The sequence below is a fragment of the Streptomyces sp. NPDC041814 genome (assembly GCF_055590565.1).
In genome coordinates, this window is record NZ_JBVJAM010000007.1 from 1 (window position 1) to 112302 (window position 112302).

The window sequence follows — 112302 nt, forward strand, 5'->3', positions numbered from 1 at the left end:
TTTTGTTGCTGGGTGGTGGGGGGGGCGGGGGGGGGGGGGGGTGTGCTGGGGGGGGGGGGGGGGGGGGGGGGGGGGGGGGGGGGGGGGGGGGGTCGGGGGGGGGGGGGGGGGGGGGGGGGGGGGGGGCCGGGCGCGCGGGGGGGGGGCCTCCCCCTCCCCCCACCCCCCCGGAACCGGGGCTCCGCCCCGGACCCCGCGCCTCAAGCGCCGGCGAGGCTGGGATGCACGCGGCGAGGGCCGGGTTCGCGCCGACGAGGACGGGGATCCACGTCGGCGACAGGCTGGGTTCCCGACGGTTTCAGTTCTGGCGGCGGACCTCGATCGTGCGGAAGCGGTTCGAGACGAAGGCGCCGTCGCAGAGGGCCGCGTTGGCCGCCGGGTTGCCGCCTGAGCCGTGGTAGTCGGAGAACGCCGCCGTCTGGTTGACGTACACGCCGCCGGTGAGGTTCAGGGAGAGCTGGGCGGACTCGTCCAGGCAGACGTCCTCCACCGCGCGCTCCACCTCCGGGGAGGTCGTGTACGCGCCCACCGTCATCGCGCCCTTCTCGCGGATCGTGCGGCGCAGCAGCTCCAGGGCGTCCGCCGTGGAGTCGACCGCGACCGCGAAGGAGACCGGGCCGAAGCACTCCGAGAGGTAGGGGGCCTCGCCGTCCGTCTTGGCCGCGTCGAGCTTGACGATCACGGGGGTGCGAACGGTGGCGTCCGGGAAGTCCGGGTTGGCCACCTCGCGGGACGGGAGCGCGACCTCGCCCAGGTGGGCCGCCGACTCCAGGCGGGCCTTCACGTCCGGGTTGACCAGGGCGCCCAGCAGGCCGTTCGCCCTGGCGTCGTCGCCCAGGAGGCCGGTGACGGCGGCGGCGATGTCGCCGACCACGTCGTCGTAGGACTTGTCGCCGGCGTCCGTGGTGATGCCGGAGCGGGGGATGAGCACGTTCTGCGGGGTGGTGCACATCTGGCCGCTGTACAAGGAGAACGAGAACGCAAGGTTGGCGAGCATGCCGCGGTAGTCGTCCGTGGAATCCACGACGACCGTGTTGACGCCGGCCTTCTCCGTGTAGACCTGGGCCTGGCGGGCGTTGGCCTCCAGCCAGTCACCGAACTCCGTGGAGCCCGTGTAGTCGATGATCTTGATCTCGGGGCGCACCGCCAGCGTCTTGGCGATGCCCTCACCCGGGCGCTCGGCGGCCAGGGCGACGAGGTTGGGGTCGAAACCGGCCTCCGCGAGCACTTCGCGCGCCAGCTGGACCGTGAGCGCCAGCGGGAGCACCGCACGGGGGTGGGGCTTCACCAGGACCGGGTTGCCCGTGGCGAGGGAGGCGAAGAGGCCCGGGTAGCCGTTCCACGTGGGGAAGGTGTTGCAGCCGATCAGCAACGAGATGCCGCGGCCCGCCGGGATGAACGTCTTGTGCAGCGCGAGCGGGTCGCGCTTGCCCTGCGGCTTCGACCAGTCGGCCGTCCGGGGCGCGCGGAGCTGCTCCTCGTAGGCGTAGGCGACGGCTTCCAGCCCGCGGTCCTGGGCGTGCGGTCCGCCGGCCTGGAACGCCATCATGAACGCCTGGCCGCTGGTGTGCATCACGGCGTGCGCGAACTCATGGGTGCGGGCGCTGATCCGCGCCAGGATCTCCAGACAGACCAGGGCCCTGGTCTCGGGGCCCGCCTCTCGCCAGGCGGGCATGCCCGCCCGCATGGCCGGAAGCAGCACGTCCAGGTCCGCGTGCGGGTACTCGACGCCGAGCTCGGGGCCGTACGGGGAGACCTCCCCGCCCGTCCAGCCATCGGTGCCCGGCTGTCCGAGGTCGAGGCGGCCGTGCAGCACGGCGTCGAAGGCGGCCTTGCCCTCGGCGGCGCCGAGGCTTCCCGGGGCGCCGCCCTCTCCGTACGCCTTCGGGTGCTCGGGGTGCGGGGACCAGTAGTCACGCGTGCGGATCGCTTCGAGGGCCCGGTCCAGCGTGGAGCGGTGCTTCTCGGACAGCAGGTGCGGGGAGAGCTCGGCGGCCATGACGGACCAACTCCTCATCGAGCTGGGCAGGGACGGGCGGACAGAGTTAGAGTAACCGAACGATCGGTCGGGACAAGGGGGCCCACGAAACCTGTGGACAACTCGTAGGGGAGGATCGCGGACATGACCACGGCCAAGCGGGACACGTACACACCGGAGACTCTGCTGACCGTCGCAGTCCGTGTGTTCAACGAGCGCGGCTACGACGGCACGTCCATGGAGCACCTGTCCAAGGCGGCCGGAATCTCCAAGTCGTCCATCTACCACCACGTCGCGGGCAAGGAAGAACTGCTGCGCCGTGCGGTCAGCCGGGCCCTCGACGGGCTGTTCGGGATCCTTGACGAACCGGGGGCGACGCGGGGCCGTGCGATCGAGCGGGTCGAGTACGTCACTCGTCGTACCGTCGAGGTGCTGATAGCCGAACTCCCCTACGTCACGCTGCTGCTGCGGGTGCGGGGCAACACGAAGACCGAGCGCTGGGCCCTGGAGCGGCGGCGCGAGTTCGACCAGCGGGTCGCCGAACTGCTGAAGGCGGCCGTCGCGGACGGCGATCTCCGTTCCGACGTGGACATACGGCTCGCGACGCGGCTGCTGTTCGGGATGGTGAACTCGCTCGTGGAGTGGTACCGGCCGCTGCCCGACGGCGGCGCGGAAGGGGAGCGTCTCGCCGACACGGTGGTGCGACTGGCCTTCGACGGCATGAAGGCCGGTCCGGACCGCCGTTGACTACGGAATAGGGCCACACCAATATCGCGCCCATGACCGCCGCGCTCCGGGTGCCCGGACTTTTCTGTGCCGCCGCCGCACTGTTCGTCTCGGCCTCGCTGGCGGGCTGTTCGTCGGACGGCGGGGGCGACGAGGGCGACGGCGGTGGTGTGTCGGCCCGGCAGCCGGACGATTTCGGCTGTCTGACACCGGAGGAGGCCAAGCAGGCGTCGATCACCTTCCCGAGCGAGGACGGCTCCGAAACCGGTGCGTACGCGCCGCACGGCGGGGCGGGCGCCGGGATCGTACTCGCGCACCAGTCCGACGGCACGGCCTGCCAGTGGAAGGACAAGGCCGACGTGCTGAGCAAGGCCGGCTATCGCGTGCTCGCGGTCAACTCGACCGGTCCGGAGGTCGCCGAGATCATCGGCGCCGCCGGCTACCTGCGGGACAAGGGCGCCAAGAAGCTCCTTCTCATGGGCGCCTCCAAGGGCGGTACCGCGGTGCTCGCGGCGGCGCCCCGGCTGAAACCGCAGCCCGACGCCGTCGTCGCGCTCTCCGCCCCGGAGCAGTACTCCAATATGAACGCCGTGGGGGCCGTGTCCCACCTGACCTCACCCGTGCTGTACATGGTCGGGGAACTGGACGGCGACTTCGCCACCGGGGTGAAGGAGCTGAACAAGAAGAGCGTGAAGTCGACCGAGCGCAAGCTGGTCTACGTGCGGGACGAGAGCGCTCACGGGGTGGCGCTGCTCTACGACGACGAGCGCTGGGCCACCGTGCGCGACTTCCTCGCGAAATATGGTTCCTGACCTGCCCTTATCCGCTCAGGCGAGCTCCGTGGGCCGGTCCGGGCCCGGGGCCAGGTCGGTCTCCTCGAACACCAGCAGCGTGCGCGTGGAGAGCACTTCCGGAATGGCCTGAATACGGGTCAGCACCAGCTCGCGCAGCGTCCGGTTGTCCGGTGTGTGCACCAGGAGCAGGACGTCGAAGTCGCCGCTGACCAGCGCGATATGGGTGGCTCCCGGCAGTGCCTGGAGCTGTTCGCGGACGGTCCGCCAGGAGTTCTGGACGATCTTGAGCGTGACGTACGCCGAGGCGCCCTGTCCCGCCCGCTCGTGGTTCACCCGTGCGCCGAAGCCCCGGATCACACCGTCCTCGATGAGCCGGTTGATCCGGGCGTACGCGTTGGCGCGCGACACGTGGACCCGATCGGCCACCGACCGTATCGAGGCGCGTCCGTCCGTCTGGAGCAGTCGCAGGATGGCGTGGTCGATGGAATCGAGCGGGCGCGCCGGAGGAACCTGGCCCGGCCCGTCGGTCCCGTCGGCCATTTGTTCAGCTGGCATGTTCCCGCGCCTCCCCGTCCTGGACGACCTGCCTCTATCCCAGGCTGTGGAAAACCGTTTGTCCACAGGCTGGCGGTGCCTGTAGCCAAAATGCGCTCGCGACCGAACAATCGGTAGGTGAGGCACGCCACACCTGTGCTTCGCGATGTTTTCGATATATCACCATATGTCGACACCCCTCGATGCTCGGAGGTGCCTGTCATGACGGTCCAAGAGCTGCCCGGAGCGGCCGCCTACCGGCCCACGCCGCCCCCGGCCTGGAAGCCGCTGACCGATCCCGCGCCGCTGCTCCCGGACCCGGAGCCGTACCGCGTCCTCGGTACGGACGCGGCGGCCGACGCCGACCCCGAGCTGCTGCTGCGGCTCTACGCGGAGCTGGTGCGCGGACGGCGGTACAACGCCCAGGCGACCGCCCTGACGAAGCAGGGCCGGCTGGCGGTCTACCCGTCGAGCACGGGCCAGGAGGCCTGCGAGATCGCGGCCGCCCTGGTCCTCGATGAGCGGGACTGGCTCTTCCCCAGCTACCGCGACACGCTCGCGGCGGTGGCCCGGGGTCTCGACCCGGTCGAGGCGCTGACCCTGCTGCGGGGTGACCGGCACACCGGCTACGACCCGCGTACGCACCGCATCGCGCCGCTCTGCACCCCGCTCGCCACCCAGCTGCCGCATGCCGTGGGGCTGGCCCACGCGGCGCGGCTCAAGGGCGACGACGTGGTCGCGCTGGCAATGGTCGGCGACGGCGGCACGAGCGAGGGCGATTTCCACGAGGCGCTGAATTTCGCGGCGGTCTGGAAGGCCCCGGTGGTCTTCCTCGTGCAGAACAACGGCTTCGCCATCTCCGTACCGCTGGCCAAGCAGACGGCGGCGCCGTCCCTGGCCCACAAGGCCGTGGGGTACGGCATGCCCGGCCGCCTGGTCGACGGAAACGACGCCGCCGCGGTGCACCAGGTGCTCTCCGAAGCGGTCGCCCGGGCCAGGAGCGGTGGTGGTCCGACGCTGGTCGAGGCGGTCACGTACCGCATGGACGCCCATACGAACGCCGACGACGCGACCCGCTATCGCGGCGACAGCGAAGTCGAGGCGTGGCGGGACCACGACCCCGTCCAGCTCATGGAGCGCGAACTGACCGGGCGCGGTCTGCTCGATGACGCGGGGGTGGAAGAGGCGCGGGCGGCCGCCGAGCGGATGGCGGCGGGGCTGCGGGAGCGGATGAACGCGGACCCGGTGCTCGACCCGATGGACCTCTTCACCCATGTGTACGCGGAGCAGACGACGCAGTTGCGGGAGCAGGCGGCCCGGCTGCGCCAGGAACTCGCCGCGGAGAACGACCAGCACGGCACGGAAGACGGGGGAGCAGGGCGATGACCACGGCAGCGGTGACGGCCGGGGAGCGGACGGCGAAGGCCAAGCCCGCCACCATGGCGCAGGCGCTGGGGCGCGCGCTGCGCGACTCGATGGCCGAGGACCCCACGGTGCACGTCCTCGGGGAGGACGTCGGGACGCTCGGCGGGGTCTTCCGGATCACGGACGGCCTGGCGAAGGAGTTCGGCGACGAACGCTGTACGGACACCCCGCTCGCCGAGGCGGGCATCCTCGGGGCCGCGGTCGGCATGGCGATGTACGGGCTGCGGCCCGTGGTCGAGATGCAGTTCGACGCGTTCGCGTACCCGGCGTTCGAGCAGCTCATCAGCCATGTCGCCAAGATGCGGAACCGGACCGGGGGCGCGATGCCGCTGCCGATCACCGTCCGGGTGCCCTACGGCGGCGGCATCGGCGGCGTGGAGCACCACAGCGATTCCTCGGAGGCGTACTACATGGCGACCCCCGGTCTCCATGTCGTCACCCCGGCCACGGTTGAGGACGCGTACGGTCTGCTGCGGGCCTCGATCGCCTCGGACGACCCCGTGGTCTTCCTGGAGCCGAAGCGGCTGTACTGGTCGAAGGCCGACTGGTCGCCGGAGCATCCCACCGCCGTGGAGCCCATCGGCCGTGCCGTCGTGCGCCGCCCCGGCCGCAGCGCGACCCTGATCACCTACGGGCCGTCCCTGCCGGTCTGCATGGAGGCCGCGCAGGCGGCGGTCGAAGAGGGCTGGGATCTCGAAGTGGTCGACCTGCGCTCCCTGGTGCCGTTCGACGACGAGACCGTCGCCGCCTCCGTCCGCCGTACCGGGCGGGCGGTCGTCGTCCACGAGTCCACCGGCTTCGGCGGGCCGGGCGGCGAGATCGCGGCCCGGATCACCGAGCAGTGCTTCCATCACCTGGAGGCGCCGGTGCTGCGGGTCGCCGGGTTCGACATCCCGTATCCGCCGCCGATGCAGGAGCGGCACCACCTTCCCGGCGTGGACCGGGTCCTCGACGCCGTCGCGCGACTCCAGTGGGAGGCGGAGAACTGATGCCTCAGGTTCTTGAGTTCAGACTTCCGGATCTCGGCGAGGGGCTGACCGAGGCGGAGATCGTGCGCTGGCTGGTGGAGGTCGGGGACGTCGTCGCCATCGACCAGCCGGTGGTCGAGGTCGAGACGGCCAAGGCCATGGTGGAGGTGCCCTGCCCGTACGGCGGTGTGGTGACCGCCCGCTTCGGCGACGAGGGCGCCGAGCTCCCGGTGGGGGCCCCGCTGCTGACCGTGGCCGTCGGATCGCCCGTGGAATCCGACGGGGGCGGTACGGACACGGATTCCGGGACGGAGGATTCCGGGTCCGGGAACGTGCTGGTGGGCTACGGGACAGGGGCGCCGCCGGTGCGGCGTCGGCGGGTCCGGCCGGAGGGGCCGAAGGCGGTGGTCGCCGTGCCCGCGGCGCCCGTCCCGGCCGCGGCACCGGCCCAGGCCGCCGTGCCCGACCCCGCGCCGGGGCCGGTCGCGGTGGTGTCTCCACTGGTCCGCAGGCTCGCGCGGCAGCACGATCTGGATCTGCGCCGGCTCGCCGGATCGGGGCCCGACGGGCTGATCCTGCGCGCCGACGTCGAGTCCGCGATCCGGTCGGCCGCCGAAGCGCCCGTCCCGGAGGCCTCCTCCTCCCCCGCCGTTTCGTCAGCCGTGGGTGAGCGGGTCGCGCTGCGCGGTGTACGGGGAGCGGTCGCCGACAAGCTGGCCCGCAGCCGACGGGAGATCCCCGACGCCACCTGCTGGGTCGACGCGGACGCGACCGAGCTGATGGCCGCGCGCGCGGCGATGAACGGCGCCGCCGGTGCGGCCAAGGTGTCGGTGCTCGCCCTTCTCGCCCGCATCTGCACCGCGGCCCTGGCCCGCTACCCGGAGCTGAACTCCACGGTGGACCAGGAGGCGCGCGAGATCGTCCGACTGCCGCAGGTCCACCTCGGTTTCGCGGCGCAGACCGACCGGGGCCTGGTCGTCCCCGTCGTACGGGACGCCCACGCCCGCACCACGGAGTCGATCGGCGCCGAGATCGCCCGGCTGACCGAGGCGGCCAGAACGGGCACGCTGACGCCGGCCGAGTTGACCGGCGGCACGTTCACGCTCAACAACTACGGGGTCTTCGGGGTGGACGGCTCGACGCCGATCATCAACCACCCCGAGGCCGCGATGCTGGGCGTCGGCCGGATCGTCCCCAAGCCGTGGGTGTACGAGGGACAGCTCGCCGTGCGCCAGGTCGTGCAGCTCTCCCTGACCTTCGATCACCGGGTCTGTGACGGCGGCACCGCCGGAGGCTTCCTGCGGTACGTCGCGGACTGCGTGGAGCAGCCCGCGCTGCTGCTCCGGAGCGTGTAGGGGCGCCGCGGGGCCCGGCCGGCCGGGCCCCGCATACTCGGGGGCATGACCGCATACGACGCCATCGTTCTGGCCGGAGGGGCCGCCAAGCGGCTGGGCGGTGCCGACAAGCCCGCCGTGCGGGTGGGCGGTCGTCCGCTCCTCGACCGGGTCCTCGCCGCCTGCTCCGGCGCCGGGACCACCGTGGTGGTGGGGGACCGGCGGCCCACCGCGCGTGCGGTGACCTGGGCGCGCGAAGTCCCCTCCGGCGGTGGCCCGTTGGCCGCACTGGGCGCCGGGGTCCGGCACACGTCGGCGGAGCGGGTGCTCGTGCTCTCAGCCGATCTGCCGTTCCTGGGCGCCGATACGGTCGCGGACCTGCTGGCCGCCTCGGAGGGAGAGGGCGTCGAGGGTGCCCTGTGCTCCGACGAGGGCGGGCGCGACCAGCCGCTCGTCGCCGCCTACCGGGGCGAGGCGCTCCGCCGCGAACTGGCCTTCCTTGCCGCGGAACACGGAGGCCTGGGCGGGCTGCCGCTGAGGCTGCTCACGCAGGAGCTGACGCTGTGCCGGGTGGCGGCGGACCCCCTCGCCTCGTTCGACTGCGACACCTGGGAGGACATCGCCACGGCCCGGGCCCGGATCAGAGAACATGGGACGGTGCTGGACGAATGGATCACCGCAGTCAAGGAAGAACTCGGCATCGACCTCGACGTCGACACCGGCCTCCTGCTCGACCTCGCCCGTGACGCCGCGCATGGCGTCGCCCGGCCCGCCGCGCCCCTGACGACCTTCCTGGTCGGCTACGCGGCGGCGAAGGCGAGCGGTGACGGCGGAGGGCCCGAGGCAGTGGCCGAGGCCGCCCGCAAGGCGACCGCGCTCGCGCTCCGGTGGGCGGACGAGAACGAGACACCGTGACGGGGCCCGGGGCGCCCGGGGGCGCGCGGGGCACCGGTGCTCGCGGAGGCCCCGGCGACGTCGGGCGCCCCGAGGGGGCCGGGGGGCTCGGGGGCTCCGCAGACTCCGGCGACCTCGGTGGTGGTGCCGCTCGCGCGGACGGGGCGCGGGCCGGGGACGACCGGGGTGCCTCGCGCGTAGTCGCGGAGTCGCGCGTCGCGTCCGAGTCGCGCGTCGCGTCCGAGTCGCGCGTCGCGTCCGAGGCGGAGGAGCGGGCCGACGAGGAGCGGGCCGTCGCTCAGGCCCTGGCCCTCGTGACCCAGTCGCCCCGCGACGCGGAGCCCGCGCAGACCGACGCGTCGGCCGACTGGCTGACCAGCCTCCACAACGACTGGTCGGATGCCCCGGCCCCCGGCGAGCGGGGCGCCGCCCCTGGCGCGTCGCCGGACCCCGGGCCCGGCGCCGACCGAGCCGACCGGCCGGAAGGCCGTGCCCCGGCCGCCCCCGCCGCGCAGGCGGGCGGCACCCTTCGGCAGCCCGGCGAGCGAGGCGACCGCTCGGCCGCGTCCCCGGACCCCGGGCCCGGCGGCGACCCGCTGGGCAACGCAGGGTGCTCCGACCAGTCCGGAAGCCCCGGGGCCGACAGCGCCCCCGTCGACGACGGGACGGGTTCCCGGCCCGACGCCTCCCCTGGTGACCGGCCGGGTTCCGGGTCCGACTTCGCCCCCGTCGGTGACCGGCCCAGTCCCGGACCCGACTTCGCCGCCGTCGGTGACCGGACGGGCCCTCGGACCGATGCCTCCCCTGCCGGTCACCGGTGCGGCCCCCGGACCGACGCCTCCCGGCACGCGGCGGTCTCCTGGCCTGCGGCCCGGGACGTCGCTGCCCGGGCCGGGCAGCGTGGTGCCGTGCGTACCGAATGGCTCGGGCTCGGCATGGCGTTGGGGCGGGTCCTGGGGCAGCCGTTGGTCGCGCTCACCGACCTGCCGTCCTTCGACACCTCGGCCATGGACGGGTGGGCCGTTGCGGGCCCCGGGCCCTGGCAGATCCGGGACGACGCCAGCATCCTCGCCGGCCACGGCGCGCCCGCCCCGCTGCCCGACGGGGAGGCCGTGCGTATCGCCACAGGCGCGCGCATCCCCGCCGAGGTCACCGCCGTCATCCGCAGCGAGCACGCGCACGCCGACGAGGCCAAGGGCCTGCTGTACGCGGAGCGGTCCGTGAGCCAGGGGCAGGACATCCGGCCGCGCGGCCAGGAGTGCCGGTCGGGGGAGGTCCTGCTCCCCGCCGGCACGGTCGTCACGCCCGCCGTCCTCGGACTGGCCGCGGCCGCCGGGTACGACGAGCTGCCCGTCCGGGCCCGCCCGCGCGTCGACGTCCTGGTGCTCGGCGACGAACTGCTCACCGCCGGGCTGCCGCACGACGGGCTGATCCGTGACGCGCTGGGCCCCATGATCGGGCCGTGGGTGCACGCGCTGGGCGCCGAGGTCACACCCCCGCAGCGCCTCGGCGACGACGCGGAGGCCTTGCGGAAGGCGCTCGCCGACTCCGAGGCGGACCTGATCATCACGACCGGTGGCACCGCCGCCGGGCCCGTCGACCACGTCCACCGCGTCCTCGGCCGGATCGGGGCGGAGCTCCTGGTCGACGGGGTCGCCGTGCGCCCCGGCCACCCGATGCTGCTGGCCCGGCTCACCTCCGAAGGGCCCTGGCTCGTCGGGCTGCCCGGCAATCCCCTGGCCGCCGTCTCCGGACTGCTCACTCTGGCCGGTCCGCTCCTCGGCGGACTGGCCGGACGCACCCCCGATGACCGTTACCGGGTGGCCGTGCGCGACGATGTGCACGGGCATCCGCGCGACACCCGGCTGGTGCCCGTGGTCCACCGGGCGGCCGGAGAACCCGGAACCGCGGGCGGGGCGGAGCACGTCGTACCACTGCACTACAACGGTCCCGCCATGCTGCGTGGGATCGCCGCCGCAGACGGGTTGGCCGTCGTGGAGCCGGGCGGGGTACGGTCCGGCACCGAGGTGGAGATCCTCGATCTACCGTGGGTCCCGGCGACGCCGTGGACTGAAGGGTGTTTCACGTGAAACTTCCGGGCCAGGACGCGATGGCCAGGCGGGCGGACGAACACGTCGTCCCCACCCGCGTGATGCTTCCGCGCCGGGTCGTGGACGGGCCCGCGCGCCAGGTCGCCAAGCGGCTGATGATGGCTCTGATGGTGCTGGCCGCCACGGTGTTCATCGTCTGGGTCGACCGGGCCGGCTACCACGACGCGGCCGACGGCAAGGTCGACCTGCTGGACTCCGTGTACTACGCGACGGTCACCCTTTCCACCACCGGGTACGGCGACATCACCCCGTACAGCGACGGGGCCCGCCTCATGAACGTGGTGCTCGTGACACCGCTGCGCGTGCTCTTCCTCATCATCCTGGTCGGCACCACCCTCGAAGTCCTCACGGAGCGGACCCGGGAGGACTTCCGGCTGAAGCGTTGGAGAACCAACTTGCGTGACCACACTGTCGTCGTCGGCTTCGGTACGAAGGGCCGCTCGGCCATCCAGACCCTGTGCGCCACCGGGCTGAGTAAGGAACAGATCGTCATTGTCGACCCGCAGTCCAAGGTGATCGAGATCGCCAACGCCGAGGGCTTCACGGGGGTCGTCGGGGACGCCACGCGCAGCGATGTGCTGCTGCGGGCCGAGCTTCAGAAGGCTCGTCAGGTCATCATCGCCACCCAGCGCGACGACACCGCGGTGCTGGTCGCGCTGACCGCCCGCCAGCTCAACCGGGGCGCGAAGATCGTGGCCGCGGTCCGCGAGGAGGAGAACGCCCCGCTGCTGCGGCAGTCCGGCGCGGACGCCGTCATCACCAGTGCCAGTGCGGCGGGCCGGCTGCTCGGCCTCTCCGTGCTCAGCCCCAGCGCGGGCACGGTCATGGAAGACCTCATCCAGCAGGGCAGCGGCCTCGATCTGGTCGAACGGCCGGTGATAAAGAGCGAGGTCGGTAAGAGCGTGCGGGAGACCGACGACCTTGTCGTCAACGTGCTGCGGGGCCACCGGCTCCTCGGCTACGACGACCCGGCGGCGAGCCCCTTGCAGCTGACGGACCGCCTGATCACCATCGTCCGCGCCTCGAACGAGCCGCCCGGCCATCCGCCGCACCAGGGCATCCCGCGTTCCTGAGACCGCCCGGCCCACGGAGTAGCCTCGCGGCCATGCATGCGATCACGATCCCCGAACCCGGTGGCCCCGAGGCGCTCGTGTGGGCCGAGGTGCCCGATCCCGTTCCCGGCGAGGGCGAGGTCCTCGTCGACGTCGCGGCCAGCGCGGTCAACCGGGCCGATGTGCTCCAGCGCCAGGGCTTCTACGACCCGCCGCCGGGAGCGTCCTCCTACCCGGGCCTGGAGTGCTCCGGCCGCGTCTCGGCCCTCGGGCCCGGGGTCACCGGCTGGGCCGTCGGCGACGAGGTGTGCGCGCTCCTCGCGGGCGGCGGTTACGCGGAGAAGGTCGCCGTGCCGGCCGGCCAGCTCCTCCCCGTACCCAAGGGGCTGGACCTCGTGCAGGCGGCGGCGCTGCCCGAGGTGACGGCCACGGTCTGGTCCAACGTGTTCATGGTGGCCCATCTCCGTCCCGCCGAGACCCTGTTGGTCCACGGCGGGTCCAGCGGCATCGGCACGATGGCGATCCAGCTTGCCAAGGCCGTCGGCGCACGGGTCGCCGTGACGGCGGGCAGCCCCGACAAGCTGGCGCGCTGCGCGGAGCTGGGCGCGGATGTCCTGATCAACTACCGCGAGCAGGACTTCGTGGAGGAGATCCGCGAGACCACGGCCGGGGCGGGTGCGGACGTCATTCTCGACAACATGGGCGCGAAGTACCTCGACCGGAACGTGCAGGCGCTCGCCGTCAACGGCCGGCTCGCGATCATCGGGCTCCAGGGCGGCGCCAAGGGCGAACTGAACCTCGGCACGCTGCTCAACAAGCGGGCGGCGGTCACGGCGACGTCGCTGCGTGTGCGCCCGCTCGCCGAGAAGGCGGCGATCGTCGCGGCCGTCCGCGAGCACGTGTGGCCGCTCATCGAGCAGGGCGTCGTGAAGCCGGTGGTCGACCGCACGGTCCCGATGCGGGACGCGGCCGAGGGCCACCGGGTCATGGAGTCCAGCACCCACATCGGCAAGGTGCTGCTCCAGCCGTCCACGGCCGCCTGAGCACGCGAGCGTACGGAAAGGGCCCGGCACACCGCTGTGTGCCGGGCCCTCGTGCGTGGTCGGTTACAGGTACGGCCCCGAGCGGACCGGACCGTGCGGGTCGATTCCGCCCTCCTCCTCCGGGCCGCTGCCGGGCGGCAGGGCGCGGCGCATCTGCTCCAGCTGGGCACGGGCCGCCATCTGCTGGGCGAACAGCGCGGTCTGGATGCCGTGGAACAGGCCCTCCAGCCAGCCCACCAGCTGCGCCTGGGCGATCCGCAGCTCCGCCTCGGAGGGGACCGAGTCCTCGGTGAACGGCAGGGACAGCCGCTCCAGCTCCTCCACCAGCTCCGGCGCGAGACCGTCCTCCAGCTCCTTGACGGAACCGGCGTGGATCTCCTTCAGGCGCACGCGGCTCGCCTCGTCAAGAGGAGCGGCCCTGACCTCCTCCAGGAGCTGCTTGATCATGCTGCCGATCCGCATGACCTTCGCGGGCTGCTCGACCATCTCCGTCACCGGGACCTCCCGCGACTCGTCGTCAGTGCCACCGCCGCCGATCGCCATTCCGTCCTGCCCCACTACAAGGACCTGGGGGTGCTCATGCGACCGTTCATTCATCGGCATCTCCATGCCGCCATTGTCTCGCACACAGGGTGTTCAACACTGTGGTGCCCCCGGAAACGGTTGATCCACCGCGCCCGGGGGCACCGAACGGCTCAGCCGCTCAGCCGGCCCGCCTCGCCAGGGCCACCCGCGAGCGGGTGAAGACCGCCGCGAGGCCGCCCGCCAGCAGCGGGACCGCCACGGCCAGCAGGCCGAGGGTCGCCCAGGGCAGCACGATCGGCGTGTACGCGGACTCCATGGGGTCCTCCCGCATGTAGTCCATCGCCTCGCGCAGATCGACCAGCCGGAGCGCCACCGCGGGCACCAGACCCGCCACCGTCCCGAGCAGTACCCCGGTCAGCGCCACCACCAGGCACTGGAATCCGGAGAGCGACCGCCGTACGCGCGGGGGCGCGCCGACCGCGCTGAGCGTGGTGAGGTCGGCCTCCGCGTCCGCCTTGGCCAGGCCGGTCGTGATCGCCGCGGCGCCCACCGTCACCACCCCGGCGAACAGCGTGAGGATCAGCAGGATGGTGCTGCCCCGGTCGTTGGGCCCGGAATTGCTCTGCACCCAGAGACCGCCCCCGGCCTGGTCGATGGCCGCGCTGACCCGCTGGCTCTCCGCGTCCGTGGGCTCGTGGCCGACGGTGTACACACTGCCGAGCGGCTGCGTGTGCAGGCCGAGGCGTTCGGCGGTCCGCTGCGGAAGGATCATGCGGATGCCGGGCGTCGTGGCGTACTCGGCCTTCGCGACGTACACCTTCAGCCGGTCCGTCGTCTTCCGGGCGGGCCCGGGGTGCAGCTTGCGGTTCTTCGTGTCCTTGGCGTTGTACGTGTGCACGGCCTTGAGGGTGACCTCGCTGTTCTCCGCGTACGCCTCGTTGAGCAGGACGGGGGTGCCGGCCTTCAGCGCGGCGGCCGCCGCCGGGTCGTCGAGCTTCACGTACGTGGAGAGCAGCGTCCCGTCACCGATGACGATGTTGTCGGAGTCGTAGCTGAAGGTACCGGTGGAGTTGTGCACGTCCACGCAGGCGGGGGTCCGCATCATCGCGCGGTGCTCGTCGGCGGAGAGCCGCGCGGCCAGCTCCTTGGCACCCTTGGTGTCGAGTGGGCAGGTGTGGCCCTTGCCGGTCGGCTTGACCAGGGAGACGGAGCCGCAGGAGTTCTCGTCCTCGTAGTAGACGCTGCAGTCGCTGCCCGCCCAGACCCGGGAGATGTCGGCCCGACCGCCGGTCACCGCCATGTCGTGCTCGACGGCGGCGCGGGCCGCCGGAAGCCGCTCTGCCGCTTCGGCGTCGCCGGCCGTCAGGGCGATCGTGCCCTTGCTCAGCATCGGCATGTAGGCGTAGTCGGACTCGGCGAGAGTGCTGGACATGTACGTCGCGATGGCGACGGAGCCCGCGACCGCGGCCATGACGGCGGCCACCGCCGGAGCGGTGCGCCCCCGGTTGCGGGCCGCGTCCCGCAGCGCCATCCGGGGCGAGAGCGGAAACCTGCGCCCCAGCCGGCCCAGCAGCCCGACGATCACCGGGATGCAGGCCAGCAGGCCCAGCTCGGCGACGACCGAGCCGCCGGCGACCAGCGTGGAGTTGCCGCCGGTGCCCCCGTACACGGCGACGAGCACACCGAGCGCGAGCACGCAGGCTCCCGTGACCGGCAGCACCCGGGAGCTGCGGCGCACCCCGCGACGGCCGGTCAGCGACTCCAGCACGGACTGCCGTCCGGCCACGATCGCCGGGGCGAACGCCGCCAGCAGGCCGGTGACCAGGCCGAGCACGGCGATGGCCGCGAGCTCGGCGGGGTGCAGCGCCAGGGAGCCGAAGCGGTGACCGGCCCAGTCCTCGATCATCGGCCGGAACACCACCGTCAGCAGCAGGCCGGTCACGACACCGGCGACCGCGCCGACACCGCCGAGGACGAGACCGCCCCCGAGGACCACGGCGCGGACCTGGCTCCGGTCGCCGCCGCACGTGCCGAGCAGGCCCAGCTGGCGCCGGGAGCGGCGGGCGCCGACGGCGAACGCGGGCCCGGCCAGCAGCACGACCTCCAGGAGCGCCATCGCGACGACGGTGATCAGGGCGGCGCTGGTGTCGTCGGAGACGTAGCTGCGGTCGATGGCGTACTGCGGGTTCGACCGGAGCAGCGGGATCTCGGAGTCGGGCGGCGGGTTCTCGAAGACCTGCCGGGAGGTGACGAGAGCACCGGCCTTGTTGGCGGCCAGCACGTCCTTCCAGACGATCCCGGCTCCCCCGGCCCCCTCGACCAGCCACCGCTTCTCGCCCGGCTGGGGCGTCGGCACCTTCTTGTCGCGCTCGGCCAGGGCCGCCCAGGGGGCGATCACCGCTCCCGGTTCCGCGTACAGCTGCTTCGCCGACAGGTCGGCGGGCAGTTCGACCGCGCCGGTGATCGTGTACTTCTTGCCGGACGTCGTCACCTCGACGCCGGAGCCCACACGCAGCCCCGTCGACTTCAGGAACGCCTCGGTGGCCACCAGGTCGCCCGTGGCGCGCGGGAACGCGCCCCGGACGAGGTCGATCCGCCCCCGGGCCATCCGGTCCGAGGTCCTGAGCTCGATGATCTCGGTGCTCGCGATGCCGTACGAGGTGGTGACGGTCGCGGACACGGACTGCTCGCTGACCGCCCGTACGCCCTTCGGGAGCACGGAGCGCATGTCGATCGGCTCCGGCTCCTCGAAGGGCTCCTTCTGGCTCGCCCTGTCGTACATGTCGCCGTCGGGCATCTGCTGGATCGGCCCCAGGCCGACGTCGCTGTACAGCGCGTCGGCCGAGCCGATCTCCGCCGTCAGTTTCTCGGCCGGGCTCAGATCCGCACTGCGGTACGTGATGTCGGCGGCCGTCACCCCGAGGACCGGCAGCGCGATCATCGCGACCACCAGGGCGCTGCGGCCCTTGGCCCGCAGGGCGTCCCGGCGGGCTATCCGGAGGGCGGCGCGCCACCCCGTGAAGACGCTCACTCGGCTCCCCCGGCGGCCAGCAGCGATTCGGCCCCGGCCGTCAGCGTCTGGTCCACGATCGAACCGTCCCGCAGGAAGACGACCCGGTCCGCCCACGCCGCGTACCGCGGTTCGTGCGTGACCATCACCCCGGCTGCCCCCTGGTCGCAGCGGTTGCGCAGGAGCGCGAGGACGGCCTCGCCGGTTTCGGAGTCGAGCGCCCCGGTCGGCTCGTCGGCGAGGACCAGGCGCCGGTCGCCCACCAGCGCGCGGGCGATGGCGACGCGCTGCTGCTGGCCGCCGGACATCTCGTCCGGGAAGCGGTCCGCGATCTCCAGGAGGTTCATCTCCTCCAGCGCGGCCCGGGCCTCCTTGCGGGCCTTGCGGACCGAGACGCCGTCGAGCTCGCGGGGCAGGGCGATGTTCTCGGCGGCGGTCAGGGCGGGGATCAGGTTGTAGTCCTGGAAGACGTAGCCGACGCTGCGGCGGCGCAGGGCGGCGAGGCCCTTGCGGCCGAGCGTGGAGATGTCCTGGCCCTCGATGATCACCTGGCCGCCGCTCGCGGTGTCGAGGCCGCCGGCGAGGGTGAGCAGGGTGGACTTGCCGGAGCCGGACGGGCCCATGACGGCGATGAGCTCACCGGCGTGCACCGACAGGCTGATGCCGCGCAGCGCCTGCACCTCGGCGATGCCGGTGCCGTGGGTGCGGGTGAGTGAGCGGAGTTCGAGCACCGGTGCGTCCACCGGCAGGGGCGGGGCGGACGGAGACGGGACGTGCAGGGACATGGTTCCCTCTCGGAACGGGCGGATGTAGAGGGCGCCGGACTCAGCGGCGCGTGCGGGAACGGGCGGATGTAGAGGGCGCCGGACTCAGCGGCGCGTGCGGGACCGGGCGGACGGCCGGGCGGCGGAACGGGCGGCCGGGCCCGGGGACGGGCCCTCCTCCGGCTCCGTCGCAGCGGCCTCGGCGAGGCGGGTCAGCCGGGCCTCGCAGTGGTCCAGCCAGCGCGCCTCGGCCTCGGCCTGGAAGATCAGCTGCTCCACGACGAGCAGCCACGCCACCTCGTCGCGATTGGCGGGGGCCTGGGCCAGGGACCGCGCCTTGAGGCGGGTGTAGTCCTGCATGGCCTTCACCGTGTGGTGGCGCTGGGCCTGGATGACGGCCTTGATGTCGACGCCGGGCGCCCCGACCGCCATGGCCAGCTTGATGGCCAGCTCGTCACGGGGCGGGTTGCTGCGGTCGACCGGCGTCTCGAACCAGGCGCGCAGCTCGGTGCGCCCGGTGTCGCTGATCGAGTAGAGGGCGTGGCCCTGGTCGTCCTCGCCGTCCTGGACGACGAGGCCGTCGCGCTCCAGCCTGCTCAGCGTCGTGTACACCTGCCCGACGTTGAGCGGCCAGGTGGAGCCGGTGCGCGACTCGAATTCGGTGCGGAGCTGGGAGCCGTAACGCGGCCCCCGCTCCAGGAGGGCGAGGAGCCCGTGACGGATCGACATACTGAGTATGTATACCGAGTATGTTGATCACCGCAAGTCTTCGGAGCGGCGGTTCGGAGGAGGGCCGTACGGTCAGTGGGCCCGGCGCATCCGCAGTGCGAGGAAGCCGAGACCCAGCCCGACCAGGCCGATTCCCGCGCCGAGCGACAGCTGCTGCACCCGCCGAACGGTGGCCCCGCTCAACGCCTGCCGGCCTCCGGGCGGAGGATCGCGGAAGTCGGCCGGGTCGGGGGTGAAGACCGGCACGGCGGCGGATGCGTAGGGCGAGGGCCGGGGCTCCCGGTCCTCCAGCGCGTCCTGCCGCGCCACCTCGGCGGCCGAGCGCCCGGGCCGCTGCCGCCCCGCTCCGGCGGGCCACCCGGCGAGCGGCGACTGCGCCTCCACGGAACGGGACGCGCTCGGCGAGGGAGAAGGAGAAGGAGAAAGGGACCGGCTCACCGGTGAGGAGGACGGCGAGGCCGCCCCCGAGGCGTCCGCGGCCGCAGCCCCCAGGGTCGCGGCCCCCGTCAGCGTCAGGCAGACCACGCCCCGCGAGCAGCGCGCGTGGAACCGTCCCGAAGCCATGCGGTCACCGTCACACGGGACGGCCCGACCGGCATCCCGGGTGAGGCGTACGGATGGCGGCTGCCCAGCCGCGCATCAAGCGGCCGCCCAGGCGCTCATCAAGCAGCCGCCCAGCCGCGCATCAAGCGGCCGTCCAGCCGCGGACTACGCCGGGTCGCCCGTGGCGACCTCCAGCTCGAAGTGGGCGCCGGTCTCCGACACCGCGGCCCCGGGCGACGGGAACTGGTTGATGACCTGGTCCTCCGCGTACGCGTTGCCCGGGACCTTCTTGACCTTGAGCGTCCAGCCCGCCGCGTCCGCGCAGGCGCGCACCGAGAGGAGGTCCTTGTACATGAAGCTCGGGGCGTCGACCTTCTGCGGGTCGTCGGTGTCCTCCGACGCGTCCGTGCACTTCTCGGTCTCCATCGTCCGGTTCCGCTCCGGATCCCGGTGCTCGCCGGACGGGGACTCGGTGGCCTTCGCGTCCGCGCCGCCCTTGTCGTCGCCGTTCAGCGCGATGACGGTGATCAGGCCGCCGATCGCGACCAGCGCGACGACGATCGAGCCGATGATCACGGGCATGTTCCGCTTGGAGCCGCCGCCCGAGGCCGGGGACGTCGTCGTCTGCGGGGACATGGTGTACGGCGCGGGCGTCTGGTGCTGGATCGGTGCCGGGCTCTGGTAGGCCGGGGCGGCCGTCTGCGGGTAGCCGTACGACGGGTTCGTGGCGGGGGCCGGCGTCGCCGGGCCGTACGGGCCGGGCTGGGGCTGGTACGGACCCGGCTGGTAGGGCGTCTGGACGCTGTGCGGGGCCGGGGCGGACTGGTCGACGGGCGGGAAGACCGCCGAGCCGACGCCGGACCCGCTGTTGGCCGGGGCGCCGCCGTCACCGACGATCATCGGCGCGCCGGTCTGGCCGCTCGCGCTCAGCACGCGGGCGATCTCGTCCTGCATGGCCGCCGCGCTCGGGAAGCGCTCGTTCGGGTTCTTCTTGAGCGCGCGGGCGACGAGTGCGTCCATCGCGGGCGTCAGCGAGCGGTTGATCGTGGACGGGGCGACCGGCTCCTCCTGCACATGCGCGTACGCGATGGCGAGCGGGGAATCCGCGTCGAAGGGGAGACGCCCGGTCAGCAGCTGGAAGAGCATGATGCCGACCGAGTACAGGTCGGAGCGCGCGTCGACGCCGCGGCCGAGGGCCTGCTCGGGGGAGAGGTACTGCGGGGTGCCGACGACCATGCCGGTCTGCGTCATCGACGTCACGCCCGACTGCATGGCGCGGGCGATGCCGAAGTCCATGACCTTCACGACACCGCGCTTGGTCACCATGACGTTGCCCGGCTTGATGTCGCGGTGCACCAGGCCCATCTCGTGGCTGGTGTCGAGCGCGGCCAGCACGTCCGAGGTCACCTTGAGCGCCTTGTCGGCGGGCATGGCGCCCTGGGCGCGGATGTCGGCCGCGAGCACGGAGCCGAGCGGCTGCCCCTCGACGTACTCCATGACGATGTACGGCATCAGCGCGCCGCCGAGCTCGTCCTCGCCCGTGTCGAACACCGAGACGATGTTGGTGTGCTGGAGCTTGGCGACGGCCTGGGCCTCGCGGCGGAAGCGCTCACGGAACGACTGCTCGCGGCCCAGCTCGGTGTGGAGTGTCTTGATCGCGACCTGCCGGTCGAGGGCGGAGTCGTACGCCAGGTATACGGACGCCATCCCGCCCTCGCCGAGCAGGTCGCGCAGCTGGTAGCGGCCGCCGGCGACGGACCCGCCCGCGTAACGACCCTGCGAACCGTGTCCGCCGTCGTGGCTCATGACTTGCTTCCCCCTCGGCGCGCGACTCCCGGGAACTCGGCGCGCGACTCACGCGATCATCCGTAATTACTGGCCAAGTCTGCCGTAGGGGTCCGACACGTCAAGCCGGGTGCCCGTTCCGTGACCGTACGCGCCTGAAGCGTCTCGGAAGCGTTACAGGATCAGCATGGAATTTGCGTCGGCGGCGCGCCAGCCGATTGGATGGCCGGTCCGGCGCCGAATCGGCCTGTCCTACCGAGGCTGTAGCGTGACGGGGCAATGCGGCCGGCAGCGCTGCCGGCGACGCAGCAAGGCACCGTGAGACCCCGCGGGCGCGCGGATGCGCGGACGGACGCGGACAGATACGACGGCGAGGACTGATGGCACCCGAACCCGAAGCAAACGGCGGCGGCGTTCCGGATGGCACCGATTCCTGGGGCATCGGCGGGGTCGTCGGCGACGGACGGTACCGGCTGACCCACCGGCTCGGCCGGGGCGGCATGGCGGAGGTGTTCGCGGCGGAGGACGTCCGGCTCGGGCGCACGGTCGCCGTGAAGCTGCTGCGCTCCGACCTCGCCGAGGACCCGGTCTCCAAGGCCCGCTTCACGCGCGAGGCGCAGTCGGTCGCCGGGCTCAACCACCACGCGGTCGTCGCCGTGTACGACTCCGGCGAGGACACCGTCGCCGGCCAGACCGTCCCGTACATCGTGATGGAGCTGGTCGAGGGCCGCACCATCCGGGACCTGCTGATCAGCGCCGAGGCCCCGCCTCCGGAGCAGGCGCTGATCATCGTCTCGGGGGTCCTGGAGGCGCTGGCCTACTCGCACCAGCACGGCATCGTGCACCGCGACATCAAGCCCGCCAACGTGATCATCACGAACTCCGGCGCGGTCAAGGTGATGGACTTCGGCATCGCCCGCGCGCTGCACGGCGCGCAGTCCACGATGACGCAGACCGGCATGGTCATGGGCACGCCGCAGTACCTCTCCCCCGAGCAGGCGCTCGGCAAGGCCGTCGACCACCGCTCCGACCTGTACGCCACCGGCTGCCTGCTGTACGAACTGCTGGCGCTGCGGCCTCCGTTCACGGGCGAGACGCCGCTGTCCGTGGTGTACCAGCACGTGCAGGACACCCCGGTCCCGCCGTCGAACATCCTGGACTCGGTGCCGCCGGAGCTGGACGGGCTCGTCATGCGCTCGCTGGCGAAGGACCCGGACGACCGCTTCCAGAGCGCCGAGGAGATGCGCGGCCTGGTCCAGTACGGCCTGCAGATGCTCCAGGTGCAGGGCGGCCACACCGGCACGTGGAACACCGGCCCGGTCATCCTGAACGAGGGCGCGGGCACCCCGCCCGGCGGCATGACCGGTGCCACCCGCGCCATGGGCGGCTACCCGCAGCACGGCGACACCTCGCAGGCGCCGATCCTGCCGCCGATGAACCCGGACGACGGGGGCTACGACGGCGGCAGCACCCGGCAGGGCGGCGGCGGCCGCGGCAAGCTGTGGCTGTTCGTCGTGCTCGCCCTGATCGCGATCGGCGCGGGCGTGGCCATCGCGCTGAACGCGGCGAACGGCAGCGGCCAGAAGCACGAGAAGCAGCCCACGAAGACCTCCAGCGCGCCGACGCCCACGGAGGATTCCCCCTCCCCGACCCCGGATGCCACCGAGGACGACACCCAGCAGCCGGGCGACGGCACCGGCGGCGGCTGGGGCGACGACACCTGGTCGCCGTCGCCCACCCCGAGCGAGACCGCCGAGTCCCCGTCCGCCACCTCGCCCCAGCCGGGCACGGGCGGCACGGACAACGGCGGAGCGGACGGCGGTGACGACAGCTCCGGCGGGACCAGCAGCAGCGGTTCCGGCAACGGCGGTACGGGGGACACCGGCGACACCGGCACGACCACCGACGGCGGCAGCACCGGCACCGGCGACGGCGGCAGCACGGGGACCGGCGACGGCGGCAGCACCGGCACGAGCGATGGCGCGGCCGAGGGTTCGGAGGGCGCCCCGGGCGGCGTCGCCGAAGGCGCCTCCGCCGGTACGACCACGGGAGCGGCGGGCTCGGCCACGGGCAACTGACCCCGCTCACCCCGTGAAGGCCGCGCGCACCGCCTCGTACTCACGGGTCCACCAGACCGCCAGGGCCGACACCGCGGGGAACTGCGGGTCGGCCCTCCGGTCGTTCAGGCAGTAGCGCCAGCGCAGTATCCAGAAGTCGTTGAGCCGCTCCCACCAGACCCGGTGCACCGCCGCCGCCAGCTCGGCCGGGTCCGCCCCGGCCGCCCGCCGGTAGGCCCGGGCGTAGGCGCGTACCTTCGCCAGGTCCAGTGCCCCGGCCGGCTGCACGAAGAAGATCGCCGCCGCCCGCACCGCCTCCTCCGCCCGGGGCTGGACGGCCAGCCGGTCCCAGTCCAGGATCGCGACCGGGTCGGCGCCCCGGTAGAGCACGTTCAGTGGGTGGAAGTCGCCGTGCACCCAGCCGGTCGCGGGTGCTCCGGGATCGGGCGGCCGGCGGTCGGCGTACCGTTCCAGCAGGGTCCGCCGCTCGCGCAGCCGGTGCTCGGCGAGCTCGTCGAAGGCGTCCCGGCGGGCGCGTCCGCGCGCGGCGGCGAGCAGATCGCCGATCAGCGCGAAGGTGTCGGCCGCCTCGGGGCTCGCGTAACCGGGCGGGTGGACGCCACCGGCCTCCGTGTCACGCTCGGCCCCCATGACCCGCTCAAGACCCGTGTGTACGGCTCCGAGGAGCGTCCCGAGACGCGTCGACTGGGCGAGGGTGAGCTGAGCGCCGCCCCGGTGCAGCCCGTCGACCCAGGGGTGGAGCGCGTAGCAGCGGCCGGCGATCTCGGTGACGGTCTCGCCGTCGCGGGCCCGGACGGGCGGGGCGACGGGCACTCCGAGTGACTGGAGGCGGCGGGTCGCGCGGTGCTGGCGGACGATGGTGGCGCGGTCGCGGGTGGTGTCGTCCGAGTGGTGCTTGAGGAAGTACGAGCCGCGCGTGGTGGACACCCGGTAACCGTGGTTGAGCAGGCCCTGCGTGAGCGGGGTGCAGGTGAGCGGCGTACCGGCGTCCGGGTAACGGCGAAGCACCTCGCCGACCGGAGGAACCGGTGGGGAGGCGACAGATGAGCGCGACACGCGTCAGATGTTAGATCACGCTGCGTTGCGGATCTGCCGGCTTGCGTGGAAGTCCAGAGTGTGCACCGTGACGAAGTGAGGTTCGAGCCAGAGGTACGAGGGGGCGAACGGCTCGCCGTTGACCTCGACGGGCGGCGGCCCGAAGCGTTCGCGCTGGGCGGGGGTCGGCTCCACGACCCGCGCGGGCCCGGTGAACTGCACGGACCACAGGTCCTCGGTGCCGACCGGGGCGGTGTTGAAGTTGTCCGCGCCGTAGGCCACGACCGCGCCGTCGCAGGCGCCGTGGTGGCCGAGCCCGCTGTGCATGCGCAGCACGACGCGCCCGTCGATGACGATGTGCCGGGCCACCGTCAGCATCGGGAGGGCCCGCATGCTGGTCGCCAGCCGGCCGTAGGGGACCCGGCCGAGCAGGTCGATCGCGTGGAGTTCCTCGGTGGACATGCCTCCACTGTCGGCCAGGGCATGTGGACCGGATAAGAGGCCGGGGCCCCCGTTTCGCCGGGACCAAAGTCCCTGGGGGCTCAGCGCTTCTCCGCCTGGAGCCGTGCCACGTAGGCGGCGGCCTGCGAGCGGCGCTCCATGCCCAGCTTGGACAGCAGGCTGGACACGTAGTTCTTGATCGTCTTCTCCGCGAGGTGCAGGCGCTCGCCGATCACCCGGTTGGTCAGCCCCTCGCCGATCAGGTCCAGGATCTTGCGTTCCTGGTCCGTGAGGTTCGCCAGCTTCTCGTCGTCCCGCCCGCGCTTCCCGTCCCGGAGCCGCTCCAGTACACGCGCGGTCGCGACCGGGTCCAGCAGCGACTTCCCCTCCGCCACGTCGCGTACCGCCGTCAGCAGCTCGTTCCCCCGGATCGCCTTGAGGACATAGCCCGAGGCGCCCGCCATGATCGCGTCGAACAGCGCCTCGTCGTCGGCGTACGAGGTCAGCATCAGGCAGTGGATGGAGTCGTCCTGCGACCGGATCTCGCGGCAGACCTCCACCCCGCTGCCGTCCGGCAGCCGTACGTCGAGCACGGCCACGTCGGGGCGGACCGCCGGAATCCGTACCAGCGCGTCGGCCGCCGTACCGGCCTCGCCGACCACCTCGATGTCGTCCTCCATCGAAAGCAGCTCGTGGACCCCGCGCCGGACTACTTCATGATCATCGAGTAGGAATACCGTGATTTTTCCTTTTTCGCGCACAATCGCAGTCTCACACACTCACCCCTTCCCTGCCGCTGCCGCGCGGGATAACGTGCCGTTGTTCCGGCGGCCTGCGAGGCTGTGATCAGTGCTGTGACCAGCGAAGCTTCCCGAATTCCTCGATTTACTTGGATATCCAAGCAAAATCGCAGGTCAGGGAGGGTTTCGCAGTTGCGGGACGCACTGGGTAACGTGCCTTGGACAGGGCGCTCGCCGGGGCACCTGTCACGCCTGTTTTCCGGACCGAGCGGCACCCACCCCGTGCACGGGTACGGACACAGGCGAGCCGCACTGGTCTCCCGGCAGACCCCGGGGGCCGGACCGACGGAGGAGCACGCACGTGACCGTGGAGAGCACTGCTGCCGCGCGTAAACCGCGACGCAGCAGCAAGCGGACCAGCGCCGCGAAAACGCCCGCGAAGACGCCGGAGGGTTCGACGCCCGAGCTCGTACAGCTGCTGACGCCCGAGGGCGAGCGGGTCGAGCATCCGGACTACTCGATCGACCTGAGCGCGGAAGAGCTGCGCGGCCTGTACCGGGACATGGTCCTCACCCGCCGCTTCGACGCCGAGGCCACCGCCCTCCAGCGCCAGGGCGAACTGGGCCTGTGGGCGTCGCTGCTCGGCCAGGAGGCCGCGCAGATCGGTTCGGGACGGGCCCTGCGCGACGACGACTACGTCTTCCCGACCTACCGCGAGCACGGTGTGGCCTGGTGCCGGGGCGTCGACCCGACGAACCTGCTCGGGATGTTCCGCGGTGTGAACCACGGCGGCTGGGACCCGAACAGCAACAACTTCCACCTCTACACGATCGTCATCGGCTCGCAGACCCTGCACGCCACGGGCTACGCCATGGGCGTGGCCAAGGACGGCGCGGACTCGGCCGTGATCGCGTACTTCGGTGACGGTGCCTCCAGCCAGGGCGACGTCGCGGAGGCGTTCACCTTCTCCGCCGTCTACAACGCCCCGGTCGTCTTCTTCTGCCAGAACAACCAGTGGGCGATCTCCGAGCCCACCGAGAAGCAGACCCGGGTGCCGCTCTACCAGCGCGCCCAGGGCTTCGGCTTCCCCGGCGTCCGCGTCGACGGCAACGACGTCCTGGCCTGCCTGGCCGTCACGCGCTCCGCCCTGGAGCGGGCCCGGCGCGGCGAGGGCCCGACCCTGGTCGAGGCGTTCACGTACCGCATGGGCGCGCACACCACCTCGGACGACCCGACGAAGTACCGGGCCGACGAGGAGCGCGCGTCCTGGGAGGCGAAGGACCCGATCCTGCGCCTGCGCGCGTACCTGGAGAAGCAGGGTGCGGCCGACGAGGCGTTCTTCACCGCCCTGGACGAGGAGAGCGAGGTGCTCGGCAAGCGCGTCCGCGAGGCCGTACGGGCCATGCCCGACCCGGACCGGATGGCGATGTTCGACCACGTCTACGCCGACGGGAACCCGCTCGTCGACGAGGAGCGCGCCGAGTTCGCCGCCTACCAGGCATCGTTCGCCGAGGAGGGCAAGTAACCATGGCCGTGGAAAAGATGTCCCTCGCGAAGGCGCTCAACGAGTCCCTGCGCAAGGCCCTCGACACCGACCCGAAGGTCCTCATCATGGGTGAGGACGTCGGCAAGCTCGGCGGCGTCTTCCGGATCACCGACGGCCTCCAGAAGGACTTCGGCGAGGACCGCGTCATCGACACCCCGCTCGCCGAGTCCGGCATCGTCGGCACGGCGATCGGCCTCGCGCTGCGCGGCTACCGGCCCGTCGTGGAGATCCAGTTCGACGGCTTCGTCTTCCCCGCGTACGACCAGATCGTCACGCAGCTCGCGAAGATGCACGCCCGGGCGCTCGGCAAGATCAAGCTCCCCGTCGTCGTGCGCATCCCGTACGGCGGTGGCATCGGCGCGGTCGAGCACCACAGCGAGTCGCCCGAGGCGCTGTTCGCGCACGTCGCGGGCCTGAAGGTGGTCTCCCCGTCCAACGCGTCGGACGCGTACTGGATGATGCAGCAGGCCGTCCAGAGCGACGACCCGGTCATCTTCTTCGAGCCGAAGCGGCGTTACTGGGACAAGGGCGAGGTCGACACCGAGTCGATCCCGGGCGCCCTGCACGCGGCGGCCGTCGCGCGCACCGGCACGGACCTCACGCTCGCCGCGTACGGCCCGATGGTGAAGGTCTGCCTGGAGGCCGCCGCGGCCGCCCAGGAGGAGGGCAAGTCGGTCGAGGTCGTGGACCTGCGCTCGATGTCCCCGATCGACTTCGACACCATCCAGGCGTCCGTCGAGAAGACCCGCCGCCTGGTCGTCGTCCACGAGGCACCCGTCTTCTACGGCTCCGGGGCCGAGATCGCCGCTCGCATCACGGAGCGGTGCTTCTACCACCTGGAGGCGCCCGTGCTGCGGGTCGGCGGCTACCACGCCCCGTACCCTCCGGCGCGGCTGGAGGAGGAGTACCTGCCGGGCCTGGACCGGGTGCTCGACGCCGTCGACCGCTCGCTGGCGTACTGAGGAGAGAGGAGCGTGACCACGATGACCGACACTTCCAACGCTGCTCGCTTCCGTGAGTTCAAGATGCCCGACGTGGGCGAGGGACTGACCGAGGCCGAGATCCTCAAGTGGTACGTACAGCCCGGCGACACCGTCACGGACGGCCAGGTCGTCTGCGAGGTCGAGACCGCGAAGGCCGCCGTCGAGCTGCCGATCCCGTTCGACGGGGTCGTCCACGAACTGCGCTTCCCCGAGGGCACCACGGTCGACGTGGGCCAGGTGATCATCGCGGTGGACGTGGCGCCGGGGTCGGGTGACCCCGCTGCCGAGGAGCCCGCCGCCGCCCCGGCCCCCGAGGCCGCTCCCGCCGAGGAGCCCAAGGGCCGCCAGCCCGTCCTGGTGGGTTACGGCGTCGCCGAGTCCTCCACGAAGCGCCGGGCCCGCAAGGGCGCCGAGACCGCGCCCCCGGCGGCGGCCCCCGCCGCCGTCCAGGCCGAGCTGAACGGCCAGGGCACGGCAGCGGTGCCGGAGGCCCGTCCGCTGGCCAAGCCGCCGGTCCGCAAGCTCGCGAAGGACCTGGGCATCGACCTGGCGACGGTCACCCCGACCGGCGTCGGCGGTGTCATCACGCGCGAGGACGTGCACGCGGCGGCGACGCCTTCGGAGCCGGTGGCTCCGGCCGCGCCGCCGGTGGTCGCGGTCGCGGAAGCGGAGGCTCCTGTCCAGCAGGGCGCCCGTGAGACGCGTATCCCGGTCAAGGGCGTCCGCAAGGCCATCGCGCAGGCCATGGTCGGCAGCGCGTTCACCGCTCCGCACGTCACCGAGTTCGTGACCGTCGACGTGACGCGCACGATGAAGCTCGTGGCGGAGCTGAAGGAGGACAAGGACATGGCGGGGGTGCGGGTCAACCCGCTCCTCGTCATCGCCAAGGCCCTCCTGGTCGCGATCAAGCGGAACCCCGGGGTCAACGCGGTCTGGGACGAGGCGAACCAGGAGATCGTCCAGAAGCACTACGTGAACCTGGGCATCGCCGCCGCCACTCCGCGCGGCCTGATCGTCCCGAACATCAAGGACGCCCACGACCAGACGCTGCCGCAGCTGGCCGCGTCCCTGGGCGAGCTGGTCGCCACGGCCCGGGACGGCAAGACGTCCCCGGCGGCGATGGCGGGCGGCACGGTGACCATCACCAACGTGGGCGTCTTCGGCGTCGACACCGGTACGCCGATCATCAACCCGGGCGAGTCCGCGATCCTCGCGGTCGGCGCGATCAAGCTCCAGCCGTGGGTCCACAAGGGCAAGGTGAAGCCCCGTCAGGTGACCACGCTGGCCCTGTCGTTCGACCACCGCCTGATCGACGGTGAGCTGGGCTCCAAGTTCCTGGCGGACATCGCCGCGATCCTGGAGCAGCCGAAGCGGCTGATCACCTGGGCGTAGGCCTGCGTTCACGAGGGGCCCGCGCGAGGTTCGCGCGGGCCCCTTCGCATGTGTAACAGAGGTGTATTAGCCACTGGTTGGGCGCAACGGGTGACCGCCCCGGACAGTTCTTGCTGATCGGAACTGCCAACGGACACCGAGGACGAAACGATGCGCGCTCACAAGATCACCCTCGCCACCCTGGCCGTCGTCGCGGGCCTCTCGCTCACGGGCTGCCAGAACGACGGCGACGACGCGGCGCAGACCGGTCCGTCGTCCGTCGCGACCGCGTCCCCGTCCACCGACGTGCCGGAAACGGGTGGTTCGGATTCGGGCGGTTCGGATTCGGGCGGCGGGAAGGACACCGCCGCCGGGGCCGGGGCCGACCAGCAGGCCACGACCGCCAAGTGCCGCACCGGCGGGCTGGAGATCACGGCGAAGGACACCTTCATCGACGGGGACCCGGACGGGTCCGTCGCGGTGGAGATGAAGAACACCAGCGGCCAGGACTGCGTGGTCGCCGGGTTCGCGGGCGTCGACCTCAAGACCAACGCGGGCACGATCTCCGCCGAGCGCAAGGGCGCGCCCGCAGACCCGTACGTCCTCAAGAGCGGCAGGACGATCGCCTTCGGCATCACCTACCCGCTCAACGGGACGGGCGGCTCCGGCGTCAAGATCGAGGGGCTCGTGGTGACCCCGCCGAACGAGACGAAGCCGGTCACCCTCACGTGGCCGGGCATGGGTTCGCTCCCTGTCACGGACGGCTCGGGCGACCCCGTGACGGTCGGCCCGATGGGCAGCGCAGGCCAGGGCGGCTGAGCCGTACGTTCCGTGCCCTCGGGCACACCGACGAGGGGTCCCGTGACGCTGCGGGGCCCCTCGTCCGTGCGTCGGCCAGGGCCCTCAGGGGGCCGTGGATTCCCAGGCCGCCTCGATCATCCCGAAGATCTCGTCCACCGCGGCCTCCGGATCGGCGGCCTCGCGGGCCAGCGCGTGCGCGTCGACCACGAATCCGGCGATCGTCCGGCAGGCCGTCGGGGTCCGGGACAGCCCGGGGTCCGCGGCGATGGCCGTCGCCAGCGACTCCGCGTGCCGCAGCTTCATCGATGCCTCGTACTCCCGCAGCGAGGGCGACCCGTCGATCATGCGCCAGATGGGGGCGGCGCCGTCCGCCGTGCAGTGCCGCACCATGGCGTGCATCTCGCGGCGCAGCGCGGACATGAGCGGTTCGTCCGGTGCGCGGCCGGTGACCGCCTGCGCGAGCCGGTGCTCGAAGTCGGCGTCCTGTTCGAACACCAGGGCCTCTTTCGAGGCGAAGTGGGAGAAGAGCGTGGTGACGGCCACGTCCGCCTCGGCGGCGATGTCCCGGATGCCCACCGCGTCGTAACCGCGCTCCAGGAAGAGCCGCAGGGCGGTGTCGGCGATCTTCTGGCGGGTCGCGGCCTTCTTGCGCTCGCGGCGCCCGGACTGCACGGTCATGCGCTCACGCTAGCAGGTACGTATCCGTAACCGTTTCAAAAAGCTAACCGTTAGTGATACGGTCCCCGGCATGAGGAAAGTGAGCTTCGCCGAGTTCGGCGGCCCCGATGTCCTGCGGCTCATCGATGCCGAGGAGCCCCATGCGGGCCCCGGCCGGATACGTATCGCCGTGTGGGCGGCAGGCGTGAACCCCGTCGACTGGAGGGTCCGGGAGGGCCAGATCCTGGGCGCCCATCCGACCGTGCTTCCGTCCGGAGTCGGGCTGGACGCCGCCGGGGTCGTGGACGAGGTCGGGGAGGGCGTCGAGGGCGTGGCGGTCGGCGACCGCGTGTTCGGCGAAGGGGCCGACACCTACGCCGAGTTCGCCGTGCTGTCGGCGTGGGCCCGGATGCCCGAGGGGCTGACGTTCGAGGAGGCGGCCGGGTATCCGTCCGTGGTGGAGACCGCTCTGCGCGTCATCGACCAGGTCGGCGTACGGCCGGGCGGGACGCTGCTGGTGAGCGGGGCGTCCGGGGGAGTCGGGTCGGCGGTGCTGCAGATCGCCCGCGACCGGGGCATCACGGTGATCGGCACGGGCGGCGCCGCGAACCAGGAGTACCTGCGCGGCCTGGGCGCGCTCGCCACGACGTACGGGGAGGGGTGGGTGGAGCGGGTGCGCGGGTTCGGCCGGGTCGACGCGGCTCTCGACCTGGCCGGTGCGGGCGTGATCCCCGAACTCGTCGGGCTGACGGGGGACCCGGGCAGGGTGATCACCATCGCCGATCTGGGTGCGGCGGAGTACGGCGTCCGCTTCTCCGGCGTGGCCGGGAGTGTGCCGGACGCGCTCGCGGAGGCGGTGGACCTCATCGCGCGCGGGAAGCTCCACATCCCGGTCGAGAAGTCGTACACCCTCGCGGAGGCGGCCCAGGCACACGCGGACAGCCGGGCGGGTCACACGCGTGGGCGGCGGGTCATCGTCGTCCGGCCCGTCGCCTGACCGGAGCCCGCCCCGGCCTCCGAGCCGAGCCGATGCGGGGCCCGCGGTGCCTCCGCCGTCCGCAGCGCGAGTTCGGCGAACACGGTCTTTCCCACGGTGCGCGGCTCGACGCCCCACCGGTCGGCGACGACGTCCACGACGACGAGCCCGCGCCCGTAGCACTCGTCGCGCTCGGCCGCGCGAATCCCGGGCAGCCGTTCCCCACGCGGGTCGCTGACCTCGATACGGATGGCTCCGCCGGTGACGGTGAGGTGGACCCGGAAGAGCCGCCCGCGCAAGCTGCCGTGGATGAGCGCGTTGGTGGCCAACTCGGAGACCAGGAGGGCTGCTTCGTCGGCGCGGTCGCCGTACCCCCATGAGGTGACGAGCCGCGCCGCACGTCGGCGGGCGAGGGTGACGCTGCGGGCGGTGGGGGTGTAGTCGAGTCGGTCCTCGTGGAGCGGGGGGTTGTCCTCGGGGAGCGCACGGGTTGCGGTCACGGTGGGCCTCTCTGGGGTGGGGCGGTGGCATTGCCGCGCCCGCACGCGGGCAGGTGGGTGCGCTTCCGCCACGTATCACTGGGTGATCTGCGTGCAACTGAAAGTAGTGGAGCTCTCACGCGGGCAGCAAGTGATTCGCGCAGAGAATTTTCTGCCCTAATTGGTGTTCGAGGCGCAGGAGCTTCAGACTGAGCGGACCGTGTGGGAGGGAGTGGGCTGTGGCGGGTAGCAACCCGGATCGGGGCCGTACGGTCTCCACCGTGCTCGGCCGTCGTTTGGGTGGCGAGCTGCTGCGTATGCGGGAGGCGCGTTCGCTGCGACAGTCGCACGCGGCGGAGGCGCTGACCGCGTCGGTCGCCAAGGTCGCGAAGATCGAGCGCGGGCTTGTTCCCATGCGGGATCCGGATGTCAGGGCTCTTTGTCACCTCTACGGTGAGACCGACGAAGCCACGGTCGGCAGGCTCTTGGCGCTCGCCAAGACCGACCGCGAACGCCGCAAAGCCAGCGGCTGGTGGAACCAGTACCCGGGGCTTGAGGCCATGGTCGAGTACGTGGCGCTGGAGGACATCGCCACGGGCCTGCGGACCTGGCAACTGGCTATTGTGCCGGGCCTCCTGCAAACCGCCGATTACGCTCGTGCCCTGGCTGTGGGCAACGGTTCGTGGGACGACCCGGACGAGATCGAACCCTTCGTCGAGGCGCGCATGGCCCGGCAGGCCCGCCTGACCGGCGACCGCCCGCTGGAGCTGTGGGCGCTCGTACAGGAGAGTGCGTTGCGCCAACTCGTCGGCGGGCGAAAGGTGATGAGGGAGCAGCTCGGCCACCTGCTGGACATGGCCCGCCGCCCGAACGTGAGACTCCAGGTCATGCCGTACCTCGCGGGCGCGCACCCGGGCATGACGAGCGCGTTCACTATCGTGTCCTTCGCCGAACCCGGAGCGCTCGACGTGGTCCACATGGACACCACCTCGACCACTCTGTGGCTGGAGAGCGATACTGATGCCGAGCGCCACGACCGGCTCTTCGATCGCATGACGCGAGTCGCGCTCGCGCAGCGCAACTCGCTCGCGCTCATCGACGGAATCCTCAAGGAGCTGTAGACCGCGTGCCCGCGTACGAGTTCGTCAAGTCCAGTTACAGCGGCGGGAACAACGGTCAGGAGTGCGTCGAAGTGGCGCGGAACGTGCCGGGCACCGTCGCCGTCCGTGACTCCAAGCAGGACGCCGGCCCCGTCCTCGTGCTGAGCCGCACCGCGTGGCGCGCGTTTCACGCTTCCCTGTTGCTCGTGCGGTAGAGCCCGCCTCGCCGCTCCTCATCTGGGTGGCGATGCGCGAGCAGCCGCGCTGTCAGGCCGGCTTGAAGTCGCTCCGGAAGACGCCGCCGTACTCCCCCGGCACCTCCCAGCACGTGTAACGGCGGCCGGGAAGATCGAACAGCCTCAAGCGGTGGCGCGGCCGGCCGTGCGGACGGACACGCTCACCCCCACCACCAGGCCGCACTCCGCCCCGCCTCCGCCTCGTGCGGCACGGCGATGACGACGAAGCGGCGGCGGTTCAGTCGTAGAAGAAGAGCTCAAGGTCCTCGACCGATCCCGGCCCGGTGAGGAAGCCCTCGGCCCTCGCGATCTCGTCCGCCGGTGGCACCAGACCCGTCCGGAGCTGGCGCATCCAGATTTCTCCTTGCTCGCCGACCGCGTAGATGCCGGACAGCAGCACGGCCATGCCGGCAGGGGCAGGCGGGGCGTGTCCGACAACGGGCCGGAGCACCCAGCCGCCTGACCGGGCTGCGAGCCGCAGTACCCCGGCCCAGTTCGCGATCCTTCCGATGCGTACGGTCCACGAGTCCTCGGTGAACGGGGCCATCCGTCCACCATGGAGAGGGTTTGTGGCGGCGCGAATGTCCTTCAGGACCTGCCGCTCCACGGCATCACGAACCCAGCGTCCGTCCTGCGCTTCGTCAATGGCGGCCTCCCACCACTTCCACCCGCCGTCGAGCCGGTCCGCGAAGGTATCCATGCGGACAGGCTTCCATGCGCGATGCCGGGGTCCGGGCGGGAGTTGATGTACACGGAGCCGTAGCGCATCGAACGCGTGATGCAATGACCGCATGACGGTGAACCACGCATCCCTGGGACCACTGGAACGGGCCGACGGGTGTTGGGGGATCGGGGATTCCGCCGGGCCCGGCACCCATTGGCTGGAGTTGCGCCCGGACGGATTCCACCAGCACGGGCCGGGCGGCGAAGGCCAGTTGGTGCCCTGGCCCAGGGTCATGACCGGGATCAGGATCACCTGGGGCAAGCACGCCCGGAACACGAGCGGCCGGGGCAAGTACACGCTGAAGGGCATGGTCGCCGACCGTGACGGGGGATGGCTCCACATGACCCTGCGCGACCCGTACGAGGACCACCAGCTGCGCTTCGACCAGCACGAGCGCCCCTACCGGGCGGTGGACGCCCTCCGGCTGGAGACCCTGCTGCGGCGGCTCACCGACGAGGGAAGGCTCCCTCTCCTCGGCGACCCGGAATGGGTCGGGCGTGCCGTCGCGTGCCTGGCCGGCGGCAAGAACCGCTGGGTCACCGACGGCTCACTGGAGCAGGCGGTGGCGGAGGCCCTGGAGGCGGCCGGCCCCGCCAGGCCCTGACGGAACCGTCACCCACCGGGCCCGTCGACCCGCAGCACGAGTACCGCCACGTCGTCCCTCTGCGGGATCTCCGCGAGCCCCGCGGACAGGGCTTCCAGGAGGAGGGGCAACGGCTCGTCGGCGTGGCGGGCGAGGGTGGCCGCTGTGAGGGCGGTGCACGCGTCGATGTCCTCGTCGCGGCGTTCGACCAGGCCGTCGGTGTAGAGCAGGAGCACGCTGCCCGGGGGCAGGTCGTGGGTGTGGTCCTCGCGGGGCGGGGCGTCCGGCAGGCCGAGCAGGAGGAGGTCGTGGCCGGTCAGGGGTGCGACACCCGACCCCGGGGTGTGGAGGAGCGGCGGGGGATGTCCGGCGTTGGACCAGGTCAGCCGCCAGCGGTCGGCGTCGCGGTCGAGGCGGGCGTGGACCGCCGTGGCGCCGACGCCCAGGGGGAGGACGCCGATGGCCTGGTCGATGGCGTGCAGGGCGCCGGCCGGTGAGTGGGCCGGGTCGTCCAGGCTCGCCTGGCGGAGCATGCTGCGGATCTGGCCCATCACGGTGGCGGCCCGGACGTCGTGGCCGATGACGTCGCCGATCGAGAGCATGAGGGCCGTGGGCAGCGGATAGGCGTCGTACCAGTCCCCGCCCACCATGTCCTGGTCGGCGGCGGGCAGGTACAGGGCGGCCATGTCCAGGCCGGGCACGTCAGGCAGCTCCGTCAGCATCGCGGCCTGGAGCTGTTCCGCGGCGCTGAGCCGGTGCGCCACGAAGCGGGTGCGTTCCACCGCCTGGCTCACGTACCCCGCCACCGTGGTGAGCACCGCCTCCTCGGTCGGCGCCATGACGTGCGGGCGGGACCAGCACCACGTGAGCACGCCGTGGCCGTCCGGCAGCGGGACGCACAGGACGGACTGGAGGCCCAGCGAGTCGTACCCGGCGACGGCCTCGGGCCCGAAGCCGGCCAGCAGCGCCGCGCGGTCCGGCACGAAGACGGCGCGCTGTTCCCGCATGGCCAGCGTGCTGGGGTAGGCCGCGTCCCGGTCCAGCCGGTCGATGGCGCTTTCCACGGGGCGTACGTCGTCCGGGTCGACGACCCGCCACAGCCCCTCGCCGTCGGCCAGCAGCAGACCCACGAACGCCGGCTCGGCGGGCCCCCGGAACATCTGGCGGAGGCGGCGGATCAGGTCGGCCGGATCGTGGGCGTGGGCGAGTTCGACCGAGGCGCGCAGCAGCAGACCGGCATGGTCGCGGTCCCGCTGGATCAGCTCCGTCGCGATCCTCAGGCGCAGCTCCATCGAGCAGGCGGCGGTGAGGTCTTCGAGGTCGCGCAACTCGTCCGCCGTCCACTCCCGGGGGTGGTGGTCGATGGCGCAGAGCGATCCGAGCACCCGTCCGTCGGCGTCGGTGAGCGGCATCCCGGCGTACGCGACCACCTGGAGGTCGGGGATGGCGAGACTGGCGCAGGTGCGCGGGTGCGCCCGGGTGTCGCTGAGCACCAGCGGGCCGGCGTCCGCGACGACGTGCTGGCAGAGGGAGTGGCTGAGGGGGGTCTCGCGTCGGGCCGCCCAGTCGCCGGACATCCCGACCATGCCGGGGAACACCTGCCGGTCGGGCTCCAGCAGCGAGACCAGGGAGACCGGGACGCGGAGCAGGCGCGAGACCAGCCGCGCGAACCGGTCCATGCCGGGATCGGCCGCCGCGGTCAGCCCGGCCAGCCGCAGCGCTTCCAGCCTTCCGGGATCCCTCACCCCGGGGCCTCCGTCCGGACGGGGAGGAATGGCGCGATCCTCACAAAACCCATTTTACGAATATACGGGTGAAAGCTCGCGCTGTCCTGGGTTGAAGCGGGCCCCTACCCCCGTCGCGCCTCCGTGTCCCCGTTCACGGTGCGCAGGGTCAGGCGGTGCGCGTGGTCCGTGGGCTCGGCCGCCGGGAGGTCCGTGGTCGAGCGACCGTTGACGGTGTGCGCGTCGGTCGCGTACGCGGGGGCGTCGGCCGGGAGGGTGACGCGCGCGGTGCCGTTGCGGGTGATGCCGCTGAGCGTGTCCGGGGCGGTGGCGCAGCGTACGTCCACGTCGCCGTTGACCGTTTCGGCGTCGATGCCGGTGCCCCGGAGGCCGGTCGCGCGGACGGATCCGTTCCGGGTGACCAGGTGCTGGCGGGCGTCCTTCGCGCCGGAGTCCTGCACGGTGACGTCGCCGTTGACGGTGCTGAGGCTCAGCCCGCCCCGGACATCGCTGACGTCGATCCCGGCGTTGCGTGCCCGGACGGTGAGTGTGACGCCGGCGGGCACGCGGACGAGCGGCATGTCGCCGCAGTTGTCCCGGGCCCGGTCGTCGCGCCCGTCGCCCTCGTCGCACGGCAGGTCGAGCGTGTACGTACGCCCGTTCCCGTCGTCCCCGTGCGCGAGGACCGAGTCGTCCACCGTGACGCGGTCCCCGTCCGTCCCGACGACCCGCACGCCGCCCTGGGTGGTGATGACGAGCCGGGTGTCCTGGGCGAGGGCGGCCGTCCGGAATTCCGCTCCCCGCGCGTCCGGGCCGTCGTGGCCGCAGGCGGACAGCACCAGCAGCGCGCACCCGGCCAGGACGGCCCGGCCCTTCGCTTCGCTCCGCGATGAGGTCATGGGAGGCGTGTGCCCCGGAAGCGGGGGCTTACGGCTCAGGTGACCGCGGAGCTGCGGCGCTCCACCCGGACGACGTCGCGCCGCACGCCGTGGTGCCGGCCGGTCCGCTCCCGGTCCGCTCCCGGTCCGCTCCCGGACCGCGGAGTCCGTCAACGCCGTCACGCGCGTCAACTGCGTCCCCCGCGCCCGCCGGTGAACGCCGAGATGATCCAGATCACCAGCAGGGCGAGAAAGACGACGACGATGATCGTGGGAAGCGCTGACACCCTGGTCCCCCTTGGGGTCGTGTGACCGTTCCTACCGTGGCCCCTGAGGCTCACGAGGCTCAAGGGGCCGGGACCGACCGGATGTTACGCGCCTGCGGCAAGGGCTGCCAGGGGCCCGTCACGCCCTGCTCACCGGCGGCGCAGCGCCTCCGTGCCCGCGTATCGGGCGCTCGCGCCCAGTTCCTCCTCGATGCGGATCAGCTGGTTGTACTTCGCGGTGCGGTCGGACCTGGACAGGGAGCCCGTCTTGATCTGGCCGCAGCCCGTGGCGACCGCCAGGTCCGCGATCGTGGTGTCCTCCGTCTCGCCCGAGCGGTGCGACATGACGACCGTGTAGCCGGCCCGGTGCGCGGTGGAGACCGTGGTCATCGCCTCCGTCAGCGTGCCGATCTGGTTGACCTTCACCAGGACCGAGTTGGCGACCCCGGAGGCGATGCCCTCGCGGAGCAGCGCGTCGTTCGTGCAGAACACGTCGTCGCCCGTCAGCTGGCAGCGGTCGCCGACGCGGGCGGTCAGCTCGCGCCAGCCGTCGAGGTCGTCCTCGGCCATCGCGTCCTCGACCGACACGACCGGGTAGGCGTCGATCAGCTTCACCAGGTAGTCCGCGTGCTGCGCGGGGGTGCGGCGTACGCCTTCGCCCGCGTAGTCGTACACCCCGTCGCGGAAGAACTCCGACGTTGCCGGGTCCATCACGAGCCCGATGTCCGTGCCCGGCCGGTACCCCGTGCGCTCGACGGCCGCCACGACGAAGTCCAGCGCCTCTTCCGCCGTACGGAGGGACGGCGCGAAGCCGCCCTCGTCCCCGACGCCCGTCGAGTGGCCGGCGGCGAGCAGATCGCGGCGCAGGGTGTGGAAGACCTCCGAGCCCATGCGGACCGCCTCCGCGAAGGTCTCCGCGCCGATCGGGGCGATCATGAACTCCTGGAAGTCCAGCGGATTGTCGGCGTGGGCGCCCCCGTTGACGATGTTCATCATCGGTACGGGCAGCAGCCGGGCGTCCGACCCGCCCAGGTACCGGTAGAGCGGCAGGCGGTGGGCGGCCGCCGCGGCCTTGGCGGCGGCCAGCGAGACGCCCAGGATCGCGTTGGCGCCGAGCCGGGACTTCGTGGCGGTGCCGTCCGCCGCGACGAGCGCGGCGTCCAGCCCGGCCTGGTCCTCCGCGTCCCGGCCGGTGACGGCCTCGGTGAGCTCGGTGTTGACGTGGCGCACCGCCCGGTCGACGCCCTTGCCGTGCCAGCGGGCCGGGTCGCCGTCGCGCAGCTCCACGGCCTCGCGGGCACCGGTCGACGCTCCGGAGGGGACCGCGGCCCGGCCGAGCGAGCCGTCCGACAGGACCACGTCCACCTCGACGGTGGGGTTGCCCCGGCTGTCCAGGACGCGGCGGCCGGTGACGGAAGTGATGGCGGTCATGGGAGTCCTTCCCGTTGTCGCGTGCCGCGGTCCGGCTGCGACGACGGTGGCGCGGGACCCGGCGTCCATGACTCTACAGCAATGCTGTTCAGTAAAGCTGTGTAGTTACGCTGAACAGTTCTGCTGTGCAGTCCCCGGTCCTGTTGCCGCCCCCGCGTTAAAGTGCGGTATGCCCCTCCCGGAATCCGCCTCCATCGCCGCCGAGCTGCGTACAGCGATGGGCAAGCTCACCCGCCGCGTGAAGCTTGAGGACCAGATGCCGCTCGGCCAGGTGGCCGTGCTCGGCGAGCTGGACCGCAACGGCGCCCTGACCACCAGCGAGCTCGCCGCCAACCAGCGGGTGCGGCCGCAGTCCATGGCGCGCGCGGTCGGGCTGCTGATGGACCAGGGGCTGATCACCCGCCGCGCCCACCCCACGGACGGCCGCAAGAGCCTGGTCGAGCTGTCGGCCGCCGGGCGCGCCCTCCTGGAGGAGGAGCGGGAGCGCCGGGCCGACTGGCTGGCCCGCGCGATCGACGCGGAACTGAGCGAGGAGGAGCGGGCGTTGCTGGCCCGCGCGATCGGGCTCGTCGGGCGGCTGGCCGCGCACTGAGGGCGGGGGCCGGCGCCCTCGCGGAAACCGGCCCCCGCCGCCTCACCGCTTCAGCAGAAAGCCGAAACCGGTCGTCGTCCGCCCGGTCAGGCGGACCGGCGAGACGAGCTTCCCCTCGGCCATCAGGCGTTCCGTCTCACCCCGCGAGAGGCCGAAGCCGTCCGCCACCAGGCGCAGCGGGCGTACGGGGACGGGCGCGTCGAAGCGGACCGACACCTCGGCCACCTCGCGGTCCAGATGATCCGCGCCCCCGGTGTCCAGGCGCCAGGCGCCCGTCCAGTCCAGGGCGATGCGGTTGCGGCGCCGCACGACGCCGTCCCGGAGGAGTTCGCCCGCGAGGACCGGGTCGTTGGCGTGCATCCGGTCCAGCAGCTCAGGACGTACGGAGCGGACGTGCGCGCGCTCCAGGATCGTGAGCTTGGTGGTGTCCCCGCACCCCGTGCAGAGCGCGAGGAGCCAGGCGTCGAGGAGTTTGTGGTTCGCGTTGACGCGGAACTTGCCGTGCGCCCGGAAGGTGCCGGACGCGCAGGCGTGGCAGCGGCGCAGGACGAGGGGCAGGCGTGTGGGCATGACGGCCCAATGGGTGAGCACAGGTGTACACCGGTTTCCGTGTGAGAAATCCGCAGCGGGAAGCGGCACGGCGCACAGGGTGCGACGCGCGGCCGGTCAGCAGTGGGGAGGTCTCACGCGATGTACAACGGAACGCCCTTTCAGGGGACGGCAGATGCGGAGCAGCGCCGCGAACGGCGGGGCCCGGCTGGACGGTAGCGGGCCGGGCCGGGGGCTGCCACCGGATTTCTCCGGGCGGCCTCGGCGACCAAATGCCCCGATCCTTGGGGTCGTTGTCACTGGGCGCGTGCTCCGAGCACGGGTACCGCGCGTCGGACCGCGGCATCGTGGTCTTCGACGCCACCACGTTCCGCCACACGTGGGTGCTGCCCGACCACTCCGGACGGTCGGTCCCGAAGGTCACCGGGTTCTGGCACGGCGCCCTGTACGGCGGGGTGGAGGGGGCGCGGTCCATTCCGGCCGTGGGCTGATGAGGGCCGACGGGGCGGCCGATGCGGGGGAGAGCCCCCGCGTGCTCCGGGGGGTGGCCGTTGCGGCACCCCGGGGGGCCATGGGATGGCCCAGCCCCCCTGTGGCTGGTGCGATGGGGGCCCGCCACCGGCTACGGCGTACCACCGTGCCGGCACAGAGAAACGGATCACCATGCGTGCATTACTACGGCGACGCCGGGGCATCGCCGTCCTGGCCGGTCTGACCGCCGTTCTCGTCACCACAGCGGCCGGGCTGCCCGCGACGGCCGCGCCACCGCACCCTGCGGACGCGCTCCAACGGCAGGTCGACGCGATCCATGAGACGGGGGCTCTGGGCGTGCTGGCCGAGGTGGCCGGGCCGGGCGGCCGGTCCTCCGCACGCGCCGGGGTGGCCGTGGCGGGCAGCAGGAAGCCCATGCCCTGGAACGGCAGGTTCCGGATCGGCAGTGCCACCAAGACCTTCACCGCCGCGGTCGTCCTGCAACTCGTCGGGGAAGGACGCGTCTCCCTGGACGACACCGTCGAGCGGTGGCTGCCGGGCGTCGTCCGGGGGCACGGCAACGACGGGCGTCTCATCACTGTCCGACAGCTGCTGCACCACACCAGCGGTCTCAGGGAGGTGGCACCCGAGGTGGCGGCGCTGAACAGCGCGGCAGGCTACCGCGCCGAGCGATTCCGTACGTACACCCCGGACGAACTGGTCCGGCTCGCCGTCAGCGACGCACCCAAGTTCCCGCCCGGCGAGGGGTGGTCGTACTCGAACACCAACTACGTTCTCGCCGCGATGATCGTGGAGAAGGCCACCGGCCGGAGCTGGGCCCATGCGGTGGAGGCGCGCATCATCCGGCCGCTGGCCCTGAGCGGCACCTCCGTGCCCGATGCCTCTCCCTCGATCCCCGGACCGCACGCCCACGGCTACGCGGCGTTCGGCACCGAAGAGGTCACCGACGTCACGGCACTCGACCCGAGCATGGCAGTCGGCTCCGGTGCGGTCGTCAGCACGGCCCGTGACCTGAACCGCTTCTACGCCGCGCTGCTCGGCGGCAGGCTGCTCGCGCCCGCGCAACTGGCCGAGATGACCGACGCGGAGTACGCGCCCGAGCTCGGCGCGGGCTACGGACTGGGCCTCGCCGAGATCCCGCTGACTTGCGGCGGGACCTTCTTCGCCCACCGGGGCGAGCTGCTCGGCTACACCACCTGGGCCGGTGCCGCACGGGGCGGCGGGCGCGGCGCGGCGGTCTACATCAACAGCGACGGCGGCCCGGGTACGGAGAAGGCCATGCTCGCGCTCATGGACCAGGAGCTGTGCGAGGCGCCCTGACGCCGGGAAGGCAAGGGGCCCCGCACACCACGGTGTGCGGGGCCCTTCGCGTACCGGACGGGCTACTTCTTGAAGCCGTAGTCCATCAGCTTCTTCGCGTCCGACGTGCGGTTCGTCTCCGAGGACGAGGTCAGGACCGTGCCGATCACCGTCTTGCCCTTGCGGGTCGCGGCGAACACCAGGCAGTACTTGGACGCCGGGCCGGAGCCCGTCTTCACGCCGATCGCGCCGCTGTACGTGCCCAGCAGCTTGTTGGTGTTGGTCCACGACATGTAGCGGTAGCCGCCGCTCTTCGTCGTGACCTTCTGCTTGGTCGACTTCGTCTTCACGACCGTGCGGAACGTGGAGTACTTCATCGCGCTGCTGGCGAGCTTCGTCAGGTCGCGCGGGGTCGAGTAGTTGGACCCGTTCCCTATGCCGTCGAACGAGTCGAAGTGCGTGTTCTTCAGGCCGAGGGTCTTGGCGGTGCTGTTCATCTTGCCGATGAACGACTTCACCCGCGCCGCGCGCGTGGAGCCGGAGCCGAACTTGTCCGCCAGCGCGTAGGCGGCGTCGCAGCCCGACGGCAGCATGAGGCCGTAGAGCAGCTGGCGCACGGTGACCTTGTCGCCCACGATCAGGCGTGCCGAGGACGCGCCCTTGGAGACGATGTAGTCGCTGTACGCCTTCTGGATCGTGACCTTGGAGTCCAGGTTCAGGCCCTTCTGGGCCAGCACCACGCGCGCGGTCATGATCTTCGTCGTCGATCCGGTGGAGCGGCGGGTGTCCGCGGCCTTGGTGAACAGCGTCTTTCCGGTGCCGTTGTTCATCACGAAGCCGCCCTTGGCGACGATCGAGGGCGCCTTGGGCGTGGCTGCCTGTGCCGTGGAGGCGAACGCGCCGCCCGCGATCAGGGCGCCCGTGGTGAGGGCCACTGTGACGGTCGCAGAACCGCGCCTTATGCCCTTAATGCCGAGTTTCAAAGTGAACGCTCCAAATGCCCCTGAAGGGCGGCCACATGAGGGGGCCGCCGCGCTGATAAGACGGACGACCGCACCGCATGGTTGGGCCCACGCGCGGGTGATTTTTTACGACATCCAGGGGCGGTGGGGCGGCCCGCGGCGTTCGCGGGGCGAGAACGCGTGGTGGCCAGGGGCTACCATCGGCGTCACATCCGAGCGCCCCACAGGCCGGAGGTCACCGTGGACGATGTCGTACGCGCGCAGGAGTCCGTCAGGGCATACGGCGAACTCCTCGCCCTCGCCGAGCGCCTGGAGGCGCTGCGGCAGCTGGGCGAGGACGGCGTCGAGGCGCATACGACGGCCGCGCTGCACGCGGTCCGCTTCGCAGCGACGATCCTCTGGCGGACGGTGCCCGACGTGCCGGAGCCGGACTACCGCCAGGACGAGGAGCGGCTGCTCGAACTGGCCGCGCACTGGCGCGAGGCGGCGCTGGGCCTCGGCGAGTTCGCGCCCCCGCGCCCGACGCTGCGGCTGGTGGAGAACGACGGGTCGTCCGCCTAGGGTCTGTTTGGCGCGCTGGGATAGCGTCCCCCCGCATGACCCCTGTTCTGCGCAGTGAGCGCCTGGTCCTCGAACCGTATGAACCCGCCGACGAGGAGGCGTTCGTCGCCCTCTTCCTGGACCCCCGAGTCTCCCGGTGGATGGGCGACGGGCCCTGGTCCGAGGAGCAGTACCGCACCACGTTCTCCCGCATTTTCACGCACGCCTACGGCAGTGCGGGCTTCGACGTCTGGGCCGTGCGCCGGGACGGCCGGACGGTCGGCCACGCGGAGATCAAACCGGCCAAGGCCGTCGAGGGCCACGAGCTGATCTACGGCCTCGCGCCCGAGGAATGGGGCCAGGGCCTCGGCACGGAACTGGCGCGGACGATCGTCGCCTACGGCTTCGAGGCGCTGGGCCTGGACCAGGTGTACGCGACCGTGGCCGAGCCGAACGCGGCCTCGCTCGCGGCCCTGCGCAAGGTGGGGTTCCAGCACGTCAGGGACATCACCGAGGAGGACGGCGGCACGACCCTGCTGCTGGTCCGCGAGCGGTAACCGGCCCGGCGCCCACATCGTGGACGGGCCGGCGCTTGCGTGCATGTTGTATCTATGCTGTACGCATGCCAGCCCCCGCTCCCTCCACAGCACCCGGCCCTGCCCCCGTGACCCCGCCCGCGAAGCAGCCCCCGGCCGCCGAGCGCGTCTACACACACGTCAAGGACGCCGTCCTGGACCGCCGCTACGAGGGCGGCACCCTGCTCACCGAGGGCGGCCTCGCCGAGGCCGTGGGGGTCTCGCGCACACCGGTGCGCGAGGCGCTGCTGCGCCTGGAGGTGGAGGGGCTGATCAAGCTCTACCCGAAGAAGGGCGCCCTGGTGCTCGCCGTCTCCGCCCAGGAGATCGCGGACGTGGTGGAGACCCGGCTGCTGGTCGAGGAGTTCGCCGCCCGCAGGGCGGTGCCCGCATCGCCGCGGCTGATCAGCCGGCTGGAAGCGCTCCTGGAGGAGCAGCGGCAGTTCTCCGACGCCGGCGACCTGGCCACCGTCTCCGTGAAGGACCGCTGCTTCCACGCCGAGATCGTCCGCCACGCGGGCAACGAGATCCTGTCCCGCCTCTACGACCAGCTGCGCGACCGTCAGCTGCGGATGGGGGTCGCCGTCATGGAGGCCCACCCGGACAGGATCGCCGCCAACATCGCGGAGCACGGCGAGCTGCTGGAGGCCATCAGGGCCGGTGACGCGGACGGTGCCGCCCAGGTCGTGCGCCGTCACGTCGGCCGGGTCAAGGTGCTGGTCCGGGGTGAGGACCGGTGAGTTCCGCCGCCGCGCCCACCCTGCCCCTGCCCGGTGACCCGCCCGGCGGCCGTCGCGCCGCCTGGGTCTGGGGCATCGGCGTCGCCGTCTACTTCGTCGCCATTATCTTCCGGACCAGCCTCGGCGTCGCCGGACTCGACGCCGCCGACCGGTTCGACGTCAACGCCTCGGCGCTCTCCACCTTCTCCATCCTCCAGCTGCTCGTGTACGCGGGCATGCAGATACCCGTCGGCCTGATGGTCGACCGGCTCGGCACCAAGCGGGTGCTGACCCTCGGGGCGGTCCTGTTCACCCTCGGCCAGCTCGGCTTCGCGCTCTCCCCCTCGTACGGCACGGCGCTCGCCTCCCGCGCGCTGCTGGGATGCGGCGACGCGATGACGTTCATCAGCGTGCTCCGGCTGGGTACGCGCTGGTTCCCGGCCCGGCGCGGTCCGCTGATCGGCCAGGTCGCCGCCCTCTTCGGGATGGCGGGCAACCTGATCTCCACGCTGGTCATCGCCCGCGCCCTGCACGGCTTCGGCTGGACGACCACCTTCGTCGGCAGCTCGCTGGCCGGGGTCGTGGTGCTGGTGCTGCTCCTGCTCTTCCTCAAGGACCACCCCGAGGGCTACGAGCCGCCGCCCGCGCAGCACGCCGGCGGGGCGTACGTGCGCAAGCAGATCGCCGCCTCCTGGCGGGAGCCCGGGACCCGGCTCGGGATGTGGGTGCACTTCACCACGCAGTTCCCGGCGATGGTGTTCCTGCTGCTGTGGGGCATGCCGTTCCTGGTCGAGGACCAGGGGCTCGGCCGGGGGACCGCCGGTGAGCTGCTGACCCTGGTGGTCCTCTCGAACATGGCGCTGGGGCTCGTCTACGGGCAGGTGATCGCCCGTCACCACGCGGCCCGCGTCCCGCTCGCCCTCGGCACGGTCGGCACCACGGCCACGCTGTGGGCGGTGACGATCTTCCACCCCGGGGACCACGCGCCGATGTGGCTGCTGGTCGTCCTGTGCGTGGTGCTCGGGGCGTGCGGGCCCGCCTCGATGATCGGCTTCGACTTCTCCCGCCCGGCCAACCCGCCGGAGCGCCAGGGAACCGCGTCCGGCATCGTCAACATGGGCGGCTTCATCGCCTCGATGACCACCCTGCTGGCGGTCGGCGTGCTGCTGGACGCGACCGGTGACAACTACCGGGTGGCGTTCTCGTCGGTCTTCGTCCTGGAGGCGCTGGGCGTCACGCAGATCCTGCGGCTGCGCGCGAGGGCCGCGCGCCGTGAGCGTGATCACCATGTGATCAGCCGGGTGGAAGCGGTGCACGTTCCGGCGTGATCCGGTCCCGAACGGCGGCGCGCCCGTCCCCCACCTGGGGGCGGGCGCCGCTGTGTGCCGGGGGCTTCTACGGGGTGACGGCGAAGTGCTGGAGGATGGCGTCGGCCAGCTCCTGGTCGCCCTCGGTCTTGATCCGGTCCGCCACGGCGGCGGGCCGCACCCGGCCGCAGGCCAGCCGTACGTACGTCTCCCAGTCCATGGACAGCGTCGCGGCGGGCCCGAGCGACGGGGCGACGTCCAGCGAACCGCGCCCCTCGGCGTCCACCCGTACCGTACGCATGAACTCCAGCGGCCCGTGGACGTCCAGCACCACGGCGGAACTGGCCGGTGCGCCCGCGCTCTTGGCCACCACCTTCGGCAGCCCCAGCAGCAGGATGTCCCGGGCGACCAGGGCGCCGGGGGAGTCCAGGTTGCCGGGCCTGCCCAGGGCCGTCCGCAGATCCTGCTCGTGGACCCAGACGTCGAACGCGCGCATCCGCAGCGCCGTCTCCAGGGTCTGCTCGGCGCCCAGCGGCGCCCGCACCATCGTTTCCGGGTCCCGCGTCTCGTTCCGCAGCTGCCGGGCGCGGCGGATGATCGTGTACTCCAGCTCGGAGGTCATCTCCGGCGCGGTGTGGTGGCGCCTGACGTCGACCTGCATCTCCATGTAGCGGGCGAACTCGCTCTGCACGTGGAACAGGTCGCGCGGCAGGGTGTGGATCGGGCGCGGGTCGCCGAGCTGTTCGCACTCCATGCCGATGATGTGCGAAACGATGTCGCGCACGGACCAGTTGGGGCAGGGCGTGCGGCCGTTCCACTCCCCCTCGGCGAGCGGGCTCACCAGCTCGGCTATGGACTCGATGGAGTGGGTCCAGGCGTCGGCGTAGGTCTGGAGGCTGGGATGGACGGTCACGGGACCCCTCGTGCGGTTCGGTGCATGGGCAACTGGGCGCGGACGGTCGGGCTGCGGGCTGCGGACAGCAATGAGGTTCGGTGGCTAAGTTACGCTGCGAGCAGGCACCCCGGCAGTGCTTTCGTGTGACGATCGTAGGCCGGTGTTGACGGCTCGAATGCCAGGACGGTGGTAGTGTGCGCGCCTCCCTCATCCAGATCGCAGTAGACCCGGACGAACCCGTCGATTCCCGCAGGGAACGCGCCGCCTCCCTGGTGGCCTCGCAGCGGGGCGCGGATCTGGTGGTCCTGCCCGAACTATGGCCGGTAGGAGCCTTCGCCTACACGGCCTTCGAGGACGAGGCAGAGCCACTGACGGGCCCGACCCATGAGGTGATGGCCAAGGCCGCCGCCGATGCCGGGGTCTGGCTGCACGCCGGTTCCTTCGTGGAACGGGCCGGGGACGGCACCCTCTACAACACCACGCTCGTCTTCTCCCCCGAGGGCGAGCGGGCCGCCGCCTACCGCAAGATCCACCGCTTCGGCTTCGACCAGGGCGAGGCCGTCATGATGGGGGCCGGCCAGGATCTGGTCACCGTCCCCCTCCCGCAGACCACGCTCGGCCTCGCCACCTGCTACGACCTCCGCTTCCCGGAGCTCTTCCGGGGCCTGGTCGACGCCGGTGCCGAAACCCTCGTCGTCGCGGCCGGCTGGCCGGAGCGCCGCCGCGCCCACTGGACCCTGCTCGCCCAGGCCCGCGCCGTCGAGAACCAGTCGTACGTCCTCGCCGTCGGCTCCGCCGGTACCCACGCGGGCATCCAGCAGGCCGGGCATTCCCTCGTCGTGGACCCCTGGGGCGAGGTGCTCGCGGAGGCGGGCGCGGACGAGGAGGTGCTGACCGTGGAACTGGACCCGGCCAAGGTCCCGGCGACCCGGGAGCAGTTCCCGGCCCTGAAGGACAGGCGGCTCGGGCTGGCCGCGCCGACGATCTGACACGCAAAGGGCCCTGTTTCACGGTTTCACGTGAAACAGGGCCCTTTGGCTGCAAGGCGTGCGGTCAGTCGTCGTGCTCCTTCTCCGCGAGCACGATCACGCACACCGCCACCGCGATCAGCAGCGACGCGTCGGCGTCGTCCCGCACGATGTCGACGCCGTACGTGTCCCGGAGGGACAGCCAGCGGCGGGAGATCTGGGCCAGGAGTTCACCGTCGTAGTCGATCGCGAACTCGCGGTCCAGGATCTTGCCGCTGACGTCCAGCTCGGTGCCGTCCGCCAGGGTCACCCGGTAGTGGTTCCGCAGCAGCGAGAGGTGCTTCTTCTTGACCTTGGCGAGCTGCTCGCCGTCCCGCTCGATCAGCATCGTGTCGCGCAGGCTCAGGAGCTTCTGGCGGATCTCCACGAGGATCCGGCCCTGCGCGTCCTTCAGCTCGAAGGTGTCCCGCACCCGCATGGCCTTGCCGTCGACCAGGAAGACCTTGCGGCCGTCCGCGTCTTCGATCCAGTAGTCGTCACCGATGCCGAAAATGCGCTCCCGCACGAGAAGTCTCATGGCTCACAGGTTCCCCGAGCCGCCTGTGGAATGCGGGGACGCCACGGTGATGTTGACTGGTGTCATGGCAACACGTGCGCGCGTCAGGGCCCCCGAACTCATCGGCAAGGGCGGCTGGCTCAATACAGGCGACCGGCAGTACACCCTCGCTGACCTGCGAGGACGCATCGTCATCCTCGACTTCTGGACCTTCTGCTGTGTGAACTGCCTGCATGTCCTCGATGAGCTGCGCGAGCTGGAGGAGAAGCACCGCGACACCGTCGTGATCATCGGCGTCCACTCGCCGAAGTTCGTGCACGAGGCGGAGCACCAGGCCGTCGTGGACGCGGTCGAGCGGTACGAGGTCCACCACCCGGTCCTCGACGACCCCGAGCTGGCCACCTGGAAGCAGTACGCCGTACGCGCCTGGCCCACGCTCGTCGTCATCGACCCCGAGGGCTATGTCGTCGCCCAGCACGCCGGTGAGGGCCACGCCCACGCCATCGAGAAGCTGGTCGAGGAGCTGGAGGCGGAGCACGCGGCGAAGGGCACCCTGCGGCGCGGCGACGGACCGTACGTGGCGCCGGAGCCGGTCGCCACGCATCTGCGGTTCCCCGGCAAGGCGCTGCTCCTCGCGGACGGAGGCTTCCTGGTCTCCGACACCACCCGGCACCGGCTGGTCGAGCTGGACCCGGACGGCGAGACCGTGCGCCGGCACTTCGGGTCGGGCGAGCGCGGATTCGCGGACGGCGGGCCCGACCAGGTCCGTTTCAGTGAGCCCCAGGGGCTCGCCCTGCTGCCCGACGGGCGGATCGCGGTCGCCGACACCGTCAACCACGCCCTCCGCGCCCTCGACCTCACGACCGGGGAGACCACCACCCTCGCCGGCACCGGCCGCCAGTGGTGGCAGGGGGCGCCCTCCAGCGGCCCGGCCCGCGAGGTGGACCTCTCCTCGCCGTGGGACGTCGCCTGGTTCGACGGCAGGCTCTGGATCGCCATGGCCGGGGTGCACCAGCTGTGGACGTACGACCCCGGGAACGGCACCGTGCGGGTCGCCGCCGGGACCACCAACGAAGGCCTGGTCGACGGGCCCTGCGCGGAGGCGTGGTTCGCCCAGCCGTCCGGCCTCGCGGCGACCGAGGAGCGGCTGTGGATCGCCGACTCGGAAACGTCCGCGCTCCGCTGGGTCGACCGCGAGGGCGCCGTGCACACCGCCGTCGGCACCGGCCTCTTCGACTTCGGCCACCGGGACGGCGCCGCCGGGCAGGCCCTGTTCCAGCACCCCCTCGGCGTCACCGCCCTGCCCGACGGGTCCGTCGCCGTCTGCGACACGTACAACCACGCGCTGCGCCGGTACGACCCGGCGAGCGGTGAGGTCACCACGCTGGCCACGGATCTGCGTGAGCCCAGCGACGCCGTGCTGGTGGACGGCGACCTCGTCGTCGTGGAGTCCGCCCGGCACCGGCTGACCCGGCTGCGGCTCCCCGAGGAGGCGGTCCGCGTCGCCGAACAGGCGCACCGCACGCAGCGGGCCGCCACCGAGGTCGCCCCCGGCGCGCTCCGGCTCGACGTCGTCTTCCAGGCGCCGGCCGGGCAGAAGCTGGACACCCGGTACGGTCCTTCGACGCGGCTGCTGGTCTCCTCGACCCCGCCCGGGCTGCTGGCCGAGGGCGAGGGCGCCGGCACCGACCTCTTCCGTGACCTGGTCCTCGCGGACGGCGTCACCGAGGGCGTCCTGCACGTCTCCGCGATGGCCGCGTCCTGCGACGACGACCCCGCCAACGAATACCCGGCCTGCCACGTCCACCAGCAGGACTGGGGCGTCCCCGTCCGCGTCACGGAGGGCGGCGCGGCCCGGCTGCCGCTGGTGCTCGCGGGGATGGACGCTTAGGGCCTTCCGTCCGGATCAGCCGTCCGCCGTCAGGCGGCGGGCCGCCTCGGTGTGGCGGCGTACGTGGTCCGGGCTGGCCGTCACCCGGAGCAGTGCCTCCAGGGCCCGGACCGCGCCCTCGTCGTAGCCGGCGCGCTCCGCCTCCGAGGCCGCCTCGTCCAGGAGCCGGATGCCCTCCTCCTCCGCTCCCAGGGCGAGGCGGGCCTCGCCGCTGACGGACAGCAGCAGCACCCGGCGGGCCGCCTCCTCGTGCTCGGGGCCCAGGTCGAAGGCGGTCCGCGCGGATTCCAGGGCGTCCTTGGGGCGCCCCGCCGTGAGCTGCATCCGGGCCAGGTGCTGGAGCGCGAGCATCTCGGTATGCGCGTCGGGCTCCTCCCTGGCCAGTTCGAGGGCTCGCTCGCAGCCCTCCATCGCCACGTCCAGGCCGCCCTGCTCGGCCTGGACGATGGCCAGGTTGATGAGCGCCGTCGCCTCGCCGAGCCGGTCCCCCGCCTGCCGGGCGAGTCCGGGCGAGGGCTCCAGCGTGGCGACGGCCTCGCCGGTCCTGCCCTCCTCCGTCAGCACCCAGCCGAGCAGGTTGCGGACCCGGGACTCGGCGTACGGGTCGTTCCGGGCGACGGCGGCCGTCAGGGCGAGTTCCAGCACCGGAGCCCAGCCGTCGCGCACCCGCCACACCACGTGCGGCCACTGGAGCAGGATGATGCGCCAGGCCCGGTCGTCGAGCCCGGCGGCCCGGGCCGCGGCGGCCGCCAGGGTCAGGTCCTCGCGCTCGGTGGCGAGCCAGCTCATCGCCTCCGCCCGGTCCGTGAAGTCCCGGGTCGCGGTGGGCGCGCGGAAGTCGTCGGGCAGTACAAAGCAGGGCTCGCCGCCCGGTTCGGCCGTGTCGGCGGCGGCGAGCGCGGTCGCGATGTAGTGGTCCAGCACGCCGATGAGCGCGTCCGGCGCCGCCGCCGCGTCGAGCCCCCGCGCGTACAGCCGCACCAGGTCGTGCAGTACCCAGCGGCCGGGGCCCGCCTCGGTGACCAGATGGGCGGCGGCGAGCCGTTCCAGCGCCGCCCCGGCGGTGACCGGGTCGCTGCCGGCGAGCGCGGCGGCGGTGTACGGGTCGAAGTGGCTGCCCGGGTGGTGGCCGAGCCGGCCGAGGTGGTGGACGGCGTCCGGCGGCAGCTGCTGCACGGTGAGCCGCAGGGCGGCGGACACGCCGGTGTCCTCGACGTCCAGATAGGACAGCCGGCTGCGCTCGTCCGCGAGTTCGTCGGCCATGGCGGCCAGCGTCCACCGCGGACGGCCCGCCAGCCGGGCCGCCGTCACCCGCAGGGCGAGGGGCAGCCCGCCGCAGAGCTCGGCGAGCCGCCGGGCCGCCACCGGTTCCGCGAGGACCCGTTCCTCGCCGAGGACCCCGGCCAGCAGCGCGGTGCCGTCCGTCGGTTCGAGTATGTCCACCGGGACCGGGACGGCCGCGTCCGAGGCGATCAGCCCGTCGAGCCGGTGCCGGCTGGTGACCAGCGTGACGCAGTCCGCGCCCCCTGGCAGCAGCGGCCTGACCTGCGCGGAGTCGCGGGCGTTGTCCAGCACGACGAGGAGGCTGAGCCGGTCGGTGAGCGAGCGGAACAGGGCCGCCGCGCCGGCCACGGACTCCGGCACCCGGCGGGGCGCGACGCCGAGCGCGAGCAGGAACTCCCGGAGCACTTCGAGCGGGGTCGGCGCGGCGGTGTCCCCGAATCCGCGCAGGTCCGCGAAGAGCCGCCCGTCCGGGAAGGCGGCAGGCGTCCGCCGCGCCCAGTGCAGCGCCAGTGCCGTCTTGCCGACCCCGGCAGGCCCGGTGACCAGGCACACGGGTGCCTCCCCGGCCGCGGCCCGCGACAGCGCGGTCAGCTCGGCGCCCCGCCCGTGGAACCCGCGCGGCGCGCGCGGGAGCAGATCGGCGACCGGTGCCGGGACGCCTCCGACGGCGTACGGGGAGGGCGGGACGTGCGTCGGCGCGACGGCCGCCCTGGGCGCGATCACCTGCGTCCCGCCGGTCCCGTGCGGTGCGGCGGGGCCACCGCGGGTGGAGGCCCCGCCGGGCACGGGCCGGCCGCCCTGCTTACTGCCGCCCGTGTCGTCCCCGTCGGTGCCGGGCGCGCCCGCGCCCCCCTCCCCACGCAGAATGCGCGCATACGCGTCCGCCAGTTCGCGGCCCGGGTCGATGCCCAGTTCGTCCGCGAGCAGGCGGCGGGTGCGGTGGAAGCAGTCCAGGGCCTCGGACTGCCGGCCCGAGCGGTAGAGGGCGGTCATCAGGGCCGCCGCCAGGGATTCGCGCAGCGGATGGGCGACGGCCTCCGCGCGGAGGACCGCCGCCGCACGGTGGTGTTCGCCCAGCTCCCCGTACGCGCGGGCCAGTTGCTCGACCGTCGAGAGGCGGGACTCCTCCAGCGCGTGGGCGGCCGCCTGGAGCGGGGCGCTCGCGAAGGTGCCGGTGAGGGCGGGCCCCTGCCAGAGCGACAGGGCCTCCTTCAGCATCAGCACCGTGTCGGCGGGGTCCCGCTGCTCGCGGGCCAGCATCAGCAGTTCCTCGAACCGCTGGGAGTCCAGCAGGGTTTCGGGCGCCCGGAGGACATACGCGTCGCCGAGGGTCGCCAGCTCGACCCCGTACGTCTGCGCGTCCGCGCCGACCAGCAGGGCGCGCAGGCGGGAGACATGGCCCTGGATGACCGTGCGGGCGTGGAGCGGCGGCTCCTCGTCCCACAGACAGCCGGTCAGCCGTGCCATGGACACGGGGGTGTTGGCGTGCAGCAGCAGGGCCGCGAGCAGGCTGCGGCGCTTGGCGGGGCCGAGGGGCAGCGGTCCGGTCAGCGTGTCGACGCAGACGGTACCGAGCAGCCGGAACTCCACGAGCGGCTCCCCTTCCGGGTCTGACGCGCCCGGTTCCGGGTCACGGACAAGTGCCCAGAATATCGGGGATTCCGCCGTGGTGTTCCGGGGGTGTGGCCGGATCGCCCCCGGTCACAGGTGTCGTTCGTCGTCCGAGACGACCGTCGTCGTGGGCGGCACGACCATGCGGCGGCGCCGGATGACGCTCGCGTAGACGAAGACGCCGATGACACCGACGATCATCATGATCCAGCCGACCAGGTCGACGTTGACGCTGTCCATGTGCCAGTCGGTCGCGAAGGCGAGGATCGCCCCCGCGCCGATGAGGAGAATGCATCCGCCGAGTCCCATGAGTTCCGCCTCCCAGGCGGCCCGGGACCTCCGGGCCGTGTATGGAGCGCGTACCCGGGCCGGCAACGAGCATGCGCGGGCGAGAGGTTGGGAACCTCCCGCCCGCGTGGGCGCGCCCGGGCGTCAGCCGGCCAGGAAGGCCGCCAGCGCGTTCGCGAGGAGGTACGGGTCGTCCGCGCCGCACAGCTCACGGGCGCTGTGCATCGACAGGATGGCGACGCCGATGTCGACGGTCCTGATGCCGTGCCGGGCGGCGGTGATCGGACCGATCGTCGTGCCGCAGGGCATCGCGTTGTTGGAGACGAACGTCTGCCACGGCACGCCCGCCTTCTCGCAGGCCGCGGCGAACACGGACCGGCCGCCGCCGTCGGTGGCGTACCGCATGTTGACGTTGACCTTGAGGATCGGTCCGCCGTTGACGACCGGGTGGTGCGTGGGGTCGTGGCGCTCCGCGTAGTTCGGGTGGATCGCGTGGCCGGTGTCGGAGGAGAGGCAGACCGTGCCGGCGAAGGCGCGGGCGCGGTCCTCGTAACCGCCGCCCCGGGAGAAGACCGAGCGCTCCAGGACCGTGCCGAGCAGCGGTCCGTCCGCGCCGGTGTCCGACTGCGAGCCGTTCTCCTCGTGGTCGAAGGCGGCCATCACCGGGATGTACGGCAGCTCTTCGTCGGGCTGTCCGGCTACGGCGGCGAGCGCGGCGGTCGCCGCGTGCACCGAGAGCAGGTTGTCCATGCGCGGCCCGGCCAGCAGCTCGCGGTCGCGGCCGAGGTAGGCCGGCGGCTCGACGGGGTGCGGCATCAGGTCCCAGCCGGTGATGTCCTCGGCGTCGACGCCCGCCTCCTCGGCGACGAACCGGATGAGGTCGCCCTCCTCGACGTCCCCGAGCCCCCAGATAGGCTGCATGTGCTTCTGCCGGTCCAGCTTGAGCCCGTCGGTGTTGGCCGACCGGTCCAGGTGCACGGCGAGCTGCGGTACGCGCAGCAGCGGGCGGTCGATGGAGACCAGCCGGTCGCTGCCGTCGCGCAGCGAGATCCGGCCCGCGAGACCGAGGTCGCGGTCGAGCCAGGTGTTGAGCAGGGTGCCCCCGTAGATCTCCACGGCGATCTGGCGCCAGCCGTACGCCCCGGTGTCCGGAAGCGGCTTGACCCGCAGGTTCGGGGAGTCGGTGTGCGCGCCGACGATCCGGAACGGGGTGTGCGCCGCGGCGCCCTCCGGCACGTACCAGGCGACGATCGCGCCACCGCGCAGGACGTACTTGCCACCGGTGGTTCCGTCCCAGGCCGCGGTCTCCTCCACCTGCCGGAATCCGGCCTTCTCCAGCCGGGCGGCGGCGGTGGCCACGGCGTGGTACGGGGAGGGCGAGGCCATCAGGAAGGCCATCAGATCGTCGGTGTGCCCGCGGTCGAAGCGGAGGGAGGAACTCATGTTCTTCACTGTAGCCAGACGTGGCCGAAAGGATTCCCTGTCACCCCCCGGCCCACCGCGCCCATCATGCGGCCGCCGCCCCCGGAAACGGATCCGGGGACGGCGGCGGGCAGACTGCGGGACGACGCCTAGAAGGCGGCCTCGTCCAGCTCCATCAGGGAGTTGTCGACCGACTCGGCGAGAGCGCGCTCGGCGCCGACGCCCGGGAGGACGTTCGCGGCGAAGAACTTCGCGGCGGCGATCTTGCCCTGGTAGAACGGGACGTCCTTCGCGGAGGCCGTCGGCAGCTTCTCGGCGGCCACGGCCGCGCCCTTGAGCAGCAGGTAGCCGACGACGACATCGCCGGAGGCCAGCAGCAGGCGGGTGGTGTTGAGGCCCACCTTGTAGATGTTCTTGACGTCCTCGCCGGTCGCGGTGAGGTCGGTGATCATCGTGCCGACGATCGCCTCCAGGTCCACCGCGGCCTTCGCGAGGCTGTCCAGCGCGCCGGACAGCTCCTCGTGGTCCTGGGCACCCGCGAGGAACTTCTTGATCTCCTCGGAGAGCGCGTTGAGCGAGGCGCCCTGGTCGCGGACGATCTTCCGGAAGAAGAAGTCCTGGCCCTGGATGGCCGTGGTGCCCTCGTACAGGGTGTCGATCTTGGCGTCGCGGATGTACTGCTCGACCGGGTACTCCTGGAGGTACCCGGAGCCGCCGAACGTCTGGAGCGACTGCGCCAGCTGCTCGTACGACTTCTCGGAGCCGTAGCCCTTGACGATCGGGAGGAGCAGGTCGTTGAGGCCGTGCAGCGCCTTGGCGTCCTCGCCCGCGGCCTCCTTCTCCTGGATCGCGTCCTGGACGGAGGCGGTGTAGAGGACGAGGGCGCGCATGCCCTCCGCGTACGCCTTCTGCGTCATCAGCGATCGGCGCACGTCGGGGTGGTGCGTGATGGTGACCTTCGGCGCGGCCTTGTCCATGAACTGCGACAGGTCGGTGCCCTGGACGCGCTCCTTGGCGTACTCCAGCGCGTTCAGGTAGCCGGTGGAGAGCGCGGCGATGGCCTTCGTGCCGACCATCATGCGGGCGAACTCGATGATGCGGAACATCTGGCGGATGCCGTCGTGCTTGTCGCCGATGAGCCAGCCCTTGGCGGGGTGCCGGTCGCCGAACGTCATCTCGCAGGTGTTGGACGCCTTGAGGCCCATCTTGTGCTCGACGTTCGTCGCGTAGACGCCGTTGCGCTCGCCCAGCTCGCCGGTGGTCCAGTCGAAGTGGTACTTCGGTACCAGGAAGAGGGAGAGGCCCTTGGTGCCCGGCCCGGCGCCCTCGGGGCGCGCCAGCACGTAGTGGAGGATGTTCTCCGACATGTCGTGCTCGCCCGAGGTGATGAAGCGCTTCACGCCCTCGATGTGCCAGGAGCCGTCCTCCTGCTCGACGGCCTTCGTGCGGCCCGCGCCGACGTCGGAGCCGGCGTCCGGCTCGGTCAGCACCATCGTCGAGCCCCACTGCTTCTCGACGGCGATCTCGGCGATCTTCTTCTGCGCCTCGTTGCCCTCCTCGAAGAGGATGCCGGCGAACGCCGGGCCCGAGGAGTACATCCAGACGGCCGGGTTCGAGCCGAGCAGCAGCTCCGCGTAACCCCAGATCAGGGAGCGGGGCGAGGTGGTGCCGCCGATCTCCTCCGGCAGACCGAGGCGCCAGTACTCGGAGTCCATGAAGGCCTGGTACGACTTCTTGAACGTGTCGGGGACCGGCGCCGTGTTGGTCTCCGGGTCGAAGACCGGCGGGTTGCGGTCGGCGTCCGCGTAGGAGTCGGCGAGCTCGTTCTCGGCGAGGCGGGCGACCTCTTCGAGGATGCTCTTCGCCGTGTCGACGTCCATCTCCGTGAACGGTCCGGTGCCGTACAGCTTGTCGCGTCCGAGGACCTCGAAGAGGTTGAACTCGATGTCGCGGAGATTCGACTTGTAGTGCCCCATGGGAAGGCTCCGTAATCAATAGCAGTGGCGCGCAGCGCCCCGTGGAGGGGTGGCCCGGACATATCAGGTGACCTCTACGATGATGCTACCCGCCAGTAATAAGACGCAACCCCCTGAGCCCCGGATGTGGCCGATTACTCTTTGTCCCATGTACGGCTACGACCAGAACCAGGGCGCGCAGCAGCCGATGGGGGGCGGCTACGGCGAGCAGCCGCTGTACCCCGAACCCTCGCCGCCGTCGCTGGGTGACGCGGTACGGGCCTTCACGACCGGCTCGCTGTCCGCCGAGGACTTCCAGCAGATCTTCGCGACCTCGAAGGTCTACTGCCCGCGCGGCGACAATCCGGGCTTCCTCGCGCTGCACAACACCCAGCAGCCGGTGATCCCGATGTTCACCACGCTCAAGGAGCTGCGGCTGTACGCGGGCAAGGACTCCAAGTACTTCGTGATCACCGGCGCCGAGGTGATCGATCTGCTGCCCACCGGCTACGGCTTCGTGCTGGACATGGAGGGCGAGCACCGGATGGTCTTCGACGCCAAGGCCGTCGAACAGATGGTCGATTTCGCGATGCGCCGCATGTACGGCTAGACGTCATGGCCGCGCAGGCGGCTGATTCACCGCCCGAGGCTTCGGAAGGGGCCCGTGTCGCTCTCGGCACGGGCCCCTTCCGGCTGTCCGGCGCGCGCGGGAATGAGTGGCGCCTTGCAGGATGTTCACCATTCAACTAAATTGGTGGCAGTACCGTCCCCCGGAGGTGGCTCCCATGCCCGCAGTGACCGTCGAGAATCCGCTGACCCTGCCCAAGGTGGTCGCTTCCGGCGACGCCGCGGCCCGCCCCGTCCTCGCCGTGACCACGGCGCCGAGCGGCTTCGAGGGCGAGGGCTTCCCGGTCCGCCGCGCCTTCGCGGGGATCAACTACAAGTACCTCGACCCGTTCATCATGATGGACCAGATGGGTGAGGTGGAGTATGCGGCGGGCGAGCCGAAGGGCACGCCCTGGCACCCGCACCGCGGCTTCGAGACCGTGACCTATCTGATCGACGGCAGCTTCATCCACCAGGACTCCCACGGTGGCGGCGGCACCATCGGCAACGGCGACACGCAGTGGATGACAGCAGGGAGCGGCCTCCTGCACATCGAGGCGCCGCCGGAGTCCCTGGTCATGTCCGGCGGCCTCTTCCACGGCCTCCAGCTCTGGGTGAACCTGCCGAAGGCCGACAAGATGATGGCCCCCCGCTACCAGGACATCCGCGGCGGCCAGGTCCAGCTGCTCGCCTCGCCGGACGGCGGCGCGCTGCTCCGCGTGATCGCCGGTGAGCTGGACGGCCACGAGGGTCCCGGCATCACCCACACCCCCATCACGATGATCCACGCCACCGTGCGCCCCGGCGCCGAGGTGACGCTGCCCTGGCGCGAGGACTTCAACGGCCTCGCGTACGTGCTCGCGGGGCGCGGCACCGCCGGTGCGGAACGCCGCCCGGTCCACATGGGCCAGACCGCCGTCTTCGGTGCCGGCTCCTCGCTGACCGTGCGCGCGGACGAGAAGCAGGACGGGCACACCCCGGACCTGGAGGTCGTCCTGCTCGGCGGCCGTCCCATCCGTGAACCGATGGCGCACTACGGGCCGTTCGTGATGAACAGCCAGGCCGAACTGAAGCAGGCCTTCGAGGACTTCCAGGCCGGCCGCCTCGGCACCGTGCCCGCCGTCCACGGCATGTGACCCGCGCTCCCGCCCGCGCCGCCGGCCTGTGACGCTCCGTCACTCGTACGGCGGCGCGGGCGGGACACCGCCGCCGGGCCGTGATCGGCTGGACGGGTGCAGACCCCGAAGCCACTCCTGCCCGAGGGCGCCCGGCGGACCGCGGCCTGGTGCGGCGTCGTCCTGCTGGTCACCGGTGTCGCCGCCGTCGCCGTCTGGCTGTGCATCGTCTTCAAGACCGCCGTCACCCCCGTGCTGCTCGCCCTGCTCGGTACGGCGCTGCTCGGCCCCGTCCACCGCCGGATGACCCAGCACGGGGTGAACCGTTCGGTGGCCGCCGGGGTCACCTGCGCGGTGCTGGTCGCCGTGGTCGGCGGCGCCGGATACATCGTCGTCTCCGCGCTGGTGGAGACCGGTGACCAGATCGTCCAGTCACTGAAGGACGCCGGGCAGTGGGTGACCGACCACTTCCAGGTCGCGGACGACATCGACCTGAACGACCTGGAGGCCAGTGGCCGCAAGCTGGTCGAGAAATTCGGCGCGACCGCGGCGGGCGGGCTCCTCACCGGCATCAGCGTCGTCGGCTCCCTCGTCGCGACCGCCGTCCTGGCTCTGCTGCTGACCTTCTTCTTCCTGCGCGACGCGGACCGGGCCGTGGGCCTCGCCCACAGCATCGCCCCGCGCGGCACCGGCGACATGGTCGAGGCGATGGGCCGCCGGGCCTTCGAGGCCGTCGAGGGCTTCATGCGCGGGACGACGCTCATCGCCCTGATCGACGCCGTCTGCATCACGATCGGGCTGCTGATCCTGCGGGTACCGGGCGCGGTGGGGCTCGGGGCGCTGGTGCTGGTCGGGGCCTACATCCCGTACCTCGGGGCGTTCATCTCCGGGGCCGTCGCCGTGCTGGTGGCCCTCGCGGACCGGGGGTTCGTGATCGCGCTCTGGGCGCTCGGGGTGGTCCTCGCCGTGCAGGTGCTGGAGGGCCACGTCCTCCAGCCGATGATCCAGAGCCGTACGGTCCAGATGCACCCGGCGATGATCCTCATCGCCCTGACGGCGGGCGCGAGCGTCGCGGGCATCCTCGGGATGCTGCTCGCGGTCCCGCTCTGCGCGGCGGCCTTCGGCATCATCGGCGAACTCCGCGGGAGCGGCCGGACCGCGCCGGAGGACGGCGTCTAATCCGGCTCCAGGTCCGGGAAGGCCGGTTCCGGGTGCTCGGCCTCGTTCAGCTCGAACCAGATCGACTTGCCCGCACCCCGCGGATCGACGCCCCACTTGTGCGCGAGCATCTCCATCAGCACCAGGCCCCGGCCGCTGGACGCCATCTCACCGGGCCGCCGCTTGTGCGGCAACTCGTCGCTGCCGTCGGACACGTCCACCCGCAGACACCGTTCCCCCGGCGTCCCGGTGGCCTGGGCGACCATCAGCGCGTCCCCGTCCGTGTGCACCAGGACGTTCGTGGCCACCTCGGAGAGCAGCAGCACCGCCGCGTCGATCTGATCGGGGTCCGCCCAGTCGTGCAGCAGCTCCCGCAGCAGCTGCCGGGCCGTCGAGATCCGCTCCGGTTCGGCCTGGGCGATGGACAGCGCGGTCCGGCGGGGCGCGGGCGGGGAGGTGACGGAGCCCTCGCGCCGCAGCAGCAGCACCGCGACGTCGTCCTCGCGCCGGTCCGCGAGCGGCCCGGTCGTGTAGTGCGAGCCCGGCCCGTGCACCGCCTGCACCAGCGCGTCCGCCAGCTTCTCCAGGTCGCCGGTGTGCCGTTCCAGGATCGGCCGGAGCCGGGTCCAGCCGGTCGCGAGGTCGTGGCCGCCCGTCTCGATCAGCCCGTCCGTGCAGAGCATGATGGTCTCCCCGGCCTCCAGCACGACGCGGGTCGTCGGATAGTCCGCGTCCGCCTCGACGCCCAGCGGCAGCCCGCCCTCGGTCGGCCGGATGACGGCGGTGCCGTCGGCGGTCATCACCACCGGGTCCGGGTGGCCGGCCCGTGCGATCTCCAGCACGCCCGTCTCCGGGTCCGCCTCCGCGTACAGGCAGGTCGCGAAGCGTGCGGCCGTGGCCTCGTCGTCCTCGCCCGGGTCGGTGAGACCGGAGAGGAAGCGCGAGGCGCGCGCCAGCACCGCGTCCGGGCGGTGCCCCTCGGAGGCGTACGCGCGCAGAGCGATCCGGAGCTGGCCCATGAGGCCCGCCGCCCGCACGTCATGGCCCTGGACGTCGCCGATCACGAGGGCGATGCGGCCGCTGGGCAGCGGGATCAGGTCGTACCAGTCGCCGCCGACCTGGAGGCCGCCACCCGTGGGCACATAGCGCGCCGCCACGGTCATCCCCGGGATGTCGGGGCCGAGCGACGGCATCATCGTGCGCTGGAGGCCCAGCGACAGCTCCCGCTCGGTGTCGGCGGCGCCCGCCCGGTCCAGCGCCTGGGCGAGCATCCGGGCCACCGTCGTCAGCACCGACCGCTCGTCCGGCGAGAACGCCACCGGATGCCGGAATCCGGCCATCCAGGTCCCCATCGTGCGCCCGGACACGATCAGCGGCAGAAACGCCCAGGAGCGGCGTCCGAACCGCCGGGCCAGCGGCCAGGTGGCGGGGTAGCGGGCCCGGTAGTCCTCCGGCGTCGGCAGATAGATCGCCCGGCCCGTCCGCACGACCTCGGTGGCCGGGTAGTCCGTGTCCAGCGGCATGTCCGTGAAGGGCCCCTCGTCGCTGAGGGAGTGCCCGTGCTGCCCGACGACCGTCAGCCGCTCGCCCTCGACGCCGAAGACCGCGAGGCCGTCCGGCGAGAACCCGGGCATGGAGAGCGAATAGGCGACCCGCAGCACCTCCGTGGTGGACCCGGCCTCGGCCAGGGCGCGCCCCGCGTCCAGCAGGAACGCCTCGCGGGAGCGCCGCCAGTCACCGGTGATGGCGGTGTGTGTCCCGGTGGTGCCCGGCGGGGGCTCGGCGACCTCCTGGAGCGTGCCGACGAGCACGTAGTCCTGGCGGCCCGCGCCGGCCGGGACCGGCTTGGAGCGGCTGCGCACGGTGCGCAGGACCCGGCCGCTGCCGTCCACGATGCGCAGCCGGGCCTCGGCCAGGGTGCCCTCGGCCACGGCGAGGTTGATCACCCCGGCGATCTCGTTCCAGTCGACGGGGTGGAAGCGGGAGCGGACCTCCGATTCGCGGAGGACGCCGGGCTCGGCGGGCAGCTCAAGGAGACGGGCGGCCTCCGCGTCCAGCGTGACCGTCCCGGCTCCGTTGTCCCAGCGCCACAGCCCGGTCGCGGTCGCGGCCAGCACGTCCTCGGTGCGCATTGCCCCACTTTAAACCGGCATGCGGCGCAAGGTCACGGGTGCGGCCTCGCGGACGATCTTGGTGCGGACAATGACAATGAAACGCTCCGGCCGCGAGCGGTAGCCTGGGAGGGCTGAATTTCCCCCAACCGCGAAGACTGGATGAACGACGATGCATCGGTACAGGTCCCACACCTGCGGCGAGCTCCGCGCCTCTGACGTCGGCACCGACGTCCGGCTGAGCGGCTGGCTGCACAATCGCCGAGACCTGGGCGGCATCCTCTTCATCGATCTGCGCGACCACTACGGTCTCGTGCAGCTCGTCGCCCGTCCCGGCACACCGGGCAACGAGGCCCTGGCGAAGCTCACCAAGGAGACCGTCGTCCGGATCGACGGCAAGGTGTCCGCGCGCGGCGCCGAGAACGTCAACCCCGACCTGCCGACCGGTGAGATCGAGATCGAGGTCTCCGAGGTCGAGGTGCTGGGCGAGGCCGGCCCGCTGCCCTTCACGATCAACGCCGAGGACGGCGTGAACGAGGAGCGGCGCCTGGAATACCGCTTCCTGGACCTGCGCCGCGAGCGCATGCACCGCAACATCATGCTGCGCTCCGCCGTGATCGCCTCGATCCGCTCCAAGATGGTGGCCCTCGGCTTCAACGAGATGGCGACGCCGATCCTCACCGCGACCTCCCCCGAGGGCGCCCGTGACTTCGTCGTCCCCTCCCGGCTGAACCCCGGCAAGTTCTACGCGCTGCCGCAGGCCCCGCAGCAGTTCAAGCAGCTGCTGATGATCTCCGGCTTCGACCGCTACTTCCAGATCGCGCCCTGCTTCCGCGACGAGGACGCCCGCGCCGACCGCTCGCCGGGCGAGTTCTACCAGCTCGACGTCGAGATGTCCTTCGTGGAGCAGGAGGACGTCTTCCAGCCGATCGAGAAGCTGATGACCGAGCTCTTCGAGGAGTTCGGCAACGGCCGCCACGTCACCTCGCCGTTCCCGCGCATCCCGTTCCGCGAGTCGATGCTGAAGTACGGCAACGACAAGCCCGACCTGCGCGCCAAGCTGGAGCTGGTCGACCTCTCCGACGTCTTCGCGGACTCGGAGTTCAAGGCGTTCGCCGGCAAGCACGTCCGCGCGCTTCCGGTGCCGGACACGGCGGGCCAGTCCCGTAAGTTCTTCGACGGCCTCGGCGAGTACGCGGTGGAGCACGGCGCCAAGGGCCTCGCCTGGGTCCGTGTCGGCGAGGACGGCACGCTGGCCGGGCCGATCGCCAAGTTCCTCACCGAGAACGACGTCAAGACGCTCACGGAGCGGCTCTCGCTCGTCCCGGGTCACGCCGTCTTCTTCGGCGCGGGCGAGTTCGACGAGGTCTCCAAGATCATGTCCGCCGTCCGCGTCGAGGCCGCCAAGCGGGCCGGCCACTTCGAGGAGGGCGTCTTCCGGTTCTGCTGGGTCGTCGACTTCCCGATGTACGAGAAGGACGAGGAGACCGGGAAGATCGACTTCTCCCACAACCCCTTCTCGATGCCCCAGGGCGGCCTGAAGGACCTGGAGGAGAAGGACCCGCTGGACATCCTCGCCTGGCAGTACGACATCGTCTGCAACGGCATCGAGCTGTCCTCCGGCGCCATCCGGAACCACGAGCCCGAGCTGATGATCAAGGCGTTCGAGATCGCCGGCTACGACCGCGAGACGGTCGAGAAGGAGTTCGCGGGCATGCTCAAGGCGTTCCGCCTCGGCGCCCCGCCGCACGGTGGCATCGCCCCGGGCGTCGACCGCATCGTGATGCTGCTCGCCGACGAGCCGAACATCCGCGAGACGATCGCCTTCCCGCTGAACGGCAACGCCCAGGACCTGATGATGGGCGCGCCCACCGTCCTGGAGGAGGCCCGCCTCCGCGAGCTCAACATCCAGCTCCGCAAGCCGGCCGCGCCGGCGAAGGACGCGCAGAAGTAGTTCCGCCTGTTTCACGTGAAACAGCCCCTGGCCGCCACTGGCCGGGGGCTGTTCGCGTGACGGGCCGCGGTCGGTTCCGAAAAGGCACACGAATCACCTGAACGGTTACGGCCGGATGGGCTCCGCCCCGGATTGGGCGGTGCCGCGGGCGGCAATGACTGGGTGGGCCGACACCGGCGCACCCACTGCTGAGGAGCCCTCCGTGCCCGTGCCCCCTTCGCACGCACCCCTGCGCCTGCCGCACGTCGTCTGCTCCCTGGTCCTGCTCGTGCTGCTCGTCGGCTGCGGGGCGGGTGGCTTCGCCGGTACGGAGATGAGCGGTGCCGCCACCGAGCAGGCGCGGATCAAGGGCGTACCGGGACCCCCCGGCGCCGCCGCCTCCGCCGCCGGGGAGCCGCGACAGGGGGCGCCCGCGCCGGTGCCGCCCGCGCCGGCGGCCTCGCCGCAGCCCGCGGAGCTCCCCGGCCTCGGGCCGAAGACCCGGGCGGCGGTCCCGGCCACGGCCCGGCAGGCGTTCGTGGTGACCGGGGATTCGGTGGACTCCAACCGGTCGACCGCCGTCCTCTACACCCGGGACGGGCCCGCCGGGCCGGGCTGGCGGGCCACGCTGGGCCCCTGGCCCGCTCACAACGCCCTCAACGGCTGGACCGGCGAGCACTGGGAGGGCGATCTGCGCTCACCCATCGGCGTCTTCACCCTCACTGCGGCGGGCGGCCGCCTCGCGCCCCCGGACACGGCCCTGCCGTACGACCTGAGCCCGGACTTCGCCGTGACGGGCGAGGGGTTCCACGGGGAGCCGCTGGAGGGCTCCTTCGACTACGTCGTCGCCATCGACTACAACCGCCTCCCCGGCACTTCCCCGCTCGACCACACCCGCCCGCTCGGCGAGGAGCGCGGTGGCGGGATCTGGGTGCACGTGGACCACGGGGGCCCCACCCAGGGCTGCGTCTCGGTCACCGAGGACCGGATGAAGGAACTCCTGGGCGCCCTCGACCCGGCCATGGAGCCCGTCATCGTGATGGGGGACGCGGAGTCGCTGGGCCGCTGAACCGCCCCGGCCGGAGAGCTTTGCGAAACCTCCCTTCCCGTATCAAGGACGCATCCTGGGAGGGAGTGGACACGCATGCACGAGGCGAGGGACATCACGATGCGGGTACTGGTCGCCGAGGACGAGGAAATTCTCGCCGAGCTGGTCGCCACCGGGCTGCGGCGGGCCGGTTTCGCCGTCGACACGGTGTACAGCGGTGATGCCGCGCAGGCGTACCTGGGGCTGCACGACTACGACGTGGTCGTCCTGGACCGCGATCTGCCCCGGGTGCACGGCGACGACGTGGCGCGGGGGCTGGTCGCCTCCGGCTCCCGGACCAGGATCCTGATGCTGACGGCCGCCGGGTCGATGGAGGACCGGGTCGCCGGGCTCGACCTGGGCGCCGACGACTATCTCGGCAAGCCCTTCGAGTTCCCGGAGCTGGTCTCCCGCGTACGCGCCCTGCGGCGGCGCAGCTCCCGCCCGGTACCGCCGCAACTGGAGCGGTACGGCATCCGGCTCGACACCGTACGGCGGTCGGCGACCCGGGACGGGCGGGACCTGGACCTGTCGCCGAAGGAGTTCACCGTGCTCCAGCTGCTCCTGGAGGCGGACGGCGGGACGGTCAGCGCGGAGGAGCTGCTGGAACGGGCCTGGGACGCCAACGCCGACCCCTTCACGGGCGCCGTCCGGGTCTGCATGAGCAAGCTGCGGAGCAAGCTCGGCGAACCGGCCGTGATCCGTACCGTCCAGGGCGTGGGGTACGCGCTGTGAAGCGCTCGGTCCGGCTGCCGCCCTCCACGATCAGGACCCGCATCGCCCTCGTCTACGGCGGGGTCTTCCTGGTCCTCGGCACGGCCCTGCTGGCCACGGTCAACCTGGCTTCCCGCGCCGGTACGGACTCGCAGGCGCGTGCCATCGCGGACACCGCCGTCGTGGTCCAGCCCGGCTACGCGGTCAACGGACCGCTCGTCAGCCGCCACCGGCTCGGGCCGCCGACCGTCTACGACCTCACCGACCATGTCAGCGACGCGGCCGGACACCAGCTGCTGATCTGGTCCGCCGCCGCGCTGCTGGTGATGACGGCCTGCGCGGTGGGCGTCGGCTGGTGGACGGCGGGCCGGGTCCTGCGGCCCGTCCACGCCATGACCGCCAAGGCGCGCAAGCTCTCCGCGCACACGCTCCACGAGCGGATCGCCTCCAGCGGGCCCGACGACGAGCTGAAGGAGCTGGGCGACACACTCGACGCGCTGCTGGCCCGGCTGGAGCGGGCCTTCGACAGCCAGCGGCGGTTCATCGCCAACGCCTCGCACGAGCTGCGCACCCCGCTGGCCACCCAGCGTGCGGCGATCCAGATCGGTCTGGACGATCCGACGCCGGAGGACCTCGACCGGACCCGGCAGACGCTTCTGGACAACAACCGGCGCAGCGAACGGCTCATCGACGGGCTGCTCGTGCTGGCCCGCAGCGAGCGGGGGCTCGACAAGAGCGAGCGGGAACCGGTGGATCTGGCCCGGGTGGTGGCCGAGGAGGCGGCCCGGCACCCGGGCGTCCGGCTCGACACCCGGCCGTGCCCGGTGCGCGGGAACCGGCTGCTGCTGGCCCAGCTGGTGGCGAACCTGCTGGCCAACGCGGTGACGTACAACGTGCCCGGCGGAGGCGTCGACGTGTCGGTGGTCCCGGCCGGTGGCGGGGTCCTGCTGGAGGTCCGCAACACCGGCCCCGTGGTGGACGCGGCGGACATCCCCGGGCTGTTCGAGCCGTTCCGCAGGGGCGAGGGCAAGGACCGGATGGGGCCGGGCTCGGGGCTCGGTCTCTCGATCGTGCGGTCCATCGCACTGGCCCACGACGGTACGGTCACGGCGGTGCCGGGCCCCGGGGGCGGGCTCGCCGTGACCGTACGCCTGCCGGCGTCTCAGGAACGCGTGGCCACCCACGCGGGGAGCGCGGCCAGCAGCTCGCGGTAGAACGTCGTGTCCGGGACCTCGCGGGGGGCGGGGCCCGCGTGGAAGAAGCCGGTGTTCGGGGCGTCCAGCTTCCGCAGGAAGTCGAAGCCCTTGGCGTCCTTCTCGCCGAACGCGACGAACTGGAAGAACAGCGGCAGCCGGGCCGCCGCGTCGAGCGCCTGGCGGGCGGCCTGCCGGACGTCCGGGGGCCCGTCCGTCTGGAAGACCACCAGCGCGGGGCCGGTCGCCCCGGACTTCTCGTAGTGCGCGACGACCTCCTCGACCGCGCGGTGGTAGTTCGTCCGGCCGAGGCGGCCGAGGCCCGCGTTGAGCGTGTCGATCCGGCCCTCGTGGCCGTCCAGCTCCACCGTGCCGGTGCCGTCGATGTCGGTCGAGAAGAACACCACCTGCACCGTGGCGCTCTCGTCCAGGTGCGCGGCGAGCGCGAGCGTGCGGTCGCCCAGGTGCTGCGCGCTGCCGTCCTTGTAGAACGGGCGCATGGAGCCGGAGCGGTCCAGGACCAGGTAGACGGTGGCGCGCAGCCCGGTCAGCCCGTGCGCCTTAAGCCCGGCCTGAGCCGCCTTGTACGCCCCTGCCAGCTCGGGCGCCCGCGCCTTGACCTTGGCGAGCGTGAGCGCGGGCTTGCCGCCTGCGGCTGGGGCGGCCGGGGCCGCCTCGGGCTCCGGGTCCATGTCGATGACGATCGGCGCGGGGGCCTCGGCCTCGGCGGCCGGCTCGGGCACCGCGACGGGCTCCGGCTCGGCCACCGGCTCTGCGGCGGCCTCCGGCTCGGGGGCCGCCACCGGCTCCGGCTGCGGGGTCTCGCTCGCGACGACCGGCTCGGGGGCCGCGACGGGCTCTACGACCGGCTGAGTTGCCTCCGCCTCGGCAGCCTCGGCAGCCTCGGCAGCCTCGGCCACCGGCGCCTCGGGCTCCGCGACGGGCGCGGGGGCATCGGCCTCGGCCTCGGCGGCCGGTTCGGGCACCTCCGGCTTCGCGACCTGCTCGGCCGCCTCCGGCTCCGCAGGAGCCACCGCGTCCGGGCCCTTGCCCTGGGCCGGGACCGTGGGCGTAGCAGGGTTGTCGAAGGCCGCCGCCACCAGGTCCGACGCCTTGGCGTCCCCGTCCCCGTCCTCGTCGGACGACGCGGGGGCGGGCACCGAGACCGTGACGGGTGCCTCGGCCGGCTCCGGCTCCGTGGCACTCGCGTGCTGGCCCTGGGGCGGGACCGTGGCCGTCGTCGGGTCGTCCTGGTCCGTGCGGTCACGGCCGAACACCTTGCGCAGCAAGCTCCGAATGCCCATGGGCGAGCCTTTCGCGTGAGTTGGGTGCGATGAATGTCCGTACTGCGGGAATTGATCCCTGGCCAGGGCGGATACGTAAGGTTAGCGGCCGGAAAAGGCCGTTCGGCGGCACGGCCCGCATGTGGGACAACCGAGAGCGAACCGAGCCCGGACCGAGTCCTGCGGCCCCGTAAGGGCGTTCACCGCACTCGCACGTCACCTGCACCGCGTAGGCGTCGAGTTGACGTGGGAACACACGGCCCGGGCCCACCGCATACAGTCGGACGCATGGTTTCGGGTGAGGCTCCGCAGACGGAGGGCAGTGTCCGGGTCGATGTCTGGATCTGGTCGGTCCGGCTCACGAAGACCCGGGCGCAGGCCGCTGCCGCCTGCCGTGCGGGTCATGTGAAGGTCGCGGGCGAACGCGCCAAGCCCGCGCAGCCGGTGCGCGTCGGTGACGAGGTACGGCTCCGGCACGCGGGCCGGGACCGCATCGTCGTCGTGTCGAAGCTGGTGAAGAAGCGGGTGGGCCCGCCCGTGGCCGCCGACTGCTTCGTCGACAACAGCCCGCCCCCGCCGCCGCGCGAGGCAGCGGTCCAGGTCCCGGTACGCGACCGGGGCGCGGGCAGGCCGACGAAGCGGGACCGCCGCGAGATGGACCGGCTGCGCGGAACGGGCCCCGGCCCGGTGGAGTAGTCCTCAGCCGTGGCCGGGCGCGTGCACCACGATGACCGTCTTGCCGCGCGCCCCGCCCGCCCGGTTGCGGGCCAGGGCCGGTGGCGCCTCCTCCAACGGCAGTTCGGCGTCGACGGGCACGCGCAGGACGCCGTCCGCCGCGCCCGCCGCCAGCACGTCGAGCAGGACCGGGCTCGGGTCGAGACGGAAGTCGACGCCCCTGACGGCCTCGGGCAGCCGGGCCCCGGCGGCGGCGCCCCGGGTGGAGAGCGCGATGCCGCCCGGCCGGACCGCCGCCGCGTACGCCGCGAACGCGTCCGGGGACGCCGACGCCAGGTCGGCCAGCGCGTCGATGCCGTCCGGGCAGGCCCTCCGCAGCGCGTCGGCGGGCGGGCCGTCCGTCAGGTCCACCGAGGCGGCGGCGCCCAACGACCCCATCCTGGACCGCTCGTCACCGCGCACCGCCGCGATGACGCGGACGTCCCGGGCCCGGGCGAGCTGGGTGAGGCAGCAGCCGACCCCGCCCGCCGCCCCGACGATCAGCAGGGTCTCGTGGCCGCGCAGCGCGACCGCCTCCAGGATCTGGGCCGCGGCCATTCCGGCGGACGGCAGCGCGGCGGCGGCCCTGGGGTCGAGGCCGGGCGGCACGAGGGCGATGGCGGAGTCCTGGCCCACGCACATGTACTCCCCGTACGAGCCGCACACCTCCGCCACGTCCGCCCGCCCGAAGACCCGGTCCCCCACCCGGAAGCGGTTCTCGCCGCCGCCGATCATGTCGACGCGGCCCGCGTAGTCCACGCCGACGACGAACGGGAAGGACCGGGGCGCCGGGGCCAGTCCGCCCGCCGAGCCGTCCGTGATCTGCCAGTCCAGCGGGTTGAGCGAGGCGTATTCGATCCGCACCCGGACCTCGCCGGGCCGGGGTTCCGGTTTGGGCAGCTCGACCAGGACCGGCTCGGCCCGCAGCGCGCTGACGGCGATGGCTCGCATCCGTACACCTCCCAGTCGGGCCGCTCCGGCGGAGCGGCCGCGTCATTCCGCCGGCGCGGGCAGCACCCGCTGGGCCCAGATCCGGGCCGCGACCGCGCACACCGCGACGGCCAGGCCCAGGCCGAAGACGACCCACACCGTGGTGCGCAGCGAGGAGGTCAGCGCGTCGTAGACGGCCGCGGCGGCGCCGGTGTCGCTGTCCGGGACCTCGTCGAGTACCCGGTCACGGGCCAGGGCCAGCAGCCCGCGCAGCACCAGCGCGCCGAGCGCGAAGCCCGCGCCCGCCACGGCGGTGCCGGCCAGCGCGGCCGTCGTCCGGGCCCGGCGGCCGGGTCCGCCGCGCATCCAGGCGAGCGCGACGGCGAGCAGTGCGAAGACGAGCGTGCCCACGGCCGGCCACACGCTCGCGGTCCGCAGCCACTGGAAGCTCTGCCGCAGCTGGTCCGCGCGGTCGGCGGAGACCAGCTGGATGTCGGTGTGCTGGACGGGAATCTGATCGGCGAACGGCACCCCGTTGTCCATCAGGTTCTGCTTCACCTGCTCCGTGACGGGCGCCAGATCGATCGTGACGCTCTCGCCGCTCTGCCCGTCCAGCGCGGCGGTGACCGTCTCGTGCGCGGTGCGGTTGGCGGCGGTCCAGGCGTCCTGGAAGGCCTCCGTGGTGGTGAAGGACCCCACGGCCTGGTGCAGGAACCGGCGCACGGTGCTCTGGAGCGGCCCGACGTCGATCTGCTTCATCGCGCTGTCGGTGATCAGGTCGGCGACGGTGTTCTGCACGTCCGGGTCGTCCGCGAGCGGGGCGACGGCGGCCACGTAACGGTCCGTGTCGTCGATCTCCAGGTCGACCCAGGCGGACAGCGCGCTCAGCGGCACCAGGACGGCCAGCAGCACCACCAGTACCGCCGACAGGGCCACCGAGAAATACGTCCGCACCCCTCCAGGGAATCCCGGATGGCTCCGGGGCGCCCCGGGCCGTGGGCCATCCGAGTTGCCGGGCGGCCGGACCAGGTGTGCTCTGGAGGGAAAGCGGGGGTGACGGAAGGAGCTCTCTGCCATGGCCGCACAAGCTTCGGTGCCGGTACGCGGAAGGCATGCGATGCCCGCCCGGCACCGCCCGGTCCTCAGCTGGGCCGTCCCGGTCACGCTGGGCGTCATCATGGGCTGCTACGCGACCGCGATCGTCCGCGGCGGCGGGGTCCTCACGGGCACCCGGCTGGCCCTCGGGCTCGTCTCCGGTGCCGTGCTCGCGGTGCTCTGCTTCGGGCTCGGCCGCATCCAGAACCGGCTGCCGCGCGAACTGCGGGCCGCCGCGTACGGGGTGCTGACCGGCGGTTCGATCGGCTTCCTCTACAGCCTGTCCGGCGCGAGCATCCTCTCGGCGTCGGTGCTCGGGCTGATCCTCGGGCTCGGCGGACTGCTCGCCGCGTACTACTACTTCTACACACGGGAGTGAGACCCGCTCCCACCCGCACGTCAGCGATCCTTGACCTTCTCCCCGGGGGAAGGCCAAGGATCGAGTGTGCCGGGGCGGGAAGTCCGCCCGGTATGAGGAGGCGTGCGGTGACGGAGGACGGGCACGGGCGGGGCCCCGGCGCGGAGCTGGTGACGATCGGGGCGTTCGCCCGGCTGTCCCGGCTCTCCGCGAAGGCGCTGCGCCGCTACGACGAGCTCGGTCTGCTCCCGCCGGCCCTGGTCGACCCGGTGAACGGCTACCGGTACTACGACCCGGCCCAGGTGCGGGCGGCCCGGCTGGTGGCCTGGCTGCGCCGGATCGGGATGCCGCTCGCCCGGATCAGGGAGGTGATCGCGCTGGACACCGGCGCGGCCGCCGCGGCGATCCGGGCGTACTGGGCGCGCGTCGAGGCGGAGACGGCCGCCCGCCGTGACCTCGCGGCCTTCCTCATCGACCAGCTGTCGACGGAGGACGTCATGACATCGGTGGGCACACTCGGAATCCGCTACGCGGCCCGCACCGACACGGGTGCGGTGCGCGAGACCAACCAGGACGCGGCCTACGCGGGGGCCCGGCTGCTCGCGGTCGCCGACGGGTTCGGCGCGGGCGGGGCGGGGGCCAGCACGGCCGCGATCGAGGCCCTGAAGCCGCTCGCCCCGGGCGCGGTCCCGGCGGCGGAGCTGCTGAACATCCTGCACGACGCGGCGGACCGGGTGGCGCTGGCGGTGCGGGACGCGGTCGCGGGGAGGGGTGGGGGCGGGGCGCCGGAGGAGTCGGGGACGACGCTGACCGCGATGGTGTGGACGGGCTCGCGGCTGGGCCTGGTGCACATCGGGGACTCGCGGGCCTACCTGCTGCGCGGGGGCGAGCTGTTCCGGATCACGCACGACCACAGCCTGGTCCAGTCGATGATCGACGACGGTTCGCTGACGGAGGAGGAGGCGTTCTCGCACCCGCAGCGGGCCATGCTCCTCAAGGCGCTGTCCGGGGACGGCCCGTACGGCGGGCCGGATGTGGACGTCCGGGACGCGCTGCCCGGCGACCGCTACCTGCTCTGCTCGGACGGCCTCTCGGCGGTCGTCGACGGCGGGGAGCTGGCACGGGCACTGGCCGGGGCGGACGGCCCCGGGACCGCCGTGGGCGCGCTGATGGAGCTCGCGGAGGCGGCCGGTGCGCCGGACAACGTGGCGTGTGCGGTGGCGGACGTCGTGGAGCTCTGAGTACGCGGAGGGCCCCGCACCACGCGTGGTGCGGGGCCCTCCGGCTGTCCGGCGGGTCAGGCGCGGACGACGGTCACCGGGCACGAGGCGTGCTGGGTGACGTGCAGGCTGACCGAGCCGAGCAGGGTCGCCTTGAAGCCGCTGTACCCGCGTGCCCCCACGACCAGCAGATTCGCGCCCTCGGCCCGGTCGAGCAGGGCCTGCGCCGGGTTGCCGATCACGACGACCTTGCTGACGGCGGCGGCGCCCTGTGCGCCCAGCGCCTCCTCCAGGGTCTCGGTGAGTGACACCGTGGCCATGGCCTGGGGGTCGAAGTCCTCGGGGAGGCCGGGCATCATCGACGCCCAGCTGGTCGCGGGGTACTCCCAGCTGTTGACGGCCTCCACCGTGTCACCGGTCAGCTCCGCCTGGCGTACGGCCCAGTGCAGTGCCTTGACCGACGACTCGGAGCCGTCGACGCCCACCACGATCCTGCCCATCTCTTCCTCCAGCTGGGTTCTGCGGTTGTCCTCGGTCCCACTCGCACACGTCTTCCCGTACGACTCTATTCAAAACGGGCAAAACGGCGATTCTCGGGGGTCCGGACGGTCAGGCCGGGCGCAGGGCGGCGAGCTGCTGCTCGAACGGGACCACCTCGTCGTCCAGCCCGGGGGCCCTGGACGCGCCGGAGACCGCCCGGCCGCCCGTGACGGCGTCGGCCAGCTCCCCGCCCGCGCGCCGGATGCGGGCGGGCAGGCCCTCGGTGTAGTCGTCGCCGGACGCGCCCCAGTCCTCCGACGCCGCGTAGACCGAGGTCGGCAGCGTGACGGCGCGCAGGTAGGCGAAGAGCGGGCGCATCGCGTGCTCCAGGACCAGCGAGTGCCGGGGGGTGCCGCCGGTGGCGGCGACGAGTACGGGCTTGCCGGTCAGGGCGGTGTTCTCGACCAGGTCGAAGAACGACTTGAACAGTCCGCTGTACGAAGCGGTGAACACCGGGGTGACCGCGATCAGGCCGTCCGCCACCGTCACCGCCGCGAGCGCGTCCTCCAGGGCGGGTGGCGGGAAGCCGGACACCAGGTGGCTCGCGATGTCCGCGGCGAGGTCGCGGAGCTCGATCACCCGGACGTCGACCCGGCGGTCCTGCCCGGCTTCGAGCCGCTCCCGGGTGGCGGCGGCCAGCCGGTCGGCCAGCAGCCGGGTCGAGGACGGGTTGCTGAGGCCGGCCGAGACGGCGACGATCCTCACGGGTTCGGTGGCGAACACGGTCAGCTCTCCTTCGTGGCGGCGTAGGCGGGGTGCAGCGGCGCGGTCTCGGGGACACCGGCCGGGCGCAGGGCGGCGAACTCCTTGCGCAGGACGGGGACGACCTCCTCGCCGAGGATGTCGAGCTGTTCGAGGACGGTCTTCAGCGGCAGTCCGGCGTGGTCCATCAGGAACAGCTGGCGCTGGTAGTCGCCGACCGCGTCCCGGAAGGTCAGCGTCCGCTCGATGACCTCCTGGGGCGAGCCCACGGTCAGCGGCGTCTGCTGGGTGAAGTCCTCCATCGAGGGCCCGTGTCCGTAGACCGGCGCGTTGTCGAAGTACGGGCGGAACTCGCGTACCGCGTCCTGGGAGTTCTTCCGCATGAACACCTGGCCGCCGAGGCCGACGATCGCCTGCTCGGCGGTGCCGTGGCCGTAGTGCGCGTACCGCTGGCGGTACAGCTGCACCATCTTCTTCGTGTGCTCCATGGGCCAGAAGATGTTGTTGTGGAAGAAGCCGTCGCCGTAGTACGCGGCCTGCTCGGCGATCTCCGGCGAGCGGATCGAACCGTGCCAGACGAACGGCGGCACGCCGTCCAGGGGGCGCGGGGTCGCGGTGAACGACTGGAGCGGCGTACGGAACTTGCCCTCCCAGTCCACGACTTCCTCCCGCCACAGCTTGTGCAGCAGGGCGTAGTTCTCGATGGCGAGCGGGATGCCCTGGCGGATGTCCTTGCCGAACCACGGGTAGACCGGGCCGGTGTTGCCGCGCCCCATCATCAGGTCGACGCGGCCGTCCGCGAGGTGCTGGAGCGTCGCGTAGTCCTCGGCGATCTTGACCGGGTCGTTGGTGGTGATCAGCGTGGTGGAGGTCGACAGCACGATGTTCTTCGTCTGCGCCGCGATGTAGCCGAGCGTGGTGGTCGGTGACGAGGGGACGAACGGCGGGTTGTGGTGCTCACCGGTCGCGAAGACGTCGAGCCCGACCTCCTCGGCCTTCCGCGCGATGGCGACGGTGGCCTTGATCCGCTCGTGCTCGCTCGGCGTCGTACCGGTGGTGGGGTCGGTGGTGACGTCCCCGACGGTGAAGATCCCGAACTGCATGGCGCCCGCCTCCTGGTCGATTGTTGTTGAACCTTGAACTATCTGGACGCCTCGTACAACGGGGGGAGGGGGCGGCGTATTCCTTCCCGGGGACCAGGACCGATGGCCGATGCGCCCAGGCCCACGCGGCTCATACGCTGCGGCCACGCAGCCGCGCGCCGCCCGACGAAGGGACCCCCGTGTCATTCACCGCCGAGACACACGTCCGCCTCGCTCGGCCCTCCCGGGATCTCGCCGCCGCCGAGCGGTTCTGGGTGGACGGGCTGGGACTGACGGTCCTCTTCCGCGCGGACGCCGGACGGAAGCCCGGAACGCATGACCTTCTCATGGTGGGCCATCCCGGCGGCCCCTGGCATCTGGAGCTGACGCGGGGGCCGGTCGAGCCCCGGCCCACGGAGGAGGACCTGCTCGTCCTCTACCTGGACGGACCGGTGCCGGAGGGCATGGTGGCCCGGCTGCTCGCCTGCGGCGGTACGAGGGTCGCCTCCCCGAACCCGTACTGGAACGAGTGGGGCGTCACGGTGGAGGACCCGGACGGCTACCGGCTGGTGCTGTGCCGCCGCGGCTGGCGCCCCTAGGCGCCCGGCCGGGGGTTCCGTCCTCAGACGCCGGACCGGCTGGTGCGGCGGTGCCGGCCGAGCAGTTCCGCGAGGCCCCTTCGGGTGGCCGCGATGATGACGCGGTCCGTGGGGCGGAGTACGTAGCCGGGGTGGAGGTTCCAGACGAGGGCGCCTTCGGGGGCGCCGTTCGGGGCTGCCACGTCCAGGGCCAGGACGCGCCAGGCGCCCTCGCGGAACGCCTGGTCCACCGTGCGGCCCTCCAGCTGGGGGTGGCCGCCGGCCTCCACCGCCGCGAACAGCAGCACCTTGCGCTCGACCGGGATCGCGCCCAGGATCTGCCGGCCCATCATGGCGGCCGCGAACGAGGGGCCCGCCAGGTGGGAGACCGAGCGGGAACGGGTGATCGCCTGCGGATGCGCCGTGCGCAGCGTGCGGTAGACCACCGTGGCGAACTCGTCGTCGAAGAGGCGCACCGTCACCCGCAGGCTCGGCTTGAGCGAGCGCGCGTTCAGCGCCGCCTCCAGGTTCGTCGTGTCGGCGCTGGTCAGCGCGAGGAGCCCGCGTGAGCGGCCGATCTTGGCCGCTTCGAGCACCCCCTCGTCCGTGACGTCACCGAGCACCACCGGCACGTGCAGCCGCCGGGCGACGGGGATGCCGCGCGCGTCCGGATCCTCCTCCACGCAGACCACCGGGATGCCCAGCTCCCGCAGATGCACCAGGACCCGGGTGCCGATCTTGCCCAGCCCGAGCAGCACCACGTGCCCGGAGAGCCCGCGCGGGGGCCGCCGCAGCGAGGAGGCGCCGCGCAGCGAACCGAACGCCTCCAGGACCCCCGCCACCAGCAGCGGCAGCAGCATCAGGCCCGCGATGCCGGAGAGGATCTGGATCACCTGGCGGGCGGTCGGCTCACCGATCGCCGGGTCGCCCATCGCGAACAGGTCGAGCAGCGTGAGATAGGCCGCGTGCAGCGGATCGTCGCCGGTGGTGAACGAGGACGCCACCGCGAGCCCGAGCACCGCGAGGCCGACGCCCAGCGCCGACCACCGCAGCCGCCGCGAGAAGAACTGGCTGAGCGGTGCGCTCCGGCCGCTCATCCGGACCTTCGGGGCGGTCGGCCCGGACTGCGTGACGGCCTCCAGGACGACCGCGCCGCGCCCGGTCGCGGCGGCGATCTCCGCCGGTCCGGGCAGCAGTTGCGGCCCCTCCGCCCCGCTGCTGTCGGAGCCCTCCGCGCCCGCCGGGTCGTGGGTGGTGGAGGAGAGCAGGGCCAGGGTGCACAGGCCGGGGTCGGCGACCTGGCCGCCCGGCGGCGGGATGCGCTCGGCGGCCCGCAGGAACAGGCCCTCGGCCCGGATCACCCGCGTCGACCCGGCGAGCGCGGTGGCCGCGAGTGCGGGCGCGGCGGTGTCCGCGTCGGACAGCACCGTGGTGGAGGCGTCGATCGCGGCCGGGTCGAGCCCGGGGGACGCGACGGCCGCCGCCTGGTCGAGCAGGGACTCCAGATGCTGGCCCAGCTTCCGGTTGTAGAGCCGGATCACCAGCCGCACACGGGGGTTGAGCCGCCGCGCGGTCAGCGCCGCCCGGATGTTGCGCTCGTCGTCGTCGTAGACGAGGGCGACCGCCGAGGCCCGGGCGATGCCCGCCTCCGCCAGCGACTCGTCGGACGGCTCGGCCGCCTGGAGGATGCGCACCGCCTCGACGCCCGCATTGGTGTCCCCGTCCGAACCGTGCGGCAGCCCGCCGCCGTTGCGGTTCATCGCGGACGCCATCCGCCCGAACAGCGCCGCGGCCCGCCCGCGTCCGCTCAACGGCTCGTCGGGCCTGACCGCTCCCGGCTCCGGCGGCACGACGAGGGTGACCCGTTCCCCGTACACGTAACGCAGCTCGACGGCGAGCCGCTGGGCGAGTGCGTCGTCCCCGCAGACGACCATGTGGCCGGAGAACGGGGAGGGTTGGGGTTGCTGGGGGAATGAGGACACGTGTCCCAGCATGCCTTGCTCCGTTCCGTTGATCGAGGACGGTCAGCGGTCCTCGGGGTGCCTCGCCAGCAGGTGGCGCGGGTCGGCTGCGCGCCCGATCGCCGTCTCGACGGCCGCGATCCGGTCCGCGAGCAGCCCGAGCGCCGCCACCGCGCGGGTCATCGGATCACCCTCGGGCCCGCCGAGCGCCTGGGTGCGGACGTACGAGGAACAGAGCGCCGCCCACCGTTCGGCCTGCCCGGGCGTGAGCGTGCCCCGCAGCGCGGCAAGCTTCAGGAGCGCGGCCTCGGCGCCGCTGGTGAGGGTCTGCGCCTCGCCCGCGTAGTGGTCGTCCACGAGCGCGGACAGCTCGGCGTCGTTCATCACCGGTGCGATCCGCTCCGCGATCCGGTTCATGTTGCGGTACGAACCCTGGAGCCGGAACGGCGGTTCGGTGCGGGTGGCGTCGGTCTGCGCGGCGGACGCGATGTACGCGGCGTTGACCGCGAGCACGGTGTCCCGGGCCCGCAGCAGATGCCGCAGGACGGCGGTGATCCGGTCCACCTCGGCGGGTGCGTAGGGGTGTTGGAGCTGTTCCGGACGGGCCGCGGGATCGTCGGCGGCGAGCCGCAGCAGCAGCGCCAGGTCCTCGCGGGAGCGGCCGGCGAGCGGGGCGAGGACCGGGTTGGCGGTCAGCGCGTTCTCCACGAAGCTCAGCGCGAAGGTGTCCTCGCGGCCGGACAGCACCTCGCCCAGATTCCACACGTCGGCCCGGTTGGCGAGCATGTCGGGCACCTGGAAGCGCGCCCCGGACTCGGTGTACGGGTTGCCCGCCATGCACACCGCGAACCGCTTGCCCCGCAGGTCGTAGGTGCGCGGCTCACCGTCCCGCACGCCCTCGATGCGGCGCGTGGCGTCGCAGAGCGGAATGAACTTCTGGAGGAGTTCCGGCGAGGTGTGCTGGATGTCGTCCAGGTAGAGCAGCGTGTTGTTGCCCGCCTCCAGCGCGAAGTTGATCTTCTCGATCTCCTGGCGCGCGGTGGCGCTGCCCGCCTGTGCGGGGTCGAGCGAGGTCACGTCGTGGCCCAGGTTCGGTCCGCTGATCTTGACGAGGACGAGCCCGAGCCGGTCGGCGACGTACTCCATGAGCGTCGTCTTGCCGTAGCCGGGCGGCGATACGAGCAGCAGCAGGCCCTGCGAGTCGGTGCGGCGGTCGGCGTCGGCGGTGGAGAGCTGCTTGGCGAGGCTGTCCCCGATCAGCGGCAGATAGACCTCGTCCAGCAGCTGGTTGCGCACGAACGCCGACATCACGCGCGGGCGGTGGTCGTCGAGGCGCAGCCGGGTCCGCTCGGCGGCGACCAGAGCGGTGCGCCGGCGCTGGTAGGCGCGGAAACCGGGGACGACTTCGGTGCGGAACTCCTCGGTCCGGGAAAGGAGTTCATCGATGCGGACGGTGAGCCGGCCGCGCTCGATGCGCGGGTGGACGCCGAGGAGCCCTTCGACGGTCTCGGTGAGCGGCGCGTCCGCCTCGTAACGGCCGAGCAGGGGCTCGGGGCACAGCTCGACGGCGACGGCTTCCGCGAGGTCGCCCGGCTCGATGTCCGTGCCGCTCGCCCCGGCGTACGAGGTGAGCCAGCCCTCCACGAGCTGGCGCCGGGCGGGCAGGTCGTCCGCGAGGGCGGCGAGGTCGTCGTCGTACGCCGTGGTGCCGGTGGCGTGGCGGAACTTGTCCAGGAACGCGCGGACGGAGGCACCCGTCGCGAAGCCCTCGGGGCCGCCGGTCAGCTCCTCGAAGAGGTAGGCGGCGACGGCCCCGGGGCGTTCGCCGCCGATTACCGCCGCCCACTCCTCCTGGAGCGCGGCGACCGCCGGGGCGAGCCCGAAGGTCTCCCGGGCGCGGGCCAGCGAGCGGGCGCGGCGCGTCCAGGAGGTGCGGCGGGTCCCGTCCGCCTCATGGGCCCAGAACAGCTGGGCGGCGGCCCGGACGGCGGGCGGGAAGCGCAGCAGCCCGGCCCCCGCGTGCAGCCGCAGCAGAGCGGCCAGGATCGCGGTCGCGTCCTCGTCGTGGACGCCGCGCTGATACCCCTCGTCGTACGCGGCGGCAGCGGATTCGCGGACGAGCGCGGCGAGTTCGCCGTCCTCCAGGTCGGCTAGCCGGTCCGCGCCGTGCTCGTCCAGGAGGCGGGCCGCCAGGTGCTCGCCCCGGTAGACCGCCGGGGACTCGGACGGGAGCGTCTGGTCCCAGTACGGGCGGGTCGCGGCGAACTCCGGGTCCGTCACCGGCATCCGGTAGTCGGTCCCGGTGACGGCGAACGCGAGCGTGCCGTCCTGCGGCACGAGGGTGAGCTCGAACGGCTGGGTGTTCACCGCGAACCGGTGCCGGCCGAGGCGGATCACGGACCCGCCGTCCGCGTACAGCTCGTCCCGGTCGCGCAGGGCCCGTCCCGCCTCCTGCCGGGCGGCGAGCAGCTGCCCGTCCAGCTCCTCCGCGCGCACGGTGTCACCGAGCGCCCGCAGCTCCTCGGCGGTCCGGCGGATCTTGGCGACCATCGGGTCGGAGGCGAAGTAGGTGTGGACGGCGTCCGCGTCGGGAAGGGCGGCGCTGCGCCGGGCGACCGTCTCCAGGACCCGCGCCGCCGAGTCGGCGAGGCGCTCGGTGCGCCGGGCCAGCTCGTCCTGGAGGCCCTGCTTGCGCGCCGAGAACGCCTCGTACACCTCGGTCCGGCGCTCGCCGAGCTCCGCCAGGAAGTCGTCGTACTCCGCGAACCGCGCCTCCAGGTTCTCCAGCTGGAGCAGCAGCCTGGCCAGCTGCTCGTCGCAGGACTCCGGTGTCCCCGCGGCGGCCAGGGCGGCTGTGACGGCCTGCCCGAGCAGCGCGGACTCGGCGGCGAACTCGGCCCGGCCCTCGTGGTCCGCGAGCGCGCGGCGGCGGGCGTCGAGCGTGGCGCGGGCCCGGTTGACGGCGCCCAGGACCTCCGCGATGCGTTCCAGGATCGACGTACGGACCACCCCGTCGCCGATGTCCAGACCGGCGACGACGTCCGTGACGGTGCTCAGGCCGTCCGTCATGGTGGCCAGCCTGTCCCCGAGCGCGGCGGCGTCGGTGACCGTGGCGAGTCCGGCGGCCTCCTCGGTGAGGCGGGCGATGTCCTCGTGGTACCCGGCGAAGGAGTCGTCCCTGGCCAGGAAGGCGACCGCGCGGCGGGCAGCCGCCTCGATGTCCTCGGCGGTGGTCGCGGTGAGCTCCGCGATGCGCTCGGTTTCCGCGTACCGCATCTCGGCCAGGGATGCCAAGTGCCCGTGGGCGCCCCGCAGCTCGGTGAGGCGGTCGACCCATTCCGCGGCGGTGCGGGGGGCCTCGCCGCGGACCCGGCGGACCAGGGTGGTGATGCGGTCGGCGGTCTCGGCGAGCGCGTCGGCGGCCTGCCGGGTGAGGGCCTGGACCGCCTCGAACTCCGCGACGACCTGGCGCGCGGTCTCCCGCAGCTCGCCCAACGGCTCGGCCAGCCCGCCCAGCTCCGCGTCGTCCAGCCAGTGGTAACGGTCGCCCGCCCGTACGCAGTCGGCGACCAGCCGGTCGTACACGGCGGCCGTCGGCGTCGTCTCGGACGCGGCGTGCGCGAGGGCCAGGCAGTCGGAGATCCCGCGCACGAGGTCGGCGTTGCCGACCCGGGCCAGCGGACCTTCGCCCGCCGGGCGGGACGCGGCGTAGGTGTCGGAGACGTACGGCGTCTGCCAGCGCTGCAACGGGTGCACGCGCGCGGCGCCGCCCTCGCCGCCCTCCACCGGGTCGCGGAGCACGACGAGCGTGCCGTCCTCCAGCAGCGCGTGGCCCCGGCCCTGGAGCGGGGTGGCCACTTCCTGGCGGATCACGTTGTACGGAAGGAGCAGGCCGCGGCCGTCCTGGCGGTCCCGGAAGACGTACAGCACGTCCTCGCCGTTCGGGGAGTGGACGGCCTCCTCGAAGACCGGGTCGGTGAGCGGCTGCGCGATGTCGAAGGTCCTGGCCTCGCCGGTGGTCAGGTAGAAGCCGCCGGGGAAGATGATCCCCTGGTCCTCGGGGAGCCGTCGGCAGGCCGGGCCGATGCCGTCGAGGCGGGTGACGGTTCCGAGGAGTGCGTTGAAGACGAGGTGGCGCCTCGCCTCCTCCTTGTACGGGCGGACCCGCAGCAGCACGAGCGGGCCCAGCTCCGCGTACTCGACCTCGGCGTCCGCGAGCGACTGGAGCGGTTCGGTGACCGGCTCCTCGTAGATCCCCTCCGGGGTCTCCGTGTCGTTGACGGTCTTCACGGTGAGCGTGCCGCCCAGCGTGTCCACGTACAGCCCGGCCTCGCAGCCGATGGCGATGTGCGGGTGGCGGCCCGCGACGTGGGCCTCGCGGCCCGCGGTGGTCCAGGTGAAGTCGTGCGACGGCGGGAAGACGTGGTCGCGCTCGCCGCGCGCGTCGAGGAACGCGCCGGGGGAGCCGTCCGGGTTCAGCGCCCAGCGCAGGACCCGGATGTCCTTCGCGGTGTCGCCGGTACGGAAGACCGCCAGCAGGCGGCCCTCGGTCCGGCGCAGCCGCAGCAGGCGGGCGGCGCGGAAGTAGCGGTGCAGGCCGTCGAATTCGCGGACGAAGGCGGCGTCGGTGAGCGGGGTGCCGGTGCCGGGGGCGAGGTCGGCGGCGTACAGCGCGAGGACGTCGTCCACGGCGGGCGCGTCCTGCCGTCCCGGGCCGCGCTCGAAGCCGAACAGCAGCTCGCCGCCGAGTGCGACGAGGTCGCGGGGGGTGGAGGGGCGGTGCGTCCGGATCTGCTCGCTGCCGAGCAGCTGGAGTCCGGTGGCGCCGAACGCCTCCGTGCGGCGGACGTTGAGAGCGGTGGCCCGGCGGGCGAGCTCGGTGGCGTGCGTACGGAGGCGGCGCCGCAGGACGTCGTAGTCCCCGGCGGCGGGGGCGGTCACGTTGTCCACTGGGTGCTCCTTGCGATGTGGCTTGCGGCGGTGTCCTCGATCGCCGGACGGGCTTGCGAGGCCCGCCCCACCCGGCCCGTCCGGCGTTGGAGGACGGACGGGTCCCTGTGGGGCGTTCGGGCGACGGACGTCCTCAGGACACCGGGGTACCGTTCAGGCCCGCCGGGACCAGGCCGCTCAGCGGGACGTCTGCCAGGCCCAGCGACTTCGCGTGGTCGAGCAGCGCGCGGACCTGGTCCGCACCGACCCCCGCAGAGGGCGCGGCCATCAGCCGCATCAGCAGCGCCGACACCGTCAGGTTCTGCACGTCACCCGTGGAGACCGAGGACAGCACCCGCGTCAGGTCCTCCGTGAACGAGGACTCGCCGTTCAGCCAGGGGCCGGCCAGGGCCTTCGCCGTCTCGGAGTTGCCCACGAAGCCGTCCAGGCTCTTGCCCATCGAGATGGACGACACCAGCCGGTCGAAGAAGACCGACTCGCCGCCGACGATGTCGATGTCCGCGTTCTCCAGACCCGTGGCCAGCACCGTCGCCTGCGCCTCCGCGACCTGCCGCTGGACGTCCAGGCCCGCGAGCCGGATCTCCTTCTCGGCGGCCAGCCGCAGCCGGTACTCCTCGTGGCCGCGCGACGCGTCGTCCAGCGCCGCCATCGCGGCCGCCTTCTCCGTGAGGCCCGCGGCCTCCGCCTTCAGCTTCTCGCCGATCATCGCCGCGTCGGCCGACGCCTGAGCCTGCGTACCCTCCGCGTCCGCGAGGGCCTTGAGACGGGCGCCCTCCGCCTCGGCCTTGAGCCGCGCGGACGTGGCCTCGGCCTCGGCGAGCCCCGTCTTCTCGATCACCTCCGCCGCCGCGTCCCGCACCTGGACGTCCGCGAGGCCGGGCGCCGCCGTCTCCGCCTGGATGCCCTCGGCGAGCCGCAGCTTGGCCTGCGCGTCGAGGTCGGCGGTCTTCAGCCGGGCCTCCGCGAGCGTCAGCTGCTCGGCCGCCCGGTGGGTGGCCGCGGCCTCCGCCGCCTCGGCCGCCTTGATGTCCTTGACCAGCCGCTCCTGCGCCTCGGCCTCGGCGGCGATGATGACGGACTTGCGGGTGCGCTCGGACTCCTCGACGGACCGGAGCGTCTTGATGGACTCCTCCTGCTCGGCGACCGTGCGGTCCACCGCGATCCGCTCACGGATGACGTCGGCGACCTCGCGGCGTTCCGCCTCGACCTCCTTCGTCGCGGCGATGCGGTTCAGCTCGGTCTCGCGCTCACGCCCGATGACCTCCAGCATCCGGTCCTTCTCGATGCGCTCGTTCTCCACGGCGATGACCCGCTCGCGGTTCTTCTGCGCGACGGCGATCTCCCGGGCCTGGTTCTCCCGCTGGATGCCCAGCTGCTCCTCCGTCTTGATGAACGCGGCCTGGGCGCCGAGACGCTCCTCCTCCTGGACCCGGGCGGTCGCCGCCTCCTCGCGGGCCCGCAGCGTCTCGACCTCGCGGCGCTGCTTGATCTCCGCCTCGGCCTGCCGGCGCTCCAGCTCCAGGATGGTCTCCCGGGCGTCGACGTCCTGCCGGGTGATCTCCTTCTGCTCGGTGCGCTGGAACTCGTTGGTGCGGACGTGCTCGATCGCCGTCAGCTCGGTGATCTTCCGGATGCCCTGCGCGTCCAGGATGTTGGCGCCGTCGAGCTGCGCCATCGGGGTCTGCTCCAGGAAGTCGATCGCCGCGTCGTCCAGGTGGTAACCGTTCAGGTCGGTACCGATGACCCGGATGATCCGGTCGCGGAACTCCTCGCGCTTCGTGTACAGGTCCACGAAGTCCAGCTGCTTGCCGACGGTCTTGAGCGCCTCGGAGAACTTCGCCGCGAAGAACTCCTGGATGGCGGCCTTGTCGCTGGCGCGCACGGTGCCGATGGACTGGGCGACCTTCTTGACGTCCTCGACGGTCTTGTTGACCCGCACGAAGAACGTGATGTGGATGTCGGCGCGGATGTTGTCCTGGCAGATCAGGCCCTCACGCCCGGTGCGCCGGATCTCGATGGTCTTGACCGAGATGTCCATGGACTCGGCCTTGTGCAGCACCGGCAGGACGACGGCACCGGTGAAGGTCACGTCGACCTTCTTGGTCTTGGAGATGATCAGGGCCTTGCCCTGCTCCACCTTGCGGAAGAGCCGGGTGATGATCAGCAGCACGGCTACGGCGATGAGCAGGACCACGGCGACGAGCAGGCCGAGGCCCAAGGAGATGGCATCCATGACAGTCCTTGGCGGCAGGTGGTGCGGAAATGAGCGGTTTCACGTGAAACGGGCGCGGCGGCACACGGCGTCCGGGCAGGCCGGACGGGCGCATCGCGCCGACAGGGGCGGTGGCTCAGACAGTGGGGCCGGGGGCCGTACGGCCGGGCGGCGGACCCGGGTCGAGCGCCTTGTCGTAGGCCGAGACCCAGAAGAACTCCCCGGCCTCGTCGTACGCGTACAGCAGTCCGGAGCATCCGGAGGTCAGCTGCGCGTCGACCGGTTCCAGTTGGCGCACCTGCACGGTGGCGGTGGTCCCGTCGTCGGCGGTGACCTCGGCCTGGCCGAAGTCCGTGGAGACCGAGCCGGTACGGATCGTGCAGACGCGGCCCAGGAAGTCCTGGCGCGATGGCGGAGGCTGGTCGGGGAAGACGCGCCGGAAGTGGTGGACGAGCAGCCGCACCGCACCCCAGGCGAGCAGCAGGGCCCCGGCGAGCACCGCGCAGGCCAGCACGGCGCGCAGTGTTCCGGTGGCACCCGAGCGGTGCACCAGGACCGAACCGGTCAGGGCGGAGAACCAGCCGACGGCGATCATCAGGGACACCGAGACGGTGACCGGGACGCCTCCGACACCGGCGAAATCGGTGTCCAGGTCGGCGTCGAAGGAGTGGTGGTCGGCCGCGCCGACCAGGACCAGCAGCCAGAAGGCGATGACGACGACCAGCGCGGCGGCGAAGAGTACGGCCGGGAAGGACAGCGTCGCGTCCAGGAATTCCCGCATCGGTGTCGACCCCCTGCCGTTCCGTCGGCGGTCTCGCCGGCGTCCGCGCGGACCGGTCGGTGACCCCGGTGCCGCGGCGTCGCCCTCGACGACGCCGCGGCAGCCGGGTCTTCCCCCGATCCCCCGTGCACCCCCGTGTTTCCCCCGTTGGGTCCCCCGTGCGGTGCTGACAGGATCGTGTCATCCGGGGCGGCCCGATCGCATTGCCGGATTACGGCAACGTTCACCACTCCCCGATGCCGGGCACCGGCACCGCCCCTCGTACGTTGGGCCGGTGTCGTACGGAGGGGAAACGGAGGCGGACGCATGGCGGAACTGGTGATTCCTGACAGTTTTCTGGAGGGTTACGCACAGATACTGGGGGAGGTGGCCGTCTCGGGACGGCGGCTGACCCGCGAGGAGCTGGACTCCCGCCGCGCCCTGGGCCGGGAGGCCGCCGAGGCCGGCCACCAGCTCCGTGCCCTGGTCCGCATGCATCTCGCCGAGACCCGCGCCGCCTGGCCCGCCCCCGCCCCCGGCACGGCCCCGGCCGCCGCGGCCGCCGCCACCGACAGCGTGCTGGCCGCGATGGAGCAGGCGGTCGACGCGTTCGCGGACGGTTTCGAGCGTGCCCAGCGCCTCACGGTGCGCCGCGAGGAGGCCGCCAGGCGGGAGTTCATCGACGACCTCCTGTACGGGCGCAGCGATCTCGGCCGGCTCGCCGAGCGGGCCACCCGCTTCGGGCTGCGCCTCTCGCGCGCCCACGCCGTGGCGGTCGCGACGGGCCCGGAGGCGTACACCGAGACGGAGGCGGTGCCCCGGCACGTGGAGTCGGCGATGCTGGCCCGGTTCGGCGGGCGCAAGATCCTGCTCACCACGAAGGACGGGCGCATGGTGTGCGTCGCGCCCGGCAGCCAGCCCGACGTCCTGCGCTACTTCGCGAAGCAGGCGCACGCGGCGACGGACGGCGGCCGGGTCGCCATCGGCCGCGCCCACCGGGGCCCCGGCGGCGTCGTCCAGTCGTACGACGAGGCGCTGGACGCGCTGGACCTGGCGGACCGGATGGACCTGGACGACCCCGTGCTGTTCGCCGCCGACCTGCTGGTCTACCCCGTGCTGACCCGGGACCGGCAGGCCATGGCCGATCTCGTACGCAGTGAGCTCGGCCCCCTCCAGAAGGCCAGGGGAGGCGCCGAACCGCTGCTCAGGACGCTGTCGGTGTACTTCGAAGCGGGCTGTGTCGCCGCCGAGACCGCCCGCCGCCTCTCGCTGAGCGTCCGGGCCCTCACGTACCGGCTGGAACGCATCCACCAGCTGACCGGCTCCGACCCGGCGGACCCCCAGCACCGCTACACGCTCCAGACCGCGGTGATCGGCGCCCGGCTGCTGGACTGGCCGGCCAAGGACCTCTGAGCCCTCGGGCCCGGCTCCGCATGCGGGACGGGCGGGCTCCGCCTAGCGTGATCATCCGGGGGATTCCGGTGGTGTGCGCAGCGAGGAGTTCCGCCCCATGGCCCGTGAAGCAGGTCCCCGAGCAGCAGGAACCCGCAGGGCGGCCCCCCGCGCGGACCACCCGTCCCACCGCTGGTGGGTCCTCGGGGTGATCGGCCTCGCCCAGCTGATGGTGGTGCTCGACGCGACGATCGTGAACATCGCGCTGCCCTCCGCCCAGCAGGACCTCGGCTTCAGCGACGGCAACCGGCAGTGGATCGTCACGGCGTACGCCCTCGCCTTCGGCTCGCTGCTGCTGCTCGGCGGACGCATCGCGGACCTGGTGGGCCGCCGGGCGGTCTTCCTGACCGGCCTCGTCGGCTTCGCGGTCGCCTCCGCGATCGGCGGCGCCGCCCCGAGCTTCGAGGTCCTGGTGCTGGCCCGCGCCCTGCAGGGCCTGTTCGGCGCGCTGCTCGCCCCGGCGGCGCTGTCCCTGCTCACCACGACGTTCACGGTGCCCAAGGAGCGGGCCAAGGCGTTCGGGATCTACGGCGCCATCGCGGGGGCGGGCGGTGCGGTGGGGCTGCTGCTCGGCGGGGTCCTCACCGAGTACCTGGACTGGCGCTGGTGCCTCTACGTCAACCTGGTCTTCGCGTTCCTCGCGTTCACCGGCGGTTGGCGGCTGCTGGCCGCGGGGGCGCCGGCGGACCGGCCCCGGCTCGACATCCCGGGGACCCTGCTGGTCTCGGCAGGTCTCTTCTGCATCGTCTACGGCTTCTCGGAGGCCGAGTCGCACGCCTGGAGCTCGCCGCTGACCTGGGGGTTCCTGGTGGCGGGCGCCGTACTGGTGACGGCCTTCGCGTGGTGGCAGACCAGGGCGGCGCATCCGCTGCTGCCGATGCGGGTGGTGCTGGACCGGGACCGGGCGGCGTCGTACCTCGCGATGTTCATCTCCGGCGGCGGGATGTTCGGCGTCTTCCTCTTCCTCACGTACTACCTGCAGAAGAGCCTGGGCTATTCGCCGGTCTCGACCGGTCTCGCCTTCCTGCCGATGGTCGCCTGCATGATCGCCTCGTCCATGACGACCACGAACGTGCTGGTGCCGAAGCTGGGCGCGAAGATCATCGTGCCGACCGGGATGGGCATCGCCGCCGCCGCGATGGTGTGGCTGACCGCGCTGGACCTGACCAGCACCTACCCCGCGCATGTGCTGCCGCCGACGCTCTGCCTGGGCATCGGTCTCGGCATGGTCTTCGCCACGGCGATGAACCTGGCGACCGCGGGCGTCGGACCGCGGGACGCCGGGGTGGCCTCGGCGATGGTCAACACCAGCCAGCAGGTCGGCGGCTCCATCGGCACGGCCCTGCTGAACACCCTCGCGACCAGCGCCGCCACGAGCTACCTGGTGGGCCGCAGGCCGACCCCGCCCGTCGCCGCCCAGGCCCAGCTGGAGAGTTACTCCACCGCGTACTGGTGGTCCGCGGGCTTCTTCGCCCTCGGGCTCGTCGTCACCGTGTTCCTCTACCGGCCCGGCGCGCCCCGCCCGCACCTCGCGGAGGAACCGGCGCGGGCCCGAGCGTGAGGCGTCAGCGCCTCGCGCCCTCCGTGAGCCGGACGAACGGGATCGACCGGCCCACCCGCCGGTAGTCCTCCGTACCGCCGTCCACCTCGAAGCCCATGTACGCGCAGAGCCGGCGGGCGACCCTGGGGTGGCGGGGTGCGTACCGGACCATCAGCTCGCCGCCCTCCTCGGCCGTCAGCACCTGCGCGGTCACCGCGTGGAACCGGCGGCCGACCTGCACCGTGGCGTGCGGGGTGCGCTCCAGGTTGCGGAACCAGTCGGCGCCGGGGCCGAATCCCGAGGCGACCGTCCAGCAGGCCCGGCCCTCGTGGGTGCCCGCCTCCACGACCTCGATGGCCGTCCGGCGGGGGAGGCCCGAGACGCGGCCGGTGTGGACGAGCAGCAGCAGCCGCCCCCCGAAGAGCGGCCCGAGCCCCATGCGGAACATGTGGACGGGCAGCCGGAAGGCGGCGCGCCGCCAGCCGGTCGGCGGGTCCGGGCGCCGGGGAGCGGGCGTAGCCGCAGGTTCATGCGTCACTATGCAAACGTTGCACAATCCAAAGGTTGGTGCCAGCGTGTGCCGCTGTCGGTCCGGTACCGGTTGGATGGCGGTTGTGTATCGGATGACGTCCGGTTCGAGTAACCCGGTCGGGCGCGGTAAAAAGAGGCATGGCCGCGCACGGACAGGCACCCGATGACCCCCCGACCGCCCCGGACCGGGATGACGTCGACGAGGTGACGCGCGCGGTGCTGACCGCGTCGAGACTGCTCGTCGCGGTGTCCGCCCGGTCGCTCGCGGCGGTCGAGGACCGGGTGACGCTGCCCCAGTTCCGGCTGCTCGTGGTGCTCTCCACGCACGGGGACGCCAAGCTCGTCACCCTCGCCGAGCGCCTCGGCGTGAACCCCTCGACCGCGATGCGGATGCTCGACCGGCTGATCGCGGCGGGCCTCGCGGACCGTCAGGTCAACCAGGCCAACCGCCGCGAGACGGTGCTGCGGGTGACGCCCGAGGGCCATCGCCTGGTCGAGGAGGTCACGGCCGGCCGCCGCCGCGAGGTCGCCTCGATCGTGGAGCGCATCGCACCCGCGCAGCGCGCCGCGCTGATCGACGCGCTGCGGGCGTTCACCGACGCGGGCGGCGAGGCGGCGGCTCCCGCGGAGGGTGCCGGCGCCTACCCCCTGGGGTGGGCGCCGGACCTGCCGGCGGGGGCCTGAGACCGGGGCCGGGAGGCCGAGGCCGGGGCCCGAGGCGGGGACCCGGCGCCCGAGGCCCCAGGCCGGGGCCCGAGGGCCCGGCCCCGCACGGCTACTCGGACGAGGCCGAGACCTCTTCGCGGGCCGCGGGGACCGGGGCGATGTCCGCGGAAGCGGCGGACGCGCCGTCCTTGCCGCGCCACTTCTGGACGCGTTCGACCACCGGCTGGGTCCAGCGCGCGGTGAGCGGGCCGACGATGACCAGGATCAGGACGTACGCGGTGGCGATGGGGCCGATGCGGGGCTCCGTGGCCACGGCCAGACCGGCGATGACGATGGAGAACTCGCCGCGCGCGACGAGCGTGCCGCCCGCCCGCCAGCGCCCGCGCGGTCCGATGCCGGCGCGCCGGGCGGCGTACCAGCCGGTCCCGATCTTCGTGAAGACGGTGACGACGGCGAGCAGCGCGGCTGGCAGCAGCACCGGCGGAATCTCGGCCGGGTTGGTGGAGAGCCCGAAGAAGACGAAGAAAACGGCGGCGAACAGGTCCCGCAGCGGGGTCAGCAGCTTGCGCGCGCCCTCCGCGACCTCACCCGAGAGCGCGATGCCGACGAGGAACGCGCCGACGGCGGCCGACACCTGGAGCTGCTGGGCCACCCCGGCGACCAGGACGGTCAGCCCGAGCACGACGAGCAGCAGCATCTCCGGATTGTCGGAGGACACCGCGCGGCTGATGAGGCGGCCGTGCCGCAGCGCCAGGTAGAGCACCAGTCCGACCGTGCCGAGTGCGATCAGCAGGGCGATGCTGCCGCCGGCCAGGCCGACGCCCGCGAGCATCGCCGTGAGCAGCGGCAGGTAGACCGCCATCGACAGGTCCTCGATGACCAGCACCCCGAGGATGACCGGTGTCTCCCGGTTGCCGAGCCGTCCCAGGTCCGCGAGGACCTTCGCGATCACGCCGGACGAGGAGATCCAGGTGACACCGGCGAGCGCGACGGCCCCGACCGGGCCCCAGCCGAGCAGCAGTGCGGCGACCGCGCCCGGCGTCGCGTTGAGCACGAAGTCCACGGCCCCGGACGGGTACTGCGTCTTCAGGCTGGTGACCAGTTCGGAGGCGCTGTATTCGAGGCCGAGCAGGAGCAGCAGCAGGATGACGCCGATCTCGGCGCCGACGGCCGTGAACTCCTCGCTGGCCCCGAGCGGCAGCAGCCCGCCCTCGCCGAAGGCCAGCCCGGCCAGCAGGTAGAGGGGGATCGGCGAGAGCCCTATCCGGCCGGCGAACCGCCCGATGATGCCGAGTCCCAGGATGACGGAGCCGAGCTCCACCAGCAGTGCGGTCGTGTCGTGCACGGTCAGCCCTCCGCGATGATCTCGGAGAGCGTGTCGACGCCCTCGCGCGTTCCGACGGCGACGAGCGTGTCGCCGATGGCAAGCCGGAAGTCCGGCCCGGGTGACGGGTGCGCGCTGTGGGTGCGCAGCACCGCCACGATCGAGGCGCCGGTCCGGGTCCGCGCCTTCGTGTCGCCGAGCAGCCGGCCGCCGTACGGCGAGCGGGTGCCGAGCGGGATGTGCTCGGTGACCAGGTCGATGCCCTCGGTCCGTACGGCGTCGATGGGTGCCGCGTCGATGAGGTGGGCGAGACCGGTCGCCTCCTGTGGAGTCAGGGGGACGGAGAGCCGGCACGAATCAGGGTCGTCCTGGTCGTAGAAGCCGATGAACCGCCGCCCGTCGTGGTGGACCACCACGGAGATGTGCTGCCCCGACTCGGTCGTGTAGTCGTACTGGACGCCGACTCCGGGCAGCGTGGTGCGGTGGGTTCCCATGGCTTCCTCCCGAGGGGCGCGGTACGCGCGAGGCACTTGGTGATCTCTTTAGACCCGCATTACCTTATCCGGAGGTATGCGCCACCCCTTGGGCACGATTTCCGGCCACCGCCCCCGTCACGGTCCCGGGCCCGGCACAGGAATGCCCGGCCGGTTGCGCAACCGGCCGGGCACGCGAGTCCGCTGGTACGGGGGATCAGTCGCCGATCTCGATCTTCCCGTTCTTCTCGGCCGGGGCCGCCGGGGCCTCCTGAGCGACCGGCCCGGCCGGCTTCGGCACCGCGCCCTTCAGGTTCTGGAGCAGCGCGGCGAGGTCGACCCCGGTGGTGGAGCTGAGCAGCTCCATGCCCTGGGCGACGTTCTCCGTGACCGTGCGGGACAGCTGACTGGCGCCGTCCGTGGAGATGACGGTCATCTTGTCGATCGCGCTCATCGGCTCGGCGGCCTTGGCGACGACCTGCGGCAGCACCTCGACGAGCATCTGGAGCACGGCCGCGTCGCCGTACTGCGCGAAGGCGTCGGCCTTCTTCCGCATGGCCTCGGCCTCGGCCGAACCGCGCGCCGCGATGGCGGCGGCCTCCGCCTCACCCTCGATGCGCACCGCCTCGGCGAGCGCGGAGCGGTGCAGCTTCTCGCCCTGACCGGTGAGCCGGGCTCGCTCGGCGGCCGCCTCGGCCTCCTTGACCTGGGCGATGCGGCGGGCCTCCGCCTCCTGCTCGGCCTGGTAGCGGGCGGCGTCGGCGGGCTTGCGGACCTTGGTGTCGAGCTCGCGGTCGGTCAGCGCGGCCTGGCGCTCGGCGACCTTCTCCTGCTCGGTCAGGATCTCCTGGCGGCGGGCGGCCTCGGCGAGCGGACCGGCGGCGTCGGCCTGGGCGGCGGCCGCCTCGGTCTCGGCCTTGATCTCGGCCTGCTTCAGGTAGAAGGTCCGCTCGGCGATGGCGATCTCCTCGGCGGCCTTCAGGCGGGCCTGCTCCGAGGCGCGGCGGGCGATGGCCTCCGCGATGTCGGCCTCCTGCTTGGCGCGGGCGGCCTCCGGGCGGCCCAGGTCCTCCAGGTAGGAGCCCTCGGTGGTGATGTCCTGGATCTGGAAGGCGTCCAGGATCAGGCCCTGGCCGGAGAGGCTGGCCTCGGCCTCCTCCGCCACCTGGCTCGCGAAGGCGGCGCGGTCGCGGATGATGTCCTCCACGGACATCCGGCCGACGATGGCGCGCAGCGCGCCGGAGAGCACCTCCTGGGTGAAGCCGACGATGCCGTCCTGCTGGCGCAGGAAGCGCTGGGCGGCGGCCCGGATGGAGTCCTCGCTGCCGCCGACCTTGACGATCGCGACGCCTTCGAGGTGCGCCTTGACGCCGCGCAGGGTGACGGCGCCGCGCACGGCGACCGGGATGTGCCGGCTGGACAGGTCCAGGGTGAACTTCTGCTGCACGAACGGCACGACGAAGACGCCGCCGCCGACGACGACCTTCTGGCCGCTGTTGTCGATGCTGGTCCGGCCGGTCACCGGGTCGACGGACTTCTTGCCGCGGCGGCCGGTGATGATGAACGCCTGGCTGGGGCCGGCCACCTTGTAACGGGTGATCACGGCGAGGCCGAGCAGGAAGAGGAGTACGACGACTCCGACGATCGCGATCATTACGGGACTCATGCGGTTTCCCCCTCTGCCTCCTGACGGGGGCAGTCGTGAGACGAGCGGTGATGGGGCCGGGCGTGCCGGTCAGCGTTCGACGGGACGCACCGACACCGAAGTGCTGGAGAGCGACGCCTCGACCCAGACCTCGGCGCCGCGCGCGACCGGCACCGTGCTCCTCGCGGACAGCTTCACGAGCTGCCCGCCGAGGCGGAGCAGGACCTCGCCGTAGCCGTCGGCCGGGATCGCGGTGACCACCGAACCCGACGTGCCGACCAGGTCCTCGCCGCGCGGGGTCGCGTCGGTCTGGTCCCGCATCAGGGCGCGGCTGAACTTCCAGGTCAGCAGGGCGGCGACCAGCCCGGCCGCGACCCCCGCCGCGGTGGCGACGACGGTCCCCGCACCGGTCGTGCCGAGGACGATGGCGCCGCCGAAGCCCAGCATCGACAGGAAGCCCGCGATCACCGGAAGGGAGACGAGCCCGCCGAACAGGCCCTCCAGGAGGCCCCCGAAAAGACCCTCCAGGATCCCGTCGAAGATCAGCGACAGGGCGAGCAGGGCGACCCCCGCGATGCCGAGACCGAGGAACAAGGTCATCCGATCACCCCTCCCGGCCCCGCAGACCCCCGTGCTGCTTTTCCGTCGAACTGGCTGGATGATCCCATACGCACCCCCCGGACGACACTGCCGGAACCCGGCAATCTTTTACTTGTTGTTGATGCCGGACAACTGGTCGGCCAGGGTGTCCAGGGACTGGAACGTCGCCCCCAGCAGCGCCACGTGCTTCCACCGCAGCACCCCCTCCGCGTCGAGCAGGAAGACGGCGCGCCGCACCCCGATCCCGGGTGCCGCGACGCCGAAGGCCCGGGCGGTCTCCCGGCCCGGGTCCGCCAGCAGCGGCATGCGCAGCCCGTGGGCACGGGCGAACGCCTCATGGCTGTCCACACCCTGGGGGCTGATCCCCCACACCTCCGCGTCCAGCGCCTCGAAGGTCTCCATTCCCGAGGAGTACGCGCACAACTGCTTCGTGCACACGGTGGTGTTGTCGCCCGGGTAGAAGGCGAGGACCAGGGCACGGCCGCGTGCGTCGGCGAGCCGGTAGTCGCGCCGCTCGAAGGAGTCCCCGGCGAGCACGCCACCGGGAAGAGTGAAGTCCGGTACGACCGAGCCCGGTTGCGGTGACGATCCCATGGCGTGCCCTTCGGTGTGCTGCGGCCGGGCGGCGGTGGTGCCGCCCGTGTCGCGTACAGCATGCCTCCGTCACAGGGGACGGTCAGCCACCCGGGGACGGTTCCGGCTCGGTGAGGAACAGCCCGAGGAGCACGGCCAGTACGGGGACGCCGCACAGGATCGTGAACACGCCCTGCGGCCCGTACGCCTGCGCCGCCGCGCCCAGCGCCGGGGCGATCAGGCCCCCGATGCTGACGGCGAGGCCCAGTGTGACCCCGGCCGCCGTCCCCGGGCGCCCCGGCAGGTAGTCCTGACCCAGCTTCACCAGGACGGCGAACGGCACGTTGAGCGTCAGCCCCGCCAGGACCGCGAAGACCAGCGGCAGCAGGGTCCCCGGGGCCAGCCGCAGCGCGATCAGGGCCGGCACGGCCGCGAGACCGCCCAGCTGCACCGTACGGACCATGCCGACGCGGTCCGCGATCCGGCCGCCGAGCAGGGTGCCGGCGACGCCGCCGACCAGGAAGCAGGCGAGCGCGACACCGGCGACGCCCCGGCCCGAGTGGAGGTGGCGGATCCAGAACAGCTCGATGAAGGTGATCGCGCCGAAGAACGCCACCGAGCGCACCACCTCGATTCCGGTGAGGAAGAGGAACGGCCGCCACCGGTCCCGCCCCGCCCGGCCGGCCTTGCGCACCGGCGCGGCGGCCGGGCGGTGCCGGAGCACGACGAACGCCATCAGGACGGCGGGCGGGATGAAGAGCACCGTCGCCCCGACCCCCAGCGCGACGAGGGCCGGGGTCGCGAGCACCGGGGCCAGGAAGAAGCCGACGCTGCCGCCCGCCGCGAAGACGCTCATCGCGGACGCGCTGTCACCCGCCGCCTCCCGGGCCGCCTTGCCCGCCGCCGGGTGGAACATCGCCACGCCGAGTCCGGAGAGCAGGATCAGCAGCCAGACGGCGGCGTACGGCCGCACCAGACCGGACAGACCGAGCCCGATCCCGGCGACGGCGAGCCCGGCGGGCGCCAGCCGGGGCAGCCGGTAGCGGTCCACCGCGAGCCCGATGAACGGCTGCGGCACCGAGCTGCCGAGGGCCGCCGCGAGGGTCAGCCCGGAGGCGGCGACATAGCTGTAGCCCCGGTCGAGCACGAAGTACGGGACGCAGGCGGGCACGAGGCCCTGGTAGAGGTCGTCCACGGCGTGCGCGGTGCCCCACATCCGCATCCGCCGCCAGGCGGAGACGGGCTCGGCGGCCGCGGCGGGCGGGGCCCCGGCCCGCGCGGCGTTGTCGGTGGTCATGAAGGTGCTCCTCGCTGAAGGTCCCTTCGAGGATTCCGGCCGCACCCCGGAGCGGGCTAGCGATAATCTGCCTGCTTATGTCGCCGACCTGCCGCACTCTGCACGGCCCCGCCCGGGTCCCGCTCGCGCACCAGGAGCGCATCGAGAGCCACCACCACCTGGAGCACCAGCTCGTCTGCCCCTCCCGCGGGGTCCTGGAGGTCGCCACCTCGGGCGGCGTCTGGGCCGTGCCCCCGCACCGGGCGGTGTGGATCCCGGCCGGTGTCGTCCACGCGCACCGCGCGTACGGGCCGACGGAGCTGCGGGCGCTCAGCTTCGCCCCGGCCGACAATCCGCTCCGGCTCGACCGGCCGACCGTCCTCGCCGTCACCCCGCTGCTGCGCGAGGTCGTGGCCTGCCTGACCGACGACACGGACCTCACCGGCGACGCGCGCCGCAGGCGCAACCTGGAGCGCGTCGCGCTCGACCAGCTGCGCCGGGTCGAACCGCTCGGGGTCTGCCTGCCCACCCCGGCCGACGCCCGGCTGCGCGACATCGCCCGCATCCTCCAGGACGACCCGGCGGACGGGCGGACCCTCACCGAGCTGGGCGCGGCCGTCGGCGCCGCGTCCCGCACCCTGAGCCGGCTCTTCCGCGCGGAGACCGGGATGTCGTTCCCTCAGTGGCGCACCCAGCTCCGTCTGCACCACGCGCTGACCCTGCTCGCTTCGGGCGGCTCGGTCACCTCGGTGGCCGTGGCCTGCGGCTACAGCGGGCCGAGCGCTTTCATCCAGTCCTTCCGCCACGCCTTCGGCACGACCCCGGGCTCGTACGCGGCAAGCACGACCTGAGGGGTGCCGCCACCCGGCGGTCTGCGGATGCGGGAGCAGGCGGGGCGATCGAGGATGAAGGGCCGGGCAGCAGGCGGCCCGCGCCCTGTCCCAGGAGGTTCGTCTTGCCGGTGCACGCCCACCATCCGCCGTCCATCGACGTCTCGGCGCTCGCCGCCGTGCTCGACGGCACGACGGCGGGCGTGGGCGTGTTCGACACCGAGCTGCGCTACGTGTACGTCAACCCGTCCCTCGTACGCCACAACGGCATCCCGCCCGCGGCCCACATCGGCCGCCGCCCCAGCGAGGTGCTGCCCGACATCGACGCCCGCGAGGACCTGATGCGCGCCGTGCTCGCGGACGGCCGGGCCCGCGAGGTCACCTCCAGCGGCCGGCTGCCCGCCGAGTCCGGGACCGCCCGGGTCTACTGGCACGGGGCCTACCACCGCCTGGAGGTGGACGGCCGGGTCGTCGGCGTCGTCGGGATCGTGCTGGAGGTCATGGCCGACGACGAACAGCGGCGGTTCGCCCAGGCCCAGCGCCACCTCTCCCTCCTCGACAGCGCGAACACCCGCATCGGCACCACCCTCGACATGGACACCACCTGCGCCGAGCTGACCGACCTGGTCGTCCCGGGCCTCGCCGACGTCGCGACGGTCGAGGTCTTCCCCCGCGACGTCGCCCCGCCGGTCCGCCCCGCGCCGCCCGACGTGGTGCGGCTGCGCCGCGCCGCGATGTCGTCCGTGCGCGGGCTGGCCCGCGGGATCGCCCGGTTCGGGGTGGCCGGCGACTACATCGACTACCAGCAGGAAGCCGCCGTACCCCGCTGCCTGGCCACCAACCTGCCTGTCGTGGAGGAGTTCACCGACGAGGAGCGGGTGGCCCGTGCCGCGCCCACGCCCGACCGGGCCGCCGCCTACCGGGAGCTCGGGCTGCACTCGGCGGTCGCCGTGCCCATCTCCGTGCGCGGGGCACCGATCGGCGTGCTCGGCCTGCTCAGGGCCGGCGGCTCGCCCGTCTTCTCGGACGACGACGTGGTGGTGGCCAGGGAGCTCGCCGGACGGGCCGCCGTCCATCTCGACCACGCCCGCCGCTTCACCCACGAGCACACCATCGCCCTGGAGCTCCAGCGCTCCCTGCTCTCCGAGCCCCGGCCGCCCCACCCGCACATCGAGGTCGCCACCCGCTATCTGCCGGCCGACCGCAGCGTCCTGGTGGGCGGTGACTGGTTCGACGTCATCCCGCTGCCCGACGGGCGGCACCTCAAGGCGATGGGCGACGTCATGGGGCACGGCGTGGAGGCGGCCGTCGCGATGAGCCACTACCGCTCCCTGCTGCGCCTCCTCGCCGACGAGGAACTGCCCCCGCACCGCATCCTGGAACAGCTGGACCGGATGGTGGAGCGGTCCGGGATCGACCGGGCGGCGACCTGTCTGCTCGCCGCGGTGAACGCGGACGGCGGGCTGTGCGAGGTGGCGAGCGCGGGCCACCTGCCGCCGGTCTTCCTCGACCCGGGCGCGGCGGGCACCCGGATCTGCGACGTACCGGCGGCGCCGCCGCTCGGCACCGGGTTCGGCGGCTACCGGTCGACGGTGATGGAGTGCGGCCCGGGCACGGTGCTGTTCATGTACACCGACGGGCTCGTGGAGCGGCGCGGCGAGGACATCGACACGTGCGTCGCCCGGCTGGGGGAACTGACCCTGCCGGACAGCGGCGATCTGGAGACCTTCCTGGACCGGGTGCTCGAACGCTTCGGCCCCGGCGCCGAGGACGACATCGCGGTCATGGCCTCGCGGACCCGGGAGGAGCCGGACGCCGCGGTCCCGGAGCCCTGAGCCCGGTTCACACGAACAGGAACGCCGCCGCCGTCGCCGCGCCCAGCGCCGTCCCCGCCGTGACCTGGCCGACCGTGTGGTAGCCGAGCGCCACCCGGGACCAGGAGACCGCCGCCGCCATCGCGTAGCCGAAGAGCCACCACGGCGAGTGGACGGCGGCCAGCAGGGCGACCACGGCCGAGGCCACAGAGGCGTCCACGGAGATCTTCCACACCGTGTTGACCGCCAGCAGCACGACCGTCATCGCCCACAGCGCGAGCATCGCGGCCAGGATCCCGGCGGGCGCCCCGCCCAGCACCATGACCGCCGAACCGGCGCCGATCGAGCCCAGGATCACGAAGAAGATCGGTGCCCGCTTGGTGCGGTCCACGACATGGCGGTCGCCCCAGGTGCCGCGACCCCGCTCCCACTCGATGTACCCGGCGGGCACGATCCCCGCGCACAGCGCGCCGAGCAGCCCCCAGAGCAGCCCGGTCCACTCACCGGCCGCCGCGAGGCCGATGGCGAGCATGCCGACGAGCAGCACGTTGCGCGGCTGGAGTACGTCGGTCACCCGCCGCGCGAGCGGGTGCTCGGGGGCGGCTGTGGTGCCGGTGGGTCCGGTGGCGTCGGTGGTGGTCATGCCGGCTGCTCCTTGCCCGCTGTGTCACAGGTGTCGAGGATCCGACGGGCCCGCTCCGGGGTCACCGTCCGGTAGGCCGCCGCGACCCGGACCAGCCAGGCGACCTCGCCGTCCTGGTCGGTGGCGTGCTGGGCGGAGAAGGCCGCCGCCTTCCCGGCCGGCGCCCCGGCGTCCCGGGCGGTCAGCGCCGCCTTGATCCAGTACGCGTCGGCGAGCGGCGAGCCGGAACCGGCCCCGGCGGCCGCCTCCGCGGCGGGCAGGAGGGTGTCCGGCACGTAGTGGCGCAGCTTCTCGACCGCGTCCGCGATGTCCGCGGCCCAGCGGTCGACGCGCAGGTCGGCGGGCGTGTCGAAGCGCGTCAGCTCCCGCAGGAGCGGGCGCGGCGGCTCGAAGGGCTGGTCCGGGAAGGCGGTCATCAGCTCGTACCAGAGGCCGTGCAGCCGGGCCTGCGCCCGCCAGAGCTTGGCCCGGCGGCGGACGTTGCTCAGGGCCGGGATGGAGGCGCCGACCGCGAAGAAGAGGAAGAGGACGACCTGGGCGGCCTCGGTGACCTCGTCGAAGTCCAGCGCGAAGGACTCGCTCGGCCGGTCCACGACGCTGACCCAGAGGAACAGCGTCCGGCTGACGGTGTAGCCGACGCCGATGAACATGGCGAACGTCATCATCCCGAGCCCGACGCGCAGATGGCGCATCCGGGCGCTCCCGGTGGCCAGGGCCCACTGGTACGCGCAGACGGCGGACGCGGCGCCGAGGTAGAGGTAGAACACGCTCATGTACAGCGTGGCGCCCCACTGCCCGGCGTGGTCCGCGACGAAGCGGTCCGAGGGTGCGGAACGGTCGACCACGGTGAAGAACAGCACGGTGAGCAGCACCAGGGTGGCGACCGACGCCTTGGTCGCGACCTGCTGGATGAGCCGGGCGAACCGTACGTGCCGGGGGATGTCGCCCTCGTCCGCGTACCGGCCGTAGATCGCCACGATGTAGCTGAGAATGGCCAGAATCGCGATGGTCGCGGTGTAGTGCTTGATGAGGACGGACAGGTCGGTCACCGGGCTGTCGTTGAGCCCGACGCGCACGAACCGGGTCTTCGTCCAGAGCGCCAGCGCGAATCCCGCGTAACACCCCCACAGTGCGCGGCGGCGCCGGTCCTCCTCGTCACCCCACAGGGCGGCCGGCATGCGCCACAGGGCGACGGCTGTCATCAGGCCCGCTATGAGATAGCCGGCGAGGTCGAGCGGGGTCACGGCGTAAGTCCTCGGGGGTGGGGGGAGTGCGGTCGGGCCGTACGGATGTCACGGGCGCCGGAACAGGCCGCCGCGCCGGTGGGCGACCGGGCGCGAGAGCGAGTTGGCGAGCCGCCCCACCATGTCATCGCTCGTGACGTCCCGGGCCAGCCGGGGGATCAGCGAGGCACCGAATTCGGCCATGCGTTCGTCGTGGGTGTCGTACTGCGCGCGTGCCTGCACGGCGTCCGGGGCGAGCACCGCGTCCGGGCCGACCATCCGTGAGATGAGCGAGGTGTCGAAGACGGGCAGCAGCCGCTGGAGCTGTTCCGCGTCGAGCGAGGTGCCGTGGTCGAACCACTCGTGGCACAACTCGTGCAGGATGACGTGCTGGGTCTGGTACTCGGTGGGGCGCCTGCGGTACAGCACGAAGCTGGTGTCCCCGGACTTCAGGCGCAGTCCGCAGGCGGCGTTGACGCGCGCCAGCCGGTCGGGCATCTCGTGCAGCACGATGGTCCGGCCCCGGGCCGCCTCCATGTTGGCCACCAGGCCGGGTATGGAGAACGGCGAGGGCAGCGGCAGCTCCGCGAGCCCCTCCTCGCACTCCCTCCGCAACTTCCGCATGGACACGGCTCAGCCCTGCTGTCCGCCGTCGGCCGGGGGCGTGCGCTCCTCGGCGTCCCGCAGCAGGGACATCGCGAACCGCAGCAGTTCCGGCGGCAGCCCGTCGTCGTCGAGCCCGCGCCCGGCGAGCCCGCTGATCTCGCCCGTCCGCCGCTTGGCGAGGAACTGGAGCCCGGCCACGACGTCGTCCACGACCTCGGACTCCTCCTTGAAGAACCGCCAGTCCACGCCGAAGCCCAGGCCGAGCGCCTTCAGGATCTCCTCGGAGGGCTGGGTCACCTTGCCCGCCAGGATGTTGGAGAAGTAGCTGTGGGAGAGCGATCCGCCGCGCTCCTTGACCAGGTCGGCGAAGAACCGGCCCGAGATCCTGCGGCCGGGGAAGGTCTTCTCGACCATGTACTCGACCTTCTGGCGCAGCGTCCGCAGCTCCGGCGCGCGCTCTACGCCGTTGTCCATCCGGCCCCCACGTTCACGTCCGCCGCGGACCCCTGTCCGGCCCGGGCGGCGCTCGATTCGGTCAACGGGCTCGTACTGTAACGAACCGCGGACCGCGCCCTTCCGGTCGGGCTGCCGGAGCGGGCGACAAGCGGAACAATCTGATCCGGTGCCCGGAGCGGGCTTGCGCAAACACTCTACGTCACTGTTAACTCGAAAAAACACGGGCAGGGGGCCACGAGGGGAGTCCCTTGCCCGTGAAGACGCCGGTGCGCGCCGCCGCGTGCGCCCACAAAGGGGTGTAGCCCTTCACGACGGGGGATGCGTGAAGGGCTACCCGCACATTATGGCCCCTGCCCGGGCTGTCATCAACTGACCGGCCGGTCAGTGTCCTTGTTCCGGGCCGACTTTCCGGGCCCGGCGCCCCGCACCGGCCCCGGTTACCATCGGAAAGAGCGCGCATCCCCAGACGAAAAGGTTCCGCTTGAACCGCGACCGCACCCCCCGCCCGCACGACCGCTCCTCCCGTTCCCGTGGCCAGGGCGCCCCGGGCTCCCGCGCGGGCGGCGGCTTCCGCACCCGGGGCGCGGGCCGCCCCGGGGCCCCCGACCGCCGCTTCGGCGGAAAGGGCCGTAAGCCCGTGGCCCGGCAGGGCGAGTACGAGCTGCCGCGGACCGTCACTCCGGCGCTGCCGCCCGTCGCGGCCTTCGCCGAACTGGACCTGCCCGACGCCGTGCTGACGGCACTGACCGCGCAGGGGTTCACCGAGCCGTTCCCGATCCAGGCGGCCACCCTGCCGAACTCGCTGGCCGGGCGCGACGTGCTGGGCCGGGGCCGCACCGGCTCCGGCAAGACCCTCGCCTTCGGCCTGGCGGTGCTGGCGCGCACGGCGGGGCACCGTGCGGAGGCCCGGCACCCGCGCGCCCTGATCCTGGTCCCCACCCGCGAGCTGGCCCAGCAGGTGACCGCCGCGCTGACCCCGTACGCGAAGCCGCTGCGGGTGCGCCTGGCGACCGTCGTCGGCGGGATGTCGATCGGCCGCCAGACGGCGGCGCTGCGCGGGGGCACCGAGGTCGTCGTCGCCACGCCGGGCCGCCTCAAGGACCTCATCGAGCGCGGCGACTGCGTCCTGGACCGGGTCGAGGTGACGGTGCTGGACGAGGCGGACCAGATGGCCGATCTGGGGTTCATGCCCCAGGTCACCCAGCTGCTCAACCAGATCCCGGTGGGCGGCCAGCGCATGCTGTTCTCGGCGACCCTGGACCGCGACGTCGACCTGCTCGTCCGGCGCTATCTGAACGACCCGGTCGTCCACTCGGTGGACCCGGCCGCGGGCGCCGTGACGACGATGGAGCACCACGTGCTCTACGTACGGCCCTCCGACAAGTTCGCCACCACGACGGAGATCGCGGCGCGCGACGGCCGGGTGCTCATGTTCCTGGACACCAAGCACGCCGTGGACGAGCTGACCGCCCATCTCCTCAACAGCGGGGTCCGGGCGGCCGCGCTGCACGGCGGGAAGTCGCAGCCGGAGCGCAACCGCACCCTGGAGCGCTTCAAGTCCGGGCACGTCTCGGTCCTGGTCGCGACCAACGTCGCGGCACGCGGCATCCACATCGACGCCCTGGACCTCGTCGTCAACGTCGATCCGCCCGCCGACCACAAGGACTACCTGCACCGGGGCGGCCGCACCGCCCGGGCCGGGGAGTCCGGCAGCGTCGTCACGCTGGTGCTGCCCAGCCAGCGCCGCGACATGACCCGGCTGATGGCCGACGCGGGCATCACCCCGCGGATCGCGGAGGTCCGCTCCGGCGGCGAGGAGCTGAGCCGGATCACCGGCGCGCAGGCCCCCTCCGGCGTGCCCGTCACCATCACCGCGCCGCCCTCCGAGCGCCGGGTCAGGCCCAGAGGGCCCCGGCGAGCGTGACGCCCGCGAAGGCTGCGCCGAGCCCCGCGACGACGCTGACCACCACGTTGGCCGCCGCGTAGAAGCGGGCCCCGTCCTCCGCGAGCCGCAGCGTCTCGTAGCTGAACGTGGAGTACGTGGTCAGCGCCCCGCAGAGCCCGGTCCCGAGCAGCAGCTGAAGGTGCGAGGAGGCCGCCCCGGCCGCCACCGCCCCGGTCAGCGTGCCCAGGATCAGGCAGCCGGTCACGTTGACGGTGAACGTCCCCCACGGGAAGACGGTGTCGTGGCGGGACTGCACGGCGCGGTCGGTGAGATAGCGCAGCGGGGCGCCGACCGCCGCTCCGGCGATCACGAGCAGCCAGTTCACTCCTGCTCCCCCTGTATCCCCGGGCTCCGCACGATCTCGCAGGCGTCCAGGGTGACCGGGCAGCCGTTGGTCAGCTCGGCGATCTCCGGCAGGAACGCCCGTACCGCCTCCTCCGTGTCCACGATCACCACCGCCACCGGCAGGTCCTCGCTGAGGGACAGCAGCCGCTGGGTGTGGATCACCGAGGAGGCGCCGAAGCCCTCGATGCCCCGGAAGACGCTGGCGCCGGACAGTCCGGCGGCGTGCGCCCGGTGCACGATCTCCGTGTAGACGGGCCGGTGGTGCCAGCTGTCGGACTCGCCGACCAGCACGGTCAGCCGCAGTCCCGGTTCGGTCACGGGTGTCGTCATGCCTGCCTCCACGCCAGTGCGCGGCGGGTCAGCCACACCGCGCTCCACACCGCCGCGAGGGCCGCGAGCAGTGTCACTCCGAGATAGACCAGTCCGGTGCCCGCCCGGTCCCTGGACACGAGCTGTTCGATGTCGACCGCGTACGTCGAGAAGGTGGTGAACCCGCCGAGGACCCCGGTCCCGAAGAACGGTCTCACCAGCCGGTGCGCCGCCCACACCTCGCTGATCACCACCATGAACACGCCGATGACCGCGCAGCCGGTCATGTTGACCACCAGGGTCGTCCAGGGGAAGCCGCCGGTGGCGGTGGGCCACAGGAGCGCGGCGCCGTAGCGGGCGGAGGCGCCGGTCGCGCCGCCGAGCGCGACCGCGGCGACGACCGCGGTCTGCGGGTTCTTCGTAAGGATGCCGGGCATACGTCTCCTACCTGCCGGGGCGCCCATCGGTTACGGGCGCGCGTCTGCGCAAGTAGGGACCGTTGGCGGCGCGTGAGCGCTCGCGGTTCGGGTACGGCGGGCCCCACCGCCGCGCAGTGGCCGTCACCGGCCCGCTGCTGCCCCCAGGATATCGCCGGGAGCGGCGGCCCCGGACGTGGCCCGGCCTATTCCCCGTCCGGCGCGATTTCACCCGATCGGCCACCTCATCTGCGGGCGGGGCGGGATGGCCGCAGGGTGGAGCCATGTGGCCCCACCGAATATGGCTGGGTGCCGCGGTCCTCCCGTTGGCTCTGCTGGTGCCGCGGGACGCCCCGGTGCCCCACGTCCTGGCCGAGCCGCCCGCCGCCCCCCGCACGCGGGCGGCGGCGGCGCCGCAGCCGGTGATCGTCAGCCGGACGGCCTGGCACGCGGACGAGTCCATCGTCCGGGAACGTGCCGTCTACACGGGCGCTGTGCGCGCGGTCTTCGTCCACCACACGGGCGAGACGAACGACTACGACTGCGCCGAGGCGCCCGAGCTGATCCGGAACGTCGAGGAGGCCCACGTCAGGAGCCGGGGCTGGGACGACATCGGCTACAACTTCCTGGTCGACCGGTGCGGCACGATCTACGAGGGCCGGGCCGGTGGCATCGCGCGCTCGGTGCGCGGCGCCCACACCACCGGCTTCAACGCCGACAGCGTGGGCATCGCGGTGCTCGGCGACTACCGGGACGGCGCGGAGGTCCCGGGCCCCGTCCTGAGGGCACTGGCCTCGATCGCCGCCTGGAAGCTGCTGCCCGGCGAGGACCCGCGCGGCAAGGTGAAGCTGCGCTCGACCAATGACGCGAGCCGCTACCCCAAGGGCGAGGTGGCCGTACTGAACGTCATCTCCGGCCACCGCGACACGTACCGGACGAGCTGCCCCGGCCAGGCGCTGTACGACGAGCTGCCCGAGATCCGGTCGATGGCGGCGGCCATGCGCACGGCGGCGGAGCGCGAGGGGGAGGCGGACACGGAGGACGCAGGCAATACGCACTAGTGCAAAAACATGTTGACGCTAGTGCGTATGAGGGTAGGGTGACGGGCATGACCGCCACGCGCCCCCTCCCCGTGACCCTGACCGGCCGCCACGTCCGCGTCGAACCGCTCGACCCCGCCCACCTGGACGACCTCTTCGCCGCCGGTGGTGACGACGACGAGGTCTGGCGCTGGCTCGGCGGCCCGGTGCCCCGCACCCGTCAGGACATGGAGGCCGCGCTCGCCGCCATGCTCGCGAAGGCGTCGTACGTCCCCTTCGCCGTCGTCCACCTGGCCACCGGGCGGGCCATCGGCTGGACGTCCTTCCTGGACATCGACGTGGCGCACGAGCGCCTGGAGATCGGCGCGACCTGGTACGGCCGCGCCCACTGGCGCACCGCCGTCAACACGGAGACCAAGCTGCTCCTGCTCACCCACGCCTTCGAGGACCTGGGCATGGGCCGCGTCCAGCTGAAGACCGACCACCTCAACGACCGCTCCCAGAAGGCGATCGCCCGCCTCGGCGCCCGCCACGAGGGCGTCCTGCGCCGCCACCGCCGCCGCCCGGACGGCAGCTGGCGCGACACGGTGTACTTCTCCCTGCTCGCGGACGAGTGGCCCCAGGCGAAGGCGCGCCTCGCGGCCAGGATCTGACACGGAGCCGCCCGGCCAGGGCCGCGTCCACCGACCGGTGGACCCCCGGTTCCACCGGTCGAGGCTGCCGGGCGCACCCTCCTCCCGAACAGCATGGAGGGCATGAGACTTCGACCCGTACACCTGGCCCGGTGGAGCGCCCGGCACCCCTGGCGCGCGATCACCGGATGGTTCCTCTTCGTCCTCCTCTGCCTCGGGGCCGGCATCGCGGCGGGCTCCAACGCGGCCACCACGAAGGACTTCTGGGTCGGCGAGGCCGGTCACGCCGAGTCGATGGCCACCGACGCCGGCCTCCAGCGACGGCCCACCGAACACATCCTGATCCGGTCCGCCTCCGGTCCCCTGGACACCGCCCGGGCGAACGGGGCCGCCCGCGAACTCACCGCCCGCATGCGCGCCTTGGACGAAGTCCGCGAGGTGGAGGCGCCCGTTCCCTCGGCGGACGGCACCGCCCTGCGGGTGAGCGTCGTCATGGAGGGCGCCGAACTGGACGGCAAGAAGAACGTCGTCCCGCTCCTCGCCGAGACCGCCGAGGTGGCCGAAGCCCACCCGGAGCTCGTCGTGGAGGAGACCGGGTCACCGGCCATCAGCAAGGGCGTCAACGACCAGCGCGGCGACGACCTCGCGCTCTCCGAACGGCTCTCCCTGCCGGTCACGCTCGTCATCCTGCTGGCCGTCTTCGGCTCGGTCGTCATGGCCGGGGTGCCGCTGCTGCTCGCGCTCTCCTCGATCGCCGCGACCATGGGCCTGTCCATGCTGGCCTCGCACCTGCTGCCCGACCCGGGCGTCGGCACCAACATGATCCTGCTCATGGGCCTCGCGGTCGGCGTCGACTACACCCTCTTCTACCTGAAGCGCGAACGAGAGGAACGGGCCCGCGCGGGCGGCCGCCTCGGCCCCGAGGCACTGGTGGAGCTGGCGGCGGCGACGGCCGGGCGGGCCGTGGTGGTCTCCGGCCTCGCGGTGATCGTCTGCACCGCGACCCTCTACCTCGCCACGGACGTCATCTTCTCCTCGCTGGCCACCGGCACCATCCTCGTCGTCGCCGTGGCCGTGCTCAGCTCGCTCACCGTCCTCCCCGCCCTGCTGGTCAAGCTCGGCCACCGCGCCGGGCGCCGCGCCGCGCACAGGGCCGCCCGACGGGCGAAGCGCGGGGCGCCCGTCGCCGCGAAGCGCCCGAAGCCCGAGAACGGCCGGATGTTCACCGCCCTCCTGCGCCCCGCCCGGCGCCACCCCGTGGCCACGCTGTGCGCCTCGGTCCTGCTCATGCTCGCCATCGCCGCGCCCGCTCTGGGCCTCAAGCTCGTCGACCCCGGCAAGGACACCTTCTCCCGCTCGATCCCGGCCATGCGCGTGTACGACCGGCTGACCGCGGTGTACCCCGAACTCCTCGTGAAGCACGAGGTGGTGACCCGTACCGGCCCCGGCCGCGCGCCCGAGGCCAGGGCGGCGCTGACCGAACTCGGGCGGCGCGCCCAGGCCGACCCGCTCTTCGCCCGCACCGCGAAGCCCGTCCTGCGCACCTCCGCCGACGGCCGGGTCACCGTGCTCGAACTCGCCGTCCCGCACCCCGCGCCCTCCGACGAGGCCATCGCGTCCCTGGACCACCTCCGCGACCGCTACATCCCCGCCACCGTCGGCAGGCTGACCGGCGCCGACACGGCGGTCAGCGGCGACGTGGCACGCGGGCAGGACTACGTGCACCACGAACGCGGCAAACTGCCGCTGGTGATCGGCTTCCTGCTGCTGTTCACCTTCGTCACGACCGCGGTCGCCTTCCGCTCGGCGGTCATCGGCCTGATCGGCGTCGTCCTCAACCTGCTCTCGGCCGCCGCCGCGCTCGGCGCACTCGTCCTGGTCTTCCAGGGCACCTGGGCCGAAGGACTGCTGGACTTCGACTCGCTCGGCGCCATCGCCTCCCGCGTACCGCTCTTCCTCTTCGTGCTGCTCTTCGGCCTCTCGATGGACTACCAGGTCTTCGTCGTCAGCCGGATCAAGGAGGCCATGGACCACGGCATGACGGCCCGGGAAGCGGTGCTCGAAGGCATCGCCCGCTCGGCGAAGGTCGTCACGAGCGCCGCCCTGGTCATGGTCACGATCTTCGCGGCCTTCGTCTTCCTGCACCTCACCGAGATGAAGCAGATGGGCTTCTGCCTCGCGGTCGCCGTCCTCCTGGACGCCGTGGTGATCCGGATGATGATCCTCCCATCGCTCCTGCTGCTCCTCGGCGACCGCGCCTGGCCCCGTTCCCGCACCAAGGCGACCCCCCGGCCCGCCCCGGCCGTCCCCGTAGGCTGACGGACATGCTTCAACGGCCCCGACGCGGCGACCCGCTCTGGATCTGGGTGCTCCACGGCTGGGAGGCCCTGTCCTGGGGCCTCGTCGCCCTCGTCACCCTGGTCACGACGGCGGGCGGGACGCCCGGGGACCGGAAGCTCGGCATCCTCGCCGTGACGGCCCTCATCGCCGCCTGTTACGCGCGGGTGCGGCTGCGCCCCGGGAGCAGGATGCCGGGTCCGTACGGCTATCTGTCGGTGCTCACCGCGGGGCTCGGGCTCCTCGCCTACCTGGGCGACGGGTTCGGCGCCCTCTACACCGTGGTGCTCGCGCAGTTCATCGTCTTCGTGGACAGCCCCCGGGGCGCCGTCCTCTTCGCGGGGCTCGGGGCCCTGGGGATCACGGTCGGCGGGAGCCTGCGGGAGGGCGGGCAGCCGGAGGTCTTCCTCCACAACACCCTCTCCTCGCTCCCCGTCTGGGCGGTCGCGGTCCTGATGGCCGTGCTCACCCCCAGGGCCCTGGCCCAGCGCGACGAACGGGCCGCCCTGCGCGCCGAGTTGCAGAGCACCCAGCTCGAACTGGCCGAGAGCCAGAAGCGCCGGGGCGCGGCCGAGGAACGCGAACGCCTCGCCCGGGAGATCCACGACACCCTCGCCCAGGGCTTCGCGTCGATCATCGTGCTCGCCGAGGCGGCCAGGTCCCAGCTCGACGCGGATCCGGCGCGCAGTGCCCAGCAGTTGCAGTCCATCGAGCAGACGGCCCGGGAGAATCTGGCCGAGGCCCGGGTCCTGGTGGGGTCCGCGCCGAGCAGCGGTGTCGCGGCGGGCTCCGTCGCCGCGACGCTCCGCCGCACCCTGGACCGCTTCACCGAGGACACCGGCCTCACGGTCACCGCCGAGCTGGCGGACCTCGACTGCGACCAGCCGACCCGGGTCGCCCTGCTCCGCTGCACCCAGGAGTCCCTGGCCAACATACGCAAACACGCGGCCGCGACCACCGTGGGCGTCGTCCTCACCGCCCACCCCGGCGGCGCCGAGCTGGAGATCACCGACGACGGGCGCGGCTTCGTCGTGGAGGACTCCCGGGGCTTCGGCCTGGACGGCATGCGCAGGCGCCTCGCGGAGTTCGGCGGCGGGCTCACCGTCACCAGCTCGCTCGGCGACGGCACCCGCGTCCTCGCCACCATCCCCCTGCACGAGAGGTCCCCGGAGTCATGACGCCCACCTCCGCACCGCTGCGCATCGTCCTGGCCGACGACTACACCGTGATGCGTGCGGGGCTGGTCGCCCTGCTCGGCTCCGAACCGACGCTCGACATCGTCGGCGAGGCGGGCAACGGCCGCGAGGCGGTCGCCCTGGTCGAACGGCTCCGCCCGGACGTCGCCCTGCTCGACCTGCGCATGCCCGTCCTCGACGGCGTCGGCGCCACCACGGAGATCGTCGCGGGCCCCGCCCCGACCCGGGTGCTGATCCTCACCACCTACGACACCGACGCGGACATCGAACGCGGCGTGGAGGCGGGCGCCACCGGCTATCTGCTCAAGGACGCCACCCGGGAGCAGCTGGTGGACGCCATCCACGCCGCGTCACGCGGAGAGACGGTCCTCGCCCCGCGCGTCGCCCAGCGCCTGGTGGCCAGGATGCGGCGGCCCGCCCCGGTCGCCCTGACCGCCCGCGAGGCGGACGTGCTCGAAGCGGTCGCGGACGGCCTGTCGAACGCGGAGATCGGCCGCAGGCTGTTCATCGGCGAGGCGACGGTGAAGACCCACCTCCTGCGCGTCTTCGCCAAGCTGGACGTCAACGACCGCACGCGCGCGGTGGTGGTGGCCCTGGAATCGGGCCTCCTGAAACGGCGTTGAGCCTCAGAGCGCGTCCGGCCCCCGCTCGCCCGTGCGGACCCGCACCAGCGTCTCGACGTGCTGGACCCACACCTTGCCGTCGCCGATGCGGTCGGTCCGGGCGGCCCGGACGACCGCGTCGAGGGCCGCCTCCTCGTCCGCGTCGTCCACGACCGCCTCGACGCGGATCTTGGGCACCAGGTCGACGCGGTACTCGGCGCCCCGGTACACCTCGGTGTGCCCGTGCTGGCGGCCGTAGCCACCGGCCTCGGTGACGGTCAGCCCCTGGACTCCGGCCTCCCGGAGCGCGGTCTTCACCTCGTCCAGGCGGTGCGGGCGTATGACGGCGGTGATGAGCTTCATGGAGCGGTCTTCCTGTCCCTCGGGAACGCCGGCTGCGGGGCCGCGTGACATGGGGGGCGGCTTGCCGGTCAGGGCCGGGTCCGCGACGCCTGGCACGGTACCTCGCGGCGTTGCCGAACCGTCCTGATCGCTCCGCGATGAGGACGCCCCGGCGCCTTGCGATGCACCGCACCAGACGCCGCGGCCTATCCGGCCCTGACCGGCAAGCCACCCCCTGCCGCGCCGTGATCGTAGGCGCTCTCCGCGTGCAGCGTCTGGTCGAGGCCCGTGACCTCCTCCTCCGCGCTGGCCCGCAGGCCCATCAGCCGGTCGATCGCCTTGCCGATCCCGTACGTCATGAGGAAGGTGTACGCCGCCACCGCCACCACGGCGACCGCCTGCTTCAGGAGCTGGGCCGCCCCGCCCCCGTACAGGAGGCCCTCCGTGCCGCCGGTCATCGCGGTGGTCGCGAACAGGCCGATGAGCAGCGTGCCGACGACGCCCCCGACGAAGTGCACCCCGACGACGTCGAGCGCGTCGTCGTAGCCGAAGCGGAACTTCCACGCGACCGCGTACGAGCAGACGACACCGGCCGCCAGCCCGACCGCCGCGCCCCCCACGACGCCCACCGTGCCGCAGGCCGGGGTGATCGCGACCAGTCCGGCGACCGCGCCCGAGGCCGCGCCGAAGGTGGTGGGGTGCCCGTCGCGCTTCTGCTCCACGAAGAGCCAGCCCAGCAGTCCGGTGCAGCCCGCGACGAGCGTGTTGAGCACCGAGGCGGCGGCGATCCCGTCCGCGGCCAGCGCGGAGCCGCCGTTGAAGCCGAGCCAGCCGAACCAGAGGAGCCCGGCGCCGAGCATCACCATCGGCAGGCTGTGCGGGCGCATCGCGTCCTTCCGGAACCCGATGCGCGGCCCCACCACGAGCGCCAGTGCCAGCCCCGACGCACCGGACGCGATCTCCACCACGAGCCCGCCCGCGAAGTCGAGCGCCCCCAGCGAGTCCTTGATCCAGCCGCCCGGGCCCCAGACCCAGTGCGCGACGGGCGCGTATACGAGCAGCGTCCACACCGGTACGAAGACCAGCCACGCGGCGAACTTCGTACGGTCCGCCACCGCACCGCTGATCAGCGCCGCCGTGATGATCGCGAAGGTGAGCTGGAAGGTGGTGAACAGCAGGGTCGGGACCCCGCCGGTCAGCGCGTCCGGCCCGATGTCCGCCAGGCCCAGGTGCGCCAGGTTGCCCACCAGCCCGCCGAACGCGTCGTCGCCGAAGACCAGCGAATAGCCCGCGACCAGCCAGACCACGGTGACCAGCGCGATCGAGACGAAGCTCATCATCAGCATGTTGAGGACGCTCTTCGTGCGGACCATGCCGCCGTAGAACAGCGCGAGCCCGGGGGTCATCAGCAGAACGAGGGCGGTGGCGGCGAGCAGCCAGGCGGTGTCGCCGGTGTCCAGGCCGGGCGCGGCCGCGGTCACGGGGGTCACGGGGTCCCTCCTCGGGGCGGGGAGCGGTGGGAGCGACTGCGAGCGTGACCGGCTCGCGTTTCGACGAGGGACCCCGTGTGTTTCCGCCGTATTTCATTGCCCGGGTGTTGCCGGGATCTCACGCGAGGCGCCCGCGAGGCCCGGGGACGTGGTGGTGCGCGCGCCCGGCGCGGCAGGGGCCGCCCCTGGCCGGTCTCAGCAGCCGCGCTCCGTGAAGCGGGCGAGTCCGTACGCCGAGTGCAGCCGGTACGTCCCGGGCTTCCGTACGGTCAGCCGCGTCCACTCGCCGTCCTGCCGCAGGCAGGCTCCGGCGGGGCCGTGCACCCGCAGCCAGGGGGAGTACGCCACCCGTACGGTCACCGGGCCCGCGTCCTCCACGCGCAGGACCAGGTCCGCGTCACCGCCGCCGGTGACCGTGGCGGGCGCGGTCACCAGCGGGGTCGCCTCCCGGACCCGGTACACCGTCCAGCCGTCGTCCTCCCACACCTCGTCCAGCCACGGCAACCCGCCCTTGACCAGGGCCGCTTCGGCCTCCGCCGGTCCGTCCGGCCGCCCGTGGTGCAGGACGACGAGGCCCACGGCCCAGCGGTCGAGCCAGGCGCGGTAGCGGTCCGGGGTGAGCTCGCCCTCGTAGAAGAGGCGCCCGCGCTCGACGTCCAGCTGGCGGTTCCAGCCCCGGGCCATGTTCACGTGCGGCGCGAGGACGGCGGCCTCGCGGTGGTTGCGCGCGGGGACGACCTCGACGCGGACCCGGTCGGCGCCGAGCCGGTCGAGCGCGGCGACGACGCCCCCGGTGCGGGCGGCCCAGGCCGGAACGGGGGTGGACACGCGCAGGTCGTCCACGGTCTTGTCGACGAGCCAGAGCCCGGAGAGCACGAGGACGGCGGCCAGGAACCCCGTACGCACCCGGGCCCCGGCCCGCACGGTGTCGAGGACCGCCGCGCACAGCACGGGCACGGCGACCAGGCCGAGCAGCCGCTCGACGTTCGTGCCGATGGGGGACGCGACGAGGAACGTCAGCACCACGCCGACCGCGTACACCACGGCCCCGTACCGCGTCAGCCGCCACTCCCGCGTCCGGGGCGCCGCCGCCGCGAGCACCGCGCAGACGAGGACCGGCATCCACACCCGGTCGGCGTGCATGGGCTGCTCGCCCCGGAACGGGAACAGCAGCGCCGTCGCGCCGACGACCACGAAGAACGGGACCATCAGGACCGCGCCGGTGCGCCACCGCCGGTCGAGCAGGTGGGCGGCGCCCACGACGACCAGGAAGAGCCCGGCGACCGGGCTCGCCATGGTGGCGAGCGTCCCCGCGACGACGGCCACCGCGGCCCGGTGCGCGTACCGGCAGGCGACGAGCCCGATCGCCACGCCGAGTGCGAAGGTCGTACGCCCCGACGCGACGTTGCACCACAGCGCGAACGCGCCCAGCAGCGCGGGCGGGAGCGGTCGGCGCATCCCCGTACGGACGAAGAGGCGGGCCAGCAGCCAGGTGGCGGCGAGCCCGGAGGCGACGGACACCGTG

Annotated in this window: 102 protein-coding genes (1 of these 102 only partly in view); 49 read left to right on the top strand and 53 right to left on the bottom strand. The window is 72.7% G+C overall.

Going from position 1 to position 112302, the window contains the following annotated elements; translation table 11 throughout:
* Nucleotides 1-298 precede the first annotated feature (298 nt).
* A complete protein-coding gene (gene paaN, locus ACZ6C6_RS18665; protein ID WP_469204047.1) occupies nucleotides 299-1999 on the bottom strand; it encodes a phenylacetic acid degradation protein PaaN in 1701 nt (566 codons plus the stop codon).
* Nucleotides 2000-2122: 123 nt separating this feature from the next.
* Between paaN and ACZ6C6_RS18670 the strand changes: the two genes are divergently transcribed.
* Complete coding sequence (locus ACZ6C6_RS18670) at nucleotides 2123-2725, top strand: TetR/AcrR family transcriptional regulator (RefSeq protein WP_469204049.1); 603 nt, start codon at nucleotides 2123-2125, stop codon at nucleotides 2723-2725.
* Between the two features lie 32 nt (nucleotides 2726-2757).
* Complete coding sequence (locus ACZ6C6_RS18675) at nucleotides 2758-3516, top strand: alpha/beta hydrolase family protein (RefSeq protein ID WP_469204051.1); 759 nt, start codon at nucleotides 2758-2760, stop codon at nucleotides 3514-3516.
* A 15-nt stretch (nucleotides 3517-3531) separates the two neighbouring features.
* Here ACZ6C6_RS18675 and ACZ6C6_RS18680 read toward each other — a convergent pair whose 3' ends face one another.
* Nucleotides 3532-4038 carry an Lrp/AsnC family transcriptional regulator gene (locus ACZ6C6_RS18680; protein ID WP_469204686.1) on the bottom strand — a complete coding sequence of 169 codons (507 nt, stop codon included), beginning with the start codon at nucleotides 4036-4038 and terminating at the stop codon, nucleotides 3532-3534.
* 216 nt (nucleotides 4039-4254) lie between these two features.
* Between ACZ6C6_RS18680 and pdhA (ACZ6C6_RS18685) the strand changes: the two genes are divergently transcribed.
* Genes pdhA (ACZ6C6_RS18685) through ACZ6C6_RS18715 form a run of 7 tightly spaced genes read left to right on the top strand, consistent with a single transcriptional unit; the run spans nucleotide 4255 to nucleotide 12859 of the window.
* Entirely contained in the window at nucleotides 4255-5418 is a 1164-nt protein-coding gene (gene pdhA, locus ACZ6C6_RS18685; protein WP_469204053.1) for a pyruvate dehydrogenase (acetyl-transferring) E1 component subunit alpha, read from the top strand.
* Entirely contained in the window at nucleotides 5415-6446 is a 1032-nt protein-coding gene (locus ACZ6C6_RS18690) for an alpha-ketoacid dehydrogenase subunit beta (protein ID WP_469204055.1), read from the top strand. Before pdhA (ACZ6C6_RS18685) ends, ACZ6C6_RS18690 begins: the two co-directional genes overlap by 4 nt.
* Nucleotides 6446-7780, top strand: coding sequence for a dihydrolipoamide acetyltransferase family protein (locus ACZ6C6_RS18695; protein WP_469204057.1), 1335 nt, complete (start codon nucleotides 6446-6448; stop codon nucleotides 7778-7780). Before ACZ6C6_RS18690 ends, ACZ6C6_RS18695 begins: the two co-directional genes overlap by 1 nt.
* Before the next feature lie 45 nt (nucleotides 7781-7825).
* The gene (locus ACZ6C6_RS18700) at nucleotides 7826-8674 is read left to right on the top strand and encodes an NTP transferase domain-containing protein (protein WP_469204059.1); all 849 of its coding nucleotides are present in this window, start codon (nucleotides 7826-7828) and stop codon (nucleotides 8672-8674) included.
* Nucleotides 8671-10743 (top strand): molybdopterin molybdotransferase MoeA, encoded by a 2073-nt coding sequence (locus ACZ6C6_RS18705; protein WP_469204061.1) that lies wholly within the window; start codon nucleotides 8671-8673, stop codon nucleotides 10741-10743. Before ACZ6C6_RS18700 ends, ACZ6C6_RS18705 begins: the two co-directional genes overlap by 4 nt.
* A 20-nt stretch (nucleotides 10744-10763) precedes the next feature.
* Nucleotides 10764-11837: a potassium channel family protein gene (locus tag ACZ6C6_RS18710; RefSeq protein WP_469204687.1), complete on the top strand. Its 1074-nt coding sequence runs from the start codon at nucleotides 10764-10766 to the stop codon at nucleotides 11835-11837.
* A 32-nt stretch (nucleotides 11838-11869) separates the two neighbouring features.
* Nucleotides 11870-12859 (top strand): NAD(P)H-quinone oxidoreductase, encoded by a 990-nt coding sequence (locus ACZ6C6_RS18715; protein WP_469204063.1) that lies wholly within the window; start codon nucleotides 11870-11872, stop codon nucleotides 12857-12859.
* Between the two features lie 63 nt (nucleotides 12860-12922).
* Here ACZ6C6_RS18715 and ACZ6C6_RS18720 read toward each other — a convergent pair whose 3' ends face one another.
* The 6 genes from ACZ6C6_RS18720 to ACZ6C6_RS18745 form a co-directional block, all read right to left on the bottom strand.
* Nucleotides 12923-13468, bottom strand: coding sequence for a bacterial proteasome activator family protein (locus ACZ6C6_RS18720; protein WP_469204073.1), 546 nt, complete (start codon nucleotides 13466-13468; stop codon nucleotides 12923-12925).
* 94 nt (nucleotides 13469-13562) lie between these two features.
* Entirely contained in the window at nucleotides 13563-16415 is a 2853-nt protein-coding gene (locus ACZ6C6_RS18725; protein WP_469204075.1) for an FtsX-like permease family protein, read from the bottom strand.
* Complete coding sequence (locus tag ACZ6C6_RS18730; RefSeq protein ID WP_469204077.1) at nucleotides 16412-17179, bottom strand: ABC transporter ATP-binding protein; 768 nt, start codon at nucleotides 17177-17179, stop codon at nucleotides 16412-16414. Before ACZ6C6_RS18730 ends, ACZ6C6_RS18725 begins: the two co-directional genes overlap by 4 nt.
* Before the next feature lie 84 nt (nucleotides 17180-17263).
* Nucleotides 17264-17887, bottom strand: coding sequence for a PadR family transcriptional regulator (locus ACZ6C6_RS18735; protein WP_469204079.1), 624 nt, complete (start codon nucleotides 17885-17887; stop codon nucleotides 17264-17266).
* A gap of 72 nt (nucleotides 17888-17959) precedes the next feature.
* Nucleotides 17960-18451, bottom strand: coding sequence for a hypothetical protein (locus ACZ6C6_RS18740; protein WP_469204081.1), 492 nt, complete (start codon nucleotides 18449-18451; stop codon nucleotides 17960-17962).
* A 144-nt stretch (nucleotides 18452-18595) separates the two neighbouring features.
* Nucleotides 18596-20236 carry a protein kinase domain-containing protein gene (locus ACZ6C6_RS18745; protein WP_469204083.1) on the bottom strand — a complete coding sequence of 547 codons (1641 nt, stop codon included), beginning with the start codon at nucleotides 20234-20236 and terminating at the stop codon, nucleotides 18596-18598.
* 359 nt (nucleotides 20237-20595) lie between these two features.
* Between ACZ6C6_RS18745 and ACZ6C6_RS18750 the strand changes: the two genes are divergently transcribed.
* Entirely contained in the window at nucleotides 20596-22293 is a 1698-nt protein-coding gene (locus ACZ6C6_RS18750) for a protein kinase domain-containing protein (RefSeq protein WP_469204085.1), read from the top strand.
* Nucleotides 22294-22299: 6 nt separating this feature from the next.
* Here ACZ6C6_RS18750 and ACZ6C6_RS18755 read toward each other — a convergent pair whose 3' ends face one another.
* The 3 genes from ACZ6C6_RS18755 to ACZ6C6_RS18765 form a co-directional block, all read right to left on the bottom strand.
* Nucleotides 22300-23301 (bottom strand): phosphotransferase, encoded by a 1002-nt coding sequence (locus ACZ6C6_RS18755; RefSeq protein ID WP_469204688.1) that lies wholly within the window; start codon nucleotides 23299-23301, stop codon nucleotides 22300-22302.
* A gap of 63 nt (nucleotides 23302-23364) precedes the next feature.
* Nucleotides 23365-23790 carry a pyridoxamine 5'-phosphate oxidase family protein gene (locus ACZ6C6_RS18760; protein WP_391264968.1) on the bottom strand — a complete coding sequence of 142 codons (426 nt, stop codon included), beginning with the start codon at nucleotides 23788-23790 and terminating at the stop codon, nucleotides 23365-23367.
* An 80-nt stretch (nucleotides 23791-23870) separates the two neighbouring features.
* Entirely contained in the window at nucleotides 23871-24530 is a 660-nt protein-coding gene (locus tag ACZ6C6_RS18765; protein ID WP_450823968.1) for a response regulator, read from the bottom strand.
* 340 nt (nucleotides 24531-24870) lie between these two features.
* Between ACZ6C6_RS18765 and pdhA (ACZ6C6_RS18770) the strand changes: the two genes are divergently transcribed.
* From pdhA (ACZ6C6_RS18770) to ACZ6C6_RS18785, 4 genes are all read left to right on the top strand, one after another.
* Nucleotides 24871-26034, top strand: a complete 1164-nt coding sequence (pdhA, locus tag ACZ6C6_RS18770; protein ID WP_469204087.1) for a pyruvate dehydrogenase (acetyl-transferring) E1 component subunit alpha — start codon at nucleotides 24871-24873, stop codon at nucleotides 26032-26034.
* A gap of 2 nt (nucleotides 26035-26036) precedes the next feature.
* Nucleotides 26037-27017 carry an alpha-ketoacid dehydrogenase subunit beta gene (locus tag ACZ6C6_RS18775; RefSeq protein ID WP_018101959.1) on the top strand — a complete coding sequence of 327 codons (981 nt, stop codon included), beginning with the start codon at nucleotides 26037-26039 and terminating at the stop codon, nucleotides 27015-27017.
* A gap of 12 nt (nucleotides 27018-27029) precedes the next feature.
* Complete coding sequence (locus ACZ6C6_RS18780; protein ID WP_469204089.1) at nucleotides 27030-28430, top strand: dihydrolipoamide acetyltransferase family protein; 1401 nt, start codon at nucleotides 27030-27032, stop codon at nucleotides 28428-28430.
* 150 nt (nucleotides 28431-28580) lie between these two features.
* Entirely contained in the window at nucleotides 28581-29228 is a 648-nt protein-coding gene (locus ACZ6C6_RS18785) for a DUF4232 domain-containing protein (protein ID WP_469204091.1), read from the top strand.
* An 84-nt stretch (nucleotides 29229-29312) separates the two neighbouring features.
* On the opposite strand, the gene ACZ6C6_RS18790 is transcribed toward ACZ6C6_RS18785, so the two are convergent.
* Nucleotides 29313-29888 carry a TetR/AcrR family transcriptional regulator gene (locus ACZ6C6_RS18790; protein ID WP_469204093.1) on the bottom strand — a complete coding sequence of 192 codons (576 nt, stop codon included), beginning with the start codon at nucleotides 29886-29888 and terminating at the stop codon, nucleotides 29313-29315.
* A gap of 70 nt (nucleotides 29889-29958) precedes the next feature.
* Between ACZ6C6_RS18790 and ACZ6C6_RS18795 the strand changes: the two genes are divergently transcribed.
* Complete coding sequence (locus ACZ6C6_RS18795; protein ID WP_469204095.1) at nucleotides 29959-30864, top strand: NADP-dependent oxidoreductase; 906 nt, start codon at nucleotides 29959-29961, stop codon at nucleotides 30862-30864.
* Here the strand turns inward: ACZ6C6_RS18795 and ACZ6C6_RS18800 are convergent.
* Nucleotides 30819-31343, bottom strand: a complete 525-nt coding sequence (locus ACZ6C6_RS18800) for an ATP-binding protein (protein WP_469204097.1) — start codon at nucleotides 31341-31343, stop codon at nucleotides 30819-30821. The two genes, ACZ6C6_RS18795 and ACZ6C6_RS18800, sit on opposite strands and share 46 nt — an antisense overlap.
* 218 nt (nucleotides 31344-31561) lie before the next feature.
* Between ACZ6C6_RS18800 and ACZ6C6_RS18805 the strand changes: the two genes are divergently transcribed.
* On the top strand, nucleotides 31562-32443 hold the full coding sequence (locus tag ACZ6C6_RS18805) for a helix-turn-helix domain-containing protein (protein WP_469204099.1): 882 nt from the start codon (nucleotides 31562-31564) through the stop codon (nucleotides 32441-32443).
* Nucleotides 32444-32448: 5 nt separating this feature from the next.
* Nucleotides 32449-32637, top strand: coding sequence for a DUF397 domain-containing protein (locus ACZ6C6_RS18810; RefSeq protein WP_469204101.1), 189 nt, complete (start codon nucleotides 32449-32451; stop codon nucleotides 32635-32637).
* Nucleotides 32638-32896: 259 nt separating this feature from the next.
* On the opposite strand, the gene ACZ6C6_RS18815 is transcribed toward ACZ6C6_RS18810, so the two are convergent.
* On the bottom strand, nucleotides 32897-33358 hold the full coding sequence (locus ACZ6C6_RS18815; RefSeq protein WP_469204102.1) for a hypothetical protein: 462 nt from the start codon (nucleotides 33356-33358) through the stop codon (nucleotides 32897-32899).
* A 91-nt stretch (nucleotides 33359-33449) separates the two neighbouring features.
* On the opposite strand from ACZ6C6_RS18815, the gene ACZ6C6_RS18820 reads away from it, so the two are divergent.
* Nucleotides 33450-33986, top strand: coding sequence for a hypothetical protein (locus ACZ6C6_RS18820; RefSeq protein ID WP_469204104.1), 537 nt, complete (start codon nucleotides 33450-33452; stop codon nucleotides 33984-33986).
* Between the two features lie 8 nt (nucleotides 33987-33994).
* Here ACZ6C6_RS18820 and ACZ6C6_RS18825 read toward each other — a convergent pair whose 3' ends face one another.
* The 3 genes from ACZ6C6_RS18825 to eno form a co-directional block, all read right to left on the bottom strand.
* Entirely contained in the window at nucleotides 33995-35710 is a 1716-nt protein-coding gene (locus ACZ6C6_RS18825) for a GAF domain-containing SpoIIE family protein phosphatase (RefSeq protein WP_469204106.1), read from the bottom strand.
* 104 nt (nucleotides 35711-35814) lie between these two features.
* Nucleotides 35815-36588: a DUF4097 family beta strand repeat-containing protein gene (locus ACZ6C6_RS18830; RefSeq protein WP_469204108.1), complete on the bottom strand. Its 774-nt coding sequence runs from the start codon at nucleotides 36586-36588 to the stop codon at nucleotides 35815-35817.
* 395 nt (nucleotides 36589-36983) lie between these two features.
* Nucleotides 36984-38264, bottom strand: coding sequence for a phosphopyruvate hydratase (eno, locus tag ACZ6C6_RS18835; RefSeq protein WP_469204110.1), 1281 nt, complete (start codon nucleotides 38262-38264; stop codon nucleotides 36984-36986).
* A 169-nt stretch (nucleotides 38265-38433) separates the two neighbouring features.
* Here eno and ACZ6C6_RS18840 point away from each other — a divergent pair, with 169 nt between their 5' ends.
* Nucleotides 38434-38856, top strand: coding sequence for a MarR family winged helix-turn-helix transcriptional regulator (locus tag ACZ6C6_RS18840; protein WP_161211937.1), 423 nt, complete (start codon nucleotides 38434-38436; stop codon nucleotides 38854-38856).
* 42 nt (nucleotides 38857-38898) lie between these two features.
* Here the strand turns inward: ACZ6C6_RS18840 and ACZ6C6_RS18845 are convergent, their stop codons facing one another.
* Nucleotides 38899-39447, bottom strand: a complete 549-nt coding sequence (locus ACZ6C6_RS18845; RefSeq protein WP_469204112.1) for a DUF1062 domain-containing protein — start codon at nucleotides 39445-39447, stop codon at nucleotides 38899-38901.
* 251 nt (nucleotides 39448-39698) lie between these two features.
* Between ACZ6C6_RS18845 and ACZ6C6_RS18850 the strand changes: the two genes are divergently transcribed.
* Nucleotides 39699-39896, top strand: a complete 198-nt coding sequence (locus ACZ6C6_RS18850; RefSeq protein ID WP_469204114.1) for a hypothetical protein — start codon at nucleotides 39699-39701, stop codon at nucleotides 39894-39896.
* A 172-nt stretch (nucleotides 39897-40068) separates the two neighbouring features.
* Nucleotides 40069-41217 carry a serine hydrolase domain-containing protein gene (locus ACZ6C6_RS18855; protein WP_469204116.1) on the top strand — a complete coding sequence of 383 codons (1149 nt, stop codon included), beginning with the start codon at nucleotides 40069-40071 and terminating at the stop codon, nucleotides 41215-41217.
* Between the two features lie 62 nt (nucleotides 41218-41279).
* On the opposite strand, the gene ACZ6C6_RS18860 is transcribed toward ACZ6C6_RS18855, so the two are convergent.
* Nucleotides 41280-42179, bottom strand: a complete 900-nt coding sequence (locus ACZ6C6_RS18860; RefSeq protein ID WP_469204117.1) for a D-alanyl-D-alanine carboxypeptidase family protein — start codon at nucleotides 42177-42179, stop codon at nucleotides 41280-41282.
* A gap of 219 nt (nucleotides 42180-42398) precedes the next feature.
* On the opposite strand from ACZ6C6_RS18860, the gene ACZ6C6_RS18865 reads away from it, so the two are divergent.
* The 4 genes from ACZ6C6_RS18865 to ACZ6C6_RS18880 all read left to right on the top strand — a co-directional run bounded on the left by ACZ6C6_RS18865 (nucleotide 42399) and on the right by ACZ6C6_RS18880 (nucleotide 45320).
* Nucleotides 42399-42719: a hypothetical protein gene (locus tag ACZ6C6_RS18865; RefSeq protein ID WP_469204119.1), complete on the top strand. Its 321-nt coding sequence runs from the start codon at nucleotides 42399-42401 to the stop codon at nucleotides 42717-42719.
* 35 nt (nucleotides 42720-42754) lie between these two features.
* A complete protein-coding gene (locus ACZ6C6_RS18870) occupies nucleotides 42755-43255 on the top strand; it encodes a GNAT family N-acetyltransferase (protein ID WP_469204121.1) in 501 nt (166 codons plus the stop codon).
* Between the two features lie 65 nt (nucleotides 43256-43320).
* Nucleotides 43321-44013, top strand: a complete 693-nt coding sequence (locus tag ACZ6C6_RS18875) for a GntR family transcriptional regulator (protein ID WP_469204123.1) — start codon at nucleotides 43321-43323, stop codon at nucleotides 44011-44013.
* Complete coding sequence (locus ACZ6C6_RS18880; protein WP_469204125.1) at nucleotides 44010-45320, top strand: MFS transporter; 1311 nt, start codon at nucleotides 44010-44012, stop codon at nucleotides 45318-45320. Before ACZ6C6_RS18875 ends, ACZ6C6_RS18880 begins: the two co-directional genes overlap by 4 nt.
* A 67-nt stretch (nucleotides 45321-45387) precedes the next feature.
* On the opposite strand, the gene ACZ6C6_RS18885 is transcribed toward ACZ6C6_RS18880, so the two are convergent.
* The gene (locus ACZ6C6_RS18885; protein ID WP_469204128.1) at nucleotides 45388-46212 is read right to left on the bottom strand and encodes a maleylpyruvate isomerase family mycothiol-dependent enzyme; all 825 of its coding nucleotides are present in this window, start codon (nucleotides 46210-46212) and stop codon (nucleotides 45388-45390) included.
* Nucleotides 46213-46388: 176 nt separating this feature from the next.
* On the opposite strand from ACZ6C6_RS18885, the gene ACZ6C6_RS18890 reads away from it, so the two are divergent.
* Nucleotides 46389-47183, top strand: coding sequence for a carbon-nitrogen family hydrolase (locus tag ACZ6C6_RS18890; RefSeq protein WP_469204130.1), 795 nt, complete (start codon nucleotides 46389-46391; stop codon nucleotides 47181-47183).
* Nucleotides 47184-47247: 64 nt separating this feature from the next.
* On the opposite strand, the gene ACZ6C6_RS18895 is transcribed toward ACZ6C6_RS18890, so the two are convergent.
* Nucleotides 47248-47739 carry an LURP-one-related/scramblase family protein gene (locus ACZ6C6_RS18895; RefSeq protein ID WP_469204132.1) on the bottom strand — a complete coding sequence of 164 codons (492 nt, stop codon included), beginning with the start codon at nucleotides 47737-47739 and terminating at the stop codon, nucleotides 47248-47250.
* Between the two features lie 64 nt (nucleotides 47740-47803).
* On the opposite strand from ACZ6C6_RS18895, the gene ACZ6C6_RS18900 reads away from it, so the two are divergent.
* On the top strand, nucleotides 47804-49609 hold the full coding sequence (locus ACZ6C6_RS18900) for an NHL domain-containing thioredoxin family protein (protein ID WP_469204134.1): 1806 nt from the start codon (nucleotides 47804-47806) through the stop codon (nucleotides 49607-49609).
* Nucleotides 49610-49624: 15 nt separating this feature from the next.
* On the opposite strand, the gene ACZ6C6_RS18905 is transcribed toward ACZ6C6_RS18900, so the two are convergent.
* From ACZ6C6_RS18905 to ACZ6C6_RS18920, 4 genes are all read right to left on the bottom strand, one after another.
* A complete protein-coding gene (locus ACZ6C6_RS18905; RefSeq protein ID WP_469204136.1) occupies nucleotides 49625-52483 on the bottom strand; it encodes an AfsR/SARP family transcriptional regulator in 2859 nt (952 codons plus the stop codon).
* 111 nt (nucleotides 52484-52594) lie between these two features.
* Nucleotides 52595-52813 carry a DUF6458 family protein gene (locus ACZ6C6_RS18910; RefSeq protein WP_469204138.1) on the bottom strand — a complete coding sequence of 73 codons (219 nt, stop codon included), beginning with the start codon at nucleotides 52811-52813 and terminating at the stop codon, nucleotides 52595-52597.
* A gap of 123 nt (nucleotides 52814-52936) precedes the next feature.
* A complete protein-coding gene (locus ACZ6C6_RS18915; protein ID WP_469204140.1) occupies nucleotides 52937-54235 on the bottom strand; it encodes a M18 family aminopeptidase in 1299 nt (432 codons plus the stop codon).
* 128 nt (nucleotides 54236-54363) lie between these two features.
* Nucleotides 54364-56190: an acyl-CoA dehydrogenase gene (locus ACZ6C6_RS18920; RefSeq protein WP_469204142.1), complete on the bottom strand. Its 1827-nt coding sequence runs from the start codon at nucleotides 56188-56190 to the stop codon at nucleotides 54364-54366.
* Between the two features lie 148 nt (nucleotides 56191-56338).
* Here ACZ6C6_RS18920 and ACZ6C6_RS18925 point away from each other — a divergent pair, with 148 nt between their 5' ends.
* From ACZ6C6_RS18925 to ACZ6C6_RS18935, 3 genes are all read left to right on the top strand, one after another.
* On the top strand, nucleotides 56339-56779 hold the full coding sequence (locus ACZ6C6_RS18925) for an SseB family protein (protein WP_361036040.1): 441 nt from the start codon (nucleotides 56339-56341) through the stop codon (nucleotides 56777-56779).
* A 175-nt stretch (nucleotides 56780-56954) separates the two neighbouring features.
* Entirely contained in the window at nucleotides 56955-57911 is a 957-nt protein-coding gene (locus ACZ6C6_RS18930; RefSeq protein WP_469204144.1) for a pirin family protein, read from the top strand.
* A gap of 96 nt (nucleotides 57912-58007) precedes the next feature.
* Nucleotides 58008-59069 (top strand): AI-2E family transporter, encoded by a 1062-nt coding sequence (locus ACZ6C6_RS18935; protein ID WP_469204146.1) that lies wholly within the window; start codon nucleotides 58008-58010, stop codon nucleotides 59067-59069.
* On the opposite strand, the gene ACZ6C6_RS18940 is transcribed toward ACZ6C6_RS18935, so the two are convergent.
* Complete coding sequence (locus ACZ6C6_RS18940) at nucleotides 59066-61180, bottom strand: ATP-binding SpoIIE family protein phosphatase (protein WP_469204148.1); 2115 nt, start codon at nucleotides 61178-61180, stop codon at nucleotides 59066-59068. The two genes, ACZ6C6_RS18935 and ACZ6C6_RS18940, sit on opposite strands and share 4 nt — an antisense overlap.
* Before the next feature lie 151 nt (nucleotides 61181-61331).
* Between ACZ6C6_RS18940 and aspS the strand changes: the two genes are divergently transcribed.
* The 4 genes from aspS to ACZ6C6_RS18960 all read left to right on the top strand — a co-directional run bounded on the left by aspS (nucleotide 61332) and on the right by ACZ6C6_RS18960 (nucleotide 66107).
* Complete coding sequence (aspS, locus tag ACZ6C6_RS18945) at nucleotides 61332-63113, top strand: aspartate--tRNA ligase (protein WP_469204150.1); 1782 nt, start codon at nucleotides 61332-61334, stop codon at nucleotides 63111-63113.
* Nucleotides 63114-63315: 202 nt separating this feature from the next.
* Nucleotides 63316-64161: a L,D-transpeptidase family protein gene (locus ACZ6C6_RS18950; protein ID WP_469204152.1), complete on the top strand. Its 846-nt coding sequence runs from the start codon at nucleotides 63316-63318 to the stop codon at nucleotides 64159-64161.
* Nucleotides 64162-64260: 99 nt separating this feature from the next.
* Nucleotides 64261-64914, top strand: a complete 654-nt coding sequence (locus tag ACZ6C6_RS18955) for a response regulator transcription factor (RefSeq protein ID WP_469204689.1) — start codon at nucleotides 64261-64263, stop codon at nucleotides 64912-64914.
* Nucleotides 64911-66107 (top strand): sensor histidine kinase, encoded by a 1197-nt coding sequence (locus tag ACZ6C6_RS18960; RefSeq protein ID WP_469204154.1) that lies wholly within the window; start codon nucleotides 64911-64913, stop codon nucleotides 66105-66107. Before ACZ6C6_RS18955 ends, ACZ6C6_RS18960 begins: the two co-directional genes overlap by 4 nt.
* On the opposite strand, the gene ACZ6C6_RS18965 is transcribed toward ACZ6C6_RS18960, so the two are convergent.
* The gene (locus ACZ6C6_RS18965) at nucleotides 66056-67390 is read right to left on the bottom strand and encodes a VWA domain-containing protein (RefSeq protein WP_469204156.1); all 1335 of its coding nucleotides are present in this window, start codon (nucleotides 67388-67390) and stop codon (nucleotides 66056-66058) included. The genes ACZ6C6_RS18960 and ACZ6C6_RS18965 overlap by 52 nt on opposite strands.
* Before the next feature lie 267 nt (nucleotides 67391-67657).
* Here ACZ6C6_RS18965 and ACZ6C6_RS18970 point away from each other — a divergent pair, with 267 nt between their 5' ends.
* The gene (locus tag ACZ6C6_RS18970; protein ID WP_469204158.1) at nucleotides 67658-68065 is read left to right on the top strand and encodes an RNA-binding S4 domain-containing protein; all 408 of its coding nucleotides are present in this window, start codon (nucleotides 67658-67660) and stop codon (nucleotides 68063-68065) included.
* Nucleotides 68066-68068: 3 nt separating this feature from the next.
* Here the strand turns inward: ACZ6C6_RS18970 and ACZ6C6_RS18975 are convergent, their stop codons facing one another.
* Both ACZ6C6_RS18975 and ACZ6C6_RS18980 read right to left on the bottom strand, forming a co-directional pair.
* On the bottom strand, nucleotides 68069-69034 hold the full coding sequence (locus ACZ6C6_RS18975) for an NADP-dependent oxidoreductase (protein WP_469204160.1): 966 nt from the start codon (nucleotides 69032-69034) through the stop codon (nucleotides 68069-68071).
* 42 nt (nucleotides 69035-69076) lie between these two features.
* Complete coding sequence (locus ACZ6C6_RS18980) at nucleotides 69077-69967, bottom strand: hypothetical protein (RefSeq protein WP_469204162.1); 891 nt, start codon at nucleotides 69965-69967, stop codon at nucleotides 69077-69079.
* Nucleotides 69968-70088: 121 nt separating this feature from the next.
* Here ACZ6C6_RS18980 and ACZ6C6_RS18985 point away from each other — a divergent pair, with 121 nt between their 5' ends.
* Complete coding sequence (locus ACZ6C6_RS18985) at nucleotides 70089-70487, top strand: hypothetical protein (protein ID WP_469204164.1); 399 nt, start codon at nucleotides 70089-70091, stop codon at nucleotides 70485-70487.
* Between the two features lie 92 nt (nucleotides 70488-70579).
* Entirely contained in the window at nucleotides 70580-71707 is a 1128-nt protein-coding gene (locus ACZ6C6_RS18990) for a MerR family transcriptional regulator (RefSeq protein ID WP_469204166.1), read from the top strand.
* 56 nt (nucleotides 71708-71763) lie between these two features.
* Here ACZ6C6_RS18990 and ACZ6C6_RS18995 read toward each other — a convergent pair whose 3' ends face one another.
* The 3 genes from ACZ6C6_RS18995 to ACZ6C6_RS19005 all read right to left on the bottom strand — a co-directional run bounded on the left by ACZ6C6_RS18995 (nucleotide 71764) and on the right by ACZ6C6_RS19005 (nucleotide 74031).
* Nucleotides 71764-72186 (bottom strand): universal stress protein, encoded by a 423-nt coding sequence (locus ACZ6C6_RS18995; protein WP_093708017.1) that lies wholly within the window; start codon nucleotides 72184-72186, stop codon nucleotides 71764-71766.
* A gap of 109 nt (nucleotides 72187-72295) precedes the next feature.
* A complete protein-coding gene (locus ACZ6C6_RS19000) occupies nucleotides 72296-72949 on the bottom strand; it encodes an FMN reductase (protein WP_469204168.1) in 654 nt (217 codons plus the stop codon).
* A 2-nt stretch (nucleotides 72950-72951) separates the two neighbouring features.
* Nucleotides 72952-74031 carry an LLM class flavin-dependent oxidoreductase gene (locus ACZ6C6_RS19005; RefSeq protein WP_469204170.1) on the bottom strand — a complete coding sequence of 360 codons (1080 nt, stop codon included), beginning with the start codon at nucleotides 74029-74031 and terminating at the stop codon, nucleotides 72952-72954.
* A 179-nt stretch (nucleotides 74032-74210) separates the two neighbouring features.
* Between ACZ6C6_RS19005 and ACZ6C6_RS19010 the strand changes: the two genes are divergently transcribed.
* On the top strand, nucleotides 74211-74609 hold the full coding sequence (locus tag ACZ6C6_RS19010) for a VOC family protein (protein WP_469204172.1): 399 nt from the start codon (nucleotides 74211-74213) through the stop codon (nucleotides 74607-74609).
* A 23-nt stretch (nucleotides 74610-74632) separates the two neighbouring features.
* Here ACZ6C6_RS19010 and ACZ6C6_RS19015 read toward each other — a convergent pair whose 3' ends face one another.
* The 4 genes from ACZ6C6_RS19015 to ACZ6C6_RS19030 all read right to left on the bottom strand — a co-directional run bounded on the left by ACZ6C6_RS19015 (nucleotide 74633) and on the right by ACZ6C6_RS19030 (nucleotide 84492).
* Nucleotides 74633-76582: an NAD-binding protein gene (locus ACZ6C6_RS19015; RefSeq protein WP_469204174.1), complete on the bottom strand. Its 1950-nt coding sequence runs from the start codon at nucleotides 76580-76582 to the stop codon at nucleotides 74633-74635.
* Nucleotides 76583-76612: 30 nt separating this feature from the next.
* Entirely contained in the window at nucleotides 76613-81499 is a 4887-nt protein-coding gene (locus ACZ6C6_RS19020) for a DNA repair ATPase (RefSeq protein WP_469204176.1), read from the bottom strand.
* Nucleotides 81500-81632: 133 nt separating this feature from the next.
* Nucleotides 81633-83732: a flotillin family protein gene (locus ACZ6C6_RS19025; RefSeq protein ID WP_469204178.1), complete on the bottom strand. Its 2100-nt coding sequence runs from the start codon at nucleotides 83730-83732 to the stop codon at nucleotides 81633-81635.
* A gap of 115 nt (nucleotides 83733-83847) precedes the next feature.
* Nucleotides 83848-84492, bottom strand: a complete 645-nt coding sequence (locus ACZ6C6_RS19030; protein ID WP_469204180.1) for a hypothetical protein — start codon at nucleotides 84490-84492, stop codon at nucleotides 83848-83850.
* Nucleotides 84493-84798: 306 nt separating this feature from the next.
* Here ACZ6C6_RS19030 and ACZ6C6_RS19035 point away from each other — a divergent pair, with 306 nt between their 5' ends.
* Nucleotides 84799-85884: a PucR family transcriptional regulator gene (locus ACZ6C6_RS19035; RefSeq protein ID WP_469204182.1), complete on the top strand. Its 1086-nt coding sequence runs from the start codon at nucleotides 84799-84801 to the stop codon at nucleotides 85882-85884.
* A 97-nt stretch (nucleotides 85885-85981) separates the two neighbouring features.
* Nucleotides 85982-87484 (top strand): MFS transporter, encoded by a 1503-nt coding sequence (locus ACZ6C6_RS19040; protein ID WP_469204184.1) that lies wholly within the window; start codon nucleotides 85982-85984, stop codon nucleotides 87482-87484.
* 4 nt (nucleotides 87485-87488) lie between these two features.
* On the opposite strand, the gene ACZ6C6_RS19045 is transcribed toward ACZ6C6_RS19040, so the two are convergent.
* Nucleotides 87489-88001 (bottom strand): nitroreductase family deazaflavin-dependent oxidoreductase, encoded by a 513-nt coding sequence (locus ACZ6C6_RS19045; RefSeq protein WP_469204187.1) that lies wholly within the window; start codon nucleotides 87999-88001, stop codon nucleotides 87489-87491.
* 131 nt (nucleotides 88002-88132) lie between these two features.
* On the opposite strand from ACZ6C6_RS19045, the gene ACZ6C6_RS19050 reads away from it, so the two are divergent.
* Nucleotides 88133-88678 carry a MarR family winged helix-turn-helix transcriptional regulator gene (locus tag ACZ6C6_RS19050; protein WP_469204189.1) on the top strand — a complete coding sequence of 182 codons (546 nt, stop codon included), beginning with the start codon at nucleotides 88133-88135 and terminating at the stop codon, nucleotides 88676-88678.
* A gap of 91 nt (nucleotides 88679-88769) precedes the next feature.
* Here the strand turns inward: ACZ6C6_RS19050 and ACZ6C6_RS19055 are convergent, their stop codons facing one another.
* The 6 genes from ACZ6C6_RS19055 to ACZ6C6_RS19080 form a co-directional block, all read right to left on the bottom strand.
* Nucleotides 88770-90005 (bottom strand): cation:proton antiporter, encoded by a 1236-nt coding sequence (locus ACZ6C6_RS19055; RefSeq protein WP_469204191.1) that lies wholly within the window; start codon nucleotides 90003-90005, stop codon nucleotides 88770-88772.
* A 2-nt stretch (nucleotides 90006-90007) separates the two neighbouring features.
* Entirely contained in the window at nucleotides 90008-90478 is a 471-nt protein-coding gene (locus tag ACZ6C6_RS19060) for a cation:proton antiporter regulatory subunit (protein ID WP_072487793.1), read from the bottom strand.
* Nucleotides 90479-90674: 196 nt separating this feature from the next.
* Complete coding sequence (locus ACZ6C6_RS19065) at nucleotides 90675-92123, bottom strand: flotillin family protein (protein ID WP_469204194.1); 1449 nt, start codon at nucleotides 92121-92123, stop codon at nucleotides 90675-90677.
* Between the two features lie 69 nt (nucleotides 92124-92192).
* Complete coding sequence (locus ACZ6C6_RS19070; protein ID WP_469204196.1) at nucleotides 92193-92702, bottom strand: hypothetical protein; 510 nt, start codon at nucleotides 92700-92702, stop codon at nucleotides 92193-92195.
* A 108-nt stretch (nucleotides 92703-92810) separates the two neighbouring features.
* Complete coding sequence (locus tag ACZ6C6_RS19075) at nucleotides 92811-93296, bottom strand: peroxiredoxin family protein (protein WP_469204198.1); 486 nt, start codon at nucleotides 93294-93296, stop codon at nucleotides 92811-92813.
* Between the two features lie 82 nt (nucleotides 93297-93378).
* Nucleotides 93379-94572, bottom strand: coding sequence for an MFS transporter (locus ACZ6C6_RS19080; protein ID WP_469204200.1), 1194 nt, complete (start codon nucleotides 94570-94572; stop codon nucleotides 93379-93381).
* Between the two features lie 77 nt (nucleotides 94573-94649).
* On the opposite strand from ACZ6C6_RS19080, the gene ACZ6C6_RS19085 reads away from it, so the two are divergent.
* Nucleotides 94650-95402, top strand: a complete 753-nt coding sequence (locus ACZ6C6_RS19085) for an AraC family transcriptional regulator (protein ID WP_469204202.1) — start codon at nucleotides 94650-94652, stop codon at nucleotides 95400-95402.
* Between the two features lie 104 nt (nucleotides 95403-95506).
* Entirely contained in the window at nucleotides 95507-97216 is a 1710-nt protein-coding gene (locus ACZ6C6_RS19090) for a SpoIIE family protein phosphatase (protein WP_469204204.1), read from the top strand.
* Nucleotides 97217-97223: 7 nt separating this feature from the next.
* Here ACZ6C6_RS19090 and ACZ6C6_RS19095 read toward each other — a convergent pair whose 3' ends face one another.
* Genes ACZ6C6_RS19095 through ACZ6C6_RS19110 form a run of 4 tightly spaced genes read right to left on the bottom strand, consistent with a single transcriptional unit; the run spans nucleotide 97224 to nucleotide 100141 of the window.
* The gene (locus ACZ6C6_RS19095; RefSeq protein WP_469204206.1) at nucleotides 97224-97838 is read right to left on the bottom strand and encodes a hypothetical protein; all 615 of its coding nucleotides are present in this window, start codon (nucleotides 97836-97838) and stop codon (nucleotides 97224-97226) included.
* Nucleotides 97835-99082: an MAB_1171c family putative transporter gene (locus tag ACZ6C6_RS19100; RefSeq protein WP_469204208.1), complete on the bottom strand. Its 1248-nt coding sequence runs from the start codon at nucleotides 99080-99082 to the stop codon at nucleotides 97835-97837. Before ACZ6C6_RS19100 ends, ACZ6C6_RS19095 begins: the two co-directional genes overlap by 4 nt.
* Before the next feature lie 48 nt (nucleotides 99083-99130).
* Nucleotides 99131-99691, bottom strand: a complete 561-nt coding sequence (locus ACZ6C6_RS19105; protein WP_469204210.1) for a toxin — start codon at nucleotides 99689-99691, stop codon at nucleotides 99131-99133.
* 3 nt (nucleotides 99692-99694) lie between these two features.
* Complete coding sequence (locus ACZ6C6_RS19110; protein ID WP_469204212.1) at nucleotides 99695-100141, bottom strand: hypothetical protein; 447 nt, start codon at nucleotides 100139-100141, stop codon at nucleotides 99695-99697.
* 463 nt (nucleotides 100142-100604) lie between these two features.
* Between ACZ6C6_RS19110 and ACZ6C6_RS19115 the strand changes: the two genes are divergently transcribed.
* The gene (locus tag ACZ6C6_RS19115) at nucleotides 100605-102047 is read left to right on the top strand and encodes a DEAD/DEAH box helicase (RefSeq protein WP_469204214.1); all 1443 of its coding nucleotides are present in this window, start codon (nucleotides 100605-100607) and stop codon (nucleotides 102045-102047) included.
* On the opposite strand, the gene crcB (ACZ6C6_RS19120) is transcribed toward ACZ6C6_RS19115, so the two are convergent.
* Genes crcB (ACZ6C6_RS19120) through crcB (ACZ6C6_RS19130) form a run of 3 tightly spaced genes read right to left on the bottom strand, consistent with a single transcriptional unit; the run spans nucleotide 102019 to nucleotide 103159 of the window.
* Nucleotides 102019-102393, bottom strand: a complete 375-nt coding sequence (gene crcB, locus ACZ6C6_RS19120) for a fluoride efflux transporter CrcB (RefSeq protein WP_469204216.1) — start codon at nucleotides 102391-102393, stop codon at nucleotides 102019-102021. The two genes, ACZ6C6_RS19115 and crcB (ACZ6C6_RS19120), sit on opposite strands and share 29 nt — an antisense overlap.
* Nucleotides 102390-102743, bottom strand: a complete 354-nt coding sequence (locus ACZ6C6_RS19125; RefSeq protein WP_469204218.1) for a DUF190 domain-containing protein — start codon at nucleotides 102741-102743, stop codon at nucleotides 102390-102392. Before ACZ6C6_RS19125 ends, crcB (ACZ6C6_RS19120) begins: the two co-directional genes overlap by 4 nt.
* Nucleotides 102740-103159 carry a fluoride efflux transporter CrcB gene (gene crcB / locus ACZ6C6_RS19130; RefSeq protein WP_469204220.1) on the bottom strand — a complete coding sequence of 140 codons (420 nt, stop codon included), beginning with the start codon at nucleotides 103157-103159 and terminating at the stop codon, nucleotides 102740-102742. The genes ACZ6C6_RS19125 and crcB (ACZ6C6_RS19130) overlap by 4 nt, the downstream gene beginning before the upstream one ends.
* A gap of 263 nt (nucleotides 103160-103422) precedes the next feature.
* On the opposite strand from crcB (ACZ6C6_RS19130), the gene ACZ6C6_RS19135 reads away from it, so the two are divergent.
* The 5 genes from ACZ6C6_RS19135 (at nucleotide 103423) to ACZ6C6_RS19155 (ending at nucleotide 108966) form a co-directional block, all read left to right on the top strand.
* On the top strand, nucleotides 103423-104199 hold the full coding sequence (locus ACZ6C6_RS19135; protein WP_469204222.1) for a peptidoglycan recognition protein family protein: 777 nt from the start codon (nucleotides 103423-103425) through the stop codon (nucleotides 104197-104199).
* Between the two features lie 47 nt (nucleotides 104200-104246).
* Nucleotides 104247-104831 carry a GNAT family N-acetyltransferase gene (locus ACZ6C6_RS19140; RefSeq protein ID WP_469204224.1) on the top strand — a complete coding sequence of 195 codons (585 nt, stop codon included), beginning with the start codon at nucleotides 104247-104249 and terminating at the stop codon, nucleotides 104829-104831.
* Between the two features lie 102 nt (nucleotides 104832-104933).
* The gene (locus ACZ6C6_RS19145; RefSeq protein WP_469204226.1) at nucleotides 104934-107129 is read left to right on the top strand and encodes an MMPL family transporter; all 2196 of its coding nucleotides are present in this window, start codon (nucleotides 104934-104936) and stop codon (nucleotides 107127-107129) included.
* Between the two features lie 5 nt (nucleotides 107130-107134).
* The gene (locus tag ACZ6C6_RS19150; protein WP_469204228.1) at nucleotides 107135-108325 is read left to right on the top strand and encodes a sensor histidine kinase; all 1191 of its coding nucleotides are present in this window, start codon (nucleotides 107135-107137) and stop codon (nucleotides 108323-108325) included.
* On the top strand, nucleotides 108322-108966 hold the full coding sequence (locus tag ACZ6C6_RS19155; protein WP_469204230.1) for a response regulator: 645 nt from the start codon (nucleotides 108322-108324) through the stop codon (nucleotides 108964-108966). The genes ACZ6C6_RS19150 and ACZ6C6_RS19155 overlap by 4 nt, the downstream gene beginning before the upstream one ends.
* A gap of 3 nt (nucleotides 108967-108969) precedes the next feature.
* Here the strand turns inward: ACZ6C6_RS19155 and ACZ6C6_RS19160 are convergent, their stop codons facing one another.
* The 3 genes from ACZ6C6_RS19160 to ACZ6C6_RS19170 all read right to left on the bottom strand — a co-directional run.
* Nucleotides 108970-109308 (bottom strand): P-II family nitrogen regulator, encoded by a 339-nt coding sequence (locus ACZ6C6_RS19160; protein ID WP_469204232.1) that lies wholly within the window; start codon nucleotides 109306-109308, stop codon nucleotides 108970-108972.
* A 185-nt stretch (nucleotides 109309-109493) separates the two neighbouring features.
* The gene (locus ACZ6C6_RS19165) at nucleotides 109494-110777 is read right to left on the bottom strand and encodes an ammonium transporter (RefSeq protein ID WP_469204234.1); all 1284 of its coding nucleotides are present in this window, start codon (nucleotides 110775-110777) and stop codon (nucleotides 109494-109496) included.
* Between the two features lie 195 nt (nucleotides 110778-110972).
* Nucleotides 110973-112302, bottom strand: the 3' portion of a protein-coding gene (locus ACZ6C6_RS19170) for a hypothetical protein (protein WP_469204690.1). It continues 191 nt past the right edge of the window; only the last 1330 of its 1521 coding nucleotides appear in the window; its start codon lies beyond the right edge, outside the window — the gene reads right to left on this strand; the stop codon is at nucleotides 110973-110975.

Bases quoted from the DNA above. Each gene is read 5' to 3' on its own strand.
- paaN (WP_469204047.1), bottom strand. From the start codon at position 1,999: ATGGCCGCCGAGCTCTCCCCGCACCTGCTGTCCGAGAAGCACCGCTCC.
- ACZ6C6_RS18670 (WP_469204049.1), top strand. From the start codon at position 2,123: ATGACCACGGCCAAGCGGGACACGTACACACCGGAGACTCTGCTGACC.
- ACZ6C6_RS18675 (WP_469204051.1), top strand. From the start codon at position 2,758: ATGACCGCCGCGCTCCGGGTGCCCGGACTTTTCTGTGCCGCCGCCGCA.
- ACZ6C6_RS18680 (WP_469204686.1), bottom strand. From the start codon at position 4,038: ATGGCCGACGGGACCGACGGGCCGGGCCAGGTTCCTCCGGCGCGCCCG.
- pdhA (WP_469204053.1), top strand. From the start codon at position 4,255: ATGACGGTCCAAGAGCTGCCCGGAGCGGCCGCCTACCGGCCCACGCCG.
- ACZ6C6_RS18690 (WP_469204055.1), top strand. From the start codon at position 5,415: ATGACCACGGCAGCGGTGACGGCCGGGGAGCGGACGGCGAAGGCCAAG.
- ACZ6C6_RS18695 (WP_469204057.1), top strand. From the start codon at position 6,446: ATGCCTCAGGTTCTTGAGTTCAGACTTCCGGATCTCGGCGAGGGGCTG.
- ACZ6C6_RS18700 (WP_469204059.1), top strand. From the start codon at position 7,826: ATGACCGCATACGACGCCATCGTTCTGGCCGGAGGGGCCGCCAAGCGG.
- ACZ6C6_RS18710 (WP_469204687.1), top strand. From the start codon at position 10,764: ATGGCCAGGCGGGCGGACGAACACGTCGTCCCCACCCGCGTGATGCTT.
- ACZ6C6_RS18715 (WP_469204063.1), top strand. From the start codon at position 11,870: ATGCATGCGATCACGATCCCCGAACCCGGTGGCCCCGAGGCGCTCGTG.
- ACZ6C6_RS18720 (WP_469204073.1), bottom strand. From the start codon at position 13,468: ATGGAGATGCCGATGAATGAACGGTCGCATGAGCACCCCCAGGTCCTT.
- ACZ6C6_RS18730 (WP_469204077.1), bottom strand. From the start codon at position 17,179: ATGTCCCTGCACGTCCCGTCTCCGTCCGCCCCGCCCCTGCCGGTGGAC.
- ACZ6C6_RS18735 (WP_469204079.1), bottom strand. From the start codon at position 17,887: ATGTCGATCCGTCACGGGCTCCTCGCCCTCCTGGAGCGGGGGCCGCGT.
- ACZ6C6_RS18740 (WP_469204081.1), bottom strand. From the start codon at position 18,451: ATGGCTTCGGGACGGTTCCACGCGCGCTGCTCGCGGGGCGTGGTCTGC.
- ACZ6C6_RS18745 (WP_469204083.1), bottom strand. From the start codon at position 20,236: ATGAGCCACGACGGCGGACACGGTTCGCAGGGTCGTTACGCGGGCGGG.
- ACZ6C6_RS18750 (WP_469204085.1), top strand. From the start codon at position 20,596: ATGGCACCCGAACCCGAAGCAAACGGCGGCGGCGTTCCGGATGGCACC.
- ACZ6C6_RS18760 (WP_391264968.1), bottom strand. From the start codon at position 23,790: ATGTCCACCGAGGAACTCCACGCGATCGACCTGCTCGGCCGGGTCCCC.
- ACZ6C6_RS18775 (WP_018101959.1), top strand. From the start codon at position 26,037: ATGGCCGTGGAAAAGATGTCCCTCGCGAAGGCGCTCAACGAGTCCCTG.
- ACZ6C6_RS18785 (WP_469204091.1), top strand. From the start codon at position 28,581: ATGCGCGCTCACAAGATCACCCTCGCCACCCTGGCCGTCGTCGCGGGC.
- ACZ6C6_RS18790 (WP_469204093.1), bottom strand. From the start codon at position 29,888: ATGACCGTGCAGTCCGGGCGCCGCGAGCGCAAGAAGGCCGCGACCCGC.
- ACZ6C6_RS18795 (WP_469204095.1), top strand. From the start codon at position 29,959: ATGAGGAAAGTGAGCTTCGCCGAGTTCGGCGGCCCCGATGTCCTGCGG.
- ACZ6C6_RS18815 (WP_469204102.1), bottom strand. From the start codon at position 33,358: ATGGATACCTTCGCGGACCGGCTCGACGGCGGGTGGAAGTGGTGGGAG.
- ACZ6C6_RS18820 (WP_469204104.1), top strand. From the start codon at position 33,450: ATGACGGTGAACCACGCATCCCTGGGACCACTGGAACGGGCCGACGGG.
- ACZ6C6_RS18830 (WP_469204108.1), bottom strand. From the start codon at position 36,588: ATGACCTCATCGCGGAGCGAAGCGAAGGGCCGGGCCGTCCTGGCCGGG.
- eno (WP_469204110.1), bottom strand. From the start codon at position 38,264: ATGACCGCCATCACTTCCGTCACCGGCCGCCGCGTCCTGGACAGCCGG.
- ACZ6C6_RS18840 (WP_161211937.1), top strand. From the start codon at position 38,434: ATGCCCCTCCCGGAATCCGCCTCCATCGCCGCCGAGCTGCGTACAGCG.
- ACZ6C6_RS18855 (WP_469204116.1), top strand. From the start codon at position 40,069: ATGCGTGCATTACTACGGCGACGCCGGGGCATCGCCGTCCTGGCCGGT.
- ACZ6C6_RS18870 (WP_469204121.1), top strand. From the start codon at position 42,755: ATGACCCCTGTTCTGCGCAGTGAGCGCCTGGTCCTCGAACCGTATGAA.
- ACZ6C6_RS18875 (WP_469204123.1), top strand. From the start codon at position 43,321: ATGCCAGCCCCCGCTCCCTCCACAGCACCCGGCCCTGCCCCCGTGACC.
- ACZ6C6_RS18895 (WP_469204132.1), bottom strand. From the start codon at position 47,739: ATGAGACTTCTCGTGCGGGAGCGCATTTTCGGCATCGGTGACGACTAC.
- ACZ6C6_RS18900 (WP_469204134.1), top strand. From the start codon at position 47,804: ATGGCAACACGTGCGCGCGTCAGGGCCCCCGAACTCATCGGCAAGGGC.
- ACZ6C6_RS18910 (WP_469204138.1), bottom strand. From the start codon at position 52,813: ATGGGACTCGGCGGATGCATTCTCCTCATCGGCGCGGGGGCGATCCTC.
- ACZ6C6_RS18915 (WP_469204140.1), bottom strand. From the start codon at position 54,235: ATGAGTTCCTCCCTCCGCTTCGACCGCGGGCACACCGACGATCTGATG.
- ACZ6C6_RS18920 (WP_469204142.1), bottom strand. From the start codon at position 56,190: ATGGGGCACTACAAGTCGAATCTCCGCGACATCGAGTTCAACCTCTTC.
- ACZ6C6_RS18925 (WP_361036040.1), top strand. From the start codon at position 56,339: ATGTACGGCTACGACCAGAACCAGGGCGCGCAGCAGCCGATGGGGGGC.
- ACZ6C6_RS18930 (WP_469204144.1), top strand. From the start codon at position 56,955: ATGCCCGCAGTGACCGTCGAGAATCCGCTGACCCTGCCCAAGGTGGTC.
- ACZ6C6_RS18940 (WP_469204148.1), bottom strand. From the start codon at position 61,180: ATGCGCACCGAGGACGTGCTGGCCGCGACCGCGACCGGGCTGTGGCGC.
- aspS (WP_469204150.1), top strand. From the start codon at position 61,332: ATGCATCGGTACAGGTCCCACACCTGCGGCGAGCTCCGCGCCTCTGAC.
- ACZ6C6_RS18955 (WP_469204689.1), top strand. From the start codon at position 64,261: ATGCGGGTACTGGTCGCCGAGGACGAGGAAATTCTCGCCGAGCTGGTC.
- ACZ6C6_RS18965 (WP_469204156.1), bottom strand. From the start codon at position 67,390: ATGGGCATTCGGAGCTTGCTGCGCAAGGTGTTCGGCCGTGACCGCACG.
- ACZ6C6_RS18970 (WP_469204158.1), top strand. From the start codon at position 67,658: ATGGTTTCGGGTGAGGCTCCGCAGACGGAGGGCAGTGTCCGGGTCGAT.
- ACZ6C6_RS18975 (WP_469204160.1), bottom strand. From the start codon at position 69,034: ATGCGAGCCATCGCCGTCAGCGCGCTGCGGGCCGAGCCGGTCCTGGTC.
- ACZ6C6_RS18985 (WP_469204164.1), top strand. From the start codon at position 70,089: ATGGCCGCACAAGCTTCGGTGCCGGTACGCGGAAGGCATGCGATGCCC.
- ACZ6C6_RS18990 (WP_469204166.1), top strand. From the start codon at position 70,580: ATGAGGAGGCGTGCGGTGACGGAGGACGGGCACGGGCGGGGCCCCGGC.
- ACZ6C6_RS18995 (WP_093708017.1), bottom strand. From the start codon at position 72,186: ATGGGCAGGATCGTGGTGGGCGTCGACGGCTCCGAGTCGTCGGTCAAG.
- ACZ6C6_RS19005 (WP_469204170.1), bottom strand. From the start codon at position 74,031: ATGCAGTTCGGGATCTTCACCGTCGGGGACGTCACCACCGACCCCACC.
- ACZ6C6_RS19015 (WP_469204174.1), bottom strand. From the start codon at position 76,582: ATGCTGGGACACGTGTCCTCATTCCCCCAGCAACCCCAACCCTCCCCG.
- ACZ6C6_RS19025 (WP_469204178.1), bottom strand. From the start codon at position 83,732: ATGGATGCCATCTCCTTGGGCCTCGGCCTGCTCGTCGCCGTGGTCCTG.
- ACZ6C6_RS19030 (WP_469204180.1), bottom strand. From the start codon at position 84,492: ATGCGGGAATTCCTGGACGCGACGCTGTCCTTCCCGGCCGTACTCTTC.
- ACZ6C6_RS19035 (WP_469204182.1), top strand. From the start codon at position 84,799: ATGGCGGAACTGGTGATTCCTGACAGTTTTCTGGAGGGTTACGCACAG.
- ACZ6C6_RS19040 (WP_469204184.1), top strand. From the start codon at position 85,982: ATGGCCCGTGAAGCAGGTCCCCGAGCAGCAGGAACCCGCAGGGCGGCC.
- ACZ6C6_RS19050 (WP_469204189.1), top strand. From the start codon at position 88,133: ATGGCCGCGCACGGACAGGCACCCGATGACCCCCCGACCGCCCCGGAC.
- ACZ6C6_RS19060 (WP_072487793.1), bottom strand. From the start codon at position 90,478: ATGGGAACCCACCGCACCACGCTGCCCGGAGTCGGCGTCCAGTACGAC.
- ACZ6C6_RS19065 (WP_469204194.1), bottom strand. From the start codon at position 92,123: ATGAGTCCCGTAATGATCGCGATCGTCGGAGTCGTCGTACTCCTCTTC.
- ACZ6C6_RS19070 (WP_469204196.1), bottom strand. From the start codon at position 92,702: ATGACCTTGTTCCTCGGTCTCGGCATCGCGGGGGTCGCCCTGCTCGCC.
- ACZ6C6_RS19075 (WP_469204198.1), bottom strand. From the start codon at position 93,296: ATGGGATCGTCACCGCAACCGGGCTCGGTCGTACCGGACTTCACTCTT.
- ACZ6C6_RS19080 (WP_469204200.1), bottom strand. From the start codon at position 94,572: ATGACCACCGACAACGCCGCGCGGGCCGGGGCCCCGCCCGCCGCGGCC.
- ACZ6C6_RS19085 (WP_469204202.1), top strand. From the start codon at position 94,650: ATGTCGCCGACCTGCCGCACTCTGCACGGCCCCGCCCGGGTCCCGCTC.
- ACZ6C6_RS19095 (WP_469204206.1), bottom strand. From the start codon at position 97,838: ATGACCACCACCGACGCCACCGGACCCACCGGCACCACAGCCGCCCCC.
- ACZ6C6_RS19110 (WP_469204212.1), bottom strand. From the start codon at position 100,141: ATGGACAACGGCGTAGAGCGCGCGCCGGAGCTGCGGACGCTGCGCCAG.
- ACZ6C6_RS19125 (WP_469204218.1), bottom strand. From the start codon at position 102,743: ATGACGACACCCGTGACCGAACCGGGACTGCGGCTGACCGTGCTGGTC.
- crcB (WP_469204220.1), bottom strand. From the start codon at position 103,159: ATGCCCGGCATCCTTACGAAGAACCCGCAGACCGCGGTCGTCGCCGCG.
- ACZ6C6_RS19135 (WP_469204222.1), top strand. From the start codon at position 103,423: ATGTGGCCCCACCGAATATGGCTGGGTGCCGCGGTCCTCCCGTTGGCT.
- ACZ6C6_RS19140 (WP_469204224.1), top strand. From the start codon at position 104,247: ATGACCGCCACGCGCCCCCTCCCCGTGACCCTGACCGGCCGCCACGTC.
- ACZ6C6_RS19145 (WP_469204226.1), top strand. From the start codon at position 104,934: ATGAGACTTCGACCCGTACACCTGGCCCGGTGGAGCGCCCGGCACCCC.
- ACZ6C6_RS19150 (WP_469204228.1), top strand. From the start codon at position 107,135: ATGCTTCAACGGCCCCGACGCGGCGACCCGCTCTGGATCTGGGTGCTC.
- ACZ6C6_RS19155 (WP_469204230.1), top strand. From the start codon at position 108,322: ATGACGCCCACCTCCGCACCGCTGCGCATCGTCCTGGCCGACGACTAC.
- ACZ6C6_RS19160 (WP_469204232.1), bottom strand. From the start codon at position 109,308: ATGAAGCTCATCACCGCCGTCATACGCCCGCACCGCCTGGACGAGGTG.